At 71.2% G+C, this 114,623-nt stretch carries 99 protein-coding genes, 1 tRNA gene and 2 pseudogenes (2 of these 102 cut by a window edge); 36 read left to right on the forward strand and 66 right to left on the reverse strand.

From position 1 onward, the window contains the following. The 4 genes in view from tal to pgl are tightly spaced (at most 5 nt apart) and all read left to right on the forward strand, a layout consistent with a single transcriptional unit that may run on beyond the window. Window positions 1–242 carry the 3' end of a transaldolase gene (tal, locus tag ACH4SI_RS28775; RefSeq protein WP_398300598.1) on the forward strand. Its footprint begins 877 nt before the window's first position, so only the last 242 of its 1,119 coding nucleotides appear in the window; the start codon falls outside the window, past its left edge; its stop codon occupies window positions 240–242. Between the two features lie 5 nt (window positions 243–247). Further along, window positions 248–1,774, forward strand: coding sequence for a glucose-6-phosphate dehydrogenase (zwf, locus tag ACH4SI_RS28780; RefSeq protein WP_398300943.1), 1,527 nt, complete (start codon window positions 248–250; stop codon window positions 1,772–1,774). Further along, window positions 1,771–2,925: a glucose-6-phosphate dehydrogenase assembly protein OpcA gene (gene opcA / locus ACH4SI_RS28785; protein WP_398300600.1), complete on the forward strand. Its 1,155-nt coding sequence runs from the start codon at window positions 1,771–1,773 to the stop codon at window positions 2,923–2,925. Before zwf ends, opcA begins: the two co-directional genes overlap by 4 nt. After that, window positions 2,922–3,704: a 6-phosphogluconolactonase gene (gene pgl, locus ACH4SI_RS28790; protein ID WP_398300602.1), complete on the forward strand. Its 783-nt coding sequence runs from the start codon at window positions 2,922–2,924 to the stop codon at window positions 3,702–3,704. Before opcA ends, pgl begins: the two co-directional genes overlap by 4 nt. 109 nt (window positions 3,705–3,813) lie before the next feature. Here pgl and pgi read toward each other — a convergent pair whose 3' ends face one another. The 12 genes from pgi to ACH4SI_RS28850 all read right to left on the reverse strand — a co-directional run bounded on the left by pgi (window position 3,814) and on the right by ACH4SI_RS28850 (window position 18,414). Further along, window positions 3,814–5,466: a glucose-6-phosphate isomerase gene (gene pgi / locus ACH4SI_RS28795; RefSeq protein WP_398300945.1), complete on the reverse strand. Its 1,653-nt coding sequence runs from the start codon at window positions 5,464–5,466 to the stop codon at window positions 3,814–3,816. A gap of 165 nt (window positions 5,467–5,631) precedes the next feature. Beyond that, complete coding sequence (locus ACH4SI_RS28800; protein WP_009718803.1) at window positions 5,632–5,967, reverse strand: RNA polymerase-binding protein RbpA; 336 nt, start codon at window positions 5,965–5,967, stop codon at window positions 5,632–5,634. Window positions 5,968–6,185: 218 nt separating this feature from the next. Further along, window positions 6,186–6,413, reverse strand: a complete 228-nt coding sequence (secG, locus tag ACH4SI_RS28805) for a preprotein translocase subunit SecG (RefSeq protein ID WP_039942143.1) — start codon at window positions 6,411–6,413, stop codon at window positions 6,186–6,188. Window positions 6,414–6,542: 129 nt separating this feature from the next. After that, complete coding sequence (gene tpiA, locus ACH4SI_RS28810) at window positions 6,543–7,319, reverse strand: triose-phosphate isomerase (protein ID WP_398300604.1); 777 nt, start codon at window positions 7,317–7,319, stop codon at window positions 6,543–6,545. Between the two features lie 5 nt (window positions 7,320–7,324). After that, window positions 7,325–8,527, reverse strand: a complete 1,203-nt coding sequence (locus ACH4SI_RS28815; protein WP_398300606.1) for a phosphoglycerate kinase — start codon at window positions 8,525–8,527, stop codon at window positions 7,325–7,327. 81 nt (window positions 8,528–8,608) lie between these two features. Then, complete coding sequence (gene gap, locus ACH4SI_RS28820; protein ID WP_398300608.1) at window positions 8,609–9,613, reverse strand: type I glyceraldehyde-3-phosphate dehydrogenase; 1,005 nt, start codon at window positions 9,611–9,613, stop codon at window positions 8,609–8,611. A gap of 173 nt (window positions 9,614–9,786) precedes the next feature. Next, window positions 9,787–12,684: a M14 family zinc carboxypeptidase gene (locus ACH4SI_RS28825; protein WP_398300611.1), complete on the reverse strand. Its 2,898-nt coding sequence runs from the start codon at window positions 12,682–12,684 to the stop codon at window positions 9,787–9,789. A 308-nt stretch (window positions 12,685–12,992) separates the two neighbouring features. After that, window positions 12,993–13,982, reverse strand: a complete 990-nt coding sequence (gene whiA / locus ACH4SI_RS28830; protein ID WP_176183588.1) for a DNA-binding protein WhiA — start codon at window positions 13,980–13,982, stop codon at window positions 12,993–12,995. Continuing rightward, a complete protein-coding gene (yvcK, locus tag ACH4SI_RS28835; RefSeq protein WP_398300614.1) occupies window positions 13,973–14,992 on the reverse strand; it encodes a uridine diphosphate-N-acetylglucosamine-binding protein YvcK in 1,020 nt (339 codons plus the stop codon). The genes whiA and yvcK overlap by 10 nt, the downstream gene beginning before the upstream one ends. Beyond that, window positions 14,989–15,924 carry an RNase adapter RapZ gene (gene rapZ / locus ACH4SI_RS28840; RefSeq protein ID WP_199831033.1) on the reverse strand — a complete coding sequence of 312 codons (936 nt, stop codon included), beginning with the start codon at window positions 15,922–15,924 and terminating at the stop codon, window positions 14,989–14,991. Before rapZ ends, yvcK begins: the two co-directional genes overlap by 4 nt. Continuing rightward, window positions 15,921–17,948, reverse strand: coding sequence for an excinuclease ABC subunit UvrC (gene uvrC, locus ACH4SI_RS28845; protein ID WP_398300616.1), 2,028 nt, complete (start codon window positions 17,946–17,948; stop codon window positions 15,921–15,923). Before uvrC ends, rapZ begins: the two co-directional genes overlap by 4 nt. Before the next feature lie 40 nt (window positions 17,949–17,988). After that, window positions 17,989–18,414, reverse strand: coding sequence for a Rieske (2Fe-2S) protein (locus ACH4SI_RS28850; protein ID WP_398300618.1), 426 nt, complete (start codon window positions 18,412–18,414; stop codon window positions 17,989–17,991). A gap of 184 nt (window positions 18,415–18,598) precedes the next feature. Here ACH4SI_RS28850 and ACH4SI_RS28855 point away from each other — a divergent pair, with 184 nt between their 5' ends. Continuing rightward, window positions 18,599–19,666, forward strand: coding sequence for a LacI family DNA-binding transcriptional regulator (locus ACH4SI_RS28855; RefSeq protein ID WP_398300620.1), 1,068 nt, complete (start codon window positions 18,599–18,601; stop codon window positions 19,664–19,666). After that, window positions 19,663–20,637, forward strand: a complete 975-nt coding sequence (locus ACH4SI_RS28860; protein ID WP_398300622.1) for a carbohydrate kinase — start codon at window positions 19,663–19,665, stop codon at window positions 20,635–20,637. Before ACH4SI_RS28855 ends, ACH4SI_RS28860 begins: the two co-directional genes overlap by 4 nt. A gap of 61 nt (window positions 20,638–20,698) precedes the next feature. Here the strand turns inward: ACH4SI_RS28860 and uvrA are convergent, their stop codons facing one another. Beyond that, window positions 20,699–23,722: an excinuclease ABC subunit UvrA gene (gene uvrA / locus ACH4SI_RS28865; RefSeq protein ID WP_398300624.1), complete on the reverse strand. Its 3,024-nt coding sequence runs from the start codon at window positions 23,720–23,722 to the stop codon at window positions 20,699–20,701. 309 nt (window positions 23,723–24,031) lie between these two features. Here uvrA and ACH4SI_RS28870 point away from each other — a divergent pair, with 309 nt between their 5' ends. Both ACH4SI_RS28870 and ACH4SI_RS28875 read left to right on the forward strand, forming a co-directional pair. Further along, the gene (locus ACH4SI_RS28870; RefSeq protein WP_398300626.1) at window positions 24,032–24,688 is read left to right on the forward strand and encodes an MBL fold metallo-hydrolase; all 657 of its coding nucleotides are present in this window, start codon (window positions 24,032–24,034) and stop codon (window positions 24,686–24,688) included. 136 nt (window positions 24,689–24,824) lie between these two features. Next, window positions 24,825–26,135, forward strand: a complete 1,311-nt coding sequence (locus ACH4SI_RS28875; RefSeq protein ID WP_398300948.1) for an MFS transporter — start codon at window positions 24,825–24,827, stop codon at window positions 26,133–26,135. A 57-nt stretch (window positions 26,136–26,192) separates the two neighbouring features. On the opposite strand, the gene ACH4SI_RS28880 is transcribed toward ACH4SI_RS28875, so the two are convergent. From ACH4SI_RS28880 to uvrB, 4 genes are all read right to left on the reverse strand, one after another. Then, the gene (locus ACH4SI_RS28880; RefSeq protein ID WP_398300628.1) at window positions 26,193–27,197 is read right to left on the reverse strand and encodes a TerC family protein; all 1,005 of its coding nucleotides are present in this window, start codon (window positions 27,195–27,197) and stop codon (window positions 26,193–26,195) included. A 249-nt stretch (window positions 27,198–27,446) separates the two neighbouring features. Continuing rightward, on the reverse strand, window positions 27,447–29,393 hold the full coding sequence (locus ACH4SI_RS28885) for a TerD family protein (protein WP_398300630.1): 1,947 nt from the start codon (window positions 29,391–29,393) through the stop codon (window positions 27,447–27,449). Between the two features lie 138 nt (window positions 29,394–29,531). Further along, window positions 29,532–30,110 carry a TerD family protein gene (locus tag ACH4SI_RS28890; protein ID WP_391170212.1) on the reverse strand — a complete coding sequence of 193 codons (579 nt, stop codon included), beginning with the start codon at window positions 30,108–30,110 and terminating at the stop codon, window positions 29,532–29,534. 196 nt (window positions 30,111–30,306) lie between these two features. Further along, window positions 30,307–32,457: an excinuclease ABC subunit UvrB gene (gene uvrB / locus ACH4SI_RS28895; protein WP_398300633.1), complete on the reverse strand. Its 2,151-nt coding sequence runs from the start codon at window positions 32,455–32,457 to the stop codon at window positions 30,307–30,309. 217 nt (window positions 32,458–32,674) lie between these two features. Here uvrB and ACH4SI_RS28900 point away from each other — a divergent pair, with 217 nt between their 5' ends. The 4 genes from ACH4SI_RS28900 to ACH4SI_RS28915 all read left to right on the forward strand — a co-directional run bounded on the left by ACH4SI_RS28900 (window position 32,675) and on the right by ACH4SI_RS28915 (window position 35,794). After that, complete coding sequence (locus ACH4SI_RS28900) at window positions 32,675–33,553, forward strand: glycerophosphodiester phosphodiesterase (RefSeq protein WP_398300635.1); 879 nt, start codon at window positions 32,675–32,677, stop codon at window positions 33,551–33,553. Window positions 33,554–33,612: 59 nt separating this feature from the next. Continuing rightward, window positions 33,613–34,191 (forward strand): methylated-DNA--[protein]-cysteine S-methyltransferase, encoded by a 579-nt coding sequence (locus ACH4SI_RS28905; RefSeq protein WP_398300637.1) that lies wholly within the window; start codon window positions 33,613–33,615, stop codon window positions 34,189–34,191. Between the two features lie 259 nt (window positions 34,192–34,450). Next, on the forward strand, window positions 34,451–35,092 hold the full coding sequence (locus ACH4SI_RS28910) for a DUF4360 domain-containing protein (RefSeq protein ID WP_398300639.1): 642 nt from the start codon (window positions 34,451–34,453) through the stop codon (window positions 35,090–35,092). Between the two features lie 42 nt (window positions 35,093–35,134). Further along, on the forward strand, window positions 35,135–35,794 hold the full coding sequence (locus ACH4SI_RS28915; protein WP_398300641.1) for a DUF4360 domain-containing protein: 660 nt from the start codon (window positions 35,135–35,137) through the stop codon (window positions 35,792–35,794). A 51-nt stretch (window positions 35,795–35,845) separates the two neighbouring features. Here the strand turns inward: ACH4SI_RS28915 and ACH4SI_RS28920 are convergent, their stop codons facing one another. Next, window positions 35,846–36,493, reverse strand: a complete 648-nt coding sequence (locus ACH4SI_RS28920) for a uridine kinase (protein ID WP_398300643.1) — start codon at window positions 36,491–36,493, stop codon at window positions 35,846–35,848. Between the two features lie 97 nt (window positions 36,494–36,590). Here ACH4SI_RS28920 and ACH4SI_RS28925 point away from each other — a divergent pair, with 97 nt between their 5' ends. Continuing rightward, window positions 36,591–37,142: a DUF1697 domain-containing protein gene (locus tag ACH4SI_RS28925; RefSeq protein WP_398300645.1), complete on the forward strand. Its 552-nt coding sequence runs from the start codon at window positions 36,591–36,593 to the stop codon at window positions 37,140–37,142. 21 nt (window positions 37,143–37,163) lie between these two features. Here ACH4SI_RS28925 and ACH4SI_RS28930 read toward each other — a convergent pair whose 3' ends face one another. Next, window positions 37,164–37,586 carry a type II toxin-antitoxin system PemK/MazF family toxin gene (locus ACH4SI_RS28930; RefSeq protein WP_398300950.1) on the reverse strand — a complete coding sequence of 141 codons (423 nt, stop codon included), beginning with the start codon at window positions 37,584–37,586 and terminating at the stop codon, window positions 37,164–37,166. A 118-nt stretch (window positions 37,587–37,704) separates the two neighbouring features. Between ACH4SI_RS28930 and ACH4SI_RS28935 the strand changes: the two genes are divergently transcribed. Next, entirely contained in the window at window positions 37,705–38,943 is a 1,239-nt protein-coding gene (locus ACH4SI_RS28935; RefSeq protein ID WP_398300647.1) for an aromatic acid exporter family protein, read from the forward strand. 133 nt (window positions 38,944–39,076) lie between these two features. Here ACH4SI_RS28935 and ACH4SI_RS28940 read toward each other — a convergent pair. Then, window positions 39,077–39,535, reverse strand: a pseudogene (locus tag ACH4SI_RS28940) (hypothetical protein); the annotation flags it as partial. A gap of 53 nt (window positions 39,536–39,588) precedes the next feature. Then, window positions 39,589–40,722, reverse strand: a complete 1,134-nt coding sequence (locus ACH4SI_RS28945; protein ID WP_398300649.1) for an ADP-ribosylglycohydrolase family protein — start codon at window positions 40,720–40,722, stop codon at window positions 39,589–39,591. A 134-nt stretch (window positions 40,723–40,856) separates the two neighbouring features. Between ACH4SI_RS28945 and ACH4SI_RS28950 the strand changes: the two genes are divergently transcribed. Next, window positions 40,857–41,147: a DUF6343 family protein gene (locus tag ACH4SI_RS28950; protein ID WP_398300651.1), complete on the forward strand. Its 291-nt coding sequence runs from the start codon at window positions 40,857–40,859 to the stop codon at window positions 41,145–41,147. A gap of 20 nt (window positions 41,148–41,167) precedes the next feature. On the opposite strand, the gene ACH4SI_RS28955 is transcribed toward ACH4SI_RS28950, so the two are convergent. From ACH4SI_RS28955 to rpsA, 4 genes are all read right to left on the reverse strand, one after another. Then, window positions 41,168–41,536, reverse strand: a complete 369-nt coding sequence (locus ACH4SI_RS28955) for a tetratricopeptide repeat protein (protein ID WP_398300653.1) — start codon at window positions 41,534–41,536, stop codon at window positions 41,168–41,170. A 161-nt stretch (window positions 41,537–41,697) separates the two neighbouring features. After that, window positions 41,698–42,303, reverse strand: a complete 606-nt coding sequence (gene coaE / locus ACH4SI_RS28960; protein WP_398300655.1) for a dephospho-CoA kinase — start codon at window positions 42,301–42,303, stop codon at window positions 41,698–41,700. 26 nt (window positions 42,304–42,329) lie between these two features. Beyond that, window positions 42,330–43,274, reverse strand: coding sequence for a PAC2 family protein (locus tag ACH4SI_RS28965; protein ID WP_398300657.1), 945 nt, complete (start codon window positions 43,272–43,274; stop codon window positions 42,330–42,332). A gap of 211 nt (window positions 43,275–43,485) precedes the next feature. Beyond that, window positions 43,486–44,997 carry a 30S ribosomal protein S1 gene (gene rpsA, locus ACH4SI_RS28970; protein ID WP_398300659.1) on the reverse strand — a complete coding sequence of 504 codons (1,512 nt, stop codon included), beginning with the start codon at window positions 44,995–44,997 and terminating at the stop codon, window positions 43,486–43,488. Window positions 44,998–45,359: 362 nt separating this feature from the next. Here rpsA and ACH4SI_RS28975 point away from each other — a divergent pair, with 362 nt between their 5' ends. Together ACH4SI_RS28975 and ACH4SI_RS28980 are read left to right on the forward strand one after the other, a co-directional pair. After that, window positions 45,360–46,283, forward strand: coding sequence for a class I SAM-dependent methyltransferase (locus tag ACH4SI_RS28975; RefSeq protein ID WP_398300661.1), 924 nt, complete (start codon window positions 45,360–45,362; stop codon window positions 46,281–46,283). A gap of 15 nt (window positions 46,284–46,298) precedes the next feature. Continuing rightward, entirely contained in the window at window positions 46,299–49,043 is a 2,745-nt protein-coding gene (locus tag ACH4SI_RS28980) for an ATP-dependent helicase C-terminal domain-containing protein (protein WP_398300663.1), read from the forward strand. A 16-nt stretch (window positions 49,044–49,059) separates the two neighbouring features. Here ACH4SI_RS28980 and ACH4SI_RS28985 read toward each other — a convergent pair whose 3' ends face one another. The 6 genes from ACH4SI_RS28985 to polA form a co-directional block, all read right to left on the reverse strand. Next, window positions 49,060–49,434: a hypothetical protein gene (locus ACH4SI_RS28985; RefSeq protein WP_398300665.1), complete on the reverse strand. Its 375-nt coding sequence runs from the start codon at window positions 49,432–49,434 to the stop codon at window positions 49,060–49,062. Next, entirely contained in the window at window positions 49,431–49,649 is a 219-nt protein-coding gene (locus ACH4SI_RS28990) for a hypothetical protein (RefSeq protein ID WP_234357101.1), read from the reverse strand. Before ACH4SI_RS28990 ends, ACH4SI_RS28985 begins: the two co-directional genes overlap by 4 nt. Before the next feature lie 49 nt (window positions 49,650–49,698). Beyond that, window positions 49,699–50,697 (reverse strand): DUF3068 domain-containing protein, encoded by a 999-nt coding sequence (locus ACH4SI_RS28995; protein ID WP_398300667.1) that lies wholly within the window; start codon window positions 50,695–50,697, stop codon window positions 49,699–49,701. A gap of 17 nt (window positions 50,698–50,714) precedes the next feature. Further along, a complete protein-coding gene (locus ACH4SI_RS29000) occupies window positions 50,715–50,849 on the reverse strand; it encodes an SPW_0924 family protein (protein ID WP_398300669.1) in 135 nt (44 codons plus the stop codon). Between the two features lie 193 nt (window positions 50,850–51,042). Beyond that, window positions 51,043–52,845 carry a lytic transglycosylase domain-containing protein gene (locus ACH4SI_RS29005; RefSeq protein WP_398300671.1) on the reverse strand — a complete coding sequence of 601 codons (1,803 nt, stop codon included), beginning with the start codon at window positions 52,843–52,845 and terminating at the stop codon, window positions 51,043–51,045. A gap of 151 nt (window positions 52,846–52,996) precedes the next feature. Then, window positions 52,997–55,732, reverse strand: a complete 2,736-nt coding sequence (gene polA, locus ACH4SI_RS29010) for a DNA polymerase I (protein ID WP_398300673.1) — start codon at window positions 55,730–55,732, stop codon at window positions 52,997–52,999. 198 nt (window positions 55,733–55,930) lie between these two features. Between polA and ACH4SI_RS29015 the strand changes: the two genes are divergently transcribed. The 7 genes from ACH4SI_RS29015 (at window position 55,931) to ACH4SI_RS29045 (ending at window position 64,930) form a co-directional block, all read left to right on the forward strand. Next, window positions 55,931–58,225: an FdhF/YdeP family oxidoreductase gene (locus ACH4SI_RS29015; RefSeq protein ID WP_398300675.1), complete on the forward strand. Its 2,295-nt coding sequence runs from the start codon at window positions 55,931–55,933 to the stop codon at window positions 58,223–58,225. Between the two features lie 115 nt (window positions 58,226–58,340). Next, window positions 58,341–58,811: a hotdog fold thioesterase gene (locus ACH4SI_RS29020; RefSeq protein ID WP_398300677.1), complete on the forward strand. Its 471-nt coding sequence runs from the start codon at window positions 58,341–58,343 to the stop codon at window positions 58,809–58,811. A gap of 521 nt (window positions 58,812–59,332) precedes the next feature. Next, the gene (locus ACH4SI_RS29025) at window positions 59,333–60,562 is read left to right on the forward strand and encodes a branched-chain amino acid ABC transporter substrate-binding protein (RefSeq protein WP_398300679.1); all 1,230 of its coding nucleotides are present in this window, start codon (window positions 59,333–59,335) and stop codon (window positions 60,560–60,562) included. Window positions 60,563–60,666: 104 nt separating this feature from the next. Further along, the gene (locus ACH4SI_RS29030; RefSeq protein WP_398300681.1) at window positions 60,667–61,599 is read left to right on the forward strand and encodes a branched-chain amino acid ABC transporter permease; all 933 of its coding nucleotides are present in this window, start codon (window positions 60,667–60,669) and stop codon (window positions 61,597–61,599) included. 12 nt (window positions 61,600–61,611) lie between these two features. Beyond that, on the forward strand, window positions 61,612–63,354 hold the full coding sequence (locus tag ACH4SI_RS29035; RefSeq protein WP_398300683.1) for a branched-chain amino acid ABC transporter permease: 1,743 nt from the start codon (window positions 61,612–61,614) through the stop codon (window positions 63,352–63,354). Further along, window positions 63,351–64,217, forward strand: a complete 867-nt coding sequence (locus ACH4SI_RS29040; RefSeq protein WP_398300684.1) for an ABC transporter ATP-binding protein — start codon at window positions 63,351–63,353, stop codon at window positions 64,215–64,217. The genes ACH4SI_RS29035 and ACH4SI_RS29040 overlap by 4 nt, the downstream gene beginning before the upstream one ends. Further along, the gene (locus tag ACH4SI_RS29045; RefSeq protein ID WP_398300686.1) at window positions 64,214–64,930 is read left to right on the forward strand and encodes an ABC transporter ATP-binding protein; all 717 of its coding nucleotides are present in this window, start codon (window positions 64,214–64,216) and stop codon (window positions 64,928–64,930) included. Before ACH4SI_RS29040 ends, ACH4SI_RS29045 begins: the two co-directional genes overlap by 4 nt. Before the next feature lie 47 nt (window positions 64,931–64,977). On the opposite strand, the gene ACH4SI_RS29050 is transcribed toward ACH4SI_RS29045, so the two are convergent. After that, window positions 64,978–65,610, reverse strand: a complete 633-nt coding sequence (locus ACH4SI_RS29050; RefSeq protein WP_398300688.1) for an ANTAR domain-containing response regulator — start codon at window positions 65,608–65,610, stop codon at window positions 64,978–64,980. A gap of 99 nt (window positions 65,611–65,709) precedes the next feature. Here ACH4SI_RS29050 and ACH4SI_RS29055 point away from each other — a divergent pair. Continuing rightward, window positions 65,710–65,784 (forward strand) — tRNA-Leu (locus ACH4SI_RS29055). Window positions 65,785–65,893: 109 nt separating this feature from the next. Further along, complete coding sequence (locus tag ACH4SI_RS29060) at window positions 65,894–66,652, forward strand: transcriptional regulator (protein WP_398300690.1); 759 nt, start codon at window positions 65,894–65,896, stop codon at window positions 66,650–66,652. Between the two features lie 8 nt (window positions 66,653–66,660). Here ACH4SI_RS29060 and pyk read toward each other — a convergent pair whose 3' ends face one another. Continuing rightward, on the reverse strand, window positions 66,661–68,091 hold the full coding sequence (gene pyk / locus ACH4SI_RS29065; RefSeq protein WP_398300692.1) for a pyruvate kinase: 1,431 nt from the start codon (window positions 68,089–68,091) through the stop codon (window positions 66,661–66,663). Between the two features lie 409 nt (window positions 68,092–68,500). Between pyk and ACH4SI_RS29070 the strand changes: the two genes are divergently transcribed. Next, on the forward strand, window positions 68,501–70,297 hold the full coding sequence (locus ACH4SI_RS29070; RefSeq protein ID WP_398300694.1) for a bifunctional metallophosphatase/5'-nucleotidase: 1,797 nt from the start codon (window positions 68,501–68,503) through the stop codon (window positions 70,295–70,297). A gap of 16 nt (window positions 70,298–70,313) precedes the next feature. On the opposite strand, the gene ACH4SI_RS29075 is transcribed toward ACH4SI_RS29070, so the two are convergent. The 9 genes and pseudogenes from ACH4SI_RS29075 to ACH4SI_RS29115 form a co-directional block, all read right to left on the reverse strand. Beyond that, on the reverse strand, window positions 70,314–71,816 hold the full coding sequence (locus tag ACH4SI_RS29075) for a lysine N(6)-hydroxylase/L-ornithine N(5)-oxygenase family protein (protein WP_398300696.1): 1,503 nt from the start codon (window positions 71,814–71,816) through the stop codon (window positions 70,314–70,316). Further along, entirely contained in the window at window positions 71,813–73,207 is a 1,395-nt protein-coding gene (locus ACH4SI_RS29080) for a pyridoxal phosphate-dependent decarboxylase family protein (RefSeq protein WP_398300698.1), read from the reverse strand. Before ACH4SI_RS29080 ends, ACH4SI_RS29075 begins: the two co-directional genes overlap by 4 nt. Window positions 73,208–73,281: 74 nt before the next feature. Beyond that, the gene (gene narI, locus ACH4SI_RS29085) at window positions 73,282–74,070 is read right to left on the reverse strand and encodes a respiratory nitrate reductase subunit gamma (RefSeq protein ID WP_398300700.1); all 789 of its coding nucleotides are present in this window, start codon (window positions 74,068–74,070) and stop codon (window positions 73,282–73,284) included. Further along, entirely contained in the window at window positions 74,067–74,687 is a 621-nt protein-coding gene (gene narJ, locus ACH4SI_RS29090; protein WP_398300702.1) for a nitrate reductase molybdenum cofactor assembly chaperone, read from the reverse strand. Before narJ ends, narI begins: the two co-directional genes overlap by 4 nt. Beyond that, window positions 74,684–76,319, reverse strand: a pseudogene (gene narH / locus ACH4SI_RS29095) (nitrate reductase subunit beta). Before narH ends, narJ begins: the two are co-directional and overlap by 4 nt. 1 nt (window position 76,320) lies before the next feature. Beyond that, window positions 76,321–80,058 (reverse strand): nitrate reductase subunit alpha, encoded by a 3,738-nt coding sequence (locus tag ACH4SI_RS29100; RefSeq protein WP_398300704.1) that lies wholly within the window; start codon window positions 80,056–80,058, stop codon window positions 76,321–76,323. 159 nt (window positions 80,059–80,217) lie between these two features. Next, entirely contained in the window at window positions 80,218–81,225 is a 1,008-nt protein-coding gene (locus tag ACH4SI_RS29105; RefSeq protein ID WP_398300706.1) for a tellurite resistance/C4-dicarboxylate transporter family protein, read from the reverse strand. Between the two features lie 217 nt (window positions 81,226–81,442). Then, complete coding sequence (gene pepN / locus ACH4SI_RS29110) at window positions 81,443–84,007, reverse strand: aminopeptidase N (RefSeq protein WP_398300708.1); 2,565 nt, start codon at window positions 84,005–84,007, stop codon at window positions 81,443–81,445. Between the two features lie 130 nt (window positions 84,008–84,137). After that, the gene (locus ACH4SI_RS29115; protein ID WP_398300710.1) at window positions 84,138–84,485 is read right to left on the reverse strand and encodes a chorismate mutase; all 348 of its coding nucleotides are present in this window, start codon (window positions 84,483–84,485) and stop codon (window positions 84,138–84,140) included. Between the two features lie 204 nt (window positions 84,486–84,689). Between ACH4SI_RS29115 and ACH4SI_RS29120 the strand changes: the two genes are divergently transcribed. After that, on the forward strand, window positions 84,690–85,067 hold the full coding sequence (locus tag ACH4SI_RS29120; protein WP_398300712.1) for a VOC family protein: 378 nt from the start codon (window positions 84,690–84,692) through the stop codon (window positions 85,065–85,067). A gap of 56 nt (window positions 85,068–85,123) precedes the next feature. On the opposite strand, the gene ACH4SI_RS29125 is transcribed toward ACH4SI_RS29120, so the two are convergent. Beyond that, complete coding sequence (locus ACH4SI_RS29125; RefSeq protein ID WP_398300715.1) at window positions 85,124–85,921, reverse strand: S1 family peptidase; 798 nt, start codon at window positions 85,919–85,921, stop codon at window positions 85,124–85,126. Window positions 85,922–86,134: 213 nt separating this feature from the next. Here ACH4SI_RS29125 and ACH4SI_RS29130 point away from each other — a divergent pair, with 213 nt between their 5' ends. After that, window positions 86,135–87,022 (forward strand): hypothetical protein, encoded by an 888-nt coding sequence (locus ACH4SI_RS29130; RefSeq protein WP_398300717.1) that lies wholly within the window; start codon window positions 86,135–86,137, stop codon window positions 87,020–87,022. 47 nt (window positions 87,023–87,069) lie between these two features. After that, complete coding sequence (locus ACH4SI_RS29135; protein ID WP_398300719.1) at window positions 87,070–87,543, forward strand: PPOX class F420-dependent oxidoreductase; 474 nt, start codon at window positions 87,070–87,072, stop codon at window positions 87,541–87,543. Between the two features lie 101 nt (window positions 87,544–87,644). Here ACH4SI_RS29135 and ACH4SI_RS29140 read toward each other — a convergent pair whose 3' ends face one another. From ACH4SI_RS29140 to hisI, 14 genes are all read right to left on the reverse strand, one after another. Next, window positions 87,645–89,105, reverse strand: a complete 1,461-nt coding sequence (locus ACH4SI_RS29140) for a glutamate synthase subunit beta (RefSeq protein ID WP_398300721.1) — start codon at window positions 89,103–89,105, stop codon at window positions 87,645–87,647. After that, window positions 89,098–93,645, reverse strand: coding sequence for a glutamate synthase large subunit (gene gltB / locus ACH4SI_RS29145; RefSeq protein WP_398300952.1), 4,548 nt, complete (start codon window positions 93,643–93,645; stop codon window positions 89,098–89,100). Before gltB ends, ACH4SI_RS29140 begins: the two co-directional genes overlap by 8 nt. A gap of 287 nt (window positions 93,646–93,932) precedes the next feature. Then, window positions 93,933–94,664 (reverse strand): VIT1/CCC1 transporter family protein, encoded by a 732-nt coding sequence (locus tag ACH4SI_RS29150; RefSeq protein ID WP_398300722.1) that lies wholly within the window; start codon window positions 94,662–94,664, stop codon window positions 93,933–93,935. A gap of 177 nt (window positions 94,665–94,841) precedes the next feature. After that, the gene (gene lgt, locus ACH4SI_RS29155) at window positions 94,842–95,801 is read right to left on the reverse strand and encodes a prolipoprotein diacylglyceryl transferase (protein WP_398300724.1); all 960 of its coding nucleotides are present in this window, start codon (window positions 95,799–95,801) and stop codon (window positions 94,842–94,844) included. Window positions 95,802–95,873: 72 nt separating this feature from the next. Beyond that, the gene (locus ACH4SI_RS29160; protein ID WP_398300726.1) at window positions 95,874–96,650 is read right to left on the reverse strand and encodes a DsbA family protein; all 777 of its coding nucleotides are present in this window, start codon (window positions 96,648–96,650) and stop codon (window positions 95,874–95,876) included. Window positions 96,651–96,718: 68 nt separating this feature from the next. Further along, the gene (gene trpA, locus ACH4SI_RS29165) at window positions 96,719–97,534 is read right to left on the reverse strand and encodes a tryptophan synthase subunit alpha (protein WP_398300728.1); all 816 of its coding nucleotides are present in this window, start codon (window positions 97,532–97,534) and stop codon (window positions 96,719–96,721) included. Then, a complete protein-coding gene (gene trpB, locus ACH4SI_RS29170; protein WP_398300730.1) occupies window positions 97,534–98,769 on the reverse strand; it encodes a tryptophan synthase subunit beta in 1,236 nt (411 codons plus the stop codon). The genes trpA and trpB overlap by 1 nt, the downstream gene beginning before the upstream one ends. Before the next feature lie 152 nt (window positions 98,770–98,921). After that, complete coding sequence (trpM, locus tag ACH4SI_RS29175) at window positions 98,922–99,059, reverse strand: tryptophan biosynthesis modulator TrpM (protein WP_398300732.1); 138 nt, start codon at window positions 99,057–99,059, stop codon at window positions 98,922–98,924. A 7-nt stretch (window positions 99,060–99,066) separates the two neighbouring features. Then, the gene (gene trpC / locus ACH4SI_RS29180) at window positions 99,067–99,876 is read right to left on the reverse strand and encodes an indole-3-glycerol phosphate synthase TrpC (protein WP_398300734.1); all 810 of its coding nucleotides are present in this window, start codon (window positions 99,874–99,876) and stop codon (window positions 99,067–99,069) included. A 136-nt stretch (window positions 99,877–100,012) separates the two neighbouring features. Next, on the reverse strand, window positions 100,013–100,426 hold the full coding sequence (locus ACH4SI_RS29185; RefSeq protein WP_398300736.1) for a DUF2752 domain-containing protein: 414 nt from the start codon (window positions 100,424–100,426) through the stop codon (window positions 100,013–100,015). Window positions 100,427–100,527: 101 nt separating this feature from the next. Further along, the gene (locus ACH4SI_RS29190) at window positions 100,528–100,767 is read right to left on the reverse strand and encodes an HGxxPAAW family protein (RefSeq protein ID WP_398300738.1); all 240 of its coding nucleotides are present in this window, start codon (window positions 100,765–100,767) and stop codon (window positions 100,528–100,530) included. Between the two features lie 124 nt (window positions 100,768–100,891). Then, window positions 100,892–101,569: a TIGR02234 family membrane protein gene (locus tag ACH4SI_RS29195; protein WP_398300740.1), complete on the reverse strand. Its 678-nt coding sequence runs from the start codon at window positions 101,567–101,569 to the stop codon at window positions 100,892–100,894. 236 nt (window positions 101,570–101,805) lie between these two features. After that, on the reverse strand, window positions 101,806–103,314 hold the full coding sequence (locus ACH4SI_RS29200) for an anthranilate synthase component I (RefSeq protein ID WP_398300742.1): 1,509 nt from the start codon (window positions 103,312–103,314) through the stop codon (window positions 101,806–101,808). A 45-nt stretch (window positions 103,315–103,359) separates the two neighbouring features. Beyond that, window positions 103,360–103,725 (reverse strand): phosphoribosyl-AMP cyclohydrolase, encoded by a 366-nt coding sequence (gene hisI, locus ACH4SI_RS29205; protein ID WP_398300744.1) that lies wholly within the window; start codon window positions 103,723–103,725, stop codon window positions 103,360–103,362. A gap of 131 nt (window positions 103,726–103,856) precedes the next feature. Here hisI and ACH4SI_RS29210 point away from each other — a divergent pair, with 131 nt between their 5' ends. Next, the gene (locus ACH4SI_RS29210) at window positions 103,857–104,738 is read left to right on the forward strand and encodes a hypothetical protein (protein WP_398300746.1); all 882 of its coding nucleotides are present in this window, start codon (window positions 103,857–103,859) and stop codon (window positions 104,736–104,738) included. A gap of 77 nt (window positions 104,739–104,815) precedes the next feature. Further along, window positions 104,816–105,448: a TIGR03085 family metal-binding protein gene (locus ACH4SI_RS29215; protein WP_398300748.1), complete on the forward strand. Its 633-nt coding sequence runs from the start codon at window positions 104,816–104,818 to the stop codon at window positions 105,446–105,448. Between the two features lie 43 nt (window positions 105,449–105,491). Here ACH4SI_RS29215 and ACH4SI_RS29220 read toward each other — a convergent pair whose 3' ends face one another. Then, the gene (locus ACH4SI_RS29220; protein WP_398300750.1) at window positions 105,492–105,815 is read right to left on the reverse strand and encodes a DMT family transporter; all 324 of its coding nucleotides are present in this window, start codon (window positions 105,813–105,815) and stop codon (window positions 105,492–105,494) included. 119 nt (window positions 105,816–105,934) lie between these two features. Here ACH4SI_RS29220 and ACH4SI_RS29225 point away from each other — a divergent pair, with 119 nt between their 5' ends. Then, window positions 105,935–106,852, forward strand: coding sequence for a LysR substrate-binding domain-containing protein (locus ACH4SI_RS29225; protein WP_398300752.1), 918 nt, complete (start codon window positions 105,935–105,937; stop codon window positions 106,850–106,852). A 14-nt stretch (window positions 106,853–106,866) separates the two neighbouring features. Here ACH4SI_RS29225 and ACH4SI_RS29230 read toward each other — a convergent pair whose 3' ends face one another. The 3 genes from ACH4SI_RS29230 to ACH4SI_RS29240 form a co-directional block, all read right to left on the reverse strand. Continuing rightward, complete coding sequence (locus tag ACH4SI_RS29230) at window positions 106,867–107,880, reverse strand: LacI family DNA-binding transcriptional regulator (RefSeq protein ID WP_398300754.1); 1,014 nt, start codon at window positions 107,878–107,880, stop codon at window positions 106,867–106,869. 119 nt (window positions 107,881–107,999) lie between these two features. Then, a complete protein-coding gene (locus tag ACH4SI_RS29235) occupies window positions 108,000–108,416 on the reverse strand; it encodes a HEAT repeat domain-containing protein (RefSeq protein WP_398300756.1) in 417 nt (138 codons plus the stop codon). A gap of 236 nt (window positions 108,417–108,652) precedes the next feature. Continuing rightward, the gene (locus tag ACH4SI_RS29240) at window positions 108,653–109,741 is read right to left on the reverse strand and encodes an alkene reductase (protein ID WP_398300758.1); all 1,089 of its coding nucleotides are present in this window, start codon (window positions 109,739–109,741) and stop codon (window positions 108,653–108,655) included. A 65-nt stretch (window positions 109,742–109,806) separates the two neighbouring features. Here ACH4SI_RS29240 and ACH4SI_RS29245 point away from each other — a divergent pair, with 65 nt between their 5' ends. From ACH4SI_RS29245 to ACH4SI_RS29255, 3 genes are all read left to right on the forward strand, one after another. Then, a complete protein-coding gene (locus ACH4SI_RS29245; RefSeq protein ID WP_398300760.1) occupies window positions 109,807–110,166 on the forward strand; it encodes a MerR family transcriptional regulator in 360 nt (119 codons plus the stop codon). Between the two features lie 83 nt (window positions 110,167–110,249). Further along, window positions 110,250–110,891, forward strand: a complete 642-nt coding sequence (locus ACH4SI_RS29250) for an RNA polymerase sigma factor (protein WP_398300762.1) — start codon at window positions 110,250–110,252, stop codon at window positions 110,889–110,891. Further along, entirely contained in the window at window positions 110,888–111,901 is a 1,014-nt protein-coding gene (locus ACH4SI_RS29255) for a CU044_5270 family protein (RefSeq protein WP_398300764.1), read from the forward strand. The genes ACH4SI_RS29250 and ACH4SI_RS29255 overlap by 4 nt, the downstream gene beginning before the upstream one ends. A gap of 58 nt (window positions 111,902–111,959) precedes the next feature. Here ACH4SI_RS29255 and hisF read toward each other — a convergent pair whose 3' ends face one another. The 5 genes in view from hisF to ACH4SI_RS29280 are tightly spaced (at most 52 nt apart) and all read right to left on the reverse strand, a layout consistent with a single transcriptional unit that may run on beyond the window. Then, window positions 111,960–112,730 (reverse strand): imidazole glycerol phosphate synthase subunit HisF, encoded by a 771-nt coding sequence (gene hisF, locus ACH4SI_RS29260; protein WP_398300766.1) that lies wholly within the window; start codon window positions 112,728–112,730, stop codon window positions 111,960–111,962. Then, window positions 112,727–113,152 (reverse strand): RidA family protein, encoded by a 426-nt coding sequence (locus ACH4SI_RS29265; protein WP_398300768.1) that lies wholly within the window; start codon window positions 113,150–113,152, stop codon window positions 112,727–112,729. Before ACH4SI_RS29265 ends, hisF begins: the two co-directional genes overlap by 4 nt. Then, a complete protein-coding gene (gene priA / locus ACH4SI_RS29270; RefSeq protein ID WP_398300770.1) occupies window positions 113,149–113,880 on the reverse strand; it encodes a bifunctional 1-(5-phosphoribosyl)-5-((5-phosphoribosylamino)methylideneamino)imidazole-4-carboxamide isomerase/phosphoribosylanthranilate isomerase PriA in 732 nt (243 codons plus the stop codon). Before priA ends, ACH4SI_RS29265 begins: the two co-directional genes overlap by 4 nt. A 52-nt stretch (window positions 113,881–113,932) precedes the next feature. Next, window positions 113,933–114,577, reverse strand: a complete 645-nt coding sequence (gene hisH, locus ACH4SI_RS29275) for an imidazole glycerol phosphate synthase subunit HisH (protein WP_398300772.1) — start codon at window positions 114,575–114,577, stop codon at window positions 113,933–113,935. Further along, on the reverse strand, window positions 114,574–114,623 hold the 3' end of the coding sequence (locus ACH4SI_RS29280; protein ID WP_398300774.1) for a hypothetical protein. It continues 115 nt past the right edge of the window; the window shows 50 of its 165 coding nt (coding positions 116–165); its start codon lies off the right edge, out of view — the gene reads right to left on this strand; the stop codon is at window positions 114,574–114,576. The genes hisH and ACH4SI_RS29280 overlap by 4 nt, the downstream gene beginning before the upstream one ends.

Here is a 114,623-nt window from a genome sequence, read left to right on the forward strand (position 1 = left end):
CGATGCCGGAAGCCACCCTCGACGCGGTCGCCGACCACGGCGAGATCAAGGGCAACACCGTGGCCGGCGGCTACGAGCAGGCCCAGGCCGACATCGACGCGCTGGCCTCGATCGGCGTCTCGTACGACGAGGTCGTCAAGCTTCTGGAGGACGAGGGCGTCGAGAAGTTCGAGACGTCCTGGAACGACCTGCTGAAGTCCACCGAGGCGGAGCTGAACCGCCTCGCACCGTCGGAGGCGTGAAGACCTTGACCATCGGCAGCAATCCGCTGCGTGACCCGAAGGACCGGCGGCTCCCGCGGATCGCGGGGCCGTCCGGCCTGGTCATCTTCGGGGTCACCGGTGACCTGTCCCGCAAGAAGCTGATGCCCGCCGTCTACGACCTGGCCAATCGCGGCCTGCTGCCGCCGGGCTTCTCGCTCGTCGGCTTCGCCCGCCGCGACTGGGAGAACGAGGACTTCGCCCAGGTCGTCCACGACGCGGTGAAGGAACACGCGCGGACCTCGTTCCGCGAAGAGGTCTGGCAGCAGCTCGCCGAGGGATTCCGCTTCGTCCCCGGGGAGTTCTCCGACGACGACGCCTTCGAGAAGCTGAAGGCGACCATAGAAGAGCTGGACAAGGCCCGCGGCACCGGCGGCAACTTCGCCTTCTACCTCTCCGTGCCGCCCAAGTTCTTCCCCAACGTGGTGCAGCAGCTCAAGAAGCACGGGTTGTCCGACGGGCAGAACAACTCCTGGCGGCGCGCCGTCATCGAGAAGCCCTTCGGCCACGACCTGAAGAGCGCCCAGGAGCTGAACCAGGTCGTCCACGAGGTCTTCCGGCCCAGCGACGTCTTCCGGATCGACCACTACCTGGGCAAGGAGACGGTCCAGAACATCCTGGCGCTGCGCTTCGCCAACACCATGTTCGAGCCGCTGTGGAACCGTAGTTACGTCGACCACGTACAGATCACCATGGCCGAGGACATCGGCATCGGCGGCCGCGCCGGGTACTACGACGGCATCGGCGCCGCCCGTGACGTCATCCAGAACCACCTGCTCCAGCTGCTCGCCCTGACCGCCATGGAGGAGCCCGCCTCCTTCGACGCCAAGGCGCTGGTCACCGAGAAGCTGAAGGTGCTCACCGCCGTCAAGCTCCCGCGCGAGCTGGGCAAGCACACCGTGCGCGGCCAGTACGCGCACGGCTGGCAGGGCGGCGAGGAGGTGCGCGGCTACCTCGAAGAGGACGGCATCGACTCGCAGTCGAAGACCGACACCTACGCCGCGGTCAAGCTGGAGATCGACAACCGCCGCTGGGCGGGCGTCCCCTTCTACCTGCGCACCGGCAAGCGGCTGGGGCGCCGGGTCACCGAGATCGCCGTCGTCTTCCAGCGCGCCCCGCACTCCCCCTTCGACGCCACCGACACCCAGGAGCTGGGGCAGAACGCCCTGGTCATCCGGGTGCAGCCGGACGAGGGCGTCACCATCCGGTTCGGCTCCAAGGTGCCCGGCACCTCCATGGAGATCCGCGATGTGACGATGGACTTCCAGTACGGCGAGTCCTTCACGGAGTCCAGCCCCGAGGCGTACGAGCGGCTGCTGCTCGACGTCCTGCTGGGCGACGCGAACCTCTTCCCGCGCCACCAGGAGGTGGAGGAGTCCTGGCGGATCCTCGATCCGATCGAGGAGTACTGGGAGAAGCACGGGAAGCCGGAGCAGTACACGTCCGGGACCTGGGGGCCGAAGGCCGCGGACGAGATGCTCGCACGAGACGGACGGAGCTGGCGGCGGCCATGAACATCGATCTCACGGACACCACGTCCAGCCGGATCAACTCCGCTCTGGTCCAGGCGCGCCGGGCCACCGGTACCCCGGCCGTGGGCATGGTGCTCACCCTCGTCATCGTCACCGACGAGGGCAACCACTACGACGCGCTGAAGGCCGCGAGCGAGGCCTCCAAGGAGCACCCCTCGCGCATCCTGGTCGTCATCAAGCGGCCGGGCCGCTCGCCGCGCGACCGCAAGATGGCCCGGATGGACGCCGAGGTCCGGGTCGGCGGCGAGACCGGCACCGGTGAGACGGTTCTGCTGCGGCTCCACGGCGAGCTGGCGAGCCACGCCTATTCGGTGGTCCTGCCGCTGCTGCTGCCGGACGCGCCGGTCGTGGTGTGGTGGCCCGAGGACGCCCCGGAGCACCCCGCCAAGGACCTGCTGGGGCAGCTGGCCCAGCGCCGCATCACCGACGCCCAGGCCACCGAGGACCCGGTCGCGACGCTGGGCCTGCGGGCCGAGACGTACACCCCGGGCGACACCGACCTGGCGTGGACGCGGATCACCCCGTGGCGCAGTGTGCTGGCGGCCGCACTGGACCAGAAGCACTCGAAGATCACCTCCGCGGTCGTCGAGGGCGAGGCGTACAACCCGAGCAGCGAATTGCTCGCGCTGTGGCTCGCCGAGCGGCTGCGGGTCCCGGTCGAGACGCAGATCTCCGAGGGCCCGGGGCTGACCGCGGTGCGGCTGGAGACGGCCGACGGCGTGATCTGCCTGGACCGGGCCGACGGTGCGCTGGCCGAGCTGGCGATGCCGGGGCAGCCGGACCGGCATGTCGCGCTCCAGCGGCGGGAGGTGTCGGAGCTGATCGCCGAGGAGCTGCGCCGGCTCGACCCGGACGAGATGTACGCGATCTCGGTGAAGTTCGGCGTGAGCAAGCTGAACGGCGGCGGTACGGCCACCGCGACCGCCGAGGCGCCGCGCGGGGCGCCGGCGCCGCCCCTGCCGACGCGCGACCCGGGTACGACTCCGTCCCCGTCGAACACCCCCGCCCCACCGCAGGCCCCTCCGGCCGTACCGGCCCCTCCGGCTCCGAAGCCCTCGGATCTGAAGCCGGGCGGCAAGACGGAGGGAAAGGCCGGCGGGAACGGCGAGAACGGCGGAAAGGCGAACAAGTGACCGCGCCGCAGGTCGTCGTCCATCGCGACAAGGAGCTGATGGCCCAGGCGGCCGCGGCCCGGCTGATCACGAAGATCGTGGACGCCCAGGCCGCCCGGGGCTCCGCATCCGTCGTCCTGACCGGCGGCCGCAACGGCAACGCTCTGCTGGAAGCCCTCGCCACCTCCTCCGCGCGCGACGCGGTGGACTGGTCGCGGCTGGACCTGTGGTGGGGCGACGAGCGGTTCCTGCCGGACGGCCACCCGGACCGCAACGCCACCCAGGCCCGGGAGGCGCTGCTGGACGCGGTGGATCTGGACCCGGCGCGGGTACACCCGATGCCCGCCTCCGACGGTCCGCACGGCGGCGATGTGGAGGCCGCCGCGGAGGCGTACGGCATCGAGCTGGGGCGCGCCGCGCGGCCGGAGAACCACGGCGCGGCGCCGTCGTTCGACGTAGCTCTGCTGGGGGTCGGCCCGGACACCCATGTGGCCTCGCTCTTCCCCGAGCTGCCCGCCGTCCGGGAGACCGAGCGGACGGTGGTCGCGGTGCGCGGCGCGCCCAAGCCGCCGCCCACCCGGGTCTCGCTGACCCTGCCCGCGATCCGCGCGGCGCGGGAGGTGTGGCTGCTGGCCGCCGGTGAGGACAAGGCGAAGGCGGTGACCATCGCCCTGTCGGGGGCCGGGGAGATCCAGGCCCCGGCGGCGGGTGCGTACGGCCGCAGCCGCACCCTGTGGCTGCTGGACCGGGCGGCGGCGAGCGGTCTGCCGCGCGAGCTGTACCCGCCGGCGTCGCCGTAAGCGTGGTGAACAGCGATCCCCCGGGCGCCGGTGTGCGCCCGGGGGATCGCTGTGCGTTCAGGGGAAGCTCTGTGTTCAGGGGAAGGGGCTCAAGCCTTCAGGGGCCGCCTCAGCGGCCGCGCAGCGAGCGGTACGTGGCGACGAGACGGGCCGTCGAGGCGTCGAGCCCCGGCACCTCGGCGCCCTCGGTCAGCGCGGGCTCGACCCGCTTGGCGAGCACCTTGCCCAGCTCGACGCCCCACTGGTCGAAGGAGTCGATGTTCCAGATGGCGCCCTGGACGAACACCTTGTGCTCATAGAGCGCGACCAGCTGGCCGAGCACGGACGGGCTCAGCTCGGAGGCGAGGATGGTGGTGGTGGGGCGGTTGCCCGGGAAGGTCTTGTGCGGCACCAGCTCCGCGGGCACGCCCTCGGCGGCGACCTCTTCGGGCGTCTTGCCGAAGGCCAGCGCCTGCCCCTGGGCGAAGAGGTTGGCCATCAGCAGATCGTGCTGGGCGACCAGCCCGGGCCGCAGGTCCTCCACCGGCTTGGCGAAGCCGATCAGGTCGGCCGGGATGAGCTTGGTGCCCTGGTGGAGCAGCTGGTAGTAGGCGTGCTGGCCGTTGGTGCCGGGCGTGCCCCAGACCACCGGGCCGGTCTGCCAGCCGACCGGTTCGCCCTCCCGGTCCACCGACTTGCCGTTGGACTCCATGTCCAGCTGCTGGAGGTAGGCGGTGAACTTGGACAGGTAGTGGCTGTAGGGCAGGACGGCGTGCGCCTGGGCGTCGTGGAAGTTGCCGTACCAGACGCCCAGCAGGCCGAGCAGCAGCGGTACGTTCTGCTCGGGCGGGGCGGTGGTGAAGTGCTCGTCCACCAGGTGGAAGCCGGCCAGCATCTCGCGGAAGCAGTCCGGGCCGATGGCGACCATCAGGGAGAGCCCGATCGCCGAGTCGTAGGAATAGCGCCCGCCGACCCAGTCCCAGAACTCGAACATGTTGTCCGTGTTGATGCCGAACTCGGCGACCTTCTCCGCGGCGGTCGACACCGCCACGAAGTGCTTGGCGACGGCCTCCTCACCGGCCCCGAGCCCGCTCAGCAGCCACTCGCGGGCGGAGACGGCGTTGGTGATGGTCTCGATGGTGGTGAAGGTCTTGGAGGCGACGATGAACAGCGTCTCCGCCGGGTCCAGGTCGCGCACCGCCTCATGGAGATCGGCGCCGTCCACATTGGAGACGAACCGGAACACCAGCTCGCGGTCGGTGTAGGCGCGCAGCGCCTCGTACGCCATCGCCGGGCCCAGGTCGGAGCCGCCGATGCCGATGTTGACGATGTTCTTGATGGGCTTGCCGGTGTGGCCGTGCCAGTCGCGGGCGCGGATCCGGTCGGCGAACACGCTCATCCTGGTGAGGACCGCGTGCACCTCGGGGACGACGTCCCCGCCGTCCACCGTGATGACCGCCGAGCTGGGCACGCGCAGCGCGGTGTGGAGCACCGCGCGGTTCTCGGTGGTGTTGATCTTCTCACCGCGGAACATCGCGTCCCGCAGCGCGGTCACTCCGGTCGCCCGTGCCAGCTCCCGAAGCAACCGCAGCGTCTCGTCCGTCACCAGGTGCTTGGAGTAGTCGACGTGGAGATCGCCGACCTGGAGCGTGAGCCTGCTCGCGCGCTCGGGGTCGTTCGCGAACAGCTCGCGCAGATGCGCGTCGCCCAGCGCCTTGCGATGCTCGGCCAGTGCGTTCCACTCCGGCAGCTGATCGAGCCTGGTGCGGCCTTCTGCGTTCATCTCGGACATCAGCCCACTTCTCATCGGTGCCTGGCCCCCGTGTCCACCAACCTAATTGACGGTAGCCCGCGGCACTGACAACGGCCCGGCCGCGCACCCCCGTCAGGGGTGCGCGGCCGGGCCGTCCGTCTGCGCTGTCGCTGGGTGTCCGGGCGGCGGTCCGGCTCAGATCTCGCCGCGGAGCTTGGCGAGCGCCTCGGCGAGGATCGCCTCGCCGTCGGCGTCGCTACGGCGCTCCCGCACATAGGCGAGGTGCGTCTTGTACGGCTCGGTGCGGGGCGGGTCCGGCGGGTTGTCCCGGTCCTTGCCGGCCGGGAAGCCACAGCGGGGGCAGTCCCACGTGTCCGGGATCTGCGCGTCGCTGGCAAAGCTCGGCACGGTCTCGTGCCCGTTCGAGCACCAGAAGGAGATGCGCAGGCGCGGCGCCGATTCGCCTCGCTCGGCTTCTCCCATCGGCCCCGCTCCGACCCGACTTCCACGGATCGCGTTGCCACTTGCCACGGTCGTAACTCCCTGCGTGATGGTGCCGCGAAGCATTCGATTGGCGGCCCCGCTGCCCGGCGCCCCAGACTACGAAAGGCCCAACGCGCGTCCATCGAGAGGAGTTACACCCGCCCTTGATGACGCCACCCCCATGATAGGCCGCGAATCGGCCGCACTGACGACGGTACGTCAGTTATCGGGCCGGAATCGGGCCTCGATCGCACTTCGGTCGAACGTCAGTCGAGCTTCATCAGCAAGCCGAGCACGACGATGACGACGAACCACAGCAGCCCGACCACGATGGTGATGCGGTCCAGGTTGCGCTCAGCGACCGAAGAGCCACCGACGGAGGACTGCATTCCGCCACCGAACATGTCGGAAAGACCCCCGCCCTTCCCCTTGTGCATGAGCACCAGCATCATCATCAAAAGGCTCAAGATGATGAGGGCGATCGAAAACCCCATGATCACGGCTGGACCAACTCTCTCGGGCTCGTTACGGACGGTTTATTACGGGAGACGGGGGCCGGGGAGGCGCGAAATGCGCCACCACGACCCCCGACAGAGTACGACGAGGCCCGGCTCAGGACCTACTCACTGGTCGCGGAAACGAACGATCTTGACGAATTCGTCGGCGTCCAGAGCCGCGCCGCCGATCAGGGCGCCGTCCACATCAGGCTGCGCCATGATCGCCGCCACGTTCCCGGACTTCACCGAGCCGCCGTACTGGATCCGGACCTTGTCGGCCAGCTCCGGGCTGTACAGCTCGGCCAGCCGGCCGCGGATGGCCCCGCAGACCTCCTGGGCGTCCTCGGGGGTGGCGACCTCGCCGGTGCCGATCGCCCAGACCGGCTCGTACGCGATCACGATGGTCTCGGCCTGCTCGGCCGGGACGTCCTTGAGGCCACCGTCCAGCTGCGCGAGGGTGTGCGCGACCTGGTTGCCCGCCTTGCGGACGTCCAGGCCCTCGCCCACGCACAGGATGGGGGTGAGGTCGTTCCGGAAGGCGGCCTTCACCTTGCCGTTGCAGATCTCGTCGGTCTCGGCGTGGTACTGGCGGCGCTCCGAGTGGCCGACGGTCACATAGGTGCACTTCAGCTTGGAGAGCATCGGGCCGGAGATCTCGCCGGTGTACGCGCCGGAGTCGTGCGCGGAGATGTCCTGGGCGCCGTACTTGATCTTCAGCTTGTCGCCGTCGACCAGGGTCTGCACAGACCGCAGATCGGTGAAGGGCGGCAGAACCGCGACCTCGACGGCCTCGTAGTCCTTGTCGGCGAGCGCGAAGGCGAGCTTCTGGACGTGGGCGATGGCCTCGAGGTGGTTGAGGTTCATCTTCCAGTTGCCCGCCATCAGCGGGGTGCGGTCACTCACGGTGTTCAGTCCTCCAGTGCGGCGATGCCGGGGAGCGTCTTGCCCTCGAGGTATTCGAGGCTTGCACCGCCGCCGGTCGAGATATGGCCGAAAGCGGCTTCGTCGAAGCCCAGGATGCGGACGGCCGCTGCGGAGTCGCCGCCGCCCACCACCGTGAAGGCGGGGCTGTCGAGAAGCGCCTGGGCCACGGCCTTGGTGCCGTCGGCGTAGTCGGGGTGCTCGAAGACGCCCATCGGGCCGTTCCAGAAGACGGTGGCCGTGTCGGCGAGCTTCGAGGCGTACAGCTTGCGGGTGTCCGGACCGATGTCCAGCCCCTCCAGATCGGCCGGGATGGCGTCCGCGGGGACGACCTGCGGATGCGCCGGGGCCTTGGTCTTGAGGTCCGGGAACCCGTCCGCCGCGAGGACGTCGACGGGCAGCACGAACTCCACGCCGCGCTCCCGCGCCCGCCGCAGGTAGTCCTGGACGACCGGGACCTGGTCCTCCTGGAGCAGCGACTTGCCGACCTCGTGGCCCTGGGCCTTGAGGAAGGTGTACGCCATGCCGCCGCCGATCAGGATGCGGTCGGCCTTCCCCAGCAGGTGGTCGATGACGCCGAGCTTGTCGGAGACCTTGGCGCCGCCGAGGACCACCGCGTACGGCCGCTGGACGTCCTCGGTGAGCTTCTTGAGGACGGTGACCTCGGTGGCGATCAGTCCGCCCGCGGCGTGCGGCAGCCGCGCCGGGAGGTCGTACACGGAGGCGTGCTTGCGGTGCACCGCGCCGAAGCCGTCGCCCACGTAGAGGTCGGCGAGGGCGGCGAGCCGGTCCGCGAAGGCACCGCGCTCGGCGTCGTCCTTGGCCGTCTCACCGGCGTTGAAGCGCAGGTTCTCCAGCAGCACGACCTCGCCCGCGGCGAGCCCCGCGACGGTCGCCCGGGCGCTGTCGTCCACGGTGTCGGTCGCGAACGCGACCTGCTTGCCGAGGAGTTCGCCGAGCCGCTTGGCGACCGGGGCGAGCGAGAACTGCGGGTCCGGCGCGCCCTTGGGGCGGCCGAGGTGCGAGGCGACGACCACCTTGGCGCCCCGTTCCAGGAGCGTGGCGATGGTCGGCACGGCGGCGCGGATCCGGCCGTCGTCGGTGATCGTCTCGCCCTCGAGCGGGACGTTGAGGTCGGCGCGGACGAAGACCCGCTTCCCGTCGACCTGGAGATCGTCAATCGTCTTCACAGAGTGACTCCTTGATCATGGCACGGGGCCCGTTACGACGTGTGCCGTAGCGGGCCCCGTTCCTCGCTCATTGCGGCAGGGTCAGAGCTTGCCGCCGACGAAGACGGTCAGGTCGACGAGGCGGTTGGAGTAGCCCCACTCGTTGTCGTACCAGCCGACGACCTTGACCTGCTTGCCCTGGGCCATGGTCAGGGAGGAGTCGAAGGTGCAGGACGCGGGCCAGTTGACGATGTCGGAGGAGACGATCGGGTCCTCGGTGTACTCGAGGATGCCGCTCAGCTGACCCTCGGCCGCCTTCTGGAAGGCGGTGTTGATCTCGTCCTTGGTGACCTCGCGGTCCAGTTCCAGGACCAGGTCGGTGACCGAGCCGGTCGGGACCGGGACGCGCATCGCGATGCCGTCCAGCTTGCCCTTGAGCTGCGGCAGGACCAGGGCGGTGGCCTTGGCGGCGCCGGTGGAGGTCGGGATGATGTTCTCCGCGGCGGCGCGGGCGCGGCGCAGGTCCTTGTGCGGGAAGTCCAGGATGCGCTGGTCGTTGGTGTACGCGTGGACGGTCGTCATCAGACCCTTGACGATGCCGAAGCTCTCGTCGAGGACCTTGGCCATCGGCGCCACACAGTTGGTGGTGCAGGAGGCGTTGGAGATGACGTGGTGCTGGGCGGAGTCGTACTTGTCGTTGTTGACGCCCATCACGATCGTGATGTCCTCGTCCTTGGCGGGCGCGGAGATCAGGACCTTCTTGGCGCCCGCGGCCAGGTGCTTGGCCGCGTCGTCACGCTTGGTGAAGATGCCGGTGGACTCGACGACGATGTCGGCCCCCAGCTCTCCCCACGGAAGGGCGGCCGGGTCTCGCTCGGCCATGGTCTTGAAGGTCTGGTTGCCCACCGTGATGGTGTCCTCGGTGTGGCTGACCTCGTGCTTCAGCCGTCCGAGGATGGTGTCGTACTTCAGCAGGTGCACCAGGGTGGCATTGTCGGTCAGGTCGTTGACACCGACGATCTCGATGTCCGCGCCCTGCTCCAGGAGCGCGCGGAAATAGTTGCGACCGATGCGGCCAAAGCCGTTGATGCCTACGCGGATCGTCACGAACCGATCTCCTCGTTGGTGTGCCGGTCTGGACGCCGGCGAGCTGTTTGGGAATCCCCGACCGCCTCCGACCCTACCGCTATCACGTAACGTCCGTGACATTGGCGTCGGCGGCCCATGACCACCGGAAAGGGGCATGGGCCGCCGATTCAGTCACGACTTGTCACACTCTGTCAACGGTGCAGCGCACGCAGTGCACTCCTCACGAGTGACGCCCGCTGAGCGGCGTCCTTGACGTGTTCCAGGCCGAATCCGAGCAGCACGGTGTCCCGGGTGGTGACCGCGGCCGCGGTCCGGAACAGCTCCTTCGAGCGCGCCCAGTCCGCCGTGTTCGCCGGGCTGCCCTCCGGCGGCCCCGGCACCGACCAGGGGCCGAGCGCCGTCTCGAAGCCCTCGGCGTCCCGTGTGCCGCCGCCGGTGACGAGCGCGGTGCTGTCGATGAAGGCGCCGCGGCCGCCGGTGCCCGAATCGGTGACGTACGAGAGTGCCAGTTCGACCTTCTTGCCCGCGTAGCGGCTCAGGTCCAGGGAGACCGGCTGCCAGCCGCCCGAGGAGCCCGTGAAGCTGTTCCAGGCGCCCGTACTGCCCTGGCCGCGGCAGCCGTCGTCGCCGGCGGCCAGATAGTGCTTCAGGAACGGGTGGGCGGTCAGCAGGAAGCCCGCCTCGCATTCGGCCGGGACCCGGTCCGAGCTGGCGCCGCCCGCGTCCGGCAGCGTGGTCCAGTCGTCCGCGCCGACGGTGTGCGCCTCGGCGATCACATGGTCGTAGCCGGGCTCGGTGTCGTAGCTGAGCCGGAAGGCCAGGCTCGGCTTGTCCCCGGCGCTCACCCCGGTCAGGTCGACGGTGCGGGACAGCCGCATCCAGGAGTTGTTCCGGTGGACGGCGGCGGCCATCCATTCGCCCTCGTAGGGCTGGAACGGGGTGCGCACGCCGGAGTACGCGCCCGCGCCCGCGCTGCGGAACTGCGGGAAGTCCTCCGGCGGCAGCACATCGGAGGTGACGGTGTACGCGCCCGCGGCGTCGAGCGGGTTGCCGGGCGCGTCGCCGAGCGCCGCGGAGGCCCCGTCGAGCGCCCCGGCGCCCTGGTACGTGGGCGGCGACTGCACCGTGAGGCGGCCGTCGGCGCCCAGGTAGTACTGGCTGAAGTCGTCGGTGTCGGCCGGGCCCACCACGGAGCTGCCGCCCGCCTGCTCACCGGTGGTGATCAGCTTGCCGCCCTCGTTGAGGTAGTCGCGCACCGCGAGCAGGGTGGCCCCGCCGGGCTTCTCCGCGCCGGTGTACCAGAGCACCGTCCTGAAGTGATCGAGCACCCCGAGCGCGGACGGCGCTCCCTTGGTCGCGACGTCCCAGACGGCCGCCTTGCGGCCGTTGTCCGCCAGCGCCCTGGTGTACGCGGCGGTGTGCCGGGCCGGGGCGTTGCCGCCCTCCTCGGCGATCACCAGGGTGTCGGCGCGGGGCCGCTCCGCGACGGCGTAGCCGAACGGCTCGCTCGCGGTCCGCGCGCCGCCCTTCGTGCGGCCGGTGAACCAGACCTTCACCCTGTCTCCGGGGTCCGCGCCCCTGACGGCGGCCCGGTACTGGTCGAAGCGGATGTTGTCCTCGCCGCCGTAGGTCTCGCCGCCCTTCCAGGGCCGCAGGGACGCGGTGTGGGTGCGCCCGCCGTTCACCCGGTAGTTGAGCTTCTTGTCGCGGACGCTCTTGCGGACGGTGACGGAGACGTCCTGGGCGGCGCCGCGGGCGTAGGAGGTGGTGAAGGCGTCCGGGGTGAAGTCGGGCGCGGTCATGCCGACCGACGACGACGGCCGGTCGGGGTGCTGGGCGGTCTCGGCGACGGAGAGCGCGAAGGGGATGTTCTTGGCGAACTCCTGCTGGATCAGCTTCTCGTCGTCCGGGAAGGTGAAGATGGACGCGCAGTCCCGCGGCTGCCAGGCGTCGTTCGGGTCGACATCGGACGCGGTCTGACAGGTCGACATCTCCGGGGTGAACAGCATCATCCCGTTGACGTTGGCCGCGTGGCCGTCGGCCTCGCCGTTGGTGGTGTACAGCTCCGAGGACACCTGTGGGTGGTAGCCGGGGATCGCGGAGTGCTCGGGCGTGCCGGCGAGCGCCTTGTAGAGCACGTCGTCGGGGGTCGGGGTGGCGACCTGCCAGCCGACGCCGTAGAGCAGCAGTTCGGCGGCCGAGTGGTAGTTGACGCCGAGTTCGAAGCCGATGCGCTTTTCGAAGCGGTCCAGCGCCTTGGTCTCGGGCTCGGAGCCGGGGGCGGGGCCGCGGTAGGTCTCGTCGGCCGGGTCGGCGGACGACCCCTCGTTGTCGTAGCCCCACTTGTAGGGGAAGTTGCGGTTGGGGTCGACACCGTCGCCGGCGGTGATCTTGCCGTCGCCGTTGTTGTCCCGCAAGGTCTTGCGCCACTGCCGGTTCTTGGGACTCTGATGCGTGTAGTCGTAGCCGTCCGGGTTGGCGGAGAGCACGAACCACAGCTCGGTGCGGTCCACGATCCTGGTGACGCGGTCGTCCTTGCCATAGCGGTCCAGGTAGTAGTGCATCAGCCGCCGGGTCATCTCCGGGGTGATCCACTCACGGGCGTGCTGGTTGGACATGTACAGCACCGACGGCTTGCTGCCGTCGCGGCTCTTCGCGGCGCCCTTGGTGAGCTTGAGCGCGAGGATGTCCTTGCCCTGGGTGGTCTTGCCGATGCTGACCACCTTGGTGAGACCGGGATGCGCCCGGCCGGTTTCCACGATCTCCTGCTTGAGCCCGCCGTCGCCGCTGTACGGGCGGAAGACGCCGTCACCCGCGGCCTCGACGCGGCTCAGGGTCCGCTGCGAGAGCTTCTTCTCGGTGAGGGCGATGCCCTGGCCGCGCAGCGCGGCGGCCTGGGTGCCGGTCAGATACAGCTCGACCGGCCCGGCGCCCTTCTCGGGCACCTGCGCGCCGAGTTCCGTCCCGTCCACGCCCGCCCTCAGCAGCAGCGGGATCTGGGCCCGGGTGACCTGGGCGGTCCATACGGACAGCCCCTCGGCGGCGGCGTCGGCCGCCGGTTGTGCGTGGGCCGCGGGTGTGGCGGCCATTCCCCCCAATAACAGGGCCGTCGCCGCGAGGATCGCTCTCGCCGTACGTCTCCGTTTGGTCCTGCGTGTCGTCATGAGCCCCCCTGACTGTCGTTCCGACGTATGGGTGCATCGACTGGGTGCATCGCCGCATAAGCCTCATGTCAGCCCATGACCATGTCAACAGCGACGCGCGGGCCATGATCCGATGATGTGAACACCTGGGGTGATCGGTGATCACCCGGACGCACCGCGCCCCCGGGTCCGCACGGGGAGCCGGGGGCGCGGGACGCGACGGCCGCGAAGGCGCAGCTCAGCCGGTCCGCCGGTCAGCCGACCATGCCCTCGGCCATCTCGTCGGTCAGGCTCGACTCCGTACCCGGAATGCCCAGGTCCTGGGCGCGCTTGTCGGCCATGGCGAGCAGCCTGCGGATACGGCCCGCGACGGCGTCCTTGGTCAGCGGCGGGTCGGCGAGCGCGCCCAGCTCCTCCAGGGATGCCTGCTTGTGCTCCATGCGCAGCCGCCCGGCGGCGGCCAGGTGCTCGGGCACCTCCTCGCCCAGGATCTCCAGCGCGCGCTGCACCCGCGCGCCCGCGGCGACGGCGGCCCGGGCGGAGCGGCGCAGATTGGCGTCGTCGAAGTTGGCCAGGCGGTTGGCGGTGGCCCGCACCTCGCGGCGCATCCGCCGCTCCTCCCAGGCGAGCACCGATTCGTGCGCCCCCAGCCGCGTCAACAGCGCGCCGATGGCATCACCGTCACGGACGACGACCCGGTCCACCCCGCGCACCTCGCGCGCCTTCGCGGCGATCTGCAGCCGGCGGGCGGCGCCGACCAGCGCCAGCGCGGCCTCCGGGCCGGGGCAGGTCACCTCCAGGGAGGACGAGCGGCCGGGCTCGGTGAGCGAGCCGTGGGCGAGGAACGCCCCGCGCCAGGCGGCCTCGGCGTCACAGGTGGCCCCGGAGACGACCTGCGGCGGCAGCCCGCGGATCGGCCGGCCGCGGCCGTCGACCAGACCGGTCTGGCGGGCCAGCTGATCACCGCCCGCCACCACCCGCACCACGTACCGGCTGCCGCGGCGCAAGCCCCCGGGGGCCATCACCACCAGATCGGAGGAGTGCCCGAAGATCTCCAGGATGTCCTTGCGGACCCTGCGGGCGGCGATGCCCGTATCCAGCTCCGCCTCGATCACGATGCGCCCGCTCACCAGGTGAAGGCCGCCCGCGAACCGCAGGATCGCCGAGACCTCCGCTTTCCGGCAGCAGGTGCGGGTGACGGGGAGCCGGGAGATTTCGTCCTTCACCGCTGCCGTCATCGCCATGGGCCGATCCTTCCATGCATCCGAAAAATACGGTCGTACGCGGCCGCCAGAAGCTCCGGGTCATGCTTCGGGGAACCGTCGGTCGCGGCCACCGGCGCCAGCTCGACCGTGCCGCCCAGTCGCTTCGCGGCATCGCACAGGCTGCTCTGGTCGGGGACGGCGGCCTCGTCGGCCAGCACCACGTCGAAGGCGAGTTTAGGGGCGTGTCGGGCCAAAACCTCCAAATGACGCTGCGGGGAGAAGCCATCGGTTTCGCCGGGCTGCGGCGCGAGATTCAGCGAGAGCACCCGACGGGCCTTGGTGTCGGTGAGGGCGCGCAGCAGGTCGGGCACCAGGAGGTGGGGGATCACGGAGGAGAACCAGGAACCGGGACCCAGCACCACCCAATCGGCGTCCATCACCGCCTCGACCGCCTCGGGGACGGCCGGCGGGTCGTTCGGCACCAGATGGACCGACTGCACCTCGCCGGGGGTGAGCGCGACGGTCGCCTGCCCGGCGACCGTCGACACCTCGTCCGGGCGCGCCGGGTCATGGCCCTTGACGTACGCCTGCAGCTCCAGCGGCACGGCCGACATCGGCAGCACCCTGCCGTGCGCGCCCAGCAGCTTGCCGACCAGGTCGAGCGCGGCCACATGGTCGCCCAGCTGCTCCCACAGGGCGACGATCAGCACATTGCCGACGGCGTGTCCGTGCAGCTCGCCCTCGCTGATGAAACGGTGCTGGATGACCCGGGCCCACGTCTGGCCCCAGTCGTCGTCCCCGCACAGGGCCGCCAGCGCCTTGCGCAGATCGCCGGGCGGCAGCACCCCCAGCTCGTCGCGGAGCCGACCGCTGGAGCCGCCGTCGTCGGCCACCGTGACCACGGCGGTCAGATCTCCGGTGATCCGGCGCAGTGCGGCCAGCGACGCGGACAGGCCCATACCGCCGCCGAGCGCGACCACCTTGGGCTGCGCGCTCCGGCTCGTACGGGACCCGACGAGCCGCCGCAGCCGCCCGTTACGGATCGTCACTCGCGCCCCATGTCACGGTGGACGATGACGGTCTCGACCCCTTCGGCGCCCAGCCGGGCGGCCAGCCGCTCGGACATCGCCACGCTGCGGTGCTTACCGCCCGTGCAGCCGACCGCGATCGTCACATAGCGCTTGCCCTCGCGGCGGTAACCCGCGGCGATCAGCTGCAGCAGCTCGGCATACCGGTCCAGGAACTCCTTGGCGCCGGGCTGGTTGAAGACGTAGCCGGACACCTCCTCGTTGAGCCCGGTGAAGGGGCGCAGCTCGGGGACCCAGTGCGGATTGGGCAGGAAGCGGCAGTCCACCACGAGATCGGCGTCAACCGGCAGGCCGTACTTGTAGCCGAAGGACATCACGGTGGCGCGCAGCTCCGGCTCCTCCTCACCGGCGAACTGGGCGTCCATCTTGGCGCGCAGCTCGTGCACGTTGAGGCTGGAGGTGTCGATCACCAGGTCGGCGTCGCCGCGCAGCTCGCGCAGCAGATCGCGCTCGGCCGCGATGCCGTCCACGATCCGCCCGTCGCCCTGCAGCGGGTGCGGGCGGCGCACGGACTCGAAGCGGCGCACCAGGGCCTCGTCGGATGCCTCCAGGAACAGCACGCGCCGCTTGACGTTCTTGGCGGCCAGGTCCGCGAGGGATTCGCGGAGGTTGTCGAAGAAGCGGCGGCCCCGGACGTCCACCACCACGGCGATGCGGGCCACATTGCCCTGGGAGCGGGCGCCGAGGTCCACCATGGTGGGGATCAGGGCGGGCGGCAGGTTGTCCACCACGAACCAGCCCAGGTCCTCCAGGCACTTGGCGGCGGTGCTGCGGCCCGCGCCGGACATGCCAGAGATGATCACCAGCTCGGGAATGGCTGCCGCCTCGGCGGACTCTCCCGTCGTGCCCGTATTCACCTGCGCTCCGTCTCCGTGGATCTCGTGCTCGGTCATGATCTCGTCCCCCGGCTCGCGGACGGTGCCGACGATGCGGCCTCGTCCTCAATGATCTCTCCTGTGGCGGTGTTCACGGCGGGGGCGGCCGGAGCCGCTCCGGTGAGCGCCGCCGCAACCGTCTCGGCCGTCTTCCGGCCGACGCCCGGCACCTCGCAGATCTGCTCGACCGTGGCGGCCCGCAGCCGCTTGACGGAGCCGAAATGCTTGAGCAGCGCCTGCTTACGGCTTTCGCCGAGGCCGGGTACGGAGTCCAGCGGCCCGGCCTTCATCGATTTGGCGCGCTTGCTGCGCTGGTAGGTGATGGCGAACCGGTGAGCCTCGTCGCGGACCCGCTGGAGCAGATACAGCCCCTCGCTGCTGCGGGGCAGCACCACCGGGTCCTCCTCGTCGGGCAGCCAGACCTCTTCGAGCCGCTTGGCCAGCCCGCAGACGGCCACGTCGTCGACGCCCAGCTCGTCCAGCGCCCGCTTGGCGGCGGCGACCTGCGGCTGTCCGCCGTCGACCACGACGAGCTGGGGCGGATACGCGAACCGCTTGGGCCTGCCGTCGTCGTCGAGGGGGCCGGAGGTCTCCTCGGTGGCCTCGTGAGCCTCTTCGGGTTCCTCCCACTCCCCCATCTTCTGCTTCTCCTGCAGATAGCGGCGGAAGCGGCGGCCGACGACCTCGTGCATGGAGCGGACGTCGTCCTGCCCGGCGAAGCTTTTGATCTGGAAGCGGCGGTACTCGCCCTTGCGCGCCAGCCCGTCTTCAAAGACCACCATGGACGCCACCACGTCATCGCCCTGGAAGTGGGAGATGTCGAAGCACTCGATGCGCAGCGGCGCCGAGTCCAGGCCGAGCGCCTCGGCGACCTCCTCCAGGGCCCGGGAGCGGGTGGTGAGGTCGGAGGCGCGCTTGGTCTTGTGCAGCGCGAGCGCCTGCTGGGCGTTGCGCTGGACGGTCGCCATCAGGTCCTTCTTGTCGCCGCGCTGCGGGATGCGCAGATCGACCCGGGAGCCCCGGCGCTCGCTGAGCCACTGGGTGACCGGCTCGGCCGGCTCCGGTACGGCGGGCACCAGGACCTCCTTGGGCACGGCGTCGCCCCGCTCCTCCCCGTACAGCTGCTGCAGGGCGTGCTCGACCAGGTCGGCGGTGTCGACGGCCTCGACCTTGTCGGTGACCCAGCCGCGCTGGCCGCGCACCCGGCCGCCGCGGACGTGGAAGATCTGGACGGCGGCCTCCAGCTCGTCCTCGGCGACCGCTATCAGGTCGGCGTCGGTCGCGTCGGCGAGGACGACCGCGTTCTTCTCCATGGCGCGCTTGAGCGCCCCTATGTCGTCGCGCAGCCGGGCGGCCTTCTCGTACTCCATCTCCTCGGCGGCTTCCTGCATCCGCTGTTCGAGGCGGCGGATGTAGGTGCCGGTGCGCCCGGCCATGAAGTCGCAGAACTCCTCGGCGAGTTCGCGGTGCTCCTGGGCGCTGACCCGGCCGACGCAGGGGGCCGAGCACTTGCCGATGTAGCCGAGCAGACAGGGGCGGCCGATCTGCGCGGAGCGCTTGAACACCCCGGCCGAGCAGGTGCGCACGGGGAACACCCGCAGCATCAGGTCGACGGTCTCGCGGATCGCCCAGGCGTGTGCGTACGGACCGAAGTAGCGCACGCCCTTCTTCTTGGCGCCGCGCATGACCTGGACCCGCGGGAACTCCTCGTTGAGGGTCACCGCCAGCGACGGATAGCTCTTGTCGTCGCGGTACTTGACGTTGAACCGGGGATCGAACTCCTTGATCCACGAATACTCGAGCTGCAGCGCCTCCACCTCGGTCGAGACCACGGTCCACTCGACCGCGGCGGCCGTGGTGACCATGGTCCGGGTGCGCGGGTGAAGGTTCGCCAGGTCCTGGAAGTACGAGGAGAGCCGCTGGCGCAGGCTCTTCGCCTTTCCGACGTAGATCACCCGGCCGTGCTCATCACGGAACTTGTAGACCCCCGGCGACTCGGGGATCTGTCCCGGCTTGGGGCGGTAGCTGCTCGGGTCGGCCATGGTCACCACCCTACTGGCGGGCGGTGACAGTTCCGGTGTCTCAGGCCTCCGGCCCCGCGATGAGCTTCCCGCCCTTCGCCCGGACGGGCACGGACGGCAGCGGCTCCACGGCGGGCCCCTGGAGGACCTTGCCGGTGCGGGCGTCGAAGACGCTGCCGTGGCAGGGGCAGCTGATCCTTCCGTTCTCGACCTCGTCCACGACGCAGCCCCGGTGGGTGCAGACCGCGCTGAACGCCGCGTACCGGCCCTCGGCGGTCCGGGAGACGACCACCCGGTCCTCGCGGTAGATCTTCGCGCCGCCGTCCGGGACGGCGTCGGCCGGGCCGAGGTCGACGGGGGCGGTGGGGGTCGGGGACGCCTTCCTGCCCGATCCCCCCGGTGAGCAGGCCGCCGCCCCGAGCCCGGCGGCTCCGGCCAGGGCCGCTCCGCACAGCATGGTTCGTCGGGAGGCGGGCTGGCTGGTCATGGGGGCTCCACGGGGCATGGCGGTACGGAATGGGGCTGCTCTACGACGATACCGGTACGGATAGGTCCACCCCATCGGCAAGCCCGAGGCAGGACGTAAACGTTTGCGCAAGCGTTTACGCCGGGTCGCGGATGCGGTACGTTCCCCCACGTTCCCCCAGCACACCGAGGAGAGGGGCGGGCGGATGGCGACCATGGTCGACGTGGCCCGGCGCGCGGGCGTCTCCGTGGCCACGGTCTCGCACGTACTCAACGAGACCCGCCGGGTGCGGCCGGACACCCGCCAGGCCGTCCTGGACGCCATCGACGACCTCGGCTACACCCCCAATACGCTCGCCCGCTCCCTCGTCACCGCCCGCACCCGCTCGATCGGACTTGCCGTCTCGGCGATCAGCAATCCGTACTTCACCGAGATCCTCCAGGGCGTCGAGGCCGCCGCCCTGGAACACGGCTACAGCCTGCTGATCGCCGATCCGCACGACGACCCCGCCCATGAGCGGAAGGTCGTCCAGCTGCTCCATGAGCGGCGGGTGGACGGAGTGATCGTCGCGCCGTCCGCCGAGCCCGCCGAGCTGATCGGCTATCTGACCCGGCGCGGGGTCCCCTGCGTCTTCCTCGACCGGCTGATCGGCGCCGGGTACGACCATCCGTACGACCAGGTCTGCGCCGAGAACGCGTTCCCTCTCGAACAACTGGTGCGCCACCTCGCCGAGCTGGGCCACACCCGCATCGGCCTGGTCGCGGGCCTGCCGGGGCTGAGCACGACCGCCGAGCGGATCGACGGCTACCGCACCGGGCTGCACCACAGCGGGCTGCCGTTCGACCCCGGGCTGCTGGCGGACGGCCACTCCGAGGCGCGCGGCGCGGAGGACGCCACCCACCGGCTCCTGACCGCCGCCGAGCCGCCCACCGCGATCATCACCGCCAACAACGCGATGACGATCGGCGCGCTGCGCGCCCTGCGGGCGGCGGGCCGCACCGTACCGGGCGATCTGGCGCTCGTCTGCTTCGACGACTTCACCTGGGCCGATGTCTTCTCCCCCGGGCTCACCGCGATCTCCCAGCCCAGCCGGGAGATCGGCAGCACCGCGGTCCGGCTGCTGCTGGACCGGCTGGAGCATCCGGGGCGGCCGCCGCGTACCGTGCGGCTGCCCTGCGCCTTCGTCCACCGCACATCCTGCGGCTGCGCTCCCGAGCCCGCACCCGAGCCCGCCGACCGTCCCGCACCTCCAGGAAAGGACCCCGTCCCGTGATCGTCGTCGCCGGAGAAGCCCTGATCGATCTCGTGCCCGACCGCGCGGCGCCCGCCGCGACGGGCGACGAGCTGCCCGCCCTGCGTCCGGCACGCGGCGGCGGCCCCTACAACACCGCGATGGCGCTGGGCCGGCTCGGCGTGCCGACCGCTTTCTGCTCACGGGTCTCCACGGACGGCTTCGGCGAGGCGCTGCTGTCCCGGCTGCACCAGGACGGAGTGGACACCGCCCTGGTGCAGCGCGGCCCGGAGCCCACCACCCTCGCCGTCGCGTCGATCGGCGCCGACGGGTCGGCGGGCTTCGGCTTCTATGTGCAGGGCACCGCGGACCGGCTCTTCGCGCTGCCCCCGGCGCTGCCGGAGGGGACCACGGCACTGTCGCTGGGGACCTGTTCGCTGGTGCTGGAGCCGGGGGCGAGCGCGTACGAGGCGCTACTGCGGCGCGAGGCAGGGCGCGGCGTCTTCACCGCGCTCGACCCCAACATCCGCACCGGGCTCATTCCCGACGCCGACGCCTACCGGGCCCGCTTCCGCGGCTGGCTGCCGTACGTCGGACTGCTCAAGCTGTCCATCGAGGACGCACGCTGGCTGGCCGGTTCCGGCGACACCCCGGCGGGGTCCGACGAGGCCGTCGAGGCGGCGATACGGGAGTGGGCGGCGGCCGGACCGGCGGCCGTGGTCTGCACCCACGGCGGGGACGGGCTGAGCGTGCTGTGCCAGGACGGATCCCGCTGGGCCGTGCCCGGGGAGCGGGTGGAGATCGTGGACACCATCGGAGCGGGCGACACGGTGAACGCCGCGCTGCTGCACCGGCTGGCGGCGCATGACGCGCTGTCGGCGCCCGCGCTGGCCAAGCTGGGCGAGGCCGCCTGGCAGGACGTCCTGGGGTTCGCCGCCCGGGCCGCCGCGATCACCTGCTCCCGGGCGGGCGCCGAGCCGCCGTACGCCGCCGAGCTGGCCGTAGGGGCGTAAACCGTGCGGTGCGCCGCGCCCGGTCCGGGCGCGGCGCACCGCACGAGTGCTCTGCCGCGGCCTACTTGGCGGTGGTCCGCTTCGAAGCGGCCTTCTTGGTCACGGTCTTCTTCGACGCGGTCTTGTTCGCTGCGGTCTTGTTCGCCGCGGTCTTCTTGGCCGCCGTCTTGGCGGGGGCCTTCTTGGCGGACGCCTTCTTCGCCGTGCCGCCCATGCGGGCCGCCGGCACCGACGCGTCGCTCACCCGGTCACCCAGCATGTCCCGCAGGAACTTTCCGGTGTGGCTGGCCGGGACCGAGGCCACCTCCTCCGGGGTGCCCTCGGCGATGACCAGACCACCGCCGCTGCCGCCCTCGGGGCCCATGTCGACAACCCAGTCCGCCGTCTTGATCACATCGAGGTTGTGCTCGATGACGATCACCGAGTTGCCCTTGTCGACCAGCCCGGACAGCACGTTGATCAGCTTGTTGATGTCCTCGAAGTGCAGACCCGTGGTCGGCTCGTCCAGCACATAGACCGTCCGCCCGGTGGACCGCTTCTGCAGCTCGCTCGCCAGCTTGACCCGCTGCGCCTCACCGCCGGAGAGGGTCGGCGCGGGCTGGCCGAGCCGCACGTACCCCAGGCCGACCTCGTTGAGGGTGCGCAGATGGCGGGCGATCGTCGGCACCGCCTCGAAGAAGGCCAGCGCCTCCTCGATGGGCATGTCCAGCACCTCGGCGATGGACTTGCCCTTGTAGTGCACCTCCAGCGTCTCCCGGTTGTAGCGCGCGCCGTGGCAGACCTCGCACGGCACATACACATCCGGCAGGAAGTTCATCTCGATCTTGATCGTGCCGTCACCGGAGCAGTTCTCGCAGCGACCGCCCTTGACGTTGAAGGAGAAGCGCCCGGGCATGTAGCCGCGCACCTTCGCCTCCATCGTCTCGGCGAACAGCTTGCGCACATGGTCGAACACCCCGGTGTACGTGGCCGGGTTGGACCGCGGCGTGCGGCCGATGGGCGACTGGTCGACATGGACCACCTTGTCGACCAGGTCGTCACCGGCGACCCGGGTGTGCCGCCCGGGGACGGTCTTCGCCCCGTTCAGCTCGCGGGCCAGATGGGTGTAGAGGATGTCGTTGACCAGCGTGGACTTCCCGGATCCGGAGACCCCGGTGACGGCGGTGAGCACACCGAGCGGGAAGGACACGTCGATGTCCTGGAGGTTGTTCTCCCGGGCGCCGTGCACCGTCAGCCGCCGCTCCGGGTCCGTGGGACGCCGGGCCCCCGGCAGCGGGATGGCCTTCTTGCCCGACAGATAGTGGCCGGTCGCCGACTCCTCGTTGACCAGCAGCTCGCTCAGCGGCCCGCTGTGCACCACCTTGCCGCCGTGCTCGCCCGCGCCCGGGCCGATGTCCACCACCCAGTCCGAGGTCTTGATGGTGTCCTCGTCGTGCTCCACGACGATCAGGGTGTTGCCGAGGTCGCGCAGCCGCACCAGTGTCTCGATCAGCCGGTGGTTGTCGCGCTGGTGCAGACCGATCGACGGCTCGTCCAGCACGTACAGCACGCCCACCAGACCGGAACCGATCTGGGTGGCCAGCCGGATGCGCTGGGCCTCACCGCCGGAGAGGGTGCCCGCCGCCCGGTTGAGCGAGAGATAGTCCAGACCGACGTCGACCAGGAACCGCAGCCGCTCGTTGACCTCCTTGAGGACACGCTCGGCGATGGTCTTCTCGCGAGCGGTCAGCTCCATGTTCCGCAGGAACTCGGCGCATTCGCTGATCGACATCGCGGAGACGTCCGCGATGGACCGCTCCTGCACGGTGACCGCGAGGACGATCGGCTTGAGGCGAGTGCCGTCACAGGTGGGGCAGGGCACCTCGCGCATATAGCCCTCGAACCGCTCCCGGCTGCTGTCGCTCTCCGCCTCCGAGTGGCGCCGCTTGACGAAGGGCACCGCGCCCTCGAACGCGGTGGTGTACGCGCGCTGACGGCCGTAGCGATTGCGGTAGCGGACCTCGATCTGGGTGCGGTGGCCGTTCAGCAGCGCCTTCTTGGCCCGCTGCGGAAGCCCGGCCCACGGGATGTCCGTACGGAAGCCGAGGGCGTCGGCGAGCGCGCCGACCAGCCGTCCGAAGTAGTCCTTGGTGTGACCGTGGGACCAGGGGTGGATGGCTCCCTCGTCCAGCGACTTCTCCTCGTCCGGAATGATCAGCTCCGGGTCGACCTCCATCCGGGTGCCGATCCCGGTGCAGTCCGGGCAGGCGCCGAACGGCGAGTTGAAGGAGAAGGAGCGCGGCTCCAGCTCCTCGAAGGACAGGTCGTCGTACGGGCAGTAGAGGTGCTCGGAGAACATCCGCTCGCGCTGCGGATCGTCCTCGTCCAGATCCACGAAGTCCAGGATGATCATGCCACCGGAGAGCCCGAGCGCGGTCTCCACCGAGTCGGTCAGCCGCCGCTTGGCGCTGTCCTTGACGGTGAGGCGGTCCACGACCACCTCGATGGTGTGCTTCTCCTGCTTCTTCAGCTTCGGCGGGTCGGACAGATGGACCGTCGCGCCGTCCACCCGGGCCCGGCTGTAGCCCTTGGTCTGGAGATCGGAGAAGAGGTCGACGAACTCCCCCTTGCGCTCGCGCACCAGCGGCGAGAGGACCTGGAAGCGGCTGCCCTCGGGCAGCTCCAGCACCCGGTCCACGATCGCCTGCGGCGACTGGCGGGCGATCGGGCGGGCGCACTCCGGACAGTGCGGCTTGCCGATGCGGGCGAACAGCAGCCGGAGGTAGTCGTAGACCTCGGTGATGGTGCCGACGGTCGAGCGCGGGTTGCGGGACGTCGACTTCTGGTCGATCGACACCGCCGGGGACAGGCCCTCGATGAAGTCCACATCGGGCTTGTCCATCTGGCCCAGGAACTGCCGGGCGTAGGAGGAGAGCGACTCGACGTAGCGGCGCTGCCCCTCGGCGAAGATCGTGTCGAACGCGAGGGACGACTTACCCGACCCGGACAGTCCGGTGAAGACGATGAGGGAGTCACGAGGGAGGTCGAGCGAGACATTCTTGAGATTGTGCTCGCGAGCGCCACGGACGATGAGACGGTCGGCCACGCCGGTCGGCACCTTTCTTGAGGAGAGGTGGGTGCGCCGGGCCCGCTCCCGGGTCCCTTCCCGACGGACAGGACGGAGCGGAGCGAAGCCCCCGACCCAGGGTATGGGGGCGCCACGGCGATGTCTTAAGGATGCAGCACACCGAGCCTATAGCACGCACATTCGATTTGCCGGGCCCACGTTCCCCGTTCACCCGATCGTGTGGAGGGTGCTACGGGATAAAAGGCGCATAACGCCCCAGGTATTCCCCGGGCTCCGCCTCGCCCCCGGCCCCCCGCCGCCCGGCCTTCCGACGCTAGGCTTGAGGCCATGACCTACAGCGGAGCGGTGACGGTCGGCGGACCAGCGGACGTGCACGAACTGCCCGATCTGATGATCTCGAAGGTCGCGGTCGGCCCCATGAACAACAACGCGTACCTGCTGCGTTGCCGGGCCACCGACGAGCAGCTACTGATCGACGCGGCCGCCGACCCGCACACCCTGCTCTCGCTGATCGGCGAGAGCGGCATCGCGTCCGTCGTCACCACCCACCGCCACCAGGATCACTGGACCGCACTGCGCGAGGTGGTGGACGCCACCGGCGCCCGCACCCTGGCCGGCCGGTACGACGCCGAGGGCATCCCGGTGCCCACCGACGTGCCGGTCGAGGACGGGGACACGGTGCGGGTCGGCCGGGTCGAGCTGACCGCCCGCCATCTGGTGGGCCACACCCCGGGCAGCATCGCCCTGGTCTACGACGACCCGCACGGCCATCCGCACGTGTTCACCGGCGACTGCCTGTTCCCGGGCGGCGTCGGCAACACGTGGAAGGACCCCGAGGCGTTCGAGAGCCTGCTCCACGACGTCGAGACCAAGCTCTTCGACCGGCTCCCGGACGAGACCTGGGTCTACCCCGGCCACGGTGACGACACCACCCTCGGCGCCGAGCGCCCCCACCTCGCCGAATGGCGCGAGCGCGGCTGGTAGCGCCCCCTCCACCCCCGCACCGCGCCGAACGCCACCGCGCGCCCCGTAACCGGTGTGCCGCGGCGGCTGTTGGCGCGGCATGCACGACGTCCCGCGCGACGACGACCGCGCCCCGTCCGCCCCTGCCGCCCCCTCCATGGTCCGCCTCGCCGCCGCGGCCCTGGTCGGCACCGCCATCGAGTTCTACGACTTCTTCGTCTACGGCACGGCCGCGGCCCTCGTCCTCGGCCCGCTCTTCTTCCCCACCTTCTCCCCGCTCGCGGGCACCCTGGCCGCCTTCGGCACCTTCGCCGCCGGGTTCGTCTCCCGGCCGCTGGGCGCGATGCTGCTCGGGTCGCTGGGCGACCGCCACGGTCGGCGGCCGGTGCTCATCGCCTCACTGCTGCTGACCGGCCTCGCGACGGTCGCGGTCGGCTTCGTGCCGACGTACGACGCGATCGGCATCGCCGCCCCCGCCCTGCTGCTCACGCTCCGCTTCCTCCAGGGCCTCGGGCTCGGCGGCGAATGGGGCGGGGCGGTTCTGCTGACCGTCGAACACGCGCCCGCCGGGCGGCGCGGCCTGTGGTCGGGCTTTCCGCAGATCGGCCCGCCCATCGGCTTCCTGCTGGCCAACGGCACGATGCTGATCCTGTCCGCCACGCTCTCCGACGCCGCGTTCCGCTCGTGGGGCTGGCGGGTGCCGTTCTGGGGTGCGGGGCTGCTGGTGGCCGCCGGGCTGCTGCTGCGCGCCCAGGTGACCGAGACCCCGCGGTTCCGGGAACTGGCCGAGCGCGGCGAGCGGGCCGCCGCGCCGCTGGGTGAGGTGGTGCGCGGCCACTGGCGGCTGGTGCTGCTGACCGCGGGCGGGCTCGCGGTGGGATACGCGGTCTTCTACGCGGTGACGACCTGGTCCCTCGCCTACGGCACCGAGCGGCTCGGAGTGGACCGCACCGTCATGCTCGGCTGCATCATGGCCGCCGTGGCGGTCCTGGGCGCCGTGACGCCCCTGGCGGCCCATCTCGGTGACCGCTTCGGGCGGCGGCCCCTGTGCCTGCTGGGCTGCGCGGCCACGGTGGTGTGGATGTTCCCGCTGGTCGCGCTGTTGCGCACCGGGGAGCCGCCGCTGATGTTCCTGGGCTTCCTGGGCGCGCTGCTCGCCTTCGTCACCCTGTTCGCCGTGACCTCGGCCTATCTCCCCGAGCTGTACGAGCCGCGGGTGCGCTGCACGGGCGCGGGGCTCGGCTACAACCTCGCGGGGGTGCTCGGCGGTGCGCTCACCCCCATCGTGGCCACCGCGGTCTCCCGGGGCGACGGCCCGCCCTGGGGCGTCGCCGGATATCTGACCGCGGTCGCGCTGCTCAGCCTCGGCTGCTTCGCCCTGCTGCCGGAGACGCACCCGGCGGCCGACCGTCCGGCGGGCGGACGGTCGGCCGCGCGGCCCCTGGAGGCCGGGGAGGCTCCTGTCTGAGCCCCGGGTCGTACGGGCGGGTGCGCCGCAGGACGGGCCCGCCCGTACGGACGGGCGTCAGACGTCGGCGCTGTCCTTCTCCCGGGCCCGGTCCTCCCCGGTCCCCGCCTCCGCCACGGCCTGCTTCTTCGAGGCGTAGAGGCTGGTGATCGTCGTGATCGCGAGCACCGCGCAGATCACGCCCAGCGACACCGGAATGGAGATCTGCGGGACATGCACCCCGGACTCGTGGAGCGCGTGCAGCACCAGCTTGACGCCGATGAAGCCGAGGATGACCGACAGCCCGTACGACAGGTGGACCAGCTTCTTGAGCAGCCCGCCGATCAGGAAGTACAGCTGACGCAGACCCATCAGCGCGAAGGCGTTGGCGGTGAACACGATGTACGGATCCTGGGTCAGGCCGAAGATCGCCGGTATGGAGTCCAGCGCGAAGAGGACGTCCGTGGTGCCGATCGCCAGCATGACGATCAGCATCGGCGTCATCAGCCGCTTGCCGTTCTCCATGATGAACAGCTTGGTGCCGTGGTACTGGTCGGTGGACGGGACCCGCTTCTCGACCGCCTTGAGCAGGCGGTTCTCCTCGAACTCCTCTTCCTCCTCATCGGAGCGCGCCTCCTGGATGAGCTTCCAGGCCGTCCAGATGAGGAAGGCGCCGAAGATGTAGAAGACCCAGGCGAAGGTCGAGATGATCGCGGCGCCCGCGGCGATGAAGACCGCCCGCAGCACGAGGGCGATCAGCACGCCCACCATCAGCACCCGCTGCTGGTAGATCGTCGGCACCGAGAACTTCGCCATGATCAGGACGAAGACGAAGAGGTTGTCGACGCTCAGCGACTTCTCGGTGATGAAGCCCGCGAAGAACTCGCCGGAGGGCTGGCCGCCGGCGAAGACCAGCAGCCCGAGCCCGAAGAGCCCGGCGAGGACGATCCAGACGGTCGTCCAGATCCCGGCCTCCTTGAGGGAGACCTCATGCGGCTTGCGGCCGCCTATGAAGAAGTCGACGGCGATAAGGGCGCAGAGACCGACAATCGTCAGCCCCCACATGGCCACGGAAACGTCCACGGATCCTCCGGCATTCGTACGGCAATTTCAGCGTCGTCGCTGCCGGAGGTCTCTTCCGCCCGGGCTCGCGCCACGGACCGGTGCCCCGGGACCGCGCCCGACCCGACTCAAGGTGCTCGGACGCGATCCGTGGTGACGGGAACACCGCTAAGGAGTACTCCCCTCCGCGTAAAGAAGAGTACAGGAAGTTCCATGAAAGAGTAAAGAGAAAGGCAAAAGCCCTGCTCAATCTGTAGTTGATCTCCAGAGTCAGCGCCCGTACGCCTCCCGGGCCCGCCCCACCTGCCCCAGCACCTGCTGGAGCACCTGGCTGCCGACCGGGACCAGCGACGGCTCGTACGTCCAGGCATGGCCGACCCAGGGATCGGCCAGGTGATCTTCGGCGACCGGGGTGATCCGCAGCAGCGAGCGCCACAGCGGGTCCAGCACCGGCCCGTACGCCTGCGCGTCCTCGCGGTCGGCGACCATCATCAGATGCACCCCGACCGAGGGCCCCTCGTCCGCGAGGTAGCGCAGCTGGGTGACGGCCCGGTCGTCGAAGCCGTGCGGGAAGTCGTGGACGATCAGCAGCTGCTGGGCGAGGTCCAGATCGGGCGGCAGCGCGTCCGTGGCCCCGTTGCGGACCGCCATCTGCACCAGGTCGACGCGCCGGGTCAGGGCGGCGAGCACCGAGGACACCCCCGCCGCCCCGGCTGCCGGCGGCTCACGCAGCGCACCGGACGACAGCAGGGGGGCCAACGACGTCGCCGCCGAGCCCGCCGGGTCGATCACGTGCACCGAGAACTCGTCCACCGGATACACCGCCAGCAGCCGCGCCGCATGCGCCACCGCCGTCTCGGCCGCCAGCCTGCGCAGCTCCCCGGAGTCCAGCAGCGCACCGCGGACCGAACCGGTGCGCCCCGCGTCGATCCACAGACCACGCTCCAGCGGCAGCCGCACCAGCATGGGGATGCGCAGCTCCGTGCGCTCCGGAAGGTGGAGATCGCCCAGGCGCAGCGCCATCGGGACCTCCATCGGCACCTGATAGCCCTGCCAGACCGGGCTGTCCCAGCGGGCGTACGCGGGCGGCAGCGCGGGCTCGACGACCTCGGCCTCGGCGGCCAGCTGCGCCAGGTCGCGGTCGAGGGCGGTCCGGGCCTGCTCGACCAGACCTGCCTGCTTGGCGCGCGCCTGCGCGCGGGCGGCGTCGGCGGCGGGGCCGACCCGGGTGCGCGGATCGGAGAGCACCTTGTCCAGCTCCTGCTCCATCCGGGACTCGGCGAAGTCGACGGCGCTGCGATAGGCGGCGGTGGTGCGGGCCAGGTCCTCGAACATGCCCCAGACCTGGTTGTAGAGCCGCTCCTCCATGGTCCAGCCGGAGGCGTCACCCGCGACGGGCCGCGCGGGCTGTCCGGGCTGGGCGGGCGGCACGGCCGGCGGGGGCGTGGGGGGCGCGTCGGTACGGCGCCCGGGGTGCTGGTAGTCGACCCGCCCGCCCGGCGCCGTGTCCCCCGCCTGGGGCTGCGGCGGGGCCGGAGCCTGTGGCTGGGGCTGTGGCCGACCCGGGCCCGGGGCGTCCGGCGCGGACCCGGCGCCCGCCGTGGCCGTACGCACCCGGCCGTCGCCCCCGGCGGCACGCGGCGGGGGCTGGGCCACCGAGCGGGCCATGCCGCGCGCCACCGCGTCGTTGATCTCGGCGGCCAGCTCGGCGGCCTGGGGCAGCCCCTGGTCCCGCAGCATGTCGGCCAGCCCGCCCGCGTACCCCTGGCCCACCGCGCGCACCTTCCAGGCACCCTGCCTGCGGTACAGCTCCAGGGCGACCACCGCGGACTCCGAGTCAAGGTCGGTGATGGTGTAACCGGCCACCTCGGTGCCGTCGAGGCCGGTGACGGCCACGGTCGGCGCGGCCATGGCGCCGAACCGGGTCGGGCCGCCGGACCCGCTCACCAGGGCGAGCAGCACATGCACCCGGTGGACGCCCTCGGGCAGCGCGTCGAGGTCGACGGCGAGCCGATGGGCGGCCGCCGCCTGTTTGGGCACTTCGATGCCGGGCAGCTGGGGCGAGGCGGGGTGCGCGACCCACTCGACGCCCTGCACCGTGCCCTGCTCATCGCCGAGTGTCGCCCCGGCCACGATCGGATTACCCGCCGAGATCCGGATCTCCAAACGGGTCTGGGGCAGCGGGTGGTTCTGCCCCCGGACCAGCTCGGCCGTCATCGTGCGTCCCCTCGTTGTGTTCCGTTGTGTTCCGTGCTGGTGTGCGGACGCGTTCCGTCGTGATGTGCGAACGTGCCGCATGAGCGCGTCGGCCCGGCGGGCAGACGCACCACCGGGCCGACGGGAGAACCGCTGCGCTTACAGGTGCGGCACGATGTGCGGCATCAGGTCCTGGAAGGTGCGGCCGTTGGCGGGCTCGCCCACGGCCTTCATCTGCCAGGCGCTGCCCGCGCGCTGCACGATGGCCATGATCTGCGCGGTGTACTGGCCACCACCGGTGAGGGTGTAACGGGCCAGCTCCTGGCCGTTGGTCTCGTCGACCAGCCGGCAGAACGCGTTCTGCACCTCGGCGAAGGTCTGGCCGGTGAAGGAGTTCACCGTGAAGACGATCTGGTCGATGTGCACCGGCACCCGCTGCAGGTCGACCAGGACCGCCTCGTCGTCACCGCCCTGGCCGGCGCCACCGACCAGGTTGTCGCCGGTGTGGCGCACCGAGCCGTCGTCGCTCACCAGGTGGCGGAAGAACACGACGTCGGTCGGCTGCTTGTCGGCGAAGAGCACCGCCGACGCGTCGAGGTCGATCTCACGGGTACGGGAGCCGAACAGTCCGCGGCGGGGCGCCGCCTGCCAGCCCAGTCCCATCCGCACCGCGGTCAGGGTGCCCCCGTCGGCCTTCTGCAGGCTGATGGCCTGTCCCTTGGACATGTTGACCGTCACGCGCTGTCCCTACTCTCGTCTCTCGGTTTCCCCGTGGCCGCCGCGGCGCGGCCGCGGCCGCGCCGTGTGCACGGCCCTCCCGAAAACCCTATGCGCGGCCACCAGGGCTTCGGCCAGGCCAGCGGGCTTTTGTGTCGGTCTTGCAACACAGCAGGCCCACAGCGGAACCCCGGCGCAACCTCACCCGCCCCAGGAGTCAGGACAGCCCGGCCTCCCTCATCTGCCGCAACTCCTTCTTCAGCTCCCCGACCTCGTCCCGCAGCCGGGCCGCGACCTCGAACTGCAGCTCCGCCGCCGCGGCCTTCATCCGGTCGGTCATCTGCTCGATCAGGTCGGCCAGTTCGGCGGCCGGGCGGTCGGTCAGCGTGCCGCCCTCGGCCCCCTTCGCCGCCTTGCCGCCCGCCTTGTGGGACGCCAGCGCGGGCACCGGCGCCTTCGCCTGCCCCTTGCCCGCTCCCTTGCCCTGGTCCGCCGCCTTGCGGTAGCCGGTTTCCAGCAGCTCCTTGGTGTCGATCTCCTCGCGCGCGAGGGTCGCCACGATGTCGCCGATCTTCTTGCGGAGGGGCTGCGGGTCGATCCCGTTCTTCTCGTTGAACGCGATCTGCTTCTCCCGGCGGCGGTTGGTCTCGTCGATGGCCTTCTCCATCGCCGGGGTGACCTTGTCGGCGTACATGTGCACCTGGCCCGACACGTTACGGGCGGCGCGGCCGATGGTCTGGATCAGCGAGGTGCCGGAGCGCAGGAAGCCCTCCTTGTCCGCGTCGAGGATGGCGACCAGCGAGACCTCCGGCAGGTCGAGGCCCTCCCGCAGCAGGTTGATGCCGACCAGGACGTCGTACTCGCCCGCGCGCAGCTCGCGCAGCAGCTCCACCCGGCGCAGGGTGTCCACGTCGCTGTGCAGATAGCGCACCTGGATGCCCAGTTCGAGCATGTAGTCCGTCAGGTCCTCGGCCATCTTCTTGGTGAGGGTGGTGACGAGGACCCGCTCGTCCTTCTCGGTGCGGGTGCGGATCTCATGGATCAGATCGTCGATCTGCCCGTCGGTGGGCTTGACCACGACCTCGGGGTCGACCAGGCCGGTCGGCCGGATGATCTGCTCGACGAAGCCGTCGCCACGGGACATCTCGTACGTCCCGGGGGTCGCGGAGAGGTACACCGTCTGACCGATCCGCTCCTGGAACTCCTCCCACTTCAGTGGTCGGTTGTCGAGCGCGGAGGGCAGCCGGAAGCCGTGCTCGATCAGCGTGCGCTTCCGGGACGCGTCGCCCTCGTACATCGCGCCGATCTGCGGCACGGTGACGTGCGACTCGTCGATGACCAGGAGGAAGTCCTCCGGGAAATAGTCGAGCAGGGTGTGCGGCGGGGAGCCGGTCTCCCGGCCGTCGATGTGCAGCGAGTAGTTCTCGATGCCGGAGCAGGTGCCGATCTGCCGCATCATCTCGATGTCGTACGTGGTGCGCATCCGCAGCCGCTGGGCCTCCAGCAGCTTGCCCTGCTTCTCCAGCCGGGCCAGGGTCTGCTCCAGCTCGGTCTCGATCCCGGCGATGGCCCTCTCCATGCGCTCGGGCCCGGCCACATAGTGGGTGGCCGGGAACACATACAGCTCCTGATCGTCGCTGATCACCTCGCCGGTGAGCGGGTGGAGCGTCGACAGCGCCTCGATCTCGTCGCCGAACATCTCGATCCGGACGGCCAGTTCCTCGTAGACCGGGAAGATCTCGATGGTGTCGCCGCGGACCCGGAAGGTGCCCCGGGTGAACGCCATGTCGTTCCGGGCGTACTGGATGTCCACGAAGCGGCGCAGCAGCTGGTCGCGGTCGATCTCCTCGCCGACCTTGAGCGGCACCATGCGGTCCACGTACTCCTGCGGGGTGCCCAGGCCGTAGATGCAGGAGACGGATGCCACCACGACCACATCGCGCCGGGTGAGCAGCGAATTCGTCGCGGAGTGGCGCAGCCGCTCGACCTCCTCGTTGATCGAGGAGTCCTTCTCGATGTAGGTGTCCGACTGCGGTACGTACGCCTCGGGCTGGTAGTAGTCGTAGTACGAGACGAAGTACTCGACCGCGTTGTTCGGCAGCAGCTCGCGGAACTCGTTGGCGAGCTGGGCCGCCAGCGTCTTGTTCGGCGCCATGACGAGCGTGGGCCGCTGAAGCTTCTCGATCATCCACGCGGTGGTCGCGGACTTGCCGGTGCCGGTCGCGCCGAGGAGCACGACGTCCTTCTCACCGCCGCGGATGCGCCGGTCCAGGTCGGCGATGGCCGTGGGCTGGTCGCCGCTGGGCTGGTACGGGCTGACGACCTCGAAGGGCGCCACCTTGCGTTCGATCTGAGTCACGGGCCGCATGAGACCCACCGTACGACTCGCCACCGACAACGGCCGGACGGCCGCTCCCCGGGCCGGCCCGCCGCCCGGGGAGCGGCCCGGTGCGCAGGCCGGCTCGCGGCCCGGTCCGGGAGGGGTACGAGATGGATCAATGTACGGCTTTTCTGTGACTGTCCTCCGGTACGGCTGGTCTGGCACGCTTCGGCCGTCCGCGAGTCAGACGACGCGAGGAGTCCGTATGCAGATCCGCCCCGCCGCCGCGTTATCCGGCGCTCTCCTGGGCGTCTCCACGCTGGTCCTCCCCACGGTGGCGCAGGCCGCCCCCGGCATGTCGCACCACCACACCGTCACGGTGGCGCACCGGGGCGCCTCCGGCTACTCCCCCGAGAACACCCTGGCAGCCGTCGACGCCGCCGACGACCTGGGCATCGACTGGGTGGAGAACGATGTGCAGCGCACCCGGGACGGCGAACTGATCGTCATGCACGACACCACGCTGAACCGGACCACCGACGTCGAGGAGGTCTTCCCGGACCGGGCCCCCTGGAAGATCTCCGACTTCACCCTGGACGAGATCGAGAAACTTGACGCCGGGAGCTGGTTCGGACCGAAGTTCGCGGGCGAGCCGGTGCCGACCCTGGAGGAGTACCTGGATCGGGTTTCGGACAACCATCAGAAGCTGCTCATGGAGATCAAGGCGCCGGAACTGTACCCGGGCATCGAGCGGCAGGCCGTGCGCGAGCTGCGCCGGGAGGGCTGGCTGGACCGCAAGCACCTCAAGCGGCTGATCGTGCAGAGCTTCAGCGCCGACTCGGTCCAGGCGGTCCACCGGCTGCGGCGGGACATCAAGACCGGCTTCCTGGGCACCCCGGCGGTCGCCGATCTGCCGCGGTACGCGGAGTTCGCCGACCAGATCAACCCGAGCCACACGACGATCGACGCCTCGTACGTGGCGGAGGTCCAGGCGGTGGACGGGGCGCACGGCCGGCCGCTGGAGGTCTACACCTGGACGGTGAACGACGGCCCGACGGCGGTCAAGGTCGCGGGGATGGGGGTGAATGGGATCATCACCAACAAGCCCGACGTGGTGCGGGACGCGCTGGACGACGCCCGCTGACGGCGACTGACGGCAGCTGACGGCGGGGCGTTGTCGGACCCCCCGCCTACGCTGAAGGTGTGACGAACGAGCGGCGGCAGCCGGAGCGGCAGTCCGAGCGGCAGGAGACCCACGACTGGTCCTGGGCGGTGTCCGACACGCCCATCGGTCCCCTGCTGCTCGCGGCCACCGGCCAGGGGCTGGTCCACGTGGTCTTCCACGCCGACCGGAAGACGGCGGCCGGGGCCGTCGACCGGCTCACCCGGCGCCTGGGCACCGGGCCCGCGCCCGAGCCCGGTGCGCATCTCACCGAGGCGATACGGCAGGTGGAGAGCTACTTCGCCGAGCGGACGCGGGCGTTCACCCTGCCGCTGGACTGGTCCCTGTCCGCCGGATTCAACCGTCGGGTGCTGCGTGAGCTGGCCGCCCATGTTCCGTACGGCACGGTCGTCGGCTACCAGGACCTCGCCCGCCGGGTCGGCGAGCCGGATGCCGCCCGCGCGGTCGGGGTGGCCATGGGCAGCAATCCGCTGCCGGTGGTGGTTCCCTGCCATCGCGTCGTGGAGAGCGACGGCGGCATAGGCGGCTTCGGCGGCGGGCTGGAGACCAAGCGGACCCTGCTGGCCCTGGAAGGGGTACTTCCGCAACCGCTTTTCTGACCGGAGGGGTTGTCCGATTACCGGGTTGGACAATATTTTGCCGATGAAATGCGCGGCCATCTTGTCATGACCACCCTCCCCCCTTACCTTGGGAGCGCTCGCGGGCCCCACCCCGGCGAGAATGCAACGCAAGCACATTTTGGTACGCGGTAAGGCCCTTTCGTTCTCCCGCGCTTCCCCGCACTTCCCGCTCACGCACAAAAGACGAACGCGTTCCTTCACGGCTCAACCACGTCCCCGATGATCGAATTGGAGAGCCATGTCCGGTGTTCTGCTCGCCGGCGGCGCGGCCGCGGCGTTATTCGCCTCGGCCTTTTCCGCTCAAGGTGTTTCCTCGGCCCCCGATGCGCCGCCGGAAAAGATCCAGATAAGCGTCAATACCGTGAACGGCTCGGGCTGCCCGAAAGGGACCGCCGCGGTGGCCGTGGCCGGTGACAACACGGCCTTCACCGTGACCTACAGCGACTATCTCGCCCAGGTCGGCCCCAGCTCGAACCCCACCGACATCCGTAAGAACTGCCAGCTCAACCTGGGCGTTCACGTGCCGCAGGGGTTCACCTACGCCATCGCCCAGGTCGACTACCGCGGCTACGGGTCCCTGCAAAAGGGAGCGAAGGGCACCGAGAAGGCAAGTTACTACTTCCAGGGGTCATCGGACACGGCATCGCGCACCCATGAGTTCGGCGGTCCGTACAACGACAACTGGCAGACCACCGACGCCACGGATTACAGCGCGCTGGTGTGGGCGCCGTGCGGCCAGGGCCGCAACTTCAACATCAACACCGAACTGCGGGTGAACGCGGGCACTTCGCCGGCCGGCACCACCAGCTTCATGGCCATGGACTCGACGGACGGCGGAGCCAACACCATTTACCACCTGGCCTGGAAGGAATGCCCCTAGCCCTGCCTCAGGGCGGGTAAATCCACCATCGAATGGAGAATCATGCCCGGTGTTCTGTACGCAGGCGGCGTGGTCGCGGCGTTATTCGCCTCGACGCTCACCTCCCAGGCATACGCGCAACCCCCGTTCGACACCGTGCCACCCGACAAGATCGTGATCACCGTCGCGACCGTCAACGGATCGGGCTGTCCGGCGGGAACGGCGGCGGTGGCGGTCTCTCCCGACAACACCGCGTTCACCGTGACGTACAGCGACTACCTCGCCCAGGTGGGCAAGGGAGCCAAGCCGACCGACTTCAGGAAGAACTGCCAGCTGAGTCTGGTCACGCATGTTCCCCAGGGCTTCTCCTACGCCATCGCCAGCGTCGACTACCGGGGCTACGCCCACCTGGAGCCCGGCTCGTCCTCCACCGAGAAGGCCTCGTACTACTTCCAGGGGCAGTCCCAGACGACCACGGCCTCGCACAACTTCACCGGCGCCTACAACGACAACTGGCAGGTCACCGACAAGGCCGACATCGCCACCGTGGTCTGGTCCCCCTGCGGTGAGCTGCGGAACTTCAACATCAACACCGAACTGCGGGTCAACGCCGGATCGTCGAACACCACGGACAAGACGAGCTTCATGACCATGGACTCGACGGACGGCGACGTGAGCACCACCTACCACTTCGCGTGGAAGGAGTGCCCGCAGAAGAAGTAGCGCGCGGGCGCGGGCGGACGGCCCCAGGCCCCCAGGCCCCCACGGTCGGGCCTACGGTTCCGGGCGGTGCCACGCCGGATGCCGGGGGTTGTCCGCCCGCACCACCACGTCCGCGCTCTCGACGGGCCGTACCTCGTCCTCGTACCGCGCGAAGGCGGGCAGCGTCCAGCGCTCGTCCTCCTCGGTGCGGCGGCCGAGGGCGCCCGGCGTCAGCCACAGATGCACCGACAGGTCGAACGGGAACCAGCGCCCCAGCAGCAGCGCGCCGTGCAGCAGCAGCACCCCGCCCGGCGGCAGTTCGGCATAGGGGCTGCGGGTGGCCCGGTCGGTCGCCGGGTCCCACAGGTCGGGCAGCACCCGCCCGGTGCCGTCCGGCCCCGGCTCCAGCGGGGCGAAGACCTCGCGCCACAGGGCTCCGGTGTCCAGCCAGCGGTCGTAGTACGCGTCGGCGTCCCGCTTCCCGTACTCGTAGCGCAGCGACGCGGGGCGCAGAAACCCCGCCGCCGCGACGACGAGCACCGGGCGCCCGCGTATCCGCAGCGCCTCCGCCAGGTCCCGGGCCAGCTCCCCGGGACGCGCCGCGGGAGCGCCGTCGACCGCCACCCTGAGCCAGGGGCCGCCGTCCGCCGCCGTCATCCCGGCGATGCGGTCGGCGGTCGCTTCGGTCAGCCGTTCCCAGGTGATCGCTTCCAGCCGCACGCCCCCATGATGCCGTGCCCCTCCTGACGCGGTGCGAGTACGCTCCCCCACAGGCCCACCACACCGGCCACAGGCGCCACGTCAGGAGAACCGCCCCATGACATCCCGGATAGCGCTGCTGCGCGGCATCAACGTGGGCGGCAACAACAAGTTCCCCGTGGCGCGGCAGCGCGCGCTGATGGCCGAGCTGGGGTTCGAGGGCGTCACCGTTCACCTCCAGACCGGCAACATCGTCTTCGCCGACCCCGGCACCCCGCCCGACCGCACGGCCCGCACGCTCGAGGACGCCTTCGCCGCCGACCTGGGCTTCTCCGTACCCGTGATGGTGCGCACCCGCGACGAGCTGGCCGCCGCCGTCGACGCCAACCCGTACCCGGCCGCCGCGGCCGAGCCCAAGACCCTGCACGTGATCTTCCTGTCGGACGTGCCCACCGACACCTCGGCCCTGGAGGCGCTGAACGCTCTGAACACAGCCGCCTACGCGCCGGACGAGTTCCGGCTCATCGGGCGCGAGATCTACCTCCACTGCCCGGACGGAATCGGCCGCTCCAAGCTGGCCGCGAAGCTCAGCAACCTGCGGCTCGGGGTGACGGCCACCGCCCGCAACTGGAACACGGTCACCAAGCTGCTGGCGCTGGCCGACACCTGATCCTTCGCCGGCCGCGGGCGCTCAGTGCCAGCCGTACCGCTGCCGCAGTCGCATCACGACCAGGTCGAAGCGCGGCCGGTCCAGCGCGCACGCCTCGCGCCGCATGCCGTCGGGGTGCACCCGCAGGACGCGGTCCAGGTTGACCCAGGAGTCGCGCCCGGCCCGGTCCCACGGCCCGGCGCCGATCCCCACCCACTCGCGGTCGTCGTCATGCCGTTTGCTCGACAGCTGTACGGCCAGCAGCGTGCCGCCGCGCTCCCGCGCGACGACCACCACCGGCCGGTCCTTGCCGCGGCCGTCGTTCTCCTCGTACGGAACCCACGTCCAGACGATCTCGCCCGGATCGGGGTCCCCGTCCGGATCCGGTGCGTACTCGGTCCGTACCCGCCCGACCTGGCGCGGCTCGGCTTCGACGGTGGCGGCCGGCCCGGTGCTCCCGGGCATCGCCTCGTCGTCTTCGGTCCCCTTGAATGGCCTGATCACGCCCCACACGTTAGCCCGTCCGAGGTGGCCGGGCGGCGTCGCGGTGGCCGTTACGGGCCAGGCGGGAAGGGACAAGCATGTGCCTGATGTCCTCGACCCGGTGGCGGACCTCGTCAAGCGCCGCAAGGCCCCCGTCGTCGTCCAGACCCTGCGTTCCGCGGCGGCCGCGACCCTCTCCTACGTCGTCGCCCTCCAGCTGAGCAACGAACCGGCCCCGCTGACCGCGCCGCTCACCGCGCTGCTGGTGGTGCAGGTGACCCTTTTCGCGACCCTCACCACCGGCATCCGCCGGGTGAACGCCGTGGTGGTGGGCGTCCTGCTCGCCATCGCCTTCTCCATCCTGGTCGGGCTGACCTGGTGGAGCCTGGGTCTGATCATCCTCGCCTCCCTGACGGCCGGTCATTTCGCACGGGTGAGCGAGTTCGTCCCCGAAGTGGCGATCAGCGCCATGCTCGTCCTCGGCGTGAGCCAGGTGACCGCCACCGCCTGGGACCGGGTGCTGGAAACCCTGATCGGGGCCGTCGTCGGGCTGGGCTTCAACTTCCTGCTCGCGCCACCCGTCTGGGTCCACACCGCCGGCGAGTCCATCGTCGACCTCGCCCGCCGGATGCGTCAGCTCCTGCTGCACATGGCCGAGGAGCTGGGCAGCCACACCCCGGTCGAACGCGCCGCCGCCCGCCTCCACGAGGCCCGCCGCCTCGACCACGACATCTCCCAGGTCGACGCCGCCCTCCGGCAGGCCGAGGACAGCGTCCGCCTCAACCCGCGGGTCAAGGAGGGCCTGCTGCACCGGGTGGTGCTGCGCACCGGCCTGGACACCCTGGAGATCTGCACGGTCGTCCTGCGTGTCCTCACCCGCACCCTCACCGACCTCGCCAAGAAGCGGACGGACGAACCCCTCTTCCCCGCGGACGTGGCCGAGGCGCTGGAGGACCTCTTCCGCTACACCGCCGCCGCCGTCGAAAGCTTCGCCATCCTGGTCACCAGCCCGGTCAGCGCCAGCGCCGAGGAAGCCGAATCCCACCTGGCCACCGAGCTGTCCCGGGCCCACACCAGCCGCGACGAGGCCGCCCACCTCCTCCTCCGCCGCGTCCAGCGCCACCCGGGCCAATGGCAGCTCCAGGGCGCCCTGCTCGCCGAGGTCGACCGCATCCTCGCCGAACTGGACATGGAGCAGCGCTCCCGGCGCCTCATGGAAGAACTCGACCGCAGCACCCGCGAGAACCGCGAGCGCTTCCCCGCCCTCCACAAACTCCAGCGCCGCCTCCGCGGAAGGCGCCGGGACGGCGGCAGAAAAGGAGCGGACCCGGGGGCGTAGCCTGCCCCGGGTCCTTGAAATGCCGCCCAACTGCGCACGCCGACATCGTTTAAGGGCCTGGGTCAGTCATCATGTCGTCGTGTTCTGGCTCGCGCACCCCGTCCGCGCTGTGGCTGACGGGGAGTTCATGACGCTACCCGAAGAGGTAGCCGAAGACCACGTCGCCCACCCGCTGATCGGTGATTTCGATGCCGTTGGCCTCCTCGCGGGCCCACTTGACCGCCTGCTGGAGCTTTTCGACGCGGTCGAGCAGCTCGTTGACCCGACGGGCCGGGAGGGCACCGGAGAACTTGACCGTGGTCCAGTAGCCGACCGGGATGTCCTCGTAGTAGACCTCGACCTGGGCCGGGTGCTTGTCGGTGGCCTCCGCCTTGACGTGGTTGCGGGGGACCTTCTTCGTACGGACCGTGCGCACCGGGTCGGTCTTCCAGGAGTCCGTGGACGGGTCCACGGACCAGGACTCGGCGGCGTCGAGGACCGGCAGCTTGCGGACGAAGGCGCCCAGGTCGGCCAGCTGCTTCTCCAGGAAGAGGAGGTAGGCGACCGGGACGTCGCGCAGCAGCGCCCGGCCCTCGACCGTGGTTTCGCCACGTCAGGCACGTTAGCAAGGGTCGGCCCGCACGCTCGACCGATTAATGGCGGCGGTCAGTTGAGCGGGTAGCGGTCCTGGGGGAAGACCGCCTCGCCGTACGGCTCGCCGGAGCGATGGAACGCGAAGGCGAAGTCGTCGGCCAGCTCGGCTATCGTGCCGCGGCCCTCCACCTGCGCCAGCCAGGACGGCGGCAGGCGCAGGTCGCCGTGGTGGACGCCCAGCAGGTTGCCGCAGATCGCGCCGGTCGAGTCGCTGTCACCGGAGTGGTTGACGGACAGCAGCAGCGACGCCTGGAGGCTGGTGCCCGCCAGGGCGGCGTAGACCGCGATGGCCAGCGCCTCCTCGGCGATCCACCCGCCGCCGAGGGACTCGACCTTCTCCCCGGTGGGGTTGCCCGTGGCCGCCAGGTCGATCGCGCGGCGCAGGGCGGTGGCGGTCTCCTCGTGCCGCGGGAAGCGGCGCACGAATTCCAGGGTGCGCAGGGCGGCGCCCTCCAGGGAGTCGCCGTCGAGGAGGTACGCGACCATCGCGGCCATGGCGCCCGCCGCGAGGTAGCCGGTCGGATGGCCGTGGGTGATCTGGGCGCAGCGGGCGGCGAGTTCGAAGCAGTGGTGGGCGGGCAGGCCGGTGAGGCCGAACGGGGCCGACCGCATCACGGTGCCGCAGCCCTTGGAGCCCGCGTTCACCGGGCCCGGGGCGCCGTGGAGGGGGAGGTCCGCGGCGGGGGTGTGGCCTTCGAAGAGGCCGGAGAGGCAGGCGTTGCCGGGCGCGCGGCGGGCGTACAGCCACTGGTGGGTGCGCAGCCAGCCGGAGCGGGCGACGTTGTCCGGGGTCCTCGGAGGCGGCGGCTCCGGGTGGTTCTGGGTGTCGAGCCAGCGCAGGTACGCCTGGCGTACGACGGCGATCTCCTCGCCCCCGGCGCCCGTGGCGGACGCCCGGGCGTGGGCCCGGATCAGCCCCTCGGCCGTGAACAGGGTCATCTGGGTGTCATCGGTGATCCGGCCCGTCACGCCGCTGTCGTCCGGAACGAGGCCGGTGACACCCGCCTCGCCGTAGGCCGCCCGGATCCCCCCGAGGGAGCTGAACTCGATCGGGTTGCCCAGCGCGTCGCCGATCGCGCCACCCAGCAGACAGCCACGGATGCGGGCTCGCCGGGCCACCGATTCGGCCCATGACTGGTGGATCACGTGTGGCTCCTCGTCGTACGCGGTGGATGCGTCGTGCGCGGGTGGACACCCAGCTCCTGTGTGCTGAGCACATGATCGCAGACCCCGCCGACAGGTCCGTTGTCGCGGTAGCGTCGAAGAGGGAGGCGGTGCGAATGTCGATGCGATTCATCCGTACGGGTGATGAGCCCGCGCATGCGCGCAGCCCGCTGCGGATGCGGCTGTGGCTCGCCGCCTGGGGGCTGCTGTGGACCGCCGGCGGCACGGTGGCCTTCGCGCTGGCGGGCAGGCCGGGCTGGGCGGCCGCCTGCGCGGCGCTCGCCGCCATCACCCTGATCGACCTGGCCCTGATCATCCGGCACATCCGGCAGGGGCCGCACTACCAGCCGGGGCGGGACGTGCCGCCGTACGCACCGGTGAAGGGACGCGGCCCGGGGCGGCGCTGATCAGCCCCGGGTCGGGCCGGTCAGTCCTCCTCGCCGAACCGCGCCGCCTCCACGAAGTCCGGTCGCGGATCGAGCGCCGCGGCGAGGCGGAAGTGGCGGGTGGCCTCGTCCCGGCGGTCGGCGCGCTCCAGCGTACGGGCGAGGGCGAAGTGGGCGAACGCGTTGTCCGGCTCGCGCTCCAGGACGATGTGGAATTCCAGCTCAGCGGCGCGGAGCTGGGCCGATCCGAAGAACGCGCGGGCCCGCAGCAGCCGGGCCGCGGTGTTCTCCGGGTGAGCGGTGATGACCGAGTCGAGCAGCTTGACGGCGCCTCGCGGATCTCGGGCGGCGAGCAGCTGCTCCGCGGCGCGGTAGTCGATGACATGGGTCTCGGGCGTGGGCTCGGGCACAGCCGCTTCCTTCCCCGGGGCTTGCGTGATCGTTGATCCCGTGCGGTGATCCCTCGGTGTTCCCTCGGTTTCTCGGTGATGATCGTCGGTACGGGCAGCACAACAACCACCCAGTGCGCCACATTCCCCCTGGGCCCGTCCGGCAAGCACGGCCCGCCCGCTCAGTCGACGGCGGCCGCCCGTTCCACCAGCTCCTTCCAGACCTTGCGGACCCGCGGCTCCAGCTCCTCCAGCGGGCCATCGTTGTCGATCACGACATCGGCGACGGCCAGCCGCTCCTCGCGGGTCGCCTGGGCCGCCATCCGGGCCCGTGCCTCGTCCTCGGTCATGCCGCGCAGCCGGGTCAGCCGGTCGAGCTGGGTCTCGGGCGTGGCGTCGACGACCAGCACCAGGTCGTACAGGGACCCCAGGCCGTTCTCGGCGAGCAGCGGGACGTCGTGGACGACCACCGCCTCCGGCCCGGCAGCCGCCTGCAGCTCGGCGGAGCGGTCGCGGACCAGGGGATGGACGACGGCGTTCAGGGCGCGCAGCCGCTCGGGGTCGTTGAAGACGATCCCGCCGAGCTTCGGCCGGTCGAGACGGCCGTCGGCGGTCAGCACCCCGGGCCCGAACTCGGCGACGACGGCGGCGAGGCCGGGGGTTCCCGGCTCGACCACCTCACGGGCGATCCGATCGGAGTCGATCAGCACCGCGCCGTAGGAGACCAAGATCCGCGAGACTTCGCTCTTGCCCGCGCCGATTCCGCCCGTGAGCCCCAGCTTCAGCATGGGGCCCACGCTATACGGACCGCCGCTCAGGCGCCGCCCTCGCCCTCTCGCTCGGCCAGGAACCGCTCGAACTCGGCGCCCAGCTCGTCCGCCGACGGCAGCTCGGCCGGCTCCGCGACCAGGTTGCCACGGCTCTCGGCCCCGGCCACCGCGTCGTACTGGTGCTCAAGGCCCCGTACCAGCGCGACCAGCTCGTCGTCGCCCTCGGAGACCTGCCGCTCGATCTCCTCCTGCGTCTTCAGCGCCTCGTTGCGCAGCGCGTGGGCCGCGACCGGCAGCACCAGACCGGTGGCCGCGGTGACCGCCTCCAGCGCGGTGAGCGCCGCGTCGGGGTAGGCGGACCGGGCCAGATAGTGGGGGACGTGGGCGGCGACCCCGAGCACGTCGTGGCCCGCCTCGCCGAGCCGGTACTCGATCAGCGACTCGGCGCTGCCGGGCACCTGGGCCTCGTCGAAGAGGCCGCGGTGGCCGGGCATCAGATCGGTGCGGTTGCCGTGCGGGGTGAGGCCCACCGGCCGGGTGTGCGGAACGCCCATCGGGATGCCGTGGAAGTTCACGGCGAGCCGCACCCCGAGCCGCTCGACGATCTGCCGCACCGCGGCCGCGAAACGCTCCCACTCCACGTCCGGTTCGGGCCCGCAGAGCAGCAGGAAGGGCGCCGCGGTGGCGTCCCGCACCAGGTGGAGTTCGATCGCCGGGGTCTCGTAGGCCGTCCAGCGGTCGCGCTGGAAGGTGAGCAGGGGGCGCCGGGCCCGGTAGTCGACCAGCCGGTCGTGGTCGAAGCGGGCGACGACCTGCCGCGGCAGCCCGTCGAGCAGCCGCTCCACGATCTGGTCGCCCGTCTCACCGGCGTCGATGTAACCGTCGAAGTGGTAGAGCAGCACCAGCCCGGCCGAATCCCGGGAGGCTATCGCGTCGACTTCCGCGAGCCCGCTCGGTTCCCACGCGTACAAATCCTGCGGATCAAGCACTGTGACCGCTCCTCCTTGATGTTCCGTACGCGAAAACACCGCACGGGGGCGGGCGCATTCCCGGCCCCGGACCCAACTCCTGTGCGCATCATGGCCGTCCGGGGCCGGGAACATGCGCGGGGACATGCGTGAGGCCCGCTCCCCCGAAGGGGAACGGGCCTCACACTCGATCAACCGGTGCCGCCGGCGCTCAGGTCAGCGGCGCGGAGATTCAGCTCTGGCCACCGGCCAGCTTCTCGCGGAGCGCGGCCAGCGCCTCGTCCGACGCCAGGGCGCCGGAGTTGTCGGCCGACTCCGAGGAGTACGAACCGCCGCCGCCGCCGGAAGCCTGCCCGCCGGGCGCCGGGGCAGCACCGCTGCCGGCCTCGGCAGCCGCCTGCTCGTCGGCCTCGCGGGACTTGATGACCTGCGCCTGGTGCTGCTCGAAGCGGGTCTGCGCGTCGGCGTACTGACGCTCCCACTCCTCGCGCTGCTTCTCGTACCCCTCGAGCCAGTCGTTGGCCTCGGGGTCGAAGCCCTCGGGGTAGATGTAGTTGCCCTGGTCGTCGTAGGACGCGGCCATGCCGTACAGGGTCGGGTCGAACTCGACCACGGACGGGTCGGCGCCGAAGGCCTCGTTGGCCTGCTTCAGCGAGAGGCTGATGCGGCGGCGCTCCAGGTCGATGTCGATGACCTTGACGAAGATCTCGTCGTTGACCTGGACGACCTGCTCCGGGATCTCCACGTGGCGCTCGGCCAGCTCGGAGATGTGGACCAGACCCTCGATGCCCTCGTCCACGCGGACGAACGCACCGAACGGCACGAGCTTCGTGACCTTACCCGGGACGACCTGACCGATCTGGTGGGTCCGGGCGAACTGCTGCCACGGGTCTTCCTGGGTCGCCTTGAGCGACAGGGAGACGCGCTCGCGGTCCATGTCGACATCCAGGACCTCGACCGTGACCTCCTGGCCGACCTCGACGACCTCGGACGGGTGGTCGATGTGCTTCCAGGACAGCTCGGAGACGTGCACCAGACCGTCGACGCCACCCAGGTCCACGAAGGCACCGAAGTTGACGATGGAGGAGACGACGCCGGAGCGCACCTGGCCCTTCTGGAGGGTGGTGAGGAAGGTCTGACGGACCTCGCTCTGGGTCTGCTCCAGCCAGGCGCGGCGGGACAGGACCACGTTGTTGCGGTTCTTGTCCAGCTCGATGATCTTCGCCTCGAGCTCCTTGCCCACGTAGGGCTGGAGGTCGCGGACGCGGCGCATCTCCACCAGGGAGGCGGGGAGGAAGCCGCGGAGGCCGATGTCGAGGATGAGACCACCCTTGACGACCTCGATGACGGTACCGGTGACGATCCCGTCCTCTTCCTTGATCTTCTCGATGGTGCCCCAGGCACGCTCGTACTGGGCGCGCTTCTTCGAGAGGATCAGGCGGCCTTCCTTGTCCTCCTTCTGGAGAACCAGGGCCTCGATCTCATCGCCGACGGCCACGACCTCGTTCGGGTCGACGTCGTGCTTGATCGAAAGCTCGCGGGAAGGGATGACGCCTTCGGTCTTGTAACCAATGTCGAGCAGGACCTCGTCCCGGTCGACCTTCACGATGACGCCGTCGACGATGTCGCCGTCGTTGAAGTACTTGATCGTCTCGTCGATCGCGGCGAGGAAGGCTTCCTCGGAACCGATGTCGTTGACCGCCACCTGCGGGGTGGTGCGGGTTGCCTCGGTGCTGCTCGTCATGTGGGAAAGGGCTCCGGTACGGACATTGAGTCGTAGGTACTGCTACGCCGAGGACCCTTATCGCACTGCCGAAGCCGGACAGCCTGTTGAGGCGCGATCTTTCCGGATCTTTCCGAGAGACCGAAAACGCCTCGACAACCGAGGGGACATACAACAGTCGAGCGCGGCCTGCTCCGTCTGAGTCGCGCAGGCCCGCAGCGCAACTTGTAGCATACGGGGGCGGCCGGGCATGGTCAATGCACGAAGAGCGCACCTGGGGTCTAACGCCCCGAACCCGGCAATTTGCAAGTCACTGCTGCGACGCGGTCCCTTGCCGTGCCCCGCGGCCACAGGTCGATACAGAGAGTACGACGACGCGCCCTATGGTCCAAGAACACGAGCCCAGCGGTGCCTTCGAGGCCCCCGAGAGTGCCCTCGCGGCCCTCCGGGCCTCCGGCGCCCTTGACGCCCCCGATGCATCCGAGCCCACCGCCACCCGCCGGATCGCCGACGACACCGAGAGCAGCCGGGCCAGCCGCGGCTGGTGGGACCGCAACGCGGACGAGTACCAGGAGGAGCACGGCGCCTTCCTCGGCGACGACCGCTTCGTATGGGGCCCGGAAGGGCTGGACGAGGAGGAGGCCGGGCTGCTCGGGCCCGCGGACCGGCTGAAGGGTCGCGACGTGCTGGAGGTGGGCGCGGGCGCGGCGCAGTGCGCGCGCTGGCTCGCGGCGCGCGGGGCCCGCCCGGTGGCGCTCGACATCTCCCACCGGCAGCTGCGGCACGCCCGGCGGATCGACGCGGAGACCGCCGGTTCCGGCGTCGGCGCCGGATCGTCGGGCATCGCGCTGGTCCAGGCCGACGCGACCGCGCTGCCCTTCCGGGACGGTTCGTTCGACCTCGCCTGCTCGGCGTACGGGGCGGTGCCCTTCGTGGCGGAGCCGGTACGGGTGATGCGCGAGGTGCACCGGGTGCTGCGGCCGGGCGGCCGCTGGGTGTTCTCCGTGACGCATCCGGTGCGGTGGGCGTTCCCCGACGAGCCGGGGCCCGAGGGGCTGAGCATCTCCGGCTCGTACTTCGACCGCACCCCGTATGTGGAACAGGACGACGAGGGTCGCGCCGTCTATGTGGAGCACCATCGGACCCTCGGTGACCGGGTACGGGACGTCGTGGGAGGGGGCTTCCGGCTGATCGACCTCGTGGAACCGGAATGGCCCGCCTGGAACCGTCAGGAGTGGGGTGGCTGGTCCCCGCTGCGCGGCGGCCTCATCCCGGGCACGGCCGTCTTCGTCTGCGAGCGGGACTGAGCGGGGGCACCGGCGATGCGTACGGACGTCCTCGACCAGCTGCCTGTCCGCGAAGCCGTCCCCGAGCTGCTGCGCGCGCTCGACGAGCGGGGGTCGGCGGTGCTGTGCGCACCGCCCGGGACCGGCAAGACCACGCTGGTGCCGCTGGTCCTGGCCGGACTGCTGGACGGCGGCGAGTCGCCTCCACGGCGGGTCCTGGTGGCCGAGCCGCGCCGGATCGCGGCGCGGGCCGCCGCGCGGCGCATGGCGTGGCTGCTCGGCGAGCGGACCGGCGAACGGGTCGGCTTCACCGTGCGCGGGGAGCGGCAGGCCGGGCCCCGCACCGTGGTCGAGGTGGTCACCACCGGTGTGCTGGTGCAGCGGCTGCAACGGGACCAGGAGCTGGCCAGGGTCGACGCCGTCGTCCTGGACGAATGCCACGAGCGGCACCTGGACGCCGACACGGCGGCCGCCTTCCTCCTGGATGTCCGGGCCGCGCTGCGCCCGGAGCTGCGGCTGATCGCCGCGTCGGCGACGACCGACGCGGAGGGGTGGGCGGGGCTGCTGGGCGCGGAGGGCGACGGGCGGCCCGCGCCGGTCGTATCGGCCCCGGGCGTGTCACACCCCGTAGAGGTGGTGTGGACGCCGCCCGTACGTCCCGTACGCCCCCCGCATGGGATGCGGGTGGACCCGGCCCTGCTCGAACACGTCGCGGACGTGGTGCGGCGCGCGCTGCGCGAGCGGTCCGGCGACGTCCTGTGCTTCCTGCCCGGTGTCGGCGAGATCGGCCGGGTGGCGGGGCTGCTGGGCGGCGCCGGCGCGGACGTCCTCCAGGTCCATGGCCGGGCCCCCGCCGCCGTACAGGAAGCCGTGCTCGCGGGCGCGGACGGCGGCCGGCGGCGGGTGGTGCTGGCGACGTCGGTCGCCGAGTCGAGCCTGACCGTGCCGGGCGTACGGGTCGTCGTCGACAGCGGCCTCGCCCGGGAGCCGCGCATGGACCACGCGCGGGGTCTGAGCGCGCTGACGACCGTCCGGGCGTCCCGGGCCGCGGCCCGGCAGCGCGCCGGCCGGGCCGGGCGCGAGGCGCCGGGGACGGTCTACCGCTGCTGGCCGGAGGCCGAGGACGCCAGGCTGCCGCGCTTCCCGTCCCCGGAGATCGCCGAGGCCGACCTGACGGCCTTCGCCCTCCAGGCGGCGTGCTGGGGCGACCCGGACGCCTCCGGCCTCGCCCTGCTCGACCCACCGCCCGGCGGGGCCATGACGGCCGCGCGGGAGGTGCTGACCGCGATCGGCGCCGTCGAGGCGGCCGGGCGCGCCACCGAGCGCGGCCGCCGCATGTCCCGCCTCGGCCTCCACCCCCGCCTCGCCCGCGCCCTGATCGACGGCGCCGAGGAGGTCGGCGCCCGCCGGGCGGCCGAGGTGGTGGCCCTGCTGAGCGAGGAGCCGCCGCGGGAGTACGGCGACGACCTGGCCGCCGCCTGGCGCACCGCGCGCCATGGCGGCGACCCCTACGCGGCCCGCTGGCGCCAAGAGGCCCGCCGCCTGGAACGCGCGGTGGCCGGAGGCCCCGCCCGCACGGCCACGGCCGATGCGCGCCCCGACTCCTTGGTCGCCGCCCACGGCTCGCGCGGCGGACCGTCGTCGGCGACGCCCGCCGCCCGGGCCACCGCACCGGACGCGAGCGCCGAGGCCCGGCGTGGGAGCGCCGGAACCGGACAGCCGGACGAGTCGGCTCCGGCCCCGGGGCCGCACGGCGCCCGCCGCGCGGGCGACACCGCGGGCCGGACGCCGGGTGGTGCGGCGCGGGGGGATGACGCTGTCGCCGGGCTGGTCGTCGCGTTGGCCTTCCCCGAGCGGGTGGGTCGGTTGCGGGGTGGGCGGGGCTATCTCATGGCGGCCGGGACCGGGGCCGAGCTGGGTGACGGGTCGCGGCTGGGCGGGGCGCCGTGGCTGGCCGTGGCGGTCGCGGACCGGCCGGTGGCCGCCGCGTCGGCGCGGGTGCGGCTCGCCGCCGTCACCGACGAGGAGACGGCCCGTTCGGCGACCGCGGCGCTGGGGTCGGACGGCGAGGAGGTCCACTGGGCCGACGGGGACGTCGTCGCCCGGCGGGTGTCCCGGCTCGGGGCGATCGAGCTGGTGGCCCGGCCGCTGACCGCGCCCGACCCGGCGCTCGTCCACGCGGCGCTGCTGGAGGGGCTGCGCCGCGAGGGTACGGGGCTGCTGCGGTGGTCCGCGCAGGCCACGGCGGTACGTCAGCGGATGGCGTTCCTGCACCGAGAGCTGGGGGCGCCCTGGCCGGATGTGTCGGAGGCGGCGCTGCTCGCGGACCCGGACGCCTGGCTGGGCGTGGAGCTGGGCCGGGCCCGGCGGCGGGCGGATCTGGAGCGGGTGGACGCCGGTCAGGCGCTGGCCCGGCTGCTGCCGTGGGCGACGGGCGACGCGGCGCGCTTCGAGGAGCTGGCGCCGGAGCGGGTCGAGGTACCGAGCGGGTCGCGGGTGCGGGTGGAGTACGGGGACGGGCAGCCGGTGCTGGCGGCGAAGCTGCAGGAGCTGTTCGGCTGGCAGGAGTCGCCGCGGGTCGCGGGCGGGCGGGTGCCGCTGCTGGTGCACCTGCTGTCGCCGGCGGGGCGGCCGGCCGCGGTCACGGCCGATCTGGCGTCCTTCTGGCGGGACGGCTACCGCTCCGTACGGGCCGAGCTGCGCGGCCGCTACCCCAAGCATCCGTGGCCGGAGGACCCGACGACGGCCCAGCCGACGCGGCGTACCAACACCCGCCGCTGAGTTGGCCGCGTCCGGCTCATACGGCCCAGGCGCGCAGCCGCCGGGCGGTCTCGCTCAGGCGGAGCCGGTTGTCCCGTATGTCGCGGATGAGCGCCACCATGCCGCCGGGCGGCGGGGCGATCGCCTCGCCGGACTCCTCCAGGTACATCTGGGCGCAGGCCGCGCCGATCACCGCGTTGTAGTCGGAGAAAGGTTCCAGGATCAGCGAGGTGTGGAGGAAGGTCGCGGCGCGCGCCGCGGCCTCCTCGTAGTACGGCTCGCCCGCGAACCGTTCGTAGCGGTGCCGTTCGCTCATGCAGTGCAGTGCGCCCCAGTCACGCACGGGGGTGTTCACCGGGGAGACGTCGACCTGGACGTTGAGCACCCAGCCGGCATCGACGTACAGGATCAACGCAGCCCTTCCGGGAACTCCCGCTCGAACTCGGCCTTGTACCCCATGGCGAAGCGCACGGCGCCCTCGACGAAGCGCTGCTTCTGACGCCGCCGCACGACGTCCTCGGTCAGTATGTCGTGGGCGAGCCGCTTGATGGCCACGCCCTTCTCCTTGGCCTCCGCGCGCAGTTCGGCCAGTTCCTGCTCGGTGAACTCGATCGTGATACCCGGCATGGAGCGCATGCTAGCCAGCCGGCTACCGAGATCACTACCGGCGTCACTATCAGGAGGGAACGCGAGGACGGAGGTTGACGAGCCGTCGCCGCCCGCCCGGCGACCGCGACCGCCGGCCGCGCGCCTCCAGCAGCAGCGCGAGCGCGAGCAGTCCGGCGCCCAGTACTCCGCAGGCCCAGGGCACATACGTCGTGATGGCGAGGACGAGCTGCCGCTGGGAGGTGACCATCTTGACCGTGTGGGCGATGTAGTCCTCGCGCATCTTCACATGGCCGGAGAAGACGGTCACCCGGTCCCGGCCGCCCAGCAGCGTGCCGCCGCGCAGCTCCTCGCGGTGGATCTCCTGCCCGTTGACGGGCGCGCCGGTGGTGGGTTCGACCCAGAACATGCGCTTGGTGGTGTACCAGCGGGAGGTTCCGGCCTTGCGGACGCTCTCGGGGGTGATGCCGTCGACCGGCATGGTCTTGGGCAGCGGGACCTTGGTCCAGGGGATGGTCTGCTCGAAGTAGTACACGGTCAGACCGCGGAAGCTCCGGGTCCCCTTGTAGTGGATGGGCGCGGAGGTGCGGGTCTGGGCGTCGAAGTAGCGGTAGTCGCGCTTCTCGGTGAGGAAGGGCCACTTGTACTCGATGCCCTCGCGGCGCACGGCGTCGCCGTCGACGTGCTCGCCGCCCGCGTGCACCGGGTCCTGGGAGTGGGCGTCGAAGACGTAGCGCTCGGGGATCCGGGAGACCATCTTGCCGTCGGGGCCCTGGATGTACGAGAGGGCGTCCCAGACGACGACGTCGCGCCCGGCCTCCTTCCCGACCTTCTCGGCCGCCGCCACGTTCCCGCGCAGGGTCTGCACGATGCTGACCTTGGAGACCGTGCGGGGCTTCATGGTGGCGTAGTCGAGCAGGGTGGCGGGGCGGGCCTCCAGGACGGCCGTCTGGTACTCGCTGGGCGGGATCTTGGCGAGCCGGGGGAACGCGTACCAGCGCACGAGCGGCGCGAGGGCGGCGAAGAAGACGGCGAACGCGAGCAGTACCAGGCTGGCTTTGCGGCGCATGGCGGGGCGTCCCTCCCTCAGGGGTGCTCGGGGACGGTGGTGAGCAGCGGCTCGGGGGAGGTGGTGCCGCCGGGGGCGCCGACGGCCGTCACCGTGAAGACCAGGGCGAGGGCGGCGGCGAGTCCGATCGCGGCGGCGGCGAGGGCGCGCATGCGGGCCTCCCGTGGTTCCGGTACGAGGCGGCCGAGAACTGACGTGACGTCAGATCGGCCGGGACCGGGGCACCGTAGCAACGGGTGGCGCAGATGAGAACACGAAAGCGTGAACGCGGAAGCTTGAACACAAACGTGCCGCCCCCGGGCCCGGTGGGGGCTCGGGGGCGGCGCGCGCGGTGTGCCGGGGAGCCTACTGGGACGCGGCGGCCGAGGTGACAGTCAGCTCGACGTCCAGGACGGCGCCGTCCGCCGTGGTGAGGCGGAGCAGATAGCTGCCCGCGTGCTCGTCGGTGAGGATCTTCGGAAGCGTCAGCTGGCCGAGGGCGTTGGTCTTCAGCCCGGTCAGGGTGCGGACCGGCTTGCCCTTGACGTCGAGGAAGTACGGGCCCTTGTCGCTCGGCTCGGGCTTCTTGGCGTCCGTGATCATGGTCGCGGTGACCGGGACACCGGCCGCGACCTTGCCCTTGTTGGTCGCCTTCACGGTGAGGAGGTCGGCGAAGGAGCCGCCGGTCCCGGCCTTGAGGACGCTGTCACCGAGGCGGGCCAGCGCATCGGCCCGCGGTACGGGGCGGGGCTTGACGGTCGCGGCGAAGTCGACCGGGGCCACCTTCTCGCGCCCGACGGCCGTGGCGCGCAGGGTGAAGGAGCCGGTCTGCTCGCCCGCGAGCAGCTTGGGCGCGGTGGCGGTGCCGTCCGGGCCGGTGAGCACGGTGACGGAACGGATGAGGCCGAGGAAGCGGGCGCTCGTCTCGCCGCGGATCTCGTACTTCACGCGCGCCGCGGCCACCGGCTTGCCCTCGGCGTTCACCGCACGGACCTTGGGGGAGCCGCTGAACGTCTCACCGGCGGTGGCGGTGAGCTGCTTGGCGCCGACCGCGGTCAGCTTGGCCGTGCCGGTGGGCTTGGGCGCGGGGGTGGTGGGCGGCGTGGTCGGCGGGGTGGGGAGGCCCGGCCCGGGCGTCTGCCCCGGGTCGTCGTCCGGGTCGGGCGAGGGGGACGTGGAACCGTCGCGGTCGTCGTCGGGCTTGGGCAGGGTGCGCGGACCGTCGTCGCCCTTGCCGGGCGCCTTGTCCCTGCCCTTGTCCCGGTCCTTGCCCTTGTCCTTGCCGGGGCCCTTGGAGCCGGACTTCGAGCCGTCACCGGACGGGCCGGGCTTCTCCGAGGGCAGCACGCCGGTGCCGTCGGGAACCTCGTGGGTGCCGCTCTTGTAGTACTCGAACCACGACAGGACGGTGTTCAGATACTCCCGTGAGTGGTTGTAACCGAGGATCGCCTCGTTGATGTCGTCCTGGACGGACAGATCACGGTTGTTGGCGCACAGGTAGTAGCCGGCGGCGAGCGCCGCGTCGTAGATGTTGTTGGGGTCCGAGCGGCCGTCGCCGTTGCCGTCCTCGCTCCAGTTCGCCCAGGTGGACGGGATGAACTGCATGGGACCGACGGCCCGGTCGTGGGTGGTGTCCCCGTCGAACTCGCCGCCGTCGGTGTCCTTGATCATGGCGAAGCCGTTGCCGTTGAGGGCCGGCCCGAGGATGGGACTGACGGTCGTCCCCACCTCGTCCACGTTGCCGCCGCGGGCCTGACCGGACTCGACCTTGCCGATCGCGGCAAGCAGCTGCCACGGCAGGTTGCAGCCGGGCTTGGACTCCCTGAGCGCCGCCTCCGCCTTCTTGTACGCGGCGAGGACGCTCGCCGGAATGCCCGCCTCGGCCTTGGCGCTGCTGCCCGGGAACCCCGGCAGGTCGATCGAGGAGCCCGGCTTGTCCGGCTTGGTCAGGGGCGGCAGATCGGTGTGGTACGAGCCCCCACCGTCGATGGGCGCGTCGGGCGACGGCTGCGCCCCACTGGCCCGGTCCCGGTCCCGGTGGTCCCCGTCGCCATGCTCCTGGGCGGCGAACCCGGGCGCCTGGGATGCGGTGAGGGCGGCCATCGCGGCCGCCGCCACCGCCGTCGTGGCCGCCCCCTTACGCAGACGTCGGCCGATAAGCGGTGCCATCCGTGTGTCCCTCCCGTCGAACACGAAGCGCTCCCCCGCGCGTCAACCCTGGTGACACTACGACAACTTAAGGCCCGCGACCACCGATGCCTACCGCCCGTCAGCGGCCATTCGGGGGACAGGACTTGACCGTTCCGCCTGTCCCCCCCGCTCAGTGGGCGGCCGACTCCCAGTCGGTACCGACGCCCACCGACACATCGAGCGGAGCGCGCAGTTGGAACGCACCGGCCATCTCGCGCCGCACCAGCTCCTCGACCCGCTCCCGCTCCCCCGGCGCGATCTCCAGCACGATTTCGTCGTGGACCTGGAGCAACATCCGCGACGAGAGTTCGCCTGCCGTCAACGCGGCGTCCACCTTCAGCATCGCGATCTTGACGATGTCGGCGGCGGTGCCCTGGATCGGGGCGTTGAGCGCCATCCGCTCGGCCATCTCGCGGCGCTGGCGGTTGTCGCTGGTGAGATCAGGGAGGTAGCGGCGGCGGCCGAGCATCGTCTCCGTGTAGCCGATGGCGCGCGCCTCCTCCACGACCCGCTGGAGATAGTCGCGGACGCCGCCGAACCGCTCGAAGAAGTTCTCCATCAGCCGGCGGGCCTCGTCCGCGCCGATGCCCAGCTGCTGGGAGAGGCCGAACGCCGAGAGACCGTACGCCAGGCCGTACGACATGGCCTTGATCTTGCGCCGCATCTCCGGGTCGACCTCGGACTTGGCGACGCCGAACACCTGGGAGGCGACCGTGGTGTGCAGGTCCTCGCCGGAGGTGAACGCCTCGATCAGGCCGTCGTCCTCGGAGAGGTGGGCCATCACGCGCAGCTCGATCTGGCTGTAGTCGGCGGTCATCAGGGATTCGAAGCCCTCGCCGACGACGAAGCCGCGCCGGATCGCCCGGCCCTCGTCCGTGCGCACCGGGATGTTCTGCAGATTGGGGTCGGTCGAGGACAGCCGGCCGGTCGCCGCCACGGTCTGGTTGAACGTGGTGTGGATGCGGCCGCTCGGGGAGATCGTCTTGATCAGCCCCTCCACGGTGGAGCGCAGCCGGGCCTGCTCCCGGTGGCGCAGCATGATCACCGGGAGTTCGTGGTCGGTCTGCCCGGCCAGCCACGCGAGCGCGTCGGCATCCGTCGTGTACCCGGTCTTGGTCTTCTTGGTCTTGGGCAGGCCCAGCTCGCCGAAGAGCACTTCCTGGAGCTGCTTGGGCGAGCCGAGGTTGAACTCGTGGCCCACCGCGGCGTGCGCCTCCTTCACCGCCTGCTGGACGGCGCCCGCGAACTGCTGCTCCATGCCCTCCAGCCAGCCGCGGTCGGCGGCGATGCCGGAGCGCTCCAGCCGGGCCAGCAGCTCGGAGGTGGGCAGCTCCACATCGCTCAGCAGCCCGGCCGCGCCGACCTCCTCCAGCCGGCCCCGGAACGCCTCGCCGAGGTCGAGGACCGTACGCGCCTTGATCATCAGGGCGTCCTGCCCGGCCTGCTCGTCGGCGCCGAAGGCGAGCTGCCCGCTTTCCGCGGCAGCCGCCGGGGACAGCTCACGGCCCAGGTACTCGACCGACAGGGCGTCCAGCTCGAAGGAACGGCGGCCCGGCTTGACCAGATAGGCGGAGAGCGCGGTGTCCATGGAGACGCCCGCGACGGACCAGCCGTGCTCGGCGAAGACCCGCATAGTGCCCTTGGCGTTGTGCAGCACCTTCGGCCGGTCCGGGTCCGCGATCCAGGCCGCGAAGGCGCGCTCGTCGGCCTCGTCCAGCTCGGCGGGGTCGAAGCAGACGGCGGTCCCGCCGGCGGTGGCCAGCGCGACCTCGCTGACGCTGCCGCTGCCCAGCGCCCAGGTGTCCACGGTGGCCAGGCCCAGCGGCTCGGCACCGCGGTCGGCCAGCCAGGGCGCCAGCTCGCCCGCGCCCAGGGTCACCCCGTCGACCTCGACGCCGGGGGCCGCGGCGGCCGGCTCCTCCTCGGCCGCGCCCGGGTCGACGGCCAGGATGCGGTCGCGGAAGTTCTGATGGCGGAACTCCAGCGCGTCCAGGATGACGGCCAGCGCCTCCCTGTCGTACGGAATGCGCTTGAGGCCGTCGGGCCCTGTGCCCAGCTCCACGTCCCTGACCAGCTCGGTCAGCTGCCGGTTGAGCTTGACGGACTCCAGGTGGTCGCGCAGCTTCTCGCCGACCTTGCCCTTGACCTCGTCGACCCGCTCCACCAGCTCCTGGAACGACCCGAACTGGTTGATCCACTTCGCGGCGGTCTTCTCGCCGACCCCCGGGATGCCGGGCAGGTTGTCCGACGGGTCTCCGCGCAGCGCCGCGAAATCGGGGTACTGGCTCGGGGTGAGGCCGTACTTCTCCCGGACCTTCTCCGGGGTGAACCGGGTCAGCTCGGAGACGCCCTTGGTCGGGTAGAGGACCGTGACATGGTCGCTGACCAGCTGGAACGAATCGCGGTCACCGGTGACGATCAGCACCTCGAAGCCCTCGGCCTCGGCCTCGGTCGCAAGGGTGGCGATCACGTCGTCCGCCTCGAAGCCGTCCACCGCGAAGCGGGTGACGTTCATCGTGTCCAGCAGCTCGCCGATCAGCTCGACCTGCCCCTTGAACTCGTCCGGGCTCTTGGAGCGGTTCGCCTTGTACTCCGCGAACTGCTCGGAGCGCCAGGTCTTGCGCGAGACGTCGAACGCCACCGCCAGGTGCGTGGGCCGCTCATCACGGAGCGTGTTCGCCAGCATCGAGGTGAAGCCGTAGATCGCGTTGGTCGTCTGGCCGGAGGTCGTACTGAAATTCTCCGCCGGCAGCGCGAAGAACGCCCGGTATGCCAGGGAATGCCCGTCCAGCAGGAGCAGGCGGGGACGGTCCCCCGTGCGGTCGGACGCGGGCGCTGCGGTCTTCTTCGATGCTTTCTCTGCCACGACCCCGATCCTGCCACGCCCCACCGACAACGCCTCCCGCCTCCCACCCCCGGCACCCCGCACCGGGTGGTCCCAAAGTCCGTGACTCATGAAAGGATCGACGGGGCACAGGCACCGCCCAGGCCCCGCGGCGCCGAGCCGAGAAGGCCGAAACCGACCCAACCGCGGCGACAAGCCGAGTCGAACAAGGGGAGCGACATGGCAGCCAAGCCACCCGCAGGCGATCCGATCCAGGACGCGCCCGAGGTCGTCCCCCCGAAACACGCCGCCGCCGGGTTCCCCGCGGTCGGTCACTCGCTGCGCATGGCCCATCAGCAGATGGGAGTGCGCCGTACCGCGCTCACCCTCCTCCAGGTCAACCAGAAGAAGGGCTTCGACTGCCCGGGCTGCGCCTGGCCCGAGCCGGACAAGCGACACACGGCGGAGTTCTGCGAGAACGGCGCGAAGGCCGTCGCCGAGGAGGCGACCCTGCGCCGGGTCACCCCCGACTTCTTCGCCGCCCACCCGGTGGCCGACCTCGCCACCCGCAGCGGCTACTGGCTCGGCCAGCAGGGCCGGCTCACCCAGCCCATGTACCTCGCCGAAGGCGCCGAGCGTTACGAGCCGGTCGACTGGGACCGCGCGTTCGACATCATCGCCGACGAACTGCGGGCCCTGGACTCCCCCGACGAGGCCGTCTTCTACACCTCCGGCCGCACCAGCAACGAGGCCGCCTTCCTCTACCAGCTCTTCGCCCGCGAGTTCGGCACCAACAACCTGCCCGACTGCTCCAACATGTGCCACGAGTCCTCGGGCTCGGCGCTGACCGAGACCCTGGGCGTCGGCAAGGGCAGCGTGCTGCTGGAGGACCTCTACAAGGCCGACCTGATCATCGTCGCCGGGCAGAACCCGGGCACCAACCATCCGCGCATGCTCTCCGCACTGGAGAAGGCGAAGGCCAACGGCGCGAAGATCATCTCCATCAACCCGCTGCCCGAGGCGGGTCTGGAGCGGTTCAAGAACCCTCAGAACGCCAAGGGGCTCGCGGGCGGCGGCACCTCGCTCACCGACCTCTTCCTGCAGATCCGGATCGGCGGCGACCAGGCCCTCTTCCGCCTCCTCAACAAGCTGATCCTGGAGGCTTCCGACAACACCCCCGGTGTGATCGACGAGGACTTCATCGGCGAGCACACCCACGGGTTCGAGGAGTTCGCCGCCGCCGCCCGCGCCGCCGACTGGGACGAGACGCTGAGCGCCACCGGCCTGGATCGGGCCGACATCGACCGCGCGCTGCGCATGGTCCTCGACTCGAAGCGCACCATCGTGTGCTGGGCGATGGGCCTGACCCAGCACAAGCACTCGGTGCCCACCATCCGGGAGGTCGTGAACTTCCTGCTGCTGCGGGGCAACGTCGGCCGCCCCGGCGCCGGGGTGTGCCCGGTGCGCGGCCACAGCAATGTGCAGGGCGACCGCACCATGGGCATCTTCGAGCGGCCCGCGCCCGCCTTCCTGGACGCCCTGGAGAAGGAGTTCGGCTTCGCGCCGCCCCGCGAGCACGGCTTCGACGTCGTCCGCGCCATCCGCGCGATGCGCGACGGAGAGGCCAAGGTCTTCTTCGCCATGGGCGGCAACTTCGTGGCCGCCTCCCCCGACACCGACGTCACCGAGGCCGCGATGCGCGCCGCCCGGCTGACCGTCCATGTCTCCACCAAGCTCAACCGCTCCCACGTGGTCACCGGCGCCCGCGCCCTGATCCTGCCCACCCTCGGCCGCACCGAGCGGGACGTCCAGGACGGCGGACCGCAGTTCGTCACCGTCGAGGACTCGATGGGCATGGTCCACGCCTCGCGCGGACGCCTGGAGCCCGCGAGCCCCCAGCTGCTCTCCGAACCGGCCATCGTCGCCCGGCTGGCCCGGCGGGTGCTCGGCGACGGGAGCACCACCCCGTGGGAGGAGTTCGCCAAGGACTACGCCACGATCCGGGACCGGATCGCGGCCGTCATCCCCGGCTTCGAGGACTTCAACGCCAAGGTGAGCGACCCGTCCGGGTTCGCCCTGCCGCACGCCCCCAGGGACAGCCGCCGCTTCCCCACCACCACCGGCAAGGCCAACTTCACCGGCGCCCCCGTCGAGTACCCCAAGGCCCCCGAGGGCCGGCTGCTGCTGCAGACCCTCCGCTCCCACGACCAGTACAACACCACCATCTACGGCCTGGACGACCGCTACCGCGGCATCAAGAACGGCCGCCGCGTGGTGCTGATACACCCTGAGGACGCCCGCGCCCTGGGGCTCGCCGACGGCGACTACGCCGACCTGATCGGCGAGTGGACGGACGGCGTCGAGCGCCGCGCCCCCGGCTTTCGGGTGGTCCACTACCCGACCGCGCGCGGCTGCGCCGCCTCGTACTACCCGGAGACCAACGTGCTGGTCCCGCTGGACTCCACGGCCGACACCAGCAACACCCCGGCGAGCAAGTCCGTGGTGATCCGGCTGGAGCGGACCCGCCCCGTCTGACGGACACACCCCGGCTAAGCGTTCGCTCAGCCGCCTGATAGGAAGGTGGCCGTCACCAGCAGGCGGCCCCCCTCGGCGGGCGGCCGCCCTCAGCAAACGAACGGAGCCGATCCCGATGGGCGAGCAGGCCAGCGTGAAGTTCCCGCAAGAGGTCATCGACGAGTACGCGGCACTCGGCATCGACATCCTCGCGCTGTTCTCCGCCGGCCACCTCGGCACCCGCATGGGCGTGCAGATCCTCGAAGCCTCGGCGGAGCGGGTCGTGGGCACCATGCCCGTGGAGGGCAACACCCAGCCGTACGGGCTGCTGCACGGCGGCGCCTCCGCCGTGCTGGCCGAGACCCTCGGCTCGGTGGGCTCGATGCTGCACGGCGGCAGCGGGCGGATCGCGGTGGGCGTCGACCTCAACTGCACCCACCACCGCGGGGTGCGCTCCGGCCTGGTCACCGGCGTCGCCACGCCCCTCCACCGGGGGCGCTCGACCGCCACGTACGAGATCGTCATCAGCGACGAGCAGGACCGCCGGGTGTGCACCGCCCGGCTGACCTGCCTGCTGCGCGACGCGGAGGGCATGCCCAAGCCGTAACGCCCGTAACACCCCGTCACATACAGAAGCGGCACTCCGAACCCGGAGTGCCGCTTCTGCGTGCGCAGACCTGACTCCCGGAGGCTGGAATCAATCGCCCCGCTTGTCACACTCGGTTAACACACACGCAATACACGATCGGGCGATTTCGCGCCGTGACGTCATCGGTGATGACCCCCCTCCGTCGCCACGGGAACGCGTCTCCACGCTTCCTTCGCAAATTCCCTCTACTCCTTAGCGGAACTGCACCTTCTCACTATCCGGACCTCACGGATTGCCCTTAATGGCCCTTTTTGTCCCTTCCGTTCCGCTACATCGACACAAGACCGTGACCTGGGTCATAACAAGACAGTCACATCATGGGCTGCACCTCTGCCCCCCGTTGCGCCCGACCCTTACATTCACAGCCAGTAACTACACACGACGGGTGTTCGCCAGCGCCCGTACGGCTGTAACAGGTCCACCGGCGCGGACACGGCGTCCCACCCAGAGGGACGGCCGGGCCAGGGAAAGGATTCTTCGTGAGACAGCGTTCCTTGCTCATCCTGACGACCGCGATCACCGCGGGAGCCCTCACCCTCAGCGCCTGCGGTTCGCGCGGCCAGACCGACAGCGGGGACAAGAGCAAGAAGACCACCGTCGTCATCGGCGTCGACGCCCCGCTCACCGGGTCGCTGTCGGCACTCGGTCAGGGCATCAAGAACTCCGTCGACCTCGCCACCAAGGTGGCCAACAAGCAGAAGGAGGTCCCCGGCGTCACCTTCAAGATCAAGTCCTATGACGACCAGGCGGTGCCCTCCTCCGGCAAGCAGAACGCCACCTCGATGGTGGACGAGGACGCCATCCTCGGCACGGTCGGCCCGCTGAACTCCGGCGTCGCCCAGTCCATGCAGGGCGTCTTCGCCAAGGCCGACCTCGCCGAGGTCTCCCCCGCCAACACCAACCCGGCACTCAGCCAGGGCGACGCCTGGGCCTCGGGCAAGAAGTCCCGCCCCTTCAAGACCTACTTCCGCACCGCGACCACCGACATCATCCAGGGCCGCTTCGCCGCGCAGTACTACTACAAGGACGCCAAGAAGCGGAAGGTCTTCGTCGTCGACGACAAGCAGACCTACGGCGCCGGGCTCGCCAAGATCTTCACCCAGGAGTTCAAGCGCCTCGGCGGCACCGTGGTCGGCACCGACCACCTCACCGTCAAGGAGACCGACTTCTCCGGCATCGCGGGCAAGGTGAAGTCCAGCGGCGCCGACTCGGTCTACTTCGGCGGCCAGTACCCCGAGGGCGGCCTGCTGTCCGACCAGATCAAGCAGGCCGGTGCGCAGGTCCCGGTGATGGGCGGCGACGGCATCTACGACCCCGCCTTCATCAAGGCCTCCGGCACCAGCAACGACGGCGACTACGCGACCTCCGTCGGCTACCCCGTCGAAGACCTCCCCTCCGCCAAGACGTTCGTCAAGAACTACGCGGCCCAGAAGTACTCGGACCCGTACGGAGCGTACGGCGGCTACTCCTACGACGCCGCCTGGGCCATCATCCAGGCCGTCAAGGCCGTCGCCGCCGACAACGACGGCAAGCTCCCCGACGACGCCCGCGCCAAGATCACCGAGGCGCTGGACAAGGTCTCCTTCGACGGCGTGACCGGCAAGGTCTCCTTCGACCAGTACGGCGACACCACCAACAAGCAGCTGACCGTCTACCAGGTGAAGAACGGCGCCTGGAAGGACGTGACGAGCCGGACCTTCAAGGACTGATCCCAGGGCAACACCCCGCCCATCCACGCATGACAACCGCGCGAGGGCGCACACCAGCGCCCTCGCGCGGCGTCATATCCGACACGCTCATCGGAGGCCCTGCGGTGCACGAACTGCCGCAAACGCTGGTCAACGGCCTGACCCTCGGTGCCCTCTACGGCTTGATCGCCATCGGGTACACCATGGTCTACGGCATCGTCCAGCTCATCAACTTCGCCCACGGCGAGATCTTCATGATCGGGGGCTTCGGCGCCCTCACCGTCTACCTCTGGCTGCCCAGCGGCACCTCGCTGGCGCTGGCCCTGCCGCTCATGCTCATCGGCGGCATCCTGGCCTCGGTCGCCATCGCCACGGCAGCCGAACGCTTCGCCTACCGGCCTCTGCGCGGCGGCCCCCGGCTGGCGCCCCTGATCACCGCGATCGGGCTGTCCATCGCACTCCAGCAGGCGATCTGGGCCTTCTACCCCGACGCCAAGAAGGCCCGCAGCTTCCCCCAGTTCGAGGGCAGCTCGTATCAGATCAGTGACAGTCTGCACATCCAGCGCGGCGACGCGTTCCTGCTCATAGCCGCCCCGCTGTGCATGCTCGCCCTCGGGCTGTTCGTCTCCAAGAGCCGGGCCGGGCGCGCCATGCAGGCCACCGCCCAGGACCCCGACACCGCCAAGCTGATGGGCATCAACACCGACCGCATCATCGTGATGGCCTTCGCCATAGGCGGCGCGTTCGCCGCCGTGGCCGCCCTCTCCCACGGCCTCAAATACGGCCAGATCAACTTCGAGATGGGCTTCATCGCCGGACTCAAGGCCTTCACCGCCGCCGTGCTCGGCGGCATCGGCAACATCTACGGCGCCATGCTCGGCGGCGTCGTCCTCGGCATCGCCGAGGCCCTGGCCATCAAATACATCCAGGACATCCCCGGAATGGACCAGCTCGGCGGCGGGGCCTGGAAGGACGTCTGGGCCTTCACCCTGCTCATCCTCGTCCTGCTGGTCAGGCCCCAGGGGCTGCTCGGCGAACGCGTAGCGGACCGGGCCTGAGGGAGTGAACCGATGACCAACGACATCAGCAAGGCCCCCGGCACCGCCGGCACCCCGGCCCCGCGCACCACCCTGCTCCGCGCGCTCACCGCGGCCGGCGGCCTCGCCGCCGTGGCCTCCACCTTCCTCGCCTGGACCTGGACCTCCGACTTCCCCGGTGACCTCACCGTCTACGGCTACCCCGGCGGACTCCAGGTCCTCACCCTCGCCCTGGGCCTGGCCACCCTGGCGTTCGCGGTCGCCGCCCTGGACGTCCGGGGCCTGCGCTGGCTCACCCCCGCCGGCTCCACCCAGGCCCTGCGGCTGCTGGCCCTCGGCACCTTCGCCACCACCTGGTTCACCCTCATCGCCATCGCCGTCGACCAAGGCGGCCTGGTCAACCTGGAACCGGGCGGCTGGGTCGCCGCCATCGCCACCGCCGCACCCGTCGCCACCGCGTTCCTGCTCCCCGACGACACCCGGCCCCTCCGCCGCCCCCGGCAGCTCCCCTCCTGGGCCGACATCCTCATCATCGCGGCCGTCTTCACCCTCGGGCTGTACGTCGTCAACTACGGCATCCAGACCGACGAGGACAACCCCGAGCCGTTCATCGGCTACCTCATCGCGCTGTGCTTCGCCGCCCCCGCGTTCCTCAAGGCCGGACTCATCACCCGGCTCAGCGGGCTCACCAGCACCTACCGCTCCCTCACCCTGGTCGCGGCCCTGGTGACCGCGCTGGTCTTCCCCTTCACCCAGGACAAGGCCAGCTACACCGAACTCGGCGTCAACATCGCCATCTTCGCGACCGTCGCGCTCGGCCTGAACATCGTCGTCGGGCTCGCCGGACTCCTCGACCTCGGCTACGTCGCCTTCCTCGGCGTCGGCGCCTACACGGCCGCCCTGGTCTCCGGAACCGCCGCCTCCACCATCCACGTCCACTTCCCGTTCTGGGCCGCCATACTCACCGGGGCCGTCGTCTCCCTCATCTTCGGCGTCGTCATCGGCGCCCCCACCCTGCGGCTGCGCGGCGATTACCTCGCCATCGTCACCCTCGGCTTCGGAGAGATCTTCCGCATCGCCGTCAGCAACCTCGACGGCACCTCAGGCCCCTCCGTCACCAACGGCCCCAACGGCATCCCCAACATCCCGCCGCTGGAGATCTTCGGCTTCAACTTCGACGACGACCACAGCTTCGCCGGACTCACCCTCGACTCCAACAGCAACTACTACCTGCTGATGCTGATCGTCACCGTCATCGTCGTCCTCATCTTCAGCCGCGCCGGAAACTCCCGCATCGGCCGCGCCTGGGTCGCCATCCGCGAGGACGAGACCGCCGCCACCGCCATGGGCATCAACGGCTTCCGCGTCAAACTCATCGCCTTCGCCCTCGGCGCCACTCTCGCCGGAGTCGCCGGCACCATCTGGGCCCACGTCCAGACCACCGTCGTCCCCGAGCAGTACGTCTTCGCCGGACCCGTCCCGCCCAACTCCACCTTCCTGCTCGCCGCCGTCATCCTCGGCGGCATGGGCACCATCGGCGGACCCCTGCTGGGCGCGGCCCTGCTCTTCCTCATCCCCGAGAAGCTGGAATTCCTCCAGGACTACCAGCTCCTCGCCTTCGGCATCGCACTCATCCTGCTGATGCGCTTCCGCCCCGAAGGGATCATCCCCAACCGGCGGCAGCAGCTCGAATACCACGAGACGGGACAGCTCGACGTGCCCGACCAGGCCGCCCTCAGCGGCGGCGCCGTCGGCGTCACCAAGGCGGAGGCATGACAGACATGACCACGACCACAGTGGCGCAGGCCGCCCCCGTCCTCACCGCCACCGGCGTCACGATGCGCTTCGGCGGACTCACCGCCGTACGCTCCGTCGACCTCGACGTCCACCCCGGCGAGATCGTCGGCCTCATCGGCCCCAACGGCGCGGGCAAGACCACCTTCTTCAACTGCCTCACCGGCCTCTACATCCCCACCGAAGGCCGCGTCTCCTACCGGGGCACCGTCCTGCCGCCGAAACCCCATCAGGTCACTCAGGCCGGCATCGCCCGCACCTTCCAGAACATCCGCCTCTTCTCCAACATGACCGTCCTGGAAAACGTCCTGGTCGGCCGGCACACCCGCACCAAGGAAGGGCTGTGGTCCGCTCTCCTGCGCGGCCCCGGCTTCAAACGCGCCGAGGCCGCCTCCAAGGCCCGGGCCATGGAACTCCTGGAGTTCACCGGCCTCGCCGCCAAGGCCGACCACCTCTCCCGCAACCTCCCCTACGGCGAACAGCGCAAGCTGGAGATCGCCCGCGCCCTGGCCAGCGACCCCGGACTGCTGCTCCTCGACGAGCCGACCGCGGGCATGAACCCCCAGGAGACCCGGGCCACCGAAGAACTCGTCTTCGCCATCCGCGACACCGGCACCGCCGTCCTCGTCATCGAGCACGACATGCGCTTCATCTTCAACCTGTGCGACCGGGTCGCCGTGCTCGTCCAAGGCGAGAAGCTGGTCGAGGGCTCCTCCGACGTCGTCCAGCGCGACGAACGCGTCATCGCCGCCTACCTCGGCACCCCCTTCGAGGGCGAACCCGGCGCCGAGGAGGCCGCGGCGGTCGAGGCAGCCGAAGCACGTACAGAGGAGGACGGACAGTGACCGCACTGCTCGAGGTCGAGGACCTCAGGGTCGCCTACGGCAAGATCGAGGCCGTCAAGGGGATCTCGTTCAGCGTCGAGGCCGGCCAGGTCGTCACCCTCATCGGCACCAACGGCGCGGGCAAGACGACCACCCTGCGCACCCTCTCCGGCCTGCTCGCCCCGCTCGGCGGCACCATCCGCTTCAACGGCAAACCGCTGAGCGGGGTCCCCGCGCACAAGATCGTCGCCCTGGGGCTGGCCCACTCACCCGAGGGACGGCATATCTTCCCCCGGCTGACGATCGCCGAGAACCTCCAGCTCGGAGCGTTTCTCCGCAAGGACGCCGACGGAATCGCCGCGGACATACGGAAGGTGTACGACCTCTTCCCCATCCTCGGCGAACGCCGCACCCAGGCCGCCGGCACCCTCTCCGGCGGCGAACAGCAGATGCTCGCCATGGGCCGCGCCCTGATGTCCCGCCCCAAGCTGCTGATGCTCGACGAGCCCTCGATGGGGCTCTCGCCGATCATGATGCAGAAGATCATGCAGACCATCGCCGAGCTGAAGGCGCAGGGCACGACGATCCTGCTGGTCGAGCAGAACGCCCAAGCGGCGCTGTCGCTGGCCGATCACGGCCATGTGATGGAGATCGGCAAGATCGTACTGTCCGGGACGGGGGAGGCGCTGCTGCACGACGAGTCCGTGCGGAAGGCGTACCTCGGCGAGGACTGAGCGGGGGTGAGGGGGCCGCTTTGCGGGCCCCTCACCCCCCCACTCCCTCATTCCTTGGCCTTCTTCTCCGCCGCGTCCTCGATGACCGCCTCGGCCACCTGCTGCATCGACAGCCGCCGGTCCATCGAGGTCTTCTGGATCCAGCGGAACGCGGCCGGCTCGGTCAGCCCGTACTCCGTCTGCAGAACGCTCTTGGCCCGGTCCACCAGCTTGCGGGTCTCCAGCCGCACGGAGAGGTCGGCGACCTCCTGCTCCAGCGTCTTCAGCTCGGTGAAGCGGGAGACGGCCATCTCGATGGCGGGCACCACGTCGCTCTTGCTGAACGGCTTCACCAGATACGCCATCGCCCCGGCGTCCCGGGCCCGCTCGACCAGTTCGCGCTGCGAGAACGCGGTGAGCATGAGGACGGGCGCGATGCGGTCGGCCGCGATGCGCTCGGCGGCGGAAATACCGTCCAGGACGGGCATCTTCACATCGAGGATGACGAGGTCGGGCCGGTGCTCCCGAGCCAGCGCGACGGCCGTCTCACCGTCTCCCGCCTCGCCGACGACGGAGTACCCCTCCTCTTCGAGCATCTCCTTGAGGTCGAGGCGGATGAGGGCCTCGTCCTCGGCGATGACGACGCGGGTCGTGTGTGGTGGGACATGCGACTGCGCGTCGGGGGCGTCAGCGGTACTCACTGTGCTCCTCGGGTTCCTGACAGGTGGGGGGCACCACGAGCCTACCTAGCTGCGGTAAGGTGGATGCGCAGCGGGTCGTTGGTGACCTTCGAACCGTTGGCCCCGGTAGCCCAATTGGCAGCAGGCAATGGATTCAAAACCCATACAGTGTCGGTTCGAGTCCGACCCGGGGCACTTTTCCTTCGATTCCAAGGTCACCGAAGAATTGGTTCCTTTCCCTCGATGAAGTGAACAATTCTTCGATCAGGCATAAAGCAGCCGCGCCACCGCCAGGCTCCCAATCGTGTACGACCTTGAAACACGCAAGCGGACCCTCGCCCTCGTCGCCCAAGGCCGAAGCCTCAACTCCGTAAGCAAACAGACGGGGATATCCCGCTACGCGATCCGCGCATGGAAGGTTCGGCTGGAGCCCATCTCCCGTGCGACCGATTGCCCCAGATGCGCGCCCGCACCACGGCCACCGGAAGACACCGCCGCCTACGCCTATCTGCTCGGACTCTATCTCGGCGACGGATGCGTGAGCCGCCTGCGAAAAGGCATCTACTTCCTTCGCATCGCGTGTGCGGATGCCTGGCCGGGTCTCATCGACGCCTGTGCCGGGGCGATCCGCGCCGTACGGCCCGACAACAGCGTCTACCGCGTCCAGCGACAGGGGTGCGTGATGGTGACCGGCTACAGCAAGCACTGGCCGTGCCTGTTGCCCCAGCACGGGCCGGGGAAGAAGCACGAGCGCGTCATCGCCTTGGAGCCGTGGCAGCAGGAGATCGTCCTCGCCCGCCCCTGGGAGTTCGTCCGAGGGCTGGTGCACTCCGACGGCTGCCGGATCACCAACTGGACCACGAAGATCGTCGCCGGGGAGCACAAGCGCTATGAGTACCCCCGGTACTTCTTCACCAACCGGTCCGACGACATCCGGAGGCTCTACACCGCCACGCTCGACCAACTCGGTGTCGCATGGCGGCAGACCAATGCGTGGAACATCTCCGTCGCCCGCCGGGCGTCCGTCGCGCTCATGGACGCACACGTCGGGCCGAAGTACTGAGTGCGGGACTAGCGGAGGTCGTCGGCGCCGATGTGGTGGACGCGGACCAGGTTGGTGGAGCCGGAGACGCCGGGCGGGGAGCCTGCGGTGATGACGACGAGGTCGCCCTTGCGGCAGCGGCCCAGACGGAGGAGTTCCTCGTCGACCTGGGCGACCATCTCGTCCGTGGAGGCGACGGTCGGGCCGAGGAACGTTTCGACGCCCCAGGTCAGGTTGAGCTGGGAGCGGGTGTTCGGGTCCGGGGTGAAGGCCAGGAGGGGGATCGGGGAGCGGTAGCGGGAGAGGCGGCGGACGGTGTCGCCGGACTGAGTGAAGGCGACCAGGAACTTGGCGCCGAGGAAGTCGCCCATTTCGGCCGCCGCGCGGGCGACCGCGCCGCCCTGGGTGCGGGGCTTGTTGCGCTCGGTGAGCGGGGGGAGACCCTTGGCGAGGATGTCCTCCTCGGCGGCGGCCACGATGCGGCCCATGGTCCTGACCGTGGCGATCGGGTACTTGCCGACGCTGGTCTCGCCGGAGAGCATCACCGCGTCCGTGCCGTCGATGACGGCATTGGCGACGTCGGAGGCCTCCGCCCGGGTGGGGCGGGAGTTGTCGATCATCGAGTCGAGCATCTGGGTCGCGACGATCACCGGCTTCGCGTTCCGCTTCGCCAGCTTGACCGCGCGCTTCTGGACGATCGGCACCTGCTCCAGCGGCATTTCGACGCCGAGGTCGCCGCGGGCGACCATGATGCCGTCGAAGGCGTCGACGATCTTCTCCAGGTTCTCGACCGCCTGCGGCTTCTCGATCTTGGCGATGACGGGGCGCCGGCAGTCCTCCTCCTGCATCACGCGGTGCACGTCCACGACGTCGTCCCCGTTACGGACGAAGGACAGGGCGATGATGTCGGCCCCGGTGCGCAGCGCCCAGCGCAGGTCCTCGATGTCCTTCCGGGAGAGTGCGGGGACGGAGACGGCCACGCCGGGCAGGTTGAGGCCCTTGTGGTCGGAGATCATCCCGCCTTCGATGACGATCGTGTGCACACGCGGCCCGTCGACGTCGACGACCTCGAGCGTCACGCGGCCGTCGTCGACGAGGATGCGCTCGCCCTTGCTGACGTCGTTGGCCAGCCCCTCGTAGGTGGTGCCGCAGCGGAAGCGGTCGCCCTCGATGGGCTCGACGGTGATGGTGAACTCGTCTCCGCGTTCAAGGAGTACGGGCCCCTCGCGGAAGCTGCCGAGCCGAATCTTCGGACCTTGAAGGTCGGCGAGGATGCCGACGCTGCGTCCGGTTTCCAGCGAGGCCTTGCGGACTCGCCGATAACGCTCCTCGTGCTCGGCATAGGTGCCGTGGCTGAGGTTGAAGCGGGCCACGTCCATTCCGGCCTCGACGAGCGCCTTGATCTGCTCGTACGAGTCGGTGGCGGGTCCCAAAGTACAGACGATTTTTGCTCGGCGCATGGTGTCGAGCCTATGACTTACTCGCGGGTAAAGAACCGGAAAGCAGCCACTCCCCCATGGCCTTTGCATGGCGGGTTATTGACAACTAATGAAACGTGCATAGGGGTGCTCCGATGAGCGATTCGGGGCTGGTGCACACAGTCGATTCACAGCTCCGGGCGGTTGATCGTAAAGCGCGCCGTGACGTGCGTGGATACGGTCCGGCGCGCGGGTTCGATAGGGGCCGTCGACGCGGGGTCGGTTCGAGGTCGGCGAGGCGGGGTCCATGTCGGGGCTCCGTTCGGGGCTCGCGGACGTGGCTTGATCCTGCCCTGCGCCGAGTGCCAAGGGGGTGTTGCGGAACGGTACGGCTGGGCCAGAATCTACGCGCGTTGTGCCCATTTCGCAGGTACCTCAGGGGAGTTCAGCCATGCCGCTCAACCGTCGGACGTTTCTGGGCCGCACCGCGGCCACCAGCGCGGGGGTCGCGCTCGCCTCGGCCACGGCCACCGCTCCGGCGGAGGCGCGCGGCCACGGGCGCGGCCGTGGGCGGTACGAGTTCACCGTCATGGGCACGACCGATCTGCACGGGAACGTCTTCAACTGGGACTACTTCACGGACGCCGAGTTCGACGACGCGGCGCACAACGACGTCGGCCTCGCGAAGATCTCGACCCTGGTCGAGCAGGTCCGCAAGGAGAAGGGTCGGCGCCATACGCTGCTGATCGACGCAGGCGACACCATCCAGGGCACCCAGCTGTCGTACTACTACGCCAAGGTCGACCCGATCACCGGAGCGAATGGCCCGGTGCATCCGATGGCGCAGGCGATGAACCTCATCGGGTACGACGCGGCGGCGCTCGGCAACCATGAGTTCAACTACGGCATCCCGGTGCTGCGGAAGTTCGAGGAGCAGTGCGACTTTCCGCTGCTGGGCGCGAACGCGCTGGACGCCACGTCCCTGCGGCCCGCGTTCCCGCCGTACTGGATGACCCGGCTGCGCACGCCCTGCGGCCGCGGCGTGAAGGTTGCGGTGCTGGGGCTGACGAACCCGGGGATCGCGATCTGGGCCAAGGCCCATGTGCAGGGGAAGATGACCTTCCCGGGTCTGGAGGAGCAGGCGGCGAAGTGGGTGCCGCGGCTGCGTTCGATGGGCGCGGACGTGGTGATCGTCTCGGCGCATTCGGGCACCAGCGGGACGTCGAGTTACGGCGATCAGCTGCCGTACGTGGAGAACGCGGCGGCGCTGGTGGCCGAGCGGGTGGCGGGGATCGACGCGATCCTGGTCGGTCACGCGCATGTGGAGATCGCCGAGCGCCGGGTGGTGAACAAGGAGACGGGCCGGGAAGTGGTGCTGTCCGAGCCGCTCAAGTGGGGGCAGCGGCTGACGTGCTTCGACTTCGCGCTGGAGTGGGCTCGGGGTCGCTGGCAGGTGGAGTCGGTGTCGTCGAAGGTGCTGAACTCCAACTCGGCGGCGGAGGATCCGCGGATCGTGCGGTTGCTCGACGATGAGCACAGACAAGTCGTCGGGTACGTCAACCAGGTCATCGGCACCTCCACGGCGGCGATGGCGGCCACGGAGGCGCCGTACAAGGACACCCCGATCATCGACTTCATCAACCATGTGCAGTCGGAGACGGTGAAGGCGGCGCTGGCAGGCACGGAGCACGCGGGGCTGCCGGTGCTGTCGCAGGCGTCGTGCTTCTCGCGCACGGCGCGGATCCCGGCCGGGGAGGTCACCATTCGGCAGGTGGCGGGGTTGTATCCGTTCGAGAACACGCTGGAGGCGCGGGTGCTGACCGGCGCCCAGCTCAAGGATTATCTGGAGTACTCGGCGCGGTATTACGTACGGACCCCGGCGGGCGGTGAGGTGGATCCGTCGAAGCTGACGAACGCCGAAGAGACCCCGGACTACAACTACGACGCGGTGAGCGGTCTGACGTACGAGATCGACATCGCGAAGCCGGTGGGTTCCCGGATCGCCGCGCTGCGCTTCGGCGGCGAGCCGGTGGAGGCGTCGGCGCGGTTCGTGCTGGCGGTGAACAACTACCGGGCGAGCGGCGGGGGCAACTTCCCGCATGTGGCCGCCGCCCAGCAGGTGTGGGCCAACTCGGAGGAGATCCGCAACACCATCATCGCGTGGGTGAAGGCGAAGGGGACGATCGACGGGGCCGGGTTCGCGTCGGTGGACTGGAAGCTGACACACGACGGCACGCCGGTGTTCTGAGCGGTGGGCGCAGCGGTCAGGTCCGGGTGGGGGTCAGGCCGCTGCGCTGGTCGGGGAGGTGCATGTGCCCGCTGCCCCGGGCGACCGGTGCCGACGGGGCGGCGGGCCGCCGCGGGGCGGCGGCTCCCGGCCGGGTGGTCGGGATGCCGAAGGTGGTGAAGGCGGTGCGGGACGGCAGGGGATGGACCGGTTCGGCGCTGAGCGAGTTGAGGATGACGGCGGAGCGCCAGGCGGCCAGCCCGAGGTCGGGGGTGCCGACGCCGTGGGTGTGCCGCTCGGCGTTCTGGACGTGGACGGATCCGGTGATGAGGGGGTCGAGGACGAGGCGGTGGTCGGCGTCGATGCGGGGCCGTTCGGAGGAGTCGCGCCGGATGTAGGGGTCGAGGGCGGCGAGCAGGGTGTCGACGCGGCGCTCGCGGTATCCGGTGGCGAGGACGACGGCCTCGGTGGTGTGGCGGGTGCGGGTGCCCTGGTGCGCATGCTCCAGGTGGAGTTCGAGGCGGGCGGCGGCGATGCGGCCGGCGGTGCGGACGGTGACGCCGGGGGTGAGGACGGCGCCCGGCCAGCCGCCGCCCTGCTGGGCGCGGCGGTACAGCTCGTGGTGGATGGCGGTGATGGTCTCGTGCGCGATGCCCTTGTAGAGCTGCCACTGTCCGGGGAGGAGCTGGTCGCGGACGGCCTCGGGGAGGGCGTGGAAGTAGCGGGTGTAGTCGGGGCTGAACTGCTCCAGGCCGAGCTTGCTGTACTCCATGGGCGCGAAGGAGGGCGTACGGGCGAGCCAGTGCAGCCCCTCGGCGCCGAGGGGCCGGTTGCGGAGCAGGTCGAGGAAGACCTCGGCGCCGGACTGGCCGGAGCCGACGACGGTGATGTGGCCGGTGTTCAGCAGCCGCGCGCGGTGTTCCAGGTAGTCGGCGGAGTGGAGGACGGGGACGTTGGGGGCGTCGGCGAGGGGGCGCAGGGGTTCCGGGACGTGGGGTTCGGTGCCGACGCCGAGGACGAGGTGGCGGGCGTGGGCGCGGCCGGGGGACGCGGCCTCGCCCTCGGGGCCGAGCCTGCTGAAGTCGAGTTCGAACAGCTCGTGGTCGTGGTCCCAGCGGACGGCGTCGATCCGGTGGCCGAAGTGGAGGCCGGGGAGCTGTTCGCTGACCCAGCGGCAGTAGGCGTCGTATTCGGTGCGCTCGATGTGGAAGCGCTCGGCGACGTAGAAGGGGAAGAGCCGTTCGCGGGCCTTGAGGTAGCTGAGGAAGCTCCAGGGGCTGGCGGGGTCGGCGAGGGTGACGAGGTCGGCGAGGAAGGGGACTTGGACGGTGGCGCCGTCGATGAGGAGGCCGGGGTGCCAGTGGAAGGCGGGCCGCTGTTCGTAGAAGGCGGTGCGCAGGGTGGGGACGCCGTGGGCGAGGGCGGCGAGGGAGAGGTTGAACGGTCCGATGCCGATGCCCGCGAGGTCCAGGGGCTGTCCCGACACGGGGAGGTCGGGTTCGGGGGCGGACGGTTGCGTGGGGGGTTGTGCGGTGCTCATGGGGTGGTGTTGCCTTCCACGAGGTCGAGCAGCCGGCGCAGATCGCCGGGCTGGATGTGCGGGTTGAGGAGGGTGGCCTTGAGCCACAGCCCCTCGGGGGTGGCCGCGCGGCCGAGGACGGCGGTGCCGTGGTGCAGGAGGCGGCGGCGCAGCGCGGCGACGGTGGCCGGTCCGGCTCCCGTGGGGCGGAAGAGGACGGTCGAGAGAGTGGGGCGGGCGTAGAGCTCCAGGGCGGGGCGGGCCTGGATGAGGTCGGCGAGGGCCGCGGCGTGTGCGCAGACCTGGTCGACGAGGTCGCCGAGGCCGTGGCGGCCGAGGGCGCGCAGGGTGACGGCGATCTTGAGGATGTCGGCGCGGCGGGTGGTGCGCAGGGAGCGGCCGAGCAGGTCGGGGAGTCCTGCGTCGGTGTCGTCGTGGGCGTTGAGGTAGTCGGCGCGGTGGCCGAGGGGGGCGAGGGCGGTGGTGTCGGGGACGGCGAGGAGGCCGGCGGCGGCCGGTTGCCAGCCGAGTTTGTGCAGGTCGAGGGCGACGGTGTGGGCGCGGTCGAGTCCGTCGAGCCGCTTGTTCAGGGTGTCGCTGAACAGGAGGGGTCCGCCGTAGGCGGCGTCGATGTGGAGGGTCGCCCGGTGGCGGTCGCAGAGGTCGGCGAGGTGCGGGAGGGGGTCGATGGCGCCGGTGTCGGTGGTGCCGGCGGTGGCGACGAGCAGGGTGGGGCGGTTGTCTCCGGCGGTCAGGGCGTCGTGGACGCGGGCCGGGTCGAGGACGCCGGTGGGGGTGGGGAGGGTGTGCGGTGGGTGGAGGCCGAGGAGCCAGGCGGCGCGGTGGACGCTGTGGTGGGCGTTGGCGCCGCAGACGATACGGAGGGGTGCGCCGTGGGCGGCTTCGCGGGCGAGCAGCAGGGCGAGCTGGTTGGATTCGGTGCCGCCGGTGGTGACGAGGGCGTCGGGGGCGGGGCCGTGGGGGTGCGTCAGCTCGGCGAGGGCGCGGCAGGTCAGCGCCTCCAGCTCGGCGGCGGCGGGGGCCTGGTCCCAGGAGTCGAGGGACGGGTTGAGCGCGGAGACGGCGAGGTCGGCGGCGGCCGCGACGGCGAGCGGCGGGCAGTGCAGATGGGCGGCGCAGTGCGGGTCGGCCGGGTCGGCGGCGCCCGCGGTGAGGGCGGTCACGAGGGTGCGCAGCGCGTGGTGCGCCCCTTCCCCGTGGTCGGGGAGGGAGGGCCGGGCGGCGGCGTGCGTCCGGTGGGCCACGGCGCCGGGTCCTCCGGCGGGGATCGGCCCGCCGCGGTCGGCGGCGCCGTGGGCGAGGGCGTCGAGGACGGTGTCGAGCAGCGGGCGGAGCGCGCCTGGTCCCTCGCTCCCCCCGGCGAGGAGGCGGGCGGTACCGGAAGCGGGCATGGGCGTGCCCCTAGGAGGTGTCTGGGGTCGGGCAGATGCGTGCGGGCTCGGACGGATGTCAGAGCTGCCTCAAGCTACTTCGCCCGCAAGCGGTTCTGCCGGGCTTGGCCCGAAGTGCACCCGTACGTGGTACGGGCGCGTGGTGTGGGTTGATCGGTGAGGGCGGGGTGGCGGTAGGGGCGGGCGGGGGTGCGGGAGCGGTAGACGACGTAGGGCCGGGCGAGGTAGCCGAGGGGCGCGGTGAAGGCGTGGACGAGGCGGCTGAAGGGCCAGAGGGCGAACAGGGCCATGGCGAGCAGGGCATGGATCCGGTAGACGAGGGGTGCGCCGGTCATGGCGGGCACGTCGGGGTCGAGGGTGAACAGACTGCGGAACCACAGGGAGACGCCTTGCCGGTAGTCGTAGGCGTGGTGTCCGGCGCCGGTGGCGGTCGCGGTGAGTCCGGCGAGCAGGACGGTGGCGAGCAGCGGGTACACGGCGCGGTCGCTGCGGCTGGTGGCGGCGCGTACGGCGGGGACTCGCAGCCGCCGGTAGAGCAGGATGCCGAGGCCGGCGGCGGTGGCGAGGCCGGCGGTGCCGCCGACGAGGAGGGCGTTGGCGCGGTAGAGGCTTTCGCTGACGTGGAGTCGTTCGGTGAGGGTTTCGGGGACGATCAGCCCGACGACGTGTCCGGCGATCACGAAGAGCAGTCCGTAGTGGAAGAGGGGGCCGCCGATGCTGAGCAAGCGGTGTTCGTGGAGTTGGCTGGAGCGGGTGGTGAAGCCGAAGCGGTCGTAGTGGTAGCGCCAGGCGGTGCCCACGGTGAAGTGGGCGAGGGCGAGGTAGGGCAGGACGCCCCACAGGGCGGTGTGCAGGTGGTTCATCGGCCGCTTCCTTCCGCGACGGGGTTCGTGCCGAAGGGCGCCAGGCCCACGGTTTCGGTGGGGGGTCCGCCGCGGGCGAGGGCGAGGGCCGCCGCGCGGTCGGCGGGTGAGGGTCCGGGGAGGGTGTCGCAGACGGCGCGCAGGATGTGGGCGTAGGGGCTGTGGTGGTCGGTGAGGGCGAGCCGGAGGAGTTCGAGGGCGGCGCGGTGCTCGCCGAGGAGCCGGTGGCCTGGGGCGGGACAGCGGGCGGCGAACTCCAGCATCAGGGGCAGGTGGTCGGGGAGTTCGTCCTCGGGGGGTTCGAGGCCGTGGGCGCGGTAGCGGGCCTTGAGGGCGGCGAGGGTGCCGCCGCGGCGGCGGGTGTCGCCGTCGGTGTAGTAGGTGAGGTGGAGGGTGCGGCGGCGGCTGCGGTCGAAGGTGGTGACGTAGGCGGCGGCGAGGTCGAGCACGGGGACGCCGTCGACGGCGGCGCAGAAGTGGAGCAGGGGTGCGGCGGCGGGGGTGGCGAGTTCGGTGAGGGAGTCCCGTACGAGGGTGTGGCGGGCGGGCCACTCGGGGCCGGGGTAGCCGAGAAGGAGGGCGGCGGCCTGGTGGATCGCGGGGGTGGCGGCGTTCACCGGGTGTCCTCGTTCCGTTTCGGGAACAGTCCGGTGGGGCGTCCGCGGCCGTTCCAGTTCAGGAGATTGACCCGGCCGGCGAGCCCGCTTCCGGTGCCGGCGGGTTCGGGGGCCGGGGGCGCGTGGAAGGCGTCGGCGGCGTCGTTCGGCATCATGCCGGGCAGCCCGTCGCCGTCGAGGCTGCAGGTGTCGGTGGGGGTGTCGCCGCCGGGTCCCGCGGTGTAGCTGGTGGGGATGACGTAGCGCTCCTCGTATTTGGCGAGGGCCAGCAGCCGGTACATGGCCTCGATGCCGTTTTGGTCCAGGCCGACGGCCGCGGCGATGGCGGGGTCGCGGTCCTCGCCGAGGTTGACGCGCCGCATGTGGCTGCGCATGGCGGCGAGCCGGCACAGGGCGGCCTCGACGGGTGCGGGGTCGCCCGCGGTGAAGAGTTCGGCGAGGTATTCGAGGGGGATGCGGAGGCTGTCGATGGCGCCGAAGAGGTTGACGGGGTCCTCGCCGTCGTGGCCGGTGGCGGTGAGCGCGTCGACGACCGGGGACAGCGGGGGGACGTACCAGACCATGGGCATGGTGCGGTATTCGGGGTGCAGGGGCAGGGCGACGCGGTAGCGGCTGATGAGGGCGTGCACCGGGGAGCGGCGGGCGGCCTCGATCCAGTCGTCGGGGATGCCGGAGTCGGGCGGCGGCGCGGGCGACATCGGGGTCGTGGGGGTCGAGGAAGCAGCCGAGCTGGGCCTCGTAGAGGTCCTTCTCGTCGGGGGTGGCGGCGGCCTCGCCGACCTTATCGGGGTCGTAGAGGATGACGCCGAGGTAGCGCAGCCGTCCCACGCAGGTCTCGGAGCACACGGTGGGTTCTCCGGCCTCGATGCGCGGGTAGCACAGGGTGCACTTCTCGGCCTTGCCGGTGCGGTGGTTGAAGTAGACCTTCTTGTACGGGCAGCCGCTGACGCACATGCGCCAGCCGCGGCAGCGGTCCTGGTCGACCAGGACGATGCCGTCCTCGATCCGCTTGTACAGGGCGCCGGAGGGGCAGACGGCGACGCAGGACGGGTTGAGGCAGTGTTCGCAGATGCGCGGCAGGTAGAACATGAACGCCTGCTCGTACTCCAGCCGGACCTTGTCGCTCATCTTCGCCAGGACCGGGTCGCCGGCGAGGTGTTCGGGGCCGCCGCCAAGGTCGTCGTCCCAGTTGGGGCCCCAGGTGATGTCGGTGGGGCGGCCGTCGATGAGGGAGCGGGGCGGGGCGGTGGGCACGTCGTCGCCGAGCGGGGCGGTGGTGAGGGTGTCGTAGTCGTAGGTCCAGGGCTGGTAGTAGTCGTCGAGGCGGGGCAGTTCGGGGTTGGCGAACAGCCGGGCGAGGCGGCGGGCGCGGCCGCCGGTGCGGGGCACGAGGTTGCCGTTCTTGAGCTTCCAGCCGCCCTTCCAGGTGTCCTGGTCCTCGTAGCCGCGGGGGTAGCCCTGGCCGGGGCGGGTCTCGACGTTGTTGAACCAGACGTATTCGGTGCCGGAGCGGTTGGTCCAGGTCTGTTTGCAGGTGACCGAGCAGGTGTGGCAGCCGATGCACTTGTCGAGGTTCATGACCATGGCGACCTGGGCCATCACCCGGGGGGTGCGGGGCGGGCGGCGCGGCATGTCAGTACTCCACGTTCTGGGAACGGCGCCGGATGACGGTGACCGCGTCCCGCTGGTTGCCGGTGGGGCCGTAGTAGTTGGGGGCGAAACAGAGCTGGGCGTAGCCGCCGATGAGGTGGGTGGGTTTGATGAGGAGTTTGGTGAGGGCGTTGTGGACGCCGCCGCGACGGCCGGTGGCCTCGGACTTGGGCACGTTCACCAGCCGTTCCTGTACGTGGTACATGAAGACGGTGCCGGTGGGCATGCGGTGGGAGACCACGGCCCGGGCGACGACGACGCCGTTGGCGTTGACGGCCTCGATCCATTCGTTGTCGGATACGCCGACGGCCTGGGCGTCGGGGACGCTGAGCCAGATGACGGGGCCGCCGCGGGCCAGGGTCTGCATGATCAGGTTTTCCTGGTACTCGGAGTGGATGGACCACTTGGAGTGCGGGGTGACGTAGCGGACGGTGACGGCGCGTCCGGTGCCGTCGCCCGCGCCGGGTGCTCCGGGCGGGGCCTCGCCGAGGGCGGCGAGGTCCAGGGGTGGCCGGTAGACGGGGAGTTGTTCGCCGAGTTCGGCGATCCAGGCGTGGTCGAGGTAGAAGTGCTGGCGGCCGGTGAGGGTGTGCCAGGGCTTGCGGTGTTCGGTGTTGATGGTGAACGGCGCGTAGCGGCGGTCGGGGGCCTCCTTGCCGGACCATTCGAAGCTGGCGCTGACCTGGACGGGCCGGGCCTGGGTGTCGGAGAACACCACGCGGCGTTCGGCGACGGAGGCGCCGAGTTCGGTGAGGCCGGAAGCCTGGCCGCAGCGCTCGGCGAGCCGGGCGAAGCCTTCGGCGGCGAGGCGTCCGTTGGTGGTGCCGGACAGGGCGAGAATGGCTTCGCACATCTTGGCGTCGGTGTCGAGGAGGGGCCTGCCCTCGGCGGCGCCCCGGGTGGCGGTGCCGCAGCGGTCGGCGAGCCAGGCGGCTTCCGGGCCTGGGTGCACGGTGATGCCCTTGACCTGCATGCCGTCCCGCTGGGGCAGGGGGCCGAGGGCGGCGAGGCGGTCGGCGACGGCGGTGTAGTCGCGTTCCACGAGGGTGACGTTCGGCAGGTTGACGCCCGGTGCGGCCAGGGTGTGGCCGTCGCGCCAGTCCGGTACGGTCCCGCCGGGCTGGGCGGTCTCGCCGGGGGTGTCGTGCATGAGGGCGGTGGCGACCAGGTCGTGGGCCGTCTCCAGCCGTCCGGCGGCGAGTTCGCTGAGCTTGCGGGCGAGGCCGTGGAAGATGTCGAAGTCGGTGCGGGCCTGCCAGGGCGGGATGATGGCCGGGCTGAAGGCGTGCACGTAGGGGTGCATGTCGGTGCTGGACAGGTCGTGTTTCTCGTACCAGGTGGCGGCGGGCAGGACGAGGTCGGCGAAGAGGGTGGTGGAGGTCATGCGGAAGTCCAGCGCGAGCAGCAGGTCGAGCTTGCCGCGCGGCGCCTCGTGCCGCCAGGTGACGTCGGCGGGGCGGTGGCCGGGCGGGGTCTCCTCGGCGGTGGCGTTGTCCTGGGCGCCGAGGAGGTGGCGCAGGAAGTATTCGTTGCCCTTGGCGGAGGAGCCGATGAGGTTGGCCCGCCACACGGTGAGCACGCGGGGCCAGTTCTCGGGCGCGTCGGGGTTCTCGCAGGCGAAGTCCAGCTCACCCGCGGCGAGTCGTTCGGCGACCCACTCCCCCGCCGGGCGTCCGCTCTCCTTCACCCGGCGGCCCAGGTCCAGGGGGTTGGCGGCGAAGGTGGGGTACGAGGGCATCCAGCCGAGCCGCATGGACTGGGCGACCAGGTCGGCGGTGTGGCGGCCGGTGAACAGCCCCTGGCCGGTGGGCGAGGCGAGCGCGTCGGCGCCGTAGCGTTCGTAGCGCCACTGGCCGGTGTGCAGGTACCAGTACGGGGTGCCGGCCATCTGCCGGGAGGGGCGGTGCCAGTCGGCGGCGGTGGCCAGCTGCTGCCAGCCGGTGAACGGGCGCACCTTCTCCTGGCCCACGTAGTGCGCCCAGCCGCCGCCGTTGACGCCCTGGCAGCCGGTGAGCAGCAGCAGAGTGAGGAAGGAGCGGTAGATGGTGTCGGAGTGGAACCAGTGGTTGGTGCCCGCGCCCATCACGATCATGCAGCGGCCGCGGGTCTTCTCGGCGGTGCCCGCGAACTCCCGGGCCGCGCGGATCACGGCCGCGGCCGGTACCGAGGTGAGGGCTTCCTGCCAGGCGGGGGTGCAGGGCACCGAGGCGTCGTCGTAGCCCGTGGGCCATTGGCCGGTCAGGCCGGGGCGGCCCACCGCGTACTGGGCCAGGAGCAGGTCGTAGACGGTGGTGACCAGCCGTCCGCCGATCCGGCGGGCGGGGACGGCGTGGCGGACGGTGGCGCCGGGTTCGTCGAAGCGGGGCAGTTCGACCTCGACGGTCTCGGCGCCGGGCGTCCGGTGGAGGGTGAGCCGGGGGGTGATGCCCCCCAGGTCGAGGTTCCAGCGGCCCTCGCCGCCCTTGCTCCAGCGGTCGCCCAGGGTGCCGTTCGGGACGACGGGCCGGTCGGTGTCCGCGTCGCACAGCACCGGCATCCAGCGCCGGGCCGCGTCCTCGGCGTGGGCGCCCAGGCCCGGTTCGGTGTCCTCCAGGGCGGCGGCGGTGAGGAAGGTGCCGGGGGTGCGGCGCCCGTCCCGTTCGGTCAGTTCCACCAGGAACGGCAGATCGGTGAAGCGCCGTACGTAGTCGGTGAAGTAGGGGACCTCGCGGTCGACGAAGCACTCCTTGAGGATGACGTGGCCCATCGCCATGGCGACCGCGCCGTCGGTGCCGGGGTGGGGGTGGAGCCATTCGTCGGCGAACTTGGTGGCGTCCGCGTAGTCCGGGGAGACCACGACCACCTTCTGCCCCCGGTAGCGGGCCTCGGCCATCCAGTGGGCGTCGGGGGTGCGGGTGACCGGCACGTTCGATCCCCACAGCATCAGGTACGCCGCGTCCCACCAGTCCCCCGATTCGGGTACGTCGGTCTGGTCGCCGAAGACCTGCGGGGAGGCGATCGGCAGATCCGCGTACCAGTCGTAGAACGAGATCATGGGCGCGCCGATCAGCGACATGAAGCGGGCGCCGACGGCGTGGGAGGCCATGGACATGGCGGGGTTGGGGGAGAAACCGGCGATCCGGTCGGGGCCGTGGGCGCTGAGGGTGTGGACGTGGGCGGCGGCCGCGATCTCCAGGGCCTCGTCCCAGCCGATCCGCACCAGCCCGCCCTTGCCCCGGGCGGACTGGTAGCGGCGCCGCTTTTCCGGGTCGCCGGTGATCTCGGCCCAGGCGGCGACGGGGTCGCCGAGCCGGTCCCGGGCCTCCCGGTACAGCTCGGCCAGCACCCCGCGGATCAGGGGATACCGCACCCGGGTGGGCGAGTAGGTGTACCAGGAGAAGGAGGCGCCGCGCGGACAGCCACGCGGTTCGTATTCGGGCCGGTCGGGGCCGACCGAGGGGTAGTCGGTCTGCTGGGTCTCCCAGGTGATGAGGCCGTCCTTGACGTAGACCTTCCAGGAGCAGGACCCGGTGCAGTTGACGCCGTGGGTGGAGCGCACCACCTTGTCGTGCGCCCAGCGTTCGCGGTACGGGGAGTCCTCGACGGTCTGGTCGGTCCGGTAGACGGCCCGCAGGTCCGGGGTGGTCGGGACGCGGCGGAGGGAGGCTCCGGCGGTGAGCAGTCGTTCCGTCACCGCGGAGGCGAGGGTCCCGTTCTGGCTGTCTGCGGTGCGGCGCGCCACGGTCCACTCCTTCGGGGGTGGCTCCGCGCCGGGTGTTCCGGCCGGGGCCCTGGATGGATGTCGCGCGACAGCATCACTCCGGATTCGGCCACAAAGCCGCAGGTCTTTCGGCCATTTAGCATCACCTAGGGTGGTTTTTCCTTGCGGTTTGCCTTTCCTCTATGGGACGTGCGTTCCACCCGGAATATGACGGTGGACCAGTCCGGCCACGGACAGCGACCACACCCCCAGCGCCACCCAGGCCCCCAGGTGCCCGAGGAGCACCAGGGGGTGCAGTGCTTCGGCCTTGCCGAGGGCGGTCGTGGACATCGCGTACATCCCGGTGGGGAAGACGATCGTCCACCAGGTGGGTTCGTACGCCGGCGGTATGCGGTGTCGCAGATGCCGCCAGGCCCCGGCGGCCAGCAGCGGTGGCAGCAGACAGGTGGCCCACACCCACAGGGTGAGGAGGACGTCGCGGGTCGGGGCGGGGCCCAGGGCGGCGTCGAGCCCCGGGTGGGCGAGGCGGGCCCCGGCCAGGAGGCTGATGGCGCAGGCCCCCATGGAGATCCAGTACGGCGGTGACAGCTCCCTCGGCGGGATGCCGAACCGCGGCAGCCGGCGGGCCACCAGGGTGGCCACCGCCGCGTACAGCAGCAGCCCGGCCGCCCAGGCGATCGCCGTGCCCGGCAGGCCGCGGCCGGGCGCCGGCCCGGTCACCGCCAGCACGGCGGACTGGACGCCCACCACGCACAGGAACCAGGTACCCTCGGCCCGCCGCAGCGCGCCGTCCGCGCCGATCCGGCGCACCACGCGCGCCACGCACCCCAGCAGGACGGCGCAGGCGGGTACGGCGACCAGGGTCAGGGCCGCCGCGGCCGCCCGCCACGGCGCGGGGGCCAGCCGGGCGGCGAGCACATCGGAGCCCGCGACGAAGGTGAAGAAGCCGAACACCCGTTTGGTGTCGCGCAGATCGGCGGCCACCTCCCGCGGATGGCGCGCCACCCGCCACACCAGCCCCGCCAGCAGCCCGGCGTAGAGCGCCACGGCCATCGCCAGCAGCGCGCCGGATAAGCGTGGCGCACCCGCCGCCGCGAGTCCCTGGGACACGATCCCGGTCGCCATCACGGGGGCGAAGGCGGCGGGTGGCAGATTACGGGCTGTCGTCCCGTTCGTCGTCCGCGTCACGGCAGCAAGCTGCCACGGGCGGCGGTTCCGCCGGATTTTCCTTACGCGGAGTTGGTTCGAGTTGGTAAACGGTGGTCCGTGTGTTGGTCCATGCTTGAGGTAACGCGGCCCGGCTCCCGGCCCGACCGGTCGCGGCCGGGGGGAGGGTGGGGCCGTTGAGGCGTGAAGTACCTCTACGAACAGGTGTTTCCCCCCGGCCGGGCACGGTCCGCGGTGGCTACGTGTCCTGGTTCTCTCGCACCCGCAGGGCGCGCCGCAGGTCGTCGAGCTGGTCTTCGAGGCGGCGGCGGAGGGCGGGGAGCAGGTCGGGGGCGGTGAGGCATTCCTCGCCGAGCCGCAGGGTCGTCGCGTCCACCGTCGTCGGGAAGCCGGAGCGGGCGAGGGCATCGGCGATGGCGGGGCCGCGGCGGGCGGCGATGGCGGGGGCGTCCGCGAAGTAGCGCGGTACGTAGTCGGTGAGCAGGTCGTGGTGTTCGGGCTGCCAGAAGCCGGTGGCGGTCGCGGTGACCAGGTAGTTGGAGAGTGGGGCCTGTCCCTCGGTCTCGCCGAACAGGGCCTCCCAGGCGGCCTGTTTGGCGTCCGGGTCGGGGAGCGCGGCGCGGCAGCGGGCGGCGCCCTCCTGGCCGGTGGCGCTGGAGTCGCGGGCGAGTTCGGCGTCGATGTCGGCGGGGCCCGTGGCGCCGAGGACGGCGAGCCTGCCGAGGATCTGCCAGCGCAGTTCGGGGTCGAGGGCGGGGCCGCCGGGAACGGTGTCGCCGTCGAGCCAGTCGCTCAGCTCGGCGGGTGCGGTGGCGCTGGCGATGTAGACGCGTACGGCGGAGAGCCGCAGTCCGGGCCCGGAGCCGTCCTCGGTGCGGCGCAGCAGGTCGCGACAGGTGGCGGCGATGGTGTTGAGGGCGGCGGTGCGCTGGTCCGCGGGGAGAAGGCGGTCGGCGATCTGGAGGCGGGCGAAGGCGAGGACGCCCTGCACGATCGCTATGTCCGTCTCGTGCGGGAGGTGGGTGCGGGCCGCGTCGAGGTAGTCGGTGCCCGGGAGGTCGCCGTCGCGCACCATGTCGCGGGCGGCGTTCCAGACGGTGGCGCGGCTGACGGCGTCGGGGAGGCCGGAGAGGGCACGTACGGCGGCCTTCCAGGAGCCGGGGTCGAGGCGGATCTTGGCGTACGTGAGGTCGCCGTCGTTGAGGAGGAGCAGGTCGGGGCGGGGCCCGGTGAAGGTGTGGAGGGCGGCGGGGCCGGCGCCGTCCAGTTCGACCTCGACGCGGTTGCGCAGCACGAGTTGGTGGGGGGCGGCGGGTTCGTGGTCGTAGACGCCGATCGCGATGCGGTGGGGGCGGCGGGGGGCCGGGGGCGGCCCTTCGCCACCGCCCTCGTGGCGGATCTCGAGGTTCCAGTGGCCGCCGTCCGCGGTGATGACGGGGGTGAGGGTGTCCACTCCGGTGGTGCGCAGCCAGGCGTCGGCCCAGGCGTGGACGTCACGGTCGGTGGAGCGGGCGAGGGAGTCGAGGAAGTCGGCGAGGGTGGCGTTGCCGAAGCGGTGCCGGGTGAAGTGGTCGTTGATCCCGGCGAGGAAGTCCTTCTCGCCGAGCCAGGCGACGAGCTGGCGCAGCGCGGAGGCGCCCTTGGCGTAGGAGATGCCGTCGAAGTTGAGGCGCGCGGCGGCGGTGTCGGGGACGAGTTCGGGGGCCGGGGCGACGGGGTGGGTGGAGGGGCGCTGGTCGGCGTCGTAGCCCCAGGTCTTGCGGCGGATGCTGAAGTCGGCCCAGGTGCCGGTGTAGCGGGTGGCCTCGGTGAGGATCTGGAAGCCCATGTACTCGGCGAAGGACTCGTTGAGCCAGATGTCGTCCCACCACCGCATGGTGACGAGGTTGCCGAACCACATGTGGGCCATCTCGTGGGCCATGACCATGGCGCGGGTCTGGCGCTCGGCGTCGGTGACCGCGGAGCGGAAGATGAATTCGTCGCGGAAGGTGACGAGGCCGGGGTTCTCCATGGCGCCGGAGTTGAACTCGGGGACGAACGCCTGGTCGTAGGAGTCGAAGGGGTAGGGCTCGTCGAAGATCTCGTGGTAGCGGTCGAAGCAGCGCCGGGTGATGTCGAAGAGTTCGTCGGCGTCGGCTTCGAGGTGGGGGGCGAGCGAGCGGCGGACGTGCAGTCCGAAGGGCAGTCCGGCGTGCTCGGTGTGCACGGAGTGGTACGGGCCCGCGGCCAGCGCGAGCAGGTAGGTGCTGATGCGCGGGGTGGGGGCGAGCTTCCAGCGGCCCTCGACGGGGTCGCCCTCCCGGGTGGCGATGCCGTTGCCGATGACGGTCCACCGGGGCGGGGCGGTGACGCGGACGTCGAAGACGGCCTTGAGGTCGGGCTGGTCGAAGGCGGCGAAGACGTCGTTGGCGTCGGCCATGCAGCACTGGGTGTAGAGGTAGGTCTCGCCGTCGGCGGGGTCGGTGAAGCGGTGCATGCCCTCGCCGGTGTGCGAGTACGCCATGTCCGTCTCGACGTGCAGCTCGTGCTCGCCCTCGGCGAGGCCGGTGAGCGGGAGCCGGCCGTCGGCGATGATCTCGGCGGGGTCGAGCGCGAGGTCGTGACCGTCGAGCACCACCCGGTGCAGGGCGGCGGGGTGCAGTTCCACGAAGGTGTCCGCCCCGGCCTCACGGGCTTGGAAGCGGATGGTCGTGGTGGAGCCGAAGTGTTCGTCGCCGCGGGTGAGGTCGAGGTCGATCGTGTAGCGGTGGACCTCGATGAGGCGGGCTCGGATCTGCGCTTCCTCGCGCGTCAGTACGGACATGGGGACATGCTGCCCTACCGGCGGTAGGCGGCACACGGCGCGCGGCGCAAGTGGGAGGAGTCGGGCGGGCGCGGGCGCACCACGGGTGTGCGCCCGCGCCGTACGCCCGGCGGGCGGGGCCGCGATCGGCTCAGGAGCGCGCGATCGTCTCGTGGTGCCGGATGACCTCGGCGATGATGAAGTTGAGCAGCTTCTCGGCGAAGGCGGGGTCGAGGTTGGCGCTTTCCGCCAGTTCGCGCAGCCGGGTGATCTGACGGGCCTCGCGGGCGGGGTCGGCCGGGGGGAGCTTGTGGGCGGCCTTGAGGTGACCGACCTGCTGGGTGCACTTGAAGCGCTCGGCGAGCATGTGGACCACGGCCGCGTCGATGTTGTCGATGCTCTCGCGCAGCCGGACCAGCTCGGCGCGCACGGCGTCATCGACCTCGGGGGGCGGGCTGGTGGGGCGGTCGGCGGGGTGGTCGGTCTCGCGGTGCGTCATGGCCCCTGACCTTATGCCAGTGGGGCCACGCGCTCGGCTCCGGGACCGCCCCGCCCCCGGTGGGGGGTTGTGAAGGGGACGGGGCGGTCTCCCGGGGGGCGCTGCCCCCGGTGCAGCGCTCCCACCGTTGAGGAGCGGTAATCGCGAGACGGGGTTCCCTCTGGCGGCGGGATATTCGCGCGGGACGAGCCGTAGGCTCACCGCATGATCGCGACGCTACAGTGCACCGTCATCGACTGCCCCGACCCCGCCGCGCTGGCCGCCTTCTACGGCGCGATCCTGGGGTGGCGGGTGGATGACAGCGACCCGGAATGGGCGACCCTCACCTCGGCGGACGGGCAGCGGTTCGCCTTCCAGTCGGCGCCGGACCATCAGCCGCCGCGCTGGCCGGACCCGGCGCGTCCGCAGCAGATGCATCTGGACTTCGACGTGCCGACGCTCGAGGACGCGGAGCGGGCACAGCAGGAGGTGATCGCGCTGGGGGCGACGTTCCTGCACGACAGCCGCGGGGAGGGCTCGGGATTCCGGGTGTTCAGCGACCCGGCGGGGCACCCGTTCTGCATCTGCTACGGCCAGATGTGACGCGGACCCGGCGCGTATCGCCGCGCCGGGTCCCGCTTCTACCGTGGTGTGAGGGGTCAGCCGCCGAGCTGGGCCGCGGCGGTCTTGATGTTCTGGGCGAAGGTGCTCACCTCGGTGTAGACACCGGGCTTGCCGGGACGGGCGCAGCCCTCGCCCCAGCTGACGATGCCGACCTGGATCCACGCGCCGGCGTCGTCCTTGCGGAACATCGGGCCGCCGGAGTCGCCCTGGCAGGTGTCGACGCCGCCGTTGGCCATCTTGCCGGCGCAGATCTCCTCGCCCGCGACGAGTTCGCTGTACGCCGACTTGCAGGTGGCGTCGTCGACGAACGGCACGGTGGCCTTGAGCAGGTAGCGCTGCTGGCCGCCGCCCTCGGTGGCGGCGCCCCACCCGGCGACGGTGAAGTCGCCCTTGTTGTACGCCGTGGTCTCGGCGATCTTCAGGGTGGGCTGGTTGATGGGTGTGGCGAGCTTGATGAGGGCCCAGTCCTTGCCGGTGCCGTTGTAGCCGGGGGCCTGGAGGACGCGGGTGGACTTGACCTTGGTGGCGCTGGAGCTCTGGAGGTCGACGACGCCCGCGGTGGCGGTGATGGAGGTGTTGGCGCCGCTGCCGCTCACGCAATGGGCGGCGGTGAGCACGATGTCCTGGGTGTAGAGCGCGCCGCCACAGCCCATGGAGAGCCGGACCATGAAGGGGAATTCACCCTGGGCGGCGCGGGTGCCGCCGACGACGGAGGGGCCGGGCTCGGGTCCGGTGGGCTGGGCCGTGGCGGTGCCCGGCGTGAGGCTGAACGCGGCGAGGGCGACGGCGCCGAGGGCCGCGGATCTCTTCAGGTGCTTCAGTGCGTTGCGCAACGGAAGTCCTCTCGTGGGGGGTTGTGCAGAAACATTCCAGCGAATGTCAGGGCCATGCCAAACAGAAAGACCTGGCCATGCCCTGCGATTATGTGAAGTCCACGAACGGCCTGACAAGGGTGGCGTTCCGGCCAAGCGCACGTCCCGCCGCAGCGCACAGCCGTCCCGCGCGGCCTCCGCGCCCCCGCGCCCGGCCGCCCGTACAGTGGGCTCGTGGCGGCACCGGGCAGCGACATCGAACACGGCTATCCGCACCTGGACATGGTCCGGGCCGCGATCACCGCGCTCTACCGGCGGCTGTCGCGCGACACGGTGGACACCTTCGGGCTCAGCGTGGCCCCCGGCGATGTGGCCTTCTCCGAGCAGGACGATCTGCACCTGGGCGTCCAGCGGGTGGCCCGGGTGCTGGTGCAGCACATGCGGCTGCCGGACGCCCGGATGATCGTGAGCTTCCGCGAGATGCGGCACGCGGGGAACGTGGAGCTGGCCGCCGGGCCCGAGTACTTCATCGAGCTGAACTCCCGCTTCAAGAGCCACCGCCGCGACATCGGGGCGGCCCTCGCCCACGAGGTCACCCATGTGTATCTGCACCGGCTCGATCTGGCGTTCCCAGGCACCCGCGACAACGAGATCCTCACCGACACCACCGCCGCCTACCTCGGCACCGGCTGGCTGCTGCTCGACGCGTACCGCCAGGACGCGGTCACCAGCCAGAAGCTGGGCTATCTGACGCCGGAGGAGTTCGGCTACGTCCTCGCCAAGCGGGCCCGGCTCCTCGGCGAGGACCCGGCCCCCTGGTTCACCAGCCCGCAGGCGTACGAGGCGTACGCCAAGGGGCTGGAGCTGGCCCTGCGCGACGAACGGCAGCCGCCGCTCGCCGCCGCCGGGTGGACGGGCCGCCGCCGGTATGCGAGGGACCGCCGTTCGGCCCAGTCCGGCCGCCCCTCCCCCACCGGGGGCGACTACGTCTTCGAAGGCGGCCCGCCGTTCAGCGTGTCGTTCCCCTGCCCCACCTGCCGCCAGCGCATCCGGCTCCCGGTGCGCGGCAGGCTGCGGGCGCGCTGCGGACTGTGCCGTACGGTCCTGGAGTGCGACACCTGACGGACCGGGCCGCGCCCCGGCGCGCTCCACGTCGTACCCTCGCGTGCATGAGCCCCTCCATCGCCACCAACACCCGTGTCGCCCTGGACGAGCTGCTGGAGTTCGTCCGCCCGCGCCACCGCGCCATCCTGATGACCCGCCGGACCGACGGCTCCCCGCAGGCGTCCCCGCTGACCTGCGGCGTCGACGACTCGGGCCGTATCGTCATGTCCACCTACCCCGAGCGCGCCAAGGTCCGCAACGCCAAGCGCGACACCGCCGTCAGCCTGATCGTGCTGTCCGACGAGTGGAACGGCCCGTGGGTCCAGATCGACGGCACCGCCGAGGTGATCGACACCCCCGACTCGGTCGAACCGCTGGTCGAGTACTACCGCAACATCGCCGGTGAGCACCCGGACTGGGACGAGTACCGCTCGGCCATGCGCAAGCAGGGCAAGTCGCTGATCCGGGTCACTCCCGGGCGCTGGGGCCCGATCGCCACCGGCGGCTTCCCCGCCCGGCTCGTGGAAGGCGACGGCTGAGCGGCCGGCAGCACCACGCGGCGCCCTCCCCCGGTCGGGTTGGGGGAAGGCGCCGCGCGGCCGGTCCGTACGCCGTTGTACGGGCGGAGACCTGAGGACCGTCAGACCATGAGGGCCCGGTCGGTGGGGCGGATCGGGGCGTGCAGGGCGCTGGCCCCGGCCAGGTAGCGGTCCACGCCGCGCGCCGCGGAGCGGCCCTCGGCGATGGCCCAGACGATGAGCGACTGGCCGCGGCCCGCGTCACCGGCGACGAAGACACCGTCCACGTTGGTGGCGAAGTCGGCGTCGCGCGCGATGTTGCCGCGCTCGTCCAGCTCCAGGCCGAACTGCTCGACGAGGCCGTTCTCCCGGTCGGTGCCGGTGAAGCCCATGGCCAGGGTGACCAGCTGGGCGGGGATCTTCCGCTCGGTGCCCGGCTTCTGCTCCAGCTTGCCGTCCTTGAACTCCACCTCGATCAGGTGCAGCCACTGGACGTTGCCGTCCTCGTCGCCCTCGAAGTGGGTGGTGGAGACGGAGTAGATCCGCTCGCCGCCCTCCTCGTGCGCCGAGGTGACCTTGTAGAGCATCGGGAAGGTGGGCCAGGGCTGGCCCTCGCTACGCTCCTCGCCCGGCTTGGGCATGATCTCCAGCTGGGTGACGGAGGCGGCGCCCTGCCGGTGGGCGGTGCCGACGCAGTCGGCGCCGGTGTCGCCGCCGCCGATCACCACGACGTGCTTGCCCTCGGCGCTGATGGGGGCCGCCGTCAGGTCGCCCTCCTGCACCTTGTTGGCGAGCGGCAGGTACTCCATGGCGAAGTGGATGCCGTTCAGCTCGCGGCCCGGGGCCGGCAGGTCGCGGGAGGTGGTGGCACCGGCCGCGATGACGACCGCGTCGTACCGCTTGCGCAGCTTGGCGGCGTCGATGTCGCGCCCGATCTCCGTCTCGGTGCGGAACTTGGTGCCTTCCGCCCGCATCTGCTCGATGCGGCGGTTGATGTGGCGCTTTTCCATCTTGAACTCGGGGATGCCGTAGCGCAGCAGCCCGCCGATGCGGTCGGCCCGCTCGTAGACGGCGACCGTGTGTCCGGCGCGGGTCAGCTGCTGGGCGGCGGCGAGCCCCGCCGGGCCCGAGCCGATGACGGCGACGGTCTTGCCGCTGAGCCGCTCGGGGGGCTGCGGGGTGACGTCGCCCGCGTCCCACGCCTTGTCGATGATGGTGACCTCGACGTTCTTGATGGTCACCGCCGGCTGGTTGATGCCGAGGACGCACGCGGACTCGCACGGGGCGGGGCACAGCCGACCGGTGAACTCCGGGAAGTTGTTGGTCGCGTGCAGCCGCTCGCTGGCCTCCCGCCAGTCCTCGCGGTAGGCGTAGTCGTTCCACTCGGGGATGAGGTTTCCGAGCGGACAGCCGTTGTGGCAGAACGGGATGCCGCAGTCCATGCACCGGCCGGCCTGCTTGCTGATGATCGGCAGCAGCGAGCCGGGGACGTAGACCTCGTTCCAGTCCTTGACCCGCTCGTCCACCGGACGGGTCTTGGCCACCTCACGGTCGGTGGTCAGGAAGCCCTTGGGGTCAGCCATTGGTCGCCGCCTCCATCATCTTCTCGTGGGTCTCGGACTCGGAGAGTCCGGCTCGCTCGGCGGCGTCCTTGGCGGCGAGCACGGCCTGGTACGTAGCGGGGATGATCTTGCTGAAGCGGGCGAGGGCGCGGTCCCAGTCGGCGAGCAGCGCGGCCGCGACGGTGGAACCGGTCTCCTCCTGGTGGCGGCGCACAGCGTCGTGCAGCGCCTGCTTGTCGGTGTCGTCCAGCTCGCCGGAAACGGCGTCGCGGAGGTCGACGTTGACGTTGTCCGGGTCGAGGTCGATGACGTACGCGATGCCACCGGACATCCCGGCCGCGAAGTTGCGCCCGGTCGGGCCGAGGACGACGGCCTGGCCGCCGGTCATGTACTCGCAGCCGTGGTCGCCCACGCCCTCGGAGACCACGGTCGCGCCCGAGTTGCGGACGCAGAACCGCTCGCCGACCTTGCCGCGCAGATACATCTCGCCGCCGGTCGCGCCGTACGCGAGGGTGTTGCCCGCGATGGTCGAGTACTCGGCGAGGTGGTCGGCGCCCCGGTCCGGGCGGACGATCACGCGGCCGCCGGACAGGCCCTTGCCGACGTAGTCGTTGGCGTCGCCCTCCAGCCGCAGCGTGAGGCCGCGGGGCGCGAACGCGCCGAAGGACTGGCCGGCCGAGCCGGTGAAGGTGATGTCGATGGTGTCGTCCGGCAGACCCGCGCCGCCGAACTTCCGCGTCACCTCGTGGCCGAGCATCGTGCCGACGGTGCGGTTGATGTTGCGGATCGCGACCTGGGCCCGGACCGGCTGGGCGGCCTCGGCGGAGTCGGCATTGAGCGCGTCGGCCGCCAGCTTGATCAGCTCGTTGTCCAGGGCCTTCGCCAGGCCGTGGTCCTGCTCGATCACCTGGTGGCGGACGGCGCCGTCCGGCAGCTCGGGGACGTACAGCAGCGGGCCGAGGTCCAGGCCCTGCGCCTTCCAGTGCTGCACGGCCCGGCTGGTGTCCAGCAGCTCGGCGTGGCCGATGGCCTCGTCGAGGGTGCGGAAGCCCAGCTCGGCGAGGAGTTCGCGGACCTCCTCGGCGATGAACGTGAAGAAGTTGACCACGAACTCGGCCTGGCCGTTGTAGCGCTCGCGCAGCACCGGGTTCTGGGTGGCGATGCCGACCGGGCAGGTGTCCAGGTGGCAGACGCGCATCATCACGCAGCCGGAGACGACCAGCGGCGCGGTCGCGAAGCCGAACTCCTCGGCGCCGAGCAGTGCGGCGATCACCACGTCGCGGCCGGTCTTCAGCTGGCCGTCCGTCTGCACGACGATGCGGTCGCGCAGCCCGTTGAGCAGCAGCGTCTGCTGGGTCTCGGCGAGGCCCAGCTCCCAGGGGCCGCCCGCGTGCTTGAGCGAGGTGAGCGGCGAGGCGCCGGTGCCGCCGTCGTGGCCGGAGATCAGCACCACGTCGGCGTGCGCCTTGGAGACGCCCGCGGCGACCGTGCCGACGCCGACCTCGGAGACCAGCTTGACGTGAATGCGCGCCTTCGGGTTGGCGTTCTTCAGGTCGTGGATCAGCTGGGCGAGGTCCTCGATGGAGTAGATGTCGTGGTGCGGCGGCGGGGAGATCAGGCCGACCCCGGGCGTCGAGTGCCGGGTCTTGGCCACCCACGGGTACACCTTGTGGCCGGGCAGCTGGCCGCCCTCGCCGGGCTTGGCGCCCTGCGCCATCTTGATCTGGATGTCATCGGAGTTGACCAGGTATTCGCTGGTCACGCCGAAGCGGCCGGAGGCGACCTGCTTGATGGAGGAGCGCCGCGCCGGGTCGTGCAGCCGCTCGGAGTCCTCGCCGCCCTCACCGGTGTTGGACTTTCCGCCCAGCTGGTTCATGGCGATGGCCAGGGTCTCGTGCGCCTCCTGGGAGATGGAGCCGTACGACATGGCCCCGGTCGAGAACCGCTTGACGATCTCCTCGACCGGCTCGACCTCCTCGATCGGGATCGAGGGCCGGTCGCCGTCCTTGAAGGAGAACAGGCCGCGCAGCGTCATCAGCCGCTCGGACTGCTCGTTCACCCGCTCGGTGTACTTCTTGAAGATGTCGTAGCGGCGCGTGCGGGTGGAGTGCTGGAGCCGGAAGACCGTCTCCGGGTCGAACAGGTGCGGCTCGCCCTCGCGGCGCCACTGGTACTCGCCGCCGATGTCCAGCGCGCGGTGCGCGGAGGGGATGCCGGTGGCCGGGTACGCCTTGGCGTGCCGGGCGGCGACCTCCTTGGCGACGACGTCCAGGCCCGCGCCGCCGATCTTGGTGGCGGTGCCGTGGAAGTAGGTGTCCACGAAGGACTCGTCCAGGCCGACGGCCTCGAAGACCTGGGCGCCGCGGTAGGAGGCCACGGTGGAGATGCCCATCTTGGACATCACCTTCAGGACGCCCTTGCCGAGCGCCTTGATCAGGTTCTTGATCGCGGTCTCGGCCTCCATGCCCGGGAGGAATGTACCGGCGCGGACCAGGTCCTCGACCGACTCCATCGCCAGGTACGGGTTGACGGCCGCGGCGCCGTAGCCGATGAGCAGCGCGACGTGATGCACCTCGCGCACGTCGCCCGCCTCGACCAGCAGCCCCACCTGGGTGCGCTGCTTGGTGCGGATGAGGTGGTGGTGGACGGCGGAGGTGAGCAGCAGCGAGGGGATCGGCGCGTGCTCGGCGTCCGAGTGCCGGTCGGAGAGCACGATCAGCCGGGCGCCGTCCTCGATGGCGGATTCCGCCTCGGCGCAGATCTCCGCCAGCCGCGCGGCCAGCGCGTCACCGCCGCCACTGACCCGGTAGAGACCGGAGAGGTTGGCGGCCGTCAGACCCGGCATGTCGCCGTCGGCGTTGATGTGGATGAGCTTGGCCAGCTCATCGTTGTCGATCACCGGGAAGGGCAGGGTGACACTGCGACAGGAGGCCGCGCTCGGCTCCAGCAGATTGCCCTGCGGGCCCAGCGAGGAGATCAGCGAGGTGACCAGCTCCTCGCGGATCGCGTCCAGCGGCGGGTTGGTGACCTGCGCGAACAGCTGGGTGAAGTAGTCGAACAGCAGCCGCGGCCGCTCGGAGAGGGCGGCGATCGGCGAGTCCGTGCCCATCGAGCCGATCGGCTCGGCACCGGCCTTGGCCATCGGCGCGAGCAGGACCCGCAGCTCCTCCTCGGTGTAGCCGAAGGTCTGCTGGCGGCGGGTGACCGAGGCGTGGGTGTGCACGATGTGCTCGCGCTCGGGCAGGTCCGCCAGGCCGATCAGCCCGGCCTCCAGCCAGTCGCCGTACGGCTGCTCGGCGGCCAGCTCGGCCTTGATCTCGTCGTCCTCGATGATCCGGTGCTCGGCGGTGTCCACCAGGAACATCCGGCCCGGCTGGAGGCGGCCCTTGCGGACGACCTTGGCCGGGTCGATGTCCAGGACGCCGACCTCGGAGGACAGCACGACGAGGCCGTCGTCGGTGACCCAGTAGCGCCCGGGCCGCAGACCGTTGCGGTCCAGCACGGCGCCGACCTGGGTGCCGTCGGTGAAGGTGACACAGGCCGGGCCGTCCCAGGGCTCCATCATCGTGGAGTGGTACTGGTAGAAGGCGCGCCGGGCCGGGTCCATCGAGGGGTGGTTCTCCCACGCCTCGGGGACCATCATCAGCACCGAGTGCGGCAGCGAGCGGCCGCCGAGGTGCAGCAGCTCCAGGACCTCGTCGAAGGTCGCCGAGTCGGAGGCGTCCGGGGTGCAGACCGGGAAGACCCGGTCCAGGCCCTTGTCCCCGAACAGGTCGCTGACCAGCTGGGATTCGCGTGCCCGCATCCAGTTGCGGTTGCCCTGGACGGTGTTGATCTCACCGTTGTGGGCGACGAAGCGGTACGGGTGGGCCAGCGGCCAGCTCGGGAAGGTGTTCGTGGAGAACCGGGAGTGGACCAAGGCGATGGCCGTGGCGAAACGGCGGTCGGACAGATCCGGGAAGAACGGCTCCAGCTGACCGGTGGTCAGCATGCCCTTGTACACGAGGGTGCGGGAGGACAGCGACGGGAAGTACACGTCGGCCTCGCGCTCGGCGCGCTTGCGCAGCACGAACGCCTTGCGGTCCAGGGCCAGCCCGCTGCTGGCGCCGTCCGCGACGAAGAGCTGGCGGAAGGCGGGCATGGTGGCGCGCGCGCCGTTGCCCAGCAGCTCGGGCGCGACCGGAACCTCGCGCCAGCCGAGGACGGTCAGCTCCTCCTCGGCGGCGATCCGCTCGATGTGTTCCGCAGCCTCGTCACCCGCCGCCTCGGGCAGGAACCCGATACCCACGGCGTACGAACCGGCCTCGGGAAGCTCGAAGTCGGTCACGTCCCGCAGGAAGGCGTCGGGGACCTGTACGAGGATGCCCGCGCCGTCGCCCGAGTCGGGCTCCGAACCGGTGGCTCCGCGGTGCTCCAGGTTCCGTAGCACGGTGAGAGCCTGCTCAACGAGCTCGTGGCTGGCCTCGCCGGTGAGGGTCGCCACAAAGCCGACGCCACAGGCGTCGTGCTCATTGCGCGGGTCGTACATCCCCTGGCGGGCGGGGTGGGATGCGGAACGCATCGGCTCTCCCGTCGTCGTCATGGCATTTTGCGTGTGCCGAGGGACGACGTTGGCCCTCCGCGAGAATTTCGTGCAGGTTACATGATGAGTCGGTTCTCGGGAACTGGATATTCCGTTTCACCATGCGGACACCCCTGCACGGGGTGAGTGGGCGATGAGGGTCGATTCGACCACCTTCGCCGTGGCGCGAGACGGGCCACACTGCCCGAGCGCTTCGGCTTTATGCCCGCTGGTAAACGAATCGAAACCGTCGAGTAACAGCGTAATTATGCGGTTACTCGTAAGAGTCAGCCTACGGCCGTACCGAAGAAGGTGCCCAGGGCGTAGGTCACACCCGCCGCGGCCCCGCCCAGCGCGAGCTGCCGCAGCCCGCTGAACCACCAGGGCCGGGCCGTCACCCGGGCCACCACCGCACCGCAGGCGAACAGCCCGATCAGCGCCAGCAGCACCGCCGGCCACAGAGCCACCGCGCCCAGCAGATACGGCAGCACCGGCAGCATCGCGCCCAGCGCGAACGAGCCGAACGAGGACACCGCGGCGACCAGCGGCGACGGCAGATCGTCCGGGTTCACGCCCAGCTCCTCGCGGGCGTGTATCTCCAGCGCCTGCTCCGGATCCTTCGACAGCTGTGCGGCCACCTCGCGGGCCAGCGCAGGCTTCACCCCGCGCGACTCGTACAGCGCCGCCAGCTCCGCCATCTCGTCCGCCGGATGCTTTCGCAGCTCGCCCCGCTCGACCTCCAGCTCGGCCTCGACCAGCTCACGCTGGGAGGCGACGGAGGTGTACTCACCGGCCGCCATCGAGAACGCACCGGCGGCGAGCCCCGCCAGCCCGGTGATCACGATGGTCTGCCGGTCCACGGCCCCGCCGGCGACACCGGTCATCAGCGCGAGGTTGGAGACCAGCCCGTCCATGGCCCCGAAGACGGCCGGACGCAGCCAGCCGCCGTTCACATCACGGTGGGTGTGGTTGTCGCGGTGCGCGACATGGGGTGACTCGATGCTGTCGATGACAGACATGTTCTGACGTGCTCCCTTCGCGGGGACGGACCCGCCGCCCGCACCCCCATAGCTACGAAGGTAGACACGAAATTCCCTGTCCCGCCAGCAAGGAAGGCCGAACTTACCCTTCTGACCTGCGGAAACGCAAAGAGGCCGCCGAAACCCGAGGGGTTCGGCGGCCTCTGTGCACACGCGTCAGGGTTTCTTGGTGGCCTCCGGCTCGGCCTTGGTCTCTGCCTCAGCCTTGGTCTCTGCCGTGGTCTCCGCCGTGGCCCCGGCAGGGGTCTTGGCCTCGGCAGGAGCCTCCGCGTCGCTCTCGGCCGCGCCGTCTTCCACCGCCACGGGCTCGACGGCCTCTTCCCGGCCCGGGGCCTTCTTCGCCGAGATCACCAGGTACGCCACCGCACCCAGGAAGACGACGATCGACGTCCAGCCGTTGAGCCGCAGGCCCAGGAAGTGGTGGGCGTCGTCCACCCGCAGGTATTCGATCCAGAAGCGCCCGACGGTGTAGGCGGCCACATAGAGGGCGAACGCCCGGCCATGCCCCAGCTTGAAGCGGCGGTCCGCCCAGATCACCAACAGGGCCACGCCGACGCACCACAGCGACTCGTACAGGAACGTCGGGTGGTACGTACCGGCGACGCGCCCGGTCTCCGGGTCGGCGTCGATCTTCAGCGCCCACGGCACCGTGGTCGCCCTGCCGTACAGCTCCTGGTTGAACCAGTTGCCCCAGCGGCCGATCGCCTGGGCGAAGGCGATCCCGGGCGCGATGGCGTCCGCGTACGCCGGGAGCGGGATCCCCCGGCGGCGGCAGCCGATCCAGGCGCCCACCGCGCCGAGCGCGATCGCCCCCCAGATGCCGAGGCCGCCCTGCCAGATCTTGAAGGCGTCGACCCAGTCCTTGCCGGCCGTGAAGTACAGCTCGTAGTCGGTGATGACGTGGTAGAGCCGCCCTCCCACCAGGCCGAAGGGCACCGCCCACACGGCGATGTCGGCAACGGTGCCGACCTGGCCGCCGCGGGCGACCCAGCGCCGCCCACCGAGCCAGACGGCAACGAAGACGCCGATGATGATGCAGAACGCGTAGCCGCGCAGCGGGATCGGACCGAGGTAGATCACGCCGGAAGACGGGCTGGGAATGTAAGCGAGTTCCATGACAGGGTCGACGCTACCGTGCCGGGCGGCCAATGCGGCAACCTGCCCGGCACAACGTGTGGATAACGGGTCTCAGCCCCTCGCCGCCGCGGCGACCATGCGCTTCAGCTTGTTGGGCGACAGCGGGTTCTTCGCACCGTAGATCGACTTCCCGTCGAGCAATACGGTCGGGGTCGAAGGGAAACCGGAACGGTTGAAGTCGGCGTGCGACTTCCTGACCCATCCGTCGTGGCGACCGTCCTCGACGCACTTCCGGAACGCCGCCGTGTTCAGCCCGGGCACCTTGTCCGCCAGCCCGATCAGCCTGGCGTTCTTCGCGTACGCGTCCCGGGTCTCCTCCGGCTGGTTCCGGTACAGCACGTCGTGGTACGCCCGGAACTTCCCCGCGTCCTGGGCACACGCGGCCGCGTTCCCCGCGCGCACCGAGCCGGTGCCGCCCAGATTGCCGTCGATGATGGCCACGATGTGGTACTCCACCCGCATCCGGCCGCGGTCCTCCAACTGGTTCACGGTCCGGTGGAAGACGTCCTCGAACTGCTTGCAGCCCGGGCAGCGGAAGTCCTCGTACACGGTCAGCGTGGCCGGAGCGCCACGCTTCCCGGCCGGTACGACCAGGCCACCCTTGCCCGTCGCGCCCCGCGGCGGCTCGGCGGAGCTGCCCGACTTCCCCGAATCCTGATTCGCCTTGGTCGCGAACACGCCCACACCACCGGCCACCGCGAGGACGGCGACCACCGCCCCGACCATGCCCAGCGTCCGCTTCCGCCTGCCGCGCGCCGCGTCCTTCTCGCGCTGTTCCCGCAGTCGCTCCCGGGCGCTGCGCTTTCCCTCACGGTTTTTCTGGCTCACGCCCTCGCCTAACGAGGCGGAGGGGCACCGCTCAGCCCCTCCGCCACGTATTCCCTCCAACGAGCGACCTAGCGAGGGGCGCTGACGCCCTCCGCCAGCTCACCCGCGAGCCGGCGCACGCCCTCCAACCCGGCCTCCGGGCTCTCGGCGTCCAGCAGCCGCTTCACGAAGGCCGAACCGACGATGACCCCGTCCGCGAACTCGGCGACCTCGGCCGCCTGCGCGGGGTTGGACACCCCGAGCCCCACGCACACCGGCAGCGCGGTGGTCGCACGGGTGCGCGCGACCAGCTCGCGCGCCTCCTGTCCCACCGATTCCCTCGTTCCGGTGACGCCCATCAGGGACGCCGCGTAGACGAAACCGCTGCCCGCCGCCGTGATCTTCGCCAGCCGCTCGTCCCGGCTGCTCGGCGCCACCACGAAGACCGTCGCCAGCCCGTGCTGCTCGGCGGCCTTCCGCCACACCTCGGACTCCTCGACCGGCAGATCCGGCAGGATGCACCCGGCACCGCCCACGGCGGCCAGATCCGCGGCGAACCGCTCGACGCCGTACCGGTCGACGGGGTTCCAGTAGGTCATGCACAGGATCGGCGCACCGGTCGCCGCATGCACGTCCCCTACCGTCCGGATCACATCGCGGATCTTCACTCCGCCCCGCAGGGCAATGTCGTCCGCGGTCTGGATCACCGGCCCGTCCAGCACCGGGTCGCTGTGCGGCAGCCCGACCTCGACGACGTCACAGCCGCCCTCGATCATGGCGGTCATCGCCGCGACCCCGCCGTCGACCGACGGAAAACCGGCGGGCAGATACCCGACGAGCGCGGCGCGCCCCTCGCCCTTGGCCTTGGCCAGTACGGACCCCAGCAGCTCCAGATTTCCGGCCATCACTTGGCTCCCTCGTCGTACAGCCCGAAATACCGCGCCGCGGTGTCCATGTCCTTGTCACCACGCCCGGACAGGTTCACCAGCACCAGCCCGTCGCTGCCCAACTCCCGCCCGAGATCCAGCGCCCCGGCCAGCGCATGGGCGCTCTCGATCGCCGGGATGATGCCCTCGCTCTGCGACAGCAGCCGCAGCGCCTGCATCGCCTGGTCGTCCGTGACCGCCCGGTACTCGGCCCGCCCGGTGTCCTTCAGATACGCGTGCTCGGGCCCGACCCCGGGGTAGTCGAGACCGGCCGAGATCGAGTACGGCTCGGTGATCTGCCCGTCCTCGTCCTGCAGCACGTACGAGCGCGACCCGTGCAGAATCCCGGGCTCGCCCTTGCTCAGCGTTGCGGCGTGCTCGCCGGTCTCCATCCCGTGCCCCGCGGGCTCGAAGCCCACGATCCGCACGCTCTCATCGGGCAGGAACGCGTGGAACAGCCCGATCGCGTTCGACCCGCCGCCCACACACGCCGCCACCGCGTCCGGCAGCCGCCCGGTCCGCTCCAGGATCTGCCGCCGCGCCTCCACGCCGATCACCCGGTGGAAGTCCCGCACCAGCGCCGGGAACGGGTGCGGCCCGGCCACGGTCCCGAACAGATAGTGCGTACGGTCCACATTGGCGACCCAGTCGCGGAACGCCTCGTTGATGGCGTCCTTCAGCGTCCTGCTGCCCGACTTCACGGCGATGACCTCGGCACCCAGCATCCGCATCCGCGCCACGTTGAGCGCCTGCCGCTCGGTGTCGACCTCACCCATGTAGATCGTGCACTCGAGACCGAACAGCGCGCACGCGGTCGCCGTGGCCACCCCGTGCTGGCCCGCGCCGGTCTCGGCGATGACCCGGGTCTTGCCCATGCGCTTGGTGAGCAGGGCCTGCCCCAGCACATTGTTGATCTTGTGCGATCCGGTGTGGTTCAGGTCCTCCCGCTTCAGGAAGACCCGCGCGCCCCCGGCATGCTCGGCGAACCGCGGCACCTCGGTCAGGGCGCTCGGCCGCCCCGTGTAGTTGACCAGCAGATCTTCCAGCTCGGCCGCGAAAGCGGGGTCGTCCTTCGCCTTGTCGTACTCCGCGGCGACCTCATCGACCGCGGCGACGAGCGCCTCGGGGATGAACTTGCCGCCGAACGCACCGAAATATCCCTCGATGCTGGGGACCTGACCCTCGGGGTCCGGAATGAAGAAATCAGAGGACATCAGACGTACTCCGCGAAGTCGTGATGAACGGAACGGACCACCGGACGGATGGCCGCCTACGAGACGTGAGGGGACGGGGCCGGCAGGGGTGCGTCCTCAAACGCACGGTCAGCGCACCGACGACCAGCCCCGGCGCGCCCGACAGCCCGTCGTCAACGCCATCGTCGCCCGTTGACCTGCCCCGGCTCGCATCCGATGTGATAGCGCACGCGACGCCCCCGCACCCGCCGAGCGGGTGCGCGGCAACCACGGGGGCGACACCCCCGCGCCAGGCGCGCGTACACGTCCATGATCCGCTCAGTCCCGCCCGTGCCGCAGCGCCGGATGCGCGCCGGCCGCCACCAGATCGGCGACCGCGCCCTTCGGGTCGCGCCCCGTCACCAGGGCCTCCCCCACCAGCACCGCGTCCGCGCCGTCGTTCGCGTAGGCGATCAGGTCATGCGGTCCGCGCACACCCGATTCCGCGATCTTGACGATGTGGTCCGGGATCTCCGGCGCGACCCGCGCGAAGTTCCCCCGGTCCACCTCGAGCGTCTTCAGGTTCCGCGCGTTGACGCCGATCAGCCGCGCCCCGGCGGCCACGGCCCGCTCGACCTCTCCCTCGTCGTGCACCTCGACCAGCGGGGTCAGCCCGATCGACTCGGCCCGCTCGATCAGCGAGACCAGCGCGTCCTGCGGCAGCGCGGCCACGATCAGCAGCACCACGTCGGCGCCGTACGCCCGCGCCTCCCACAGCTGGTAGGAGGTGACGATGAAGTCCTTCCGCAGCACCGGGATGTCGACCTTGGCCCGGACGGCCTCCAGGTCGGCCAGCGATCCGCCGAAGCGCCGCTGCTCGGTGAGCACGCTGATGAGCGCCGCGCCGCCCGCCTCGTAGTCGGCGGCGAGCGCGGCCGGGTCGGCGATCGCGGCGAGCGCGCCCTTGGACGGGCTGGACCGCTTGACCTCGCAGATCACCTTGACGCTGTCGCCCTTGAGGGCGGCCACGCCGTCCTTCGCCGGCTGGGCCTTGGCCGCCCGCTCCTTGAGCTCTTCGAGGGTGACGCGCGCCTGCCGCTCCGCGAGGTCGGCACGGACACCGTCGATGATCTCGTCGAGCACACTCACGCGAGCGGCCCCCTTCCAGGACGGGGATGGAGCTTCTGGTCGAATGCGATGGTAGCTGCCCAAGGACCGAGGTCCCGCATCCGGTTGACGCCGCGTCCCACCAGGTGGTCGTACGCAACGTCATGCACAACAACCCTCAGGGTGCCAGTAGTCCCCCGAAGGGAAAATTCCGGATGAAGGTGAAGGTGAGAACGGCACCCCCGATCACCCAGGCGTGGACCGCGCGCCACGCCCACACCCTGCGGCGCCGACGCCAGCCGAGAGCCCGGACGCACCACACCACCCACCCCGCGCAGAACACGCCCGCGCACACCACGACCAGCGCGTTGTCGCCCAGCGCCCGCAGCAGCTCGCCGTGCGCCAGGGCGTGGGCGCTGCGCAGCCCGCCGCACCCCGGGCAGTAGAGGCCGGTCAGCCGGAACAGCGGGCAGACCGGGTAGTGGCCGGGCTCATGGGGATCGACGGCGCCGACGTACCCGAAGGCGGCGACGACGCCGGCGAGCACGCCCAGGGGGGCCAGGAGCCGACGCGCGGCGGTGAACAGGACCACATCGCCGAGTCTCCCCGGGAAACCACGAAGGCGCGGCTCAGGGCCGTGCCCGCAGACCCGTACGGGTCATCGGCACCGGCCCCGCGCCGCGCCCCGGCCGCTCACTCCTGGGTCTGCACCTGCTTCTCGCCCACCATCCGCAGCGGCTTCGCCTTCGGGCTGCCGAGCCCGGCCGCGCGCATGCCCGCGGTGACGACACCACCGAGCACGACGATGACCATGCCCGCCCAGAAGCCGAGCGGGTTCGCCAGCACGGTGAACGCTCCGGCGACGCAGAAGCCGATGAAGGCGATGGTGACACCGGTCCAGGCGGCCGGGGTGTGCCCGTGGGCGTTGGACATAAATACTCCTCGTAGCTCTACACAGCGCCTGGATCCGGGCGCGCGGGGCCAAGCTCCCACGCCATTGTCCCCGATGCCGCAAGCGCCCTTGAGCGGGGGTGCCCACCCGGTATCGGCCCCATGCCTACCGCGAAAGCGTCGGGTCCTCGCCGCGGTCCAGGGCCTTCCACAGCTCCTCGGGGCGGTCCGGGTCGGGCGCCGCGGCGGCGCGGCGTCCGGCGCCTCCACCCTCGGCTCCGGCCCGCTCGTACCGCCCGGACATGGCGGGCCAGTGGCGCCCGTACGCCAGCGCGAGCGCGCCCGCGAGCACCAGCAGTACGCCGCCCGCCAGGGCGACCCACGGCCAGGGCGTGTACGACACGTCGTGGATGGCGCTGCCCGCCACGCCGGTCACCTTGGACGCCTTCTCCTTGAGCGCCGCCTTGTCGGAGGCGCCGAGCGCGGCGCTGATGACGATGCCGGTGCCGCTGAGGGCGAGCAGGAGGGAGACGACGACGCGGCCGACGCGGCGTACGGCGAAGACGGCCACGAGCGCGGCGAGACCGACGACGGCGAGGGCGCCGGGCAGCCCGGTGATGTCATCGCCGTTGGCGCTCTGCGGCAGCGAGCCCTGGGCGACGCTGGCCGTGCCCTCGGCCCACTTGCGGCTGGTGGCCAGCAGGACGAGCGCCGAGCCGAGCGCACCGCACAGCAGCGCGACGGCGAGGCTGCCGCGCGCCGCTCGGCGGCCGCGCGCGGCGGAGACGGCGGGGGCGGAGGGCTCGTTCTCGGCCCGGGGCGGGGGTACGGCTGCTGCACTCACGCCTACCACTATCCCCCACGCCGAACAGACCCCCGCCCGGGGGCGAGCGCTACCCGGCCCGGCCGGCGCTCGATGCTCCGGATCCGGGGCAGGGCCCCGAAAACCAGCCCGGCCGACGCTTGAGGCCCAGGGCCCGGGACAGAGCCCCGAAAACCAGCCCGGCCGACGCTTGAGGCCCAGGGCCCGGGGCAGGGCCCCGGATTCGGGAAGGGGCGGGGTGGGGGAAAGCCCCCGGACTACCCCAGGCGGTTGGCCGCGTGCACCGCGCGCAGCACCGCCGCCGCCTTGTTGCGGCACTCCGCGTCCTCGGCCGTCGGGTCGGAGTCGGCGACGACTCCGGCGCCGGCCTGGACGTAGGCCGTGCCGTCGCGCAGCAGCGCGGTGCGGATGGCGATGGCGGTGTCGGAGTCGCCCGCGAAGTCGAGGTAGCCGACGCAGCCGCCGTACAGCCCGCGGCGGCTCGGCTCCAGCTCCTCGATGATCTGCATCGCGCGCGGCTTGGGGGCGCCGGAGAGGGTGCCGGCGGGGAAGCAGGCGGTGAGGACGTCGAAGGCGGTGCGGCCCCCGGCGAGCTTGCCGGTGACGGTGGAGACGATGTGCATGACATGGCTGTAGCGCTCGACCGACATGAAGTCGACCACCTCGACGCTGCCGGGCTCGCAGACCCGCCCCAGGTCGTTGCGGCCCAGGTCGACCAGCATCAGATGCTCGGCCCGCTCCTTGGGGTCGGCCATCAGCTCCTCGGCGAGGGCGGCGTCCTCCTGCGGGGTGGCGCCGCGGGGCCGGGTGCCGGCGATGGGGTGCAACATCGCGCTGCCGTCCTCGACCTTGACCAGCGCCTCGGGACTGGAGCCCACCACGTCGAAGCCGTCGAAGCGGAAGAGGTACATATAGGGGCTGGGGTTGGTGGCCCGCAGGACCCGGTAGACGTCGAGCGCGGTGGCCGAGCAGGGCGTCTCGAAGCGCTGCGAGGGGACGACCTGGAATGCCTCGCCCGCGCGGATGCGCTCCTTGATGTCGTCCACGGCCGTCATGAAGTCCGCGCCGCCCCACAGCGCCGTGTACTCGGGCACCTCGGAGGGGGGCAGGGCGGTGGGGTCGGTCGGGACGGGCCGTACGAGGTCGGCGGCCATCGCGTCGAGCCGGGCCACGGCGTCCGCGTACGCCTCGTCCACGCCGGTGTCGAGGTCGTTGTGGTTGATCGCGTTGGCGATCAACAGCACGGTCCCGTCCCAGTGGTCGAGGACGGCGAGATCCGAGGTCAGCAGCATGGTCAGCTCGGGCAGCCGCAGATCGTCCCGCCCGTGCTCGCCGATCTTCTCCAGCCTGCGGACGACGTCATAGCCGAGGTAGCCGACCATGCCGCCGGTGAAGGGCGGCAGATGGGTGAGACCGCCCAGGTCACGCGGGGTGTGCAGGGTCTCGACCGTGGCGCGCAGGGCGGCGAGCGGGTCACCCTCGGTGGGGACGCCGACGGGCGGGGTGCCCAGCCAGTGGGTGCGGCCGTCGCGCTCGGTGAGGGTGGCGGCGCTGCGGACGCCGACGAAGGAGTAACGGGACCAGGAGCGGCCGTTCTCGGCGGACTCCAGCAGGAAGGTGCCGGAGCGCTCGGCGGCGAGTTTGCGGTAGAGGCCCACCGGGGTGTCGCCGTCCGCGAGCAGCTTGCGGGTGACGGGGATGACACGGCGGTCGGCCGCCAGCTTGCGGAAGGTCTCGAGGTCCATCGTGGCAGCGTCCTGGGTCATGGCTGGGAAGCCTAGTGGGCGATCTTGGGTCCGAGGGGCTGCTCGTTACTCGCCCAGCGGAAGGACGTCGGCGTCGAAGCAGGTGCGGTCGCCGGTGTGGCAGGCGGCACCGACCTGGTCGACCCGGACGAGCACGGTGTCGCCGTCGCAGTCGAGCGCGACGGACTTGACCAGCTGGATGTGACCCGAGGTGTCGCCCTTGACCCAGTACTCGCGGCGGCTGCGGCTCCAGTAGGTGCAGCGGCCGGTGGTGAGGGTGCGGTGGAGCGCCTCGTCGTCCATCCAGCCGAGCATCAGCACCTCGCCGGTGTCGTACTGCTGGGCGATGGCGGGGACGAGGCCGTCGGCGCCGCGCTTGAGGCGGTCGGCGATGGCCGGGTCGAGGGCGGAGGGACGATCGGAGCCGGTCATGCGACCATTCTGCACGCCCGGACGAGTGCTCCGCGGCGGGCGCCGACGGCCCGGGGCCGCCCGCGGTCCCGCCTGCCGGAATGGCCGGGCCCGATGGTCGGGATGCGGGGGTGATGGGGCATGCTTCGGGCATGACGTTTCCGCCGCCGTCGCATGACCCCAACCGGCCTGGAAACGGCGGGGGGTTTGGTCCGCCGCCGCAGGAGCCGCCGCAGCAGGAACCACAGCAGACGCAGCAGACGCAGGAGGGTTTCGGACCGCCGATCGACCCGGCGCCGTCAGGCGGGCCCGGGCAGCCCGGTCCGCCCGCGCTCCGCGGCGGATTCGGGCCACCCCCGCTGCCCCCGCCCCCGGCCGGGCCGCCGCCCGTCACCGGCCGCGCCAGGACCGCGGCGATCGTGACCGGTGTGGCGGTGGGCCTGGCGGTGGTCGCCGGGGTGGCCTTCTTCGGCGCGCAGGACGACGACGGCGGCGGCGAGAAGGCGGCCGCCGCCCCCTCGTCCCCCTCGAACCGCCCCCTCTCGTCGCCGTCGGGCGCCGCGTCCGCTTCGGCGGGTGGGTCGGAGGACCCGGGCCAGGGCGCACCGCTGGGCGGCGGGGACGACCGGGCCGTCCCGTCCCCCGACCCCTCGAAGTCGTCCGGCCGCCGGATGCCGTACGTCGTGCTCAAGCCGGGCACCTGCTTCGACCACCCGGCGATGGACAGCAGCGTGACGAAGGTCGAGAAGCGCTCGTGCGACCGCGCGCACGACGGCGAGGTGATCACCAACCAGAGGCTGACCGGAGACTTCTCCTCCGAGCGGGCGATCCAGCGCAAGGCGCTCTCGCTGTGCGCGACGGACGCCGAGAAGCGGCTGGAGAGCGTCCCCAACGACGGCCGGGAGTACTACTACTACGCGTTCTACCCGGCCCTGGGCACCTACACGGAGCACCGCAAGGACCGGGTCTCGTGCGCGCTGACGGTGAGCACGGGCAAGGACGGCGCCAAGCTGAAGGAGCCCATACCGAAGTAGCCCCCCGGCGCGCTTCGGGGCCGTTTCGGGGCGTTTTCTCATGGCGGGCGGCGGGCGTCGGCCGTAGGGTGGGCGGTATGTCCACTCACGCGAAGCGCGAACGCCTGCTCCTCGCCGATCTCTTGGAGAACGCGGGCCCCGACGCCCCGACGCTGTGCGAGGGCTGGACCACCCGCGATCTGGCGGCCCACCTCGTGGTGCGCGAGCGCCGCGCCGACGCGGCCGGGGGCCTGGTGATCAAGCCGCTGGCCCAGCGGCTGACCCGGGTGCAGGCCGAGTTCACCGCGAAGCCGTACGAGGAGCTGGTGCAGCTCTTCCGCACCGGCCCGCCTCGGATGTCGCCCTTCGCGATGAAGCAGGTGGACGAGGCGGCCAACACCGTCGAGTTCTACGTCCACGCCGAGGACGTCCGCCGCGCCCGGCCGGACTGGACGCCGCGCGAGATCGACCCGGTCTTCGCCGACGCCCTGTGGTCCCGCATCGAGCGGGTCGCGCGGGTGTTCGGCCGCAAGTCCCCGGTCGGTCTGGTGCTGCGGCGCCCCGACGGCCGTACGGCGGTCGCCCACCGCGGCGTCCCGGTGGTCACGGGCACCGGCGAGCCCGGGGAGCTGGCGCTGTTCCTGTACGGGCGGCAGCAGGCGGCCCGGGTCGAACTGGACGGCGACAAGGAGGCGGTGGCCGCGGTGCGGGACGCCAAGCTCGGCATCTGAGCCCCGGCCGCCGGACCGTCGGCCCTGCCCGGCGTCATGCGGGTCATTGCGTGCTGCCGAGGTTGAGCGTGACGACGCCGCCGATCACCAGGGCCACGCCCATCGCCTTCGCCGCGGTGAGCGGTTCGCCCAGGAAGAGCAGACCGATCACCACGATGAGGGCCGTGCCGAGGCCCGACCACAGGGCGTACCCCACGCCGACCTGCATCCCGTAGTGGATCGCCCGTGCCAGCAGGAAGCACGCCACCGCGTACGAGGCGAGGCAGGCCAGGGAGGGTCCGGGGCGGGAGAAGCCCGCGGTGGTTTTGAGGAGACTCGTGCCGATCAATTCGGCGGTGATGGCGGCCAGAAGGAGGAGGTAGGCCATGCCGACAGTCTCCGAGCGGCGGGAAGTGCACGTCAAACCTGTCGGCAGGGGCCTGAGACCCCCGAAATGTGTTGCTCGCCATTGCCCGCCCGGCCGGGCGCCGCGTAGCGTCCCGACCTGTGCGTACGCCCCTCCCTCCGCTGCCCGGACTGCTGGCCTACGAGGCGACCGCGCGGCTCGGCAGCATCGCGGCCGCCGCCGATGAGCTGGGCCTGTCGGCGTCGGCGGTCAGCCAGCGCATCCGGGTGCTGGAGACGCACCTGGGGATCGCCCTGTTCGAGCGCCAGGCGCGCAGTGTCCGGCTGACGCCGATGGGCCAGGCGTATCTGCCCACCGTCCGGGGCGCGTTCGACGACCTGTCGGCGGGCACCGGCGGGCTGTTCGGCCCGGCCGGGGGCGGCCGGCTGACCGTGCGGGTGCAGGTCTCGTACGCCATGACCTGGCTGGTGCCCCGCCTCCAGGACTTCCACGACGGCTATCCGCACATCGACCTGCGGGTGGTGACCGCGATCTGGGCCAACGAGGTTCCGCCGCACGAGGTGGACCTGGAGATACGTCACGGCAACGGCCGCTGGGCCGGATTCACCGCCGATCTGCTGCACGAGGACCAGGCCGTGGTGGTCGGCTCCCCCGCCCATCTGGAGGCGTACGGGCCGCTGACCGGGCCCGCCGACCTGGAGCACCGGCCGCGGGTGCACGTCATCGGCTACGACGACCTCTGGCAGCGGCTGTTCCCGCACACCCCGCCGCCGTCGCGGGGCGCGGAGGCGACCATCACGCTCGACACCACCGTGGCCGCGGCCCAGTTCGCCGCCTCCGGGCTGCACTGCGCCCTGATCCCCGAACGCTTCGCCCGCGCCGCCGTCCGCGACGGCCGGCTCGTCGTCCTCCACGACCGCCTGGTGCCGCTGCGCCAGGCCCACTACCTGCTGCAGCGCGAGGGCGAGGCCCATATGACCCCGGAGGGGCGCACGTTCGTCCAGTGGCTCATCCGCCAGGACATCGAGGACCCGCCGCTCCAGCCGGGCGGCCAATAAGTGACTAGTACGTTCTAGGGACTCTCGGGTGCCGGTCCGGTGGTGGCGCGCTCCACCAGGTGCGGCGCGAACACGTTCTCGGTCGCCTCCCGGCCCGCGACGAGATCCAGCGCCCCGCTCACCGCGGCCTCCGCGAGCCGGGCCGCGTCCTGCGACACCGTCGTCATCTGCACATGCGGGAACTTGGCCAGCCGCGAATCGTCGTACCCGACCACCGAGATCTCCCCGGGCACCGCGCGGCCCTCCCGCCCGAGGACGTCCAGCACGCCGGTGGCACAGCGGTCGTTGAAGGCGACGACGGCCGTGGGCGGGGTCTCGCGGGCCAGCAGATAGCGCATGCCCTGCGCCCCCGCGTTCTCGGTGAGCCCGCCGGCCAGCACCTCGGCCGAGTCCTGGAGTCCGTGCCGCCCCATGGCCTCCAGGAAGCCGAGCCGCCGGTCGGAGCTTCCGGGCGCCCCGGCCCCGTCGATGTGCGCGATGCGCCGGTGACCGAGGGCGGCGAGGTGGTCGACGGCGAGCGCGACCCCCGCGCGGTCGTCGCCGCGTACGACGCCCACGCCCGGTACGTCGGTGTGGCGGGCGACCAGCAGCGTCGGCAGCCGGCCGGACAGCCGGGTCAGCTCCTCCGCGCCGAGCCTGCTGCCCAGCAGGATGGCCGCCTCGCACCGCTCCCGCAGCAGGGCCCCCACCGCGGCGGCCTCCGCGCGGCTGGGCGCCACGGCGCTGAGCGTCACGTCGTAGCCGCGCCGGGCCGCGGCGGCGTAGATCTGTTCCACGAGGTCGCCATGGAAGGGCTGCTGGAGTTCGAAGGTGACGCCGAGCAGCCGTGAACTGCTCTGGCGCAGCTTGCGGGCGCGCTGGTCGGGGACGTACCCCATCTCGTCGGCGATCTTCAGCACGCGTGCGCGGGTGGCGTCGCTGGCTCCCGGGACGCCGCGCATCACGATCGAGACCAGCGCGGTGGAGATACCGGCGGCCCGTGCGACATCGGCCATGGTCGGCCGCGTGCCGCCCGTCTCCTCGGTCACCCCGTCACTCCTGCCCTGCCGAAACGCCGTCCTGGCCGACCCGCCCCCGAGCATATCGATCTCTTGACCGGCTCCTCGTTCCCGTTCCACGGTCCCGTAACTAGAACGTACTACTCACCTCACCCTTGTGCGTCGTCCGCCCATGCCGAGATCTCCGCGGCGCCCCGGCGGACCGCTTCTTCCGGGTCCCGGACGAGCTGCCCGCAGACCGCTTCGAGGTCCGGCACGCTGTCAGGCCCCGCAACCGCGTCCCGCACCCCGGTCTGCAGCCAGTCGGCGTGGTTGTCGTCGGCCTCGGCCACCGCGCGAGCGACAAGCCGTACGGCGGCCACTGTCCCCACCCGGGCCAGGGCCTCTGCCGTCTGTCGCGTCACGGCCGTGTCCTCGGCGTCCAGCAGCAGCCCCGCCAAGGCTTCCGCAGCCTCGGGAACATCGACGAAGGAAGCGAGACCACGCCCGGCGCGAACACGTCGCGACCACGAGGGAGACGCAGCCTCGGCCAAGGCCGTCTCCAGCTCACTCGTCTTCTCTGCCACACTCACACGGTTTCATGCCCGACGAAGGCACCACACCGCGAGGAGCGTCGAGACGATGGGCAGACGGCACACCTACCGCACCACCGTCCGATGGACCGGCAACACCGGGAACGGCACCGGTGGGGGATGCCGGGGCTACGGGCGGGAGCACGAGGTCGTCAGCGGCGGCCTATGAGAACGCGGCCACCGGGACCATGGAGGAGACGGCCGGTCATGGCGGGCGGTTCACCCGTCCGTCACGAGGCGACGGTCAGGGTGGGGTAGTCGGTGTAGCCCGTCTCGCCGCCCACGTACATCAGGTACCGGTCGCGGACCGGATTGACGGGGGCGCCGGTGCGGAGGCGGTGGACGAGGTCGGGGTTGGCCAGGAAGGGGCGGCCGAGGGCGATCAGGTCGGCTCCGGCGGTGAGCAGGCGCCCGGCCTCGCGGAGGCCGCCGTCGGCGGGGATCTGGTCCACGGGCAGCACCGGGTTGGCCATCAGGGTGGTGGGCCAGGTCTTGCGGAGGGTCTGGAAGAGGGGCTGGTCCGGGTCGGCGTATCCGACGTGGAGATAGGCGAGGCCGAGGTCGGTCAGGGCCTCGGTGAGGGCGGGGTAGAGGGCCTCGGTGTCGTCCTCCTGGATGCCGTTGACCGTGTGGCCGGGCGAGACGCGCAGCCCCACCCGCTCGGGGCCGATCGCCTCGGCCACGGCCTCGGCGGTCTCGACCACGAACCGGATGCGGCGGCTGACCGGGCCGCCGTAGGCGTCGGTGCGGCGGTTGGTGTTCCCCGCGAGGAACTGGTGGAGGAGGTGACCGTTGGCCGAGTGCACCTCCACCCCGGCGAAGCCCGCGTCGACGGCGTTGCGGGCGGCGGCCGCGAAGTCGGCGATGGTGGTGCGGATGTCGTCGGCGGTCATCTCGCGGGGGACGACGGCATCCTGGTGGCCGCCCGGGGTGAAGATCGTCTCGGGGAGCGGGACCGGGGAGGGGGCCACCGGGGTCAGTCCGCTGGTGTCGGGGTGGCCGACCCGGCCGCCGTGCTGGAGCTGGAGGAACATCCGGCCGCCCGCGGCGTGGACGGCGTCGGTGACGCGCCGCCAGCCCGCCACGTGGGCCCGGCTGTGGATCGCGGTGATGTTCGGGTACGTCTGGCCTTCGGCGTTGGGCGTGGCGGCTTCGGCGATGATCAGCCCGGCGGAGGCGCGCTGGGCGTAGTAGGTGGCCATGATCGGCAGCGGTACGCCGTCGGCGGCGGCGCGGTTGCGGGTCAGCGGGGCCATCACCAGGCGGTTGGGCAGGTGCAGTTCGCCGAGGCGGGCCGGTTCGAAGAGTGCGTTCGTCATGCCGGTACCGTAGAAGTTGTCATTGATGTCAGATTCAAGTCGGGAAACGGGCGGGGCGGTACGGCATGCGGATCGGGGAGCTGGCACGGCGCACCGGGGTGAGCGAGCGCTCGTTGCGCTATTACGGGCAACAGGGCCTGCTGTGGGCCGAGCGCACCCCCGGCGGCCACCGCGAGTACGGCGAGGGCGCGGTGGACCGGGTGATCCGCATCCAGGAGCTGTTCGCCGCGGGGCTGTGCAGCGAGAAGATGGCCCAGCTCCTCCCCTGCATGCGGGACTCGGACGGCGGACCGTCCCGGGCCGCCACCCCGCGACTGGTCGCCGACCTCACCGCCGAGCGGGAGCGCATCGACCGGATGATCGCCGACCTGCTCCGCTCCCGCGAGGTCCTCGACGAGGTGATCCACACGGCGTCGGCCGAATAGCCATCACGCGCCCCGCTCTGTGGCGCAGGTCACCGGAACCACGCACAGCGTGCGGAGAGGCACGGGTGTGAGGTGCAAACGAGATGACTGAGGGCCTGCGCGAGCGGATACGGGCGGGTGACCGCGAGGCGTTCGCGGAGCTGTACGAGGAGCACGCGCGAAGCGTCTACAACCATGCCTTCCGGCTGACCGGCGACTGGTCGGTCGCGGAGGAGGTGATGGGGGACACGTTCCTGGACGCCTGGCGCGGGCGTGAGCAACTGGAGCCGGGCGACGGCACGTTGAAGCCGTGGTTACTGGGCGTGGCGACGAACAAGGCGCGCAACGCCAATCGTGGCATCGGCCGGCGGCTGGCCTTCCTGGCCCGGCGACCCGCGCCCGATCCGGTGGCGGACTTCGCGGACGAGACCGCGGGCCGGATCGACGACGCCCGCCAACTGGGCGCCGTGCGGGAGGTGTACGGCCGTCTGCGGCGCGGGGAGCAGGAGGTGCTGGCGCTGTGCGTGTGGTCGGGGCTGGACTACGCGCAGGCGGCCGAGGCGATGGGGATTCCGGTGGGGACGGTGCGCTCAAGGCTGTCCCGGGCCCGCGCCCGGCTGCGCAAGCTCGCGGAGCAGCGGCTCGCTGAGGAAAAGAAGGAACCGCCGCGGCGTCGCGGAGAGGTACAGCACGAGGCCGCGTTCGCGGCCCTGCCGTTTCAGGAGTTTCAGGAGGACCCCCGATGAGGCCCGAGCGCGAGGACGCCGCGTACGAGGAGATCGCCCGGCTGCTTCCTCCCGTCCCGGCCGAGCGGGACGTGCCCTCCGCTCCGTACCTCCACCACAAGGACCGATTGATGCAGCTCATCGACGACAACGCCGACGCCGCCGACCAGAAGACGACCCCCGCCCCGAAGACCCGGCAGCGGCTGCTGCGCCCGGCCGTGCTGATGCCCGCCGCAGGGCTGGCGCTGGCCGGGGCACTGGCCGTCACCCTCACCGGGGGCGGCGGGGCGTCCGGCGACACCACCGCCCGGCCCCACGAGACCGCCACCGTCCTGCTCGACCGGCTCGCGGGGACCGCGGCGAAGTCGGACGTCCAGCCGGTGCGCCAGGATCAGTTCGCCTACGTCAAGAGCGTCGGGGCCGGGGCCGAGATGAAGGAGAACGGCGCCTCCAAGCTGGATCCGCGGGGCGAGAGCGAGTCCTGGAGGTCGCAGCAGGTGAAGCGGATCCACAAGACCGGCGAGTATTACGAGAACGGGGTCTACTCCAACATGTACGAACTGGGCGGGTCTCCGGCGGGCATCGGCCGCCCCACGTACCAGTGGCTGGCGTCCCTGCCGACCGATCCGGACGACCTGCTCAAGGAGCTGTACCGGATGACCGAAGCGGAAGACGGCCAGGAGAAGGCGCAGGCCGTCTTCGAGCAGATCGGCCGGTTGCTGGGCGACGTGATGCCGCCGGAGAACGCCGCCGCGCTGTACAAGGCCGTCGCGAAGATCCCCGGGGTGACGCGGCAGGAGGACGCGGTGGACGCGGCGGGCCGCCACGGGTTCGGCATCGCCCGCGTCGACAAGCGGACGTGGATCGCGAACGAGTGGATCTTCGACCGGGACAGCCTCGCCTACCTCGGTAGGCGCGAATACCGGACGAAGGACTTCGGGGCGGGCAAGAAGGGCGACGTCCTGTCGGAGTACGCCCTTCTGGACCACGGGATCGTCGACCACTACCGCGAGCGGCCCACCACCAAGTGATCAGAGCATGAAGCGGGGGACCACCGTCCGGTGGTCCCCCGCCGCGGCCGCGTACTCCTCAGCGGACCGGGTGCCCCGCGTCCCGCAGCGCGCCCTTGACCTGGCCGATGCGCAGGTCGCCGAAGTGGAAGACGGAGGCGGCCAGCACCGCGTCCGCGCCCGCCGCGACGGCCGGGGGGAAGTCGGCGAGCTTGCCCGCGCCGCCGCTGGCGATGACGGGGATGGTGACGTGCTTGCGGACGGCTTCGATCATCGTGGTGTCGTAGCCGTCCTTGGTGCCGTCCGCGTCCATCGAGTTCAGCAGGATCTCCCCGGCGCCCAGCTCGGCCGCGCGGTGGGCCCATTCGACGGCGTCGATGCCGGTGCCGCGGCGGCCGCCGTGGGTGGTGACCTCGTAGCCGGACGCGGTCTCCGTTCCGGACGGGCAGCGGCGGGCGTCGACCGACAGGACGAGGACCTGGCTGCCGAAGCGCTCGGCGATCTCGCGGATGAGGTCCGGCCGGGCGATGGCGGCGGTGTTGACGCCGACCTTGTCCGCCCCGGCGCGCAGCAGCTTGTCGACGTCCTCGGGGGTGCGGACGCCGCCGCCCACGGTCAGCGGGATGAAGACCTGCTCGGCGGTGCGGCGCACCACGTCGTAGGTGGTCTCGCGGTCGCCGGAGGAGGCGGTGATGTCGAGGAAGGTCAGCTCGTCGGCGCCCTCCTGCCCGTAGATCCGGGCCATCTCGACGGGGTCGCCGGCGTCCCGCAGGTTCTGGAAGTTGACGCCCTTGACGACCCGGCCGTTGTCCACGTCCAGGCAGGGGATGACTCGGACCGCCAGGGTCATGACTTTCGGGCTCCTCGGAATGCTTCCAGTTCGACTTCCACCAGCACGCGTGAGTCGACGAAGCCGGACACCACGACGAGGGTCGCGGCGGGGCGTACGGCGTCGAAGATCTCCTTGTGGGCGCGGCCCGCCTCGTCCACGTCGCGCGCGTGGGTGAGGTACATACGGGTGCGGATGACCGACTCGACGCCCAGGCCGAATTCCTTCAGCGCGTCGAAGGCGTGACGGAAGGCCGCGTGGGTCTGCTCGTACGGGTCGCCCTCGCCCTCCAGGACGCCGCGCTCGGCGAGCGGCATGGTCCCGGACACGACCACCAGGTCGCCGGCCGCGACGGCCCGGGCGAAGCCGATGCTCTCCTCCCAGGGGCTGCCGGTCTGAACCCGCCGCGTCGTCTTCTCGGCTGAGCTATCGGCTCCGGTCATACGCTTACCGCCTCCAACGCCTCTTCCAAGGTGAACGCCTTGGCGTAGAGCGCCTTGCCCACGATGGCGCCCTCGACACCTTCCGGTACCAGGGTCGCAAGAGCGCGCAGGTCGTCGAGCGAGGAAACGCCGCCGGAGGCGACGACGGGCTTGGGCGTAGCGGCGCAGACGTTGCGCAGCAGCTCCAGGTTGGGGCCCTGGAGGGTGCCGTCCTTGGCGATGTCGGTGACGACGTAGCGGGCGCAGCCCTCGGAGTCGAGGCGGGCGAGGGTTTCGTACAGGTCGCCGCCGTCGCGGGTCCAGCCGCGGCCGCGCAGGGTGGTGCCGCGGACGTCGAGGCCGACGGCGATCTTGTCGCCGTGCTCGGCGATGACCTTGGCGACCCATTCGGGGGTCTCCAAGGCGGCGGTGCCGAGGTTGACGCGGGTGCAGCCGGTGGCGAGGGCCGCGGTGAGCGAGGCGTCGTCGCGGATGCCGCCGGACAGCTCGACCTTGAGGTCCATGGCGCGGGCGACCTGGGCGATCTGCTCGCGGTTGTCACCGGTGCCGAAGGCGGCGTCGAGGTCCACCAGGTGCAGCCATTCGGCGCCGGCCCGCTGCCAGGCGAGGGCGGCCTCCATCGGGTCGCCGTACGACGTCTCGGAGCCGGACTCGCCGTGGACGAGGCGGACGGCCTGGCCGTCGCGGACGTCGACGGCGGGGAGGAGTTCGAGGCGGTGCGTTGGCATGCGGGAACCTTACGGTGAGGACGGAGCGGGCGGGTGCGGGCGGGGCGGCCGGTCAGAGCGTGTCGAGCCAGTTGCGCAGCAGGCGGGCCCCGGCGTCGCCGGACTTCTCGGGGTGGAACTGGGTGGCCCACAGCGGGCCGTTCTCCACTGCGGCCACGAACGGCTCGCCGTGTGTCGTCCAGCTGACCTTGGGCCCGGGCATGTGCGGGTTGCTGACCTCCAGCTCCCAGGTGCGGACCGCGTAGGAGTGCACGAAGTAGTAGCGCTCCTCCTTGTCCAGCCCCGCGAAGAGCCGCGAGTCGCCGGGCGCGGTGACCGTGTTCCAGCCCATGTGGGGGACGACGGGGGCGCGCAGCGGTTCGACGGTGCCGGGCCATTCGTCCAGGCCCTCGGCCTCGACGCCGTGCTCGATGCCGCGGCCGAAGAGGATCTGCATGCCGACGCAGATGCCCATGACCGGGCGGCCGCCGGCCAGCCGGCGGCCCACGATCCAGTCGCCGCGCACCTCGCGCAGCCCCTTCATGCAGGCGCCGAAGGCGCCGACGCCGGGGACGAGGAGGCCGTCGGCGGCCATGGCCTTGTCGTAGTCGCGGCTGATCTCGACGTCCGCGCCGACGTGGGCGAGGGCCCGTTCGGCGGAGCGGACGTTGCCGAAGCCGTAATCGAAAACGATCACATTCTTAGCGCTGGTGCTCAATTCCAGACCTCCAGCCGAAGGATCCCGGCCAGCAGAGCCATCGTGG

The sequence above is a fragment of the Streptomyces sp. NPDC021212 genome, from assembly GCF_044332925.1.
Taxonomy (GTDB): Bacteria; Actinomycetota; Actinomycetes; order Streptomycetales; family Streptomycetaceae; genus Streptomyces.

Bases quoted from the DNA above. Each gene is read 5' to 3' on its own strand.
- uvrC (WP_398300616.1), bottom strand. From the start codon at position 17,948: ATGGCCGACCCGAGCAGCTACCGCCCCAAGCCGGGACAGATCCCCGAG.
- hisF (WP_398300766.1), bottom strand. From the start codon at position 112,730: ATGACCCTGGCGGTCCGAGTCATCCCCTGCCTGGACGTGGACAACGGC.
- ACH4SI_RS29005 (WP_398300671.1), bottom strand. From the start codon at position 52,845: ATGGCACCGCTTATCGGCCGACGTCTGCGTAAGGGGGCGGCCACGACG.
- ACH4SI_RS28855 (WP_398300620.1), top strand. From the start codon at position 18,599: ATGGCGACCATGGTCGACGTGGCCCGGCGCGCGGGCGTCTCCGTGGCC.
- ACH4SI_RS29265 (WP_398300768.1), bottom strand. From the start codon at position 113,152: ATGACCGGAGCCGATAGCTCAGCCGAGAAGACGACGCGGCGGGTTCAG.
- ACH4SI_RS29075 (WP_398300696.1), bottom strand. From the start codon at position 71,816: ATGAGCACCGCACAACCCCCCACGCAACCGTCCGCCCCCGAACCCGAC.
- pyk (WP_398300692.1), bottom strand. From the start codon at position 68,091: ATGCGCCGAGCAAAAATCGTCTGTACTTTGGGACCCGCCACCGACTCG.
- ACH4SI_RS28825 (WP_398300611.1), bottom strand. From the start codon at position 12,684: ATGGCCGCCACACCCGCGGCCCACGCACAACCGGCGGCCGACGCCGCC.
- whiA (WP_176183588.1), bottom strand. From the start codon at position 13,982: ATGGCGATGACGGCAGCGGTGAAGGACGAAATCTCCCGGCTCCCCGTC.
- ACH4SI_RS29210 (WP_398300746.1), top strand. From the start codon at position 103,857: ATGACGTTTCCGCCGCCGTCGCATGACCCCAACCGGCCTGGAAACGGC.
- ACH4SI_RS29020 (WP_398300677.1), top strand. From the start codon at position 58,341: ATGGGCGAGCAGGCCAGCGTGAAGTTCCCGCAAGAGGTCATCGACGAG.
- ACH4SI_RS29150 (WP_398300722.1), bottom strand. From the start codon at position 94,664: ATGTCTGTCATCGACAGCATCGAGTCACCCCATGTCGCGCACCGCGAC.
- ACH4SI_RS29200 (WP_398300742.1), bottom strand. From the start codon at position 103,314: ATGACCCAGGACGCTGCCACGATGGACCTCGAGACCTTCCGCAAGCTG.
- pgi (WP_398300945.1), bottom strand. From the start codon at position 5,466: ATGAACGCAGAAGGCCGCACCAGGCTCGATCAGCTGCCGGAGTGGAAC.
- ACH4SI_RS28910 (WP_398300639.1), top strand. From the start codon at position 34,451: ATGTCCGGTGTTCTGCTCGCCGGCGGCGCGGCCGCGGCGTTATTCGCC.
- ACH4SI_RS29000 (WP_398300669.1), bottom strand. From the start codon at position 50,849: ATGCGCGCCCTCGCCGCCGCCGCGATCGGACTCGCCGCCGCCCTCGCC.
- ACH4SI_RS29080 (WP_398300698.1), bottom strand. From the start codon at position 73,207: ATGCCCGCTTCCGGTACCGCCCGCCTCCTCGCCGGGGGGAGCGAGGGA.
- trpB (WP_398300730.1), bottom strand. From the start codon at position 98,769: ATGTCCTCTGATTTCTTCATTCCGGACCCCGAGGGTCAGGTCCCCAGC.
- ACH4SI_RS28950 (WP_398300651.1), top strand. From the start codon at position 40,857: ATGTCGATGCGATTCATCCGTACGGGTGATGAGCCCGCGCATGCGCGC.
- ACH4SI_RS28850 (WP_398300618.1), bottom strand. From the start codon at position 18,414: ATGACCAGCCAGCCCGCCTCCCGACGAACCATGCTGTGCGGAGCGGCC.
- ACH4SI_RS29140 (WP_398300721.1), bottom strand. From the start codon at position 89,105: ATGGCTGACCCCAAGGGCTTCCTGACCACCGACCGTGAGGTGGCCAAG.
- ACH4SI_RS29115 (WP_398300710.1), bottom strand. From the start codon at position 84,485: ATGACGCACCGCGAGACCGACCACCCCGCCGACCGCCCCACCAGCCCG.
- ACH4SI_RS29255 (WP_398300764.1), top strand. From the start codon at position 110,888: ATGAGGCCCGAGCGCGAGGACGCCGCGTACGAGGAGATCGCCCGGCTG.
- ACH4SI_RS28915 (WP_398300641.1), top strand. From the start codon at position 35,135: ATGCCCGGTGTTCTGTACGCAGGCGGCGTGGTCGCGGCGTTATTCGCC.
- ACH4SI_RS28930 (WP_398300950.1), bottom strand. From the start codon at position 37,586: ATGCCCGGGAGCACCGGGCCGGCCGCCACCGTCGAAGCCGAGCCGCGC.
- ACH4SI_RS29015 (WP_398300675.1), top strand. From the start codon at position 55,931: ATGGCAGCCAAGCCACCCGCAGGCGATCCGATCCAGGACGCGCCCGAG.
- ACH4SI_RS29040 (WP_398300684.1), top strand. From the start codon at position 63,351: ATGACAGACATGACCACGACCACAGTGGCGCAGGCCGCCCCCGTCCTC.
- ACH4SI_RS29035 (WP_398300683.1), top strand. From the start codon at position 61,612: ATGACCAACGACATCAGCAAGGCCCCCGGCACCGCCGGCACCCCGGCC.
- ACH4SI_RS29135 (WP_398300719.1), top strand. From the start codon at position 87,070: ATGAGCCCCTCCATCGCCACCAACACCCGTGTCGCCCTGGACGAGCTG.
- ACH4SI_RS29120 (WP_398300712.1), top strand. From the start codon at position 84,690: ATGATCGCGACGCTACAGTGCACCGTCATCGACTGCCCCGACCCCGCC.
- priA (WP_398300770.1), bottom strand. From the start codon at position 113,880: ATGCCAACGCACCGCCTCGAACTCCTCCCCGCCGTCGACGTCCGCGAC.
- ACH4SI_RS29220 (WP_398300750.1), bottom strand. From the start codon at position 105,815: ATGGCCTACCTCCTCCTTCTGGCCGCCATCACCGCCGAATTGATCGGC.
- ACH4SI_RS28900 (WP_398300635.1), top strand. From the start codon at position 32,675: ATGCAGATCCGCCCCGCCGCCGCGTTATCCGGCGCTCTCCTGGGCGTC.
- ACH4SI_RS28925 (WP_398300645.1), top strand. From the start codon at position 36,591: ATGACATCCCGGATAGCGCTGCTGCGCGGCATCAACGTGGGCGGCAAC.
- ACH4SI_RS29245 (WP_398300760.1), top strand. From the start codon at position 109,807: ATGCGGATCGGGGAGCTGGCACGGCGCACCGGGGTGAGCGAGCGCTCG.
- narI (WP_398300700.1), bottom strand. From the start codon at position 74,070: ATGAACCACCTGCACACCGCCCTGTGGGGCGTCCTGCCCTACCTCGCC.
- ACH4SI_RS28875 (WP_398300948.1), top strand. From the start codon at position 24,825: ATGGTCCGCCTCGCCGCCGCGGCCCTGGTCGGCACCGCCATCGAGTTC.
- ACH4SI_RS28990 (WP_234357101.1), bottom strand. From the start codon at position 49,649: ATGCCGGGTATCACGATCGAGTTCACCGAGCAGGAACTGGCCGAACTG.
- secG (WP_039942143.1), bottom strand. From the start codon at position 6,413: ATGGGGTTTTCGATCGCCCTCATCATCTTGAGCCTTTTGATGATGATG.
- hisI (WP_398300744.1), bottom strand. From the start codon at position 103,725: ATGACCGGCTCCGATCGTCCCTCCGCCCTCGACCCGGCCATCGCCGAC.
- ACH4SI_RS29240 (WP_398300758.1), bottom strand. From the start codon at position 109,741: ATGACGAACGCACTCTTCGAACCGGCCCGCCTCGGCGAACTGCACCTG.
- rapZ (WP_199831033.1), bottom strand. From the start codon at position 15,924: ATGACCGAGCACGAGATCCACGGAGACGGAGCGCAGGTGAATACGGGC.
- rpsA (WP_398300659.1), bottom strand. From the start codon at position 44,997: ATGACGAGCAGCACCGAGGCAACCCGCACCACCCCGCAGGTGGCGGTC.
- ACH4SI_RS28995 (WP_398300667.1), bottom strand. From the start codon at position 50,697: ATGCGCCGCAAAGCCAGCCTGGTACTGCTCGCGTTCGCCGTCTTCTTC.
- trpA (WP_398300728.1), bottom strand. From the start codon at position 97,534: ATGGCCGGAAATCTGGAGCTGCTGGGGTCCGTACTGGCCAAGGCCAAG.
- ACH4SI_RS29070 (WP_398300694.1), top strand. From the start codon at position 68,501: ATGCCGCTCAACCGTCGGACGTTTCTGGGCCGCACCGCGGCCACCAGC.
- gltB (WP_398300952.1), bottom strand. From the start codon at position 93,645: ATGCGTTCCGCATCCCACCCCGCCCGCCAGGGGATGTACGACCCGCGC.
- ACH4SI_RS28980 (WP_398300663.1), top strand. From the start codon at position 46,299: ATGCGTACGGACGTCCTCGACCAGCTGCCTGTCCGCGAAGCCGTCCCC.
- ACH4SI_RS28885 (WP_398300630.1), bottom strand. From the start codon at position 29,393: ATGACGGCCGAGCTGGTCCGGGGGCAGAACCACCCGCTGCCCCAGACC.
- uvrB (WP_398300633.1), bottom strand. From the start codon at position 32,457: ATGCGGCCCGTGACTCAGATCGAACGCAAGGTGGCGCCCTTCGAGGTC.
- ACH4SI_RS29250 (WP_398300762.1), top strand. From the start codon at position 110,250: ATGACTGAGGGCCTGCGCGAGCGGATACGGGCGGGTGACCGCGAGGCG.
- pepN (WP_398300708.1), bottom strand. From the start codon at position 84,007: ATGTCCGTACTGACGCGCGAGGAAGCGCAGATCCGAGCCCGCCTCATC.
- ACH4SI_RS28870 (WP_398300626.1), top strand. From the start codon at position 24,032: ATGACCTACAGCGGAGCGGTGACGGTCGGCGGACCAGCGGACGTGCAC.
- ACH4SI_RS29190 (WP_398300738.1), bottom strand. From the start codon at position 100,767: ATGTCCAACGCCCACGGGCACACCCCGGCCGCCTGGACCGGTGTCACC.
- lgt (WP_398300724.1), bottom strand. From the start codon at position 95,801: ATGGAACTCGCTTACATTCCCAGCCCGTCTTCCGGCGTGATCTACCTC.
- ACH4SI_RS28975 (WP_398300661.1), top strand. From the start codon at position 45,360: ATGGTCCAAGAACACGAGCCCAGCGGTGCCTTCGAGGCCCCCGAGAGT.
- coaE (WP_398300655.1), bottom strand. From the start codon at position 42,303: ATGCTGAAGCTGGGGCTCACGGGCGGAATCGGCGCGGGCAAGAGCGAA.
- ACH4SI_RS29215 (WP_398300748.1), top strand. From the start codon at position 104,816: ATGTCCACTCACGCGAAGCGCGAACGCCTGCTCCTCGCCGATCTCTTG.
- opcA (WP_398300600.1), top strand. From the start codon at position 1,771: ATGAACATCGATCTCACGGACACCACGTCCAGCCGGATCAACTCCGCT.
- trpM (WP_398300732.1), bottom strand. From the start codon at position 99,059: ATGGACGTGTACGCGCGCCTGGCGCGGGGGTGTCGCCCCCGTGGTTGC.